Source organism: Streptomyces sp. AC550_RSS872, assembly GCF_019049285.1.
Classification (GTDB): domain Bacteria; phylum Actinomycetota; class Actinomycetes; order Streptomycetales; family Streptomycetaceae; genus Streptomyces.
The window spans coordinates 1-115,343 of the sequence record NZ_JAGMUL010000015.1; the positions used below are offsets into that span (position 1 = coordinate 1).

Below are 115,343 nucleotides of genomic sequence, written 5' to 3' on the forward strand. Positions count from 1 at the left end.
CCCCACCCCCCTCGCCCTCCTTACCCCCCGCCCGGCGGGGTCCCGGAGGAATCCGACGAAGGTCTCGCCGCCCGGTTGCGGGGCCGTCCGGACGGCGAGGCCGCTCCGTCCGTCGCGCTGCTCATGGCGCGGCACTGGCAGCCGGTCCACTCATACGCGGAGATCTGCCTCGCCTCCCCGGAGACGGCTGCCGACATGGTCACCGCCGCCGCCTTCCATCAGGTCCTCGACCGCCTCGCGCTGGGCGAACCGGCCGCCGCGCTGCGTCCCCGGCTGCTCGTGGCAGTCCGGGACGCGGTCCGCCAGTGGTCGGCGGACGACCGAATAGCGGGTGTTCTGCCGGAGCTGGGGAAACCCGCGGGCGGTCGCGGTATGCGGGCCGCGAAGTCCATGACACCCGAAAATCGCAGGCTCGCCGATCGGTCATTCCAGTCGCTTCCGGGACTTGCCCGCTGTCTGCTCTGGCATACCGAGGTCGAGGCCGAGCCGCTAAGCGTGCCCGCCGGTCTGTCGGGCATGGATACTGTCACCGCCTCGGCCGCCCTCGAACAGGCGCGTGATAAATTCCGCGAAGGTTGTGTACATGCCCATCGGGAACTCGCGCCGACCAAGGATTGCCGCTTCTACAACCGCCTCCTCGACGTTCCGATTCGGCGAGGCGGGGCCTTGCTGCCCGATGTGGAGCAGCATCTGGCGCAGTGCCGCTACTGCCGTAACGCCGCCGAACAACTGAGCCATTTCGAGGGCGGGTTGGGCGTGCTCATCGCCGAGGCGGTCCTCGGCTGGGGCGCACGCCGCTATCTGGACACCAGACCCGGCCGTACGCAGTCCGCCGCGTCCCGCGCCCGCGGCTCCGCCCGGCACGGCGCCGCACGACGTCACCTGCTGTCGGGGATCCCCGCGCAGCTCCGCCGGCCACCGGGCGGACCGCGCTCCTCGCGGACGCTGCTCACGGGCGTGGGCGTGGCCTCCGCCGGACTGATCGCGATCATGCTCGCCGCAGGCCTGCTGTCGGACGACGACGGGGTCGACCCGGCCGCCTCCGCCACCGGCGGCAACACCGCGTCCCAGCCGCCCCCCGCGGTCTCCCCCTCCCCGCCCGGCACCGCCCAGCTCCCCAACGCCCCGCGCCAGACCAGGTTCCGCAACGCCGAAGCCGACCTGTGCCTCGACATCCGGGGCGAGCCGAAGGCGGGCGCCGGGACCGAGCTGGCCGAGTGCTCGGACGACGACACCCAGCAGTGGTCGTACGAGCAGGACGGGCTGTTGCGCAGCGTGGCGGACCGCGATCTGTGCCTGGACTCGCGTGCGGACGCCGGCGTGGTGATCCTCGGCAAGTGCGCCGACGACGACTCCGAGCGGGCCGACGACGTGCGCTACGACCTCACCGTGCGGGGCGAGTTGCTGTCCCGCTGGGACGAACGACTCGCCCTCGCGCCCACTATCGCCGACCAGGCCGCCGACATCGTGGTCAAGGTCCGCGACGACTCGGAGTCCCAACGCTGGCTGACCGACCCGCCGACGTCGGCGAGCCCCGGGGCGCTCTCGAGCGCGGAGGACGGGACGCCCGGGGTGCGGGCGGTACGGGTCGGGGAGGAGAACACCTAGGGGGGCTTAGTTCACCGCGTCCCGAGGCGCCTCGCCCGACAGGAAGGTCGTCACGTTCCGGACGGCTGCCAGGGCGATGCGGACCAGGGTTTCGCGGGTGACGCCGCCGGCGTGGGGGGAGAGCACCACGTTCGGGGCGCGGAGGAGGCGCAGGGTCGGGGCGGGCGGTTCGGGGTCGAAGACGTCGATGCCCGCACCGGCCACGGCGCCCTTCTCCAGCGCGTCCGCGAGGGCGTCCTGGTCGATCAGGGCGCCGCGGGCGGTGTTGATGACGAACGCCGTCGGCTTGAGGAGTGCCAGGCGCTCGGCGTTCAGCAGGTGCCGGGTCTCTTCGGTGAGCGGGGTGTGAAGGGAGATGCAGTCGGCGGTGCGTAGCAGTTCGTCGAGCGGGACGTGGCGGGCGCCGCCGAGGTCGGCCTCCGTCTCCGGGGACAGTCGGCGTCGTCCGGCGTAGACCACGTTCATGTCGAACGCGACCGCGCGGCGGGCGACTTCACGCCCGATCCGGCCCGGGCCCACGATGCCGAGCGTCTTGCCGGACAGTTCGGTCAGGGAGTGCCGCAGCCGGGGGAGGGCCCAGTCGGCCTCGACCAGCGCGGTGTGGGCGGGGATCAGCTGCTTGGCCAGGGCGAGCAGCAGGGCGAAGGTCTGCTCGGCCACGTTCTGCGCCTCGGCCCCGCTGGAACCGATGGTGCACACGCGCACCCCGCGCTCGCGCGCCGCCTTCATGTCGACGTAGTCGAAGCCGTGGCTCGCGCACTGCACCAGCTCCAACTGCGGTGCGGCGGCGAGGTGTTCGGCGGTCACCGGGGCGAGCGCGGTGATGACGGCGTGCGCGGCGCGCAACGCGGCCGGGTCCTCGTCGGCCGCCTCGACGACGGTGACGTCCGCGCCTTCGGGGAACAGCGTGGCGAGTCCGGCGCCGACGCCACGGCCTCCCACGTGCGGCGGGACGACGGCGAGGACGTTCTTGACGGCCTGGGCGGCGGTCATGCGGACTCCTCGATGAGGTCGGCGGGACCGATCGTGGCGGGCGTGGCGTGCCCGGACAGGGCCAGGGTGAGGTCGAGTTCGGCGAGCAGACAGCGGACGACGTGCTCGACGCCGGCCTGGCCGTCGAGGCCGAGCCCGTACGCGTACGGCCGTCCGACGAGCACCGCCCGCGCGCCGAGGGCGAGGGCCTTGAAGATGTCGTCGCCGGTGCGGATGCCGCTGTCGAAGAGGACGGTCAGCCGGTCGCCGACCGCCGCCACGACCCGGGGCAGGGCGTCCGCCGCGCCGATGGACCCGGCCACCTGACGGCCGCCGTGGTTGGAGACGACGACCCCGTCCATCCCGGCGTCGGCGGCCGCGCGGGCGTCGTCCGGGTGCAGGATGCCCTTCAGGACGATCGGGCCGTCCCAGTTCTCCCGCAGAAAGGCCAGGTCGGGCCAGGTCTTGGCGGGGTCCGAGAACATCCCGACGAAGTGCATCACGGCCGCGTTCGGATCCTCGTGCACCGGCTTGGCGAGGCCCGCCTGGAACGCCGGGTCGGAGAAGTAGTTGGCGGTGCCCACGCCGTGCAGGAACGGCAGATACGCCTGGTCCAGATCGCGGGGCCGCCAGGCCAGCATCGGTGTGTCCAGAGTGACGACGAGCGCGGTGAAGCCGGCCGCCTTGGCCCGGCCGAGGAAACTCCGGGCCACCTCCGGGTCCTTCGGCCAGTACAGCTGGAACCAGCGCTCTGCGTCCCCCATCGCCTCCGCGACCTGTTCCATCGGGGTGCTGGACGCCGAGGAGAGGATGAACGGCACACCCTGCGCCGCCGCAGCCCGGGCGGCGGCGCACTCCGCGTCCGGATGCATGATCGACAGCACGCCGACCGGCGCGAGGGCCAGCGGGGCGGGCAGGGCGCGGCCCAGCACCTCGACCGACAGGTCCCGCTCATGCACGTCCCGCAGCATGCGGGGCACGATCCGGCGTCGCCGCAGCGCCGCCCGGTTGGCGCGGGCGGTGCTGCCGTCGCCCGCGCTGCCCGCCACATAGCCGACGGGTCCGGGCCCGAGGCGCTGCTCGGTCAGCTCCTCCAGCCGGGTCAGATCGGTGGGCAGCCGGGGCACGGCCCCCGTCATCCCGTTCAGATAGATCTCGTACTGGAAGTCCGCCCAGTGCCTGCCCATGCGTAGGCCCCGCCTCTCGTCAGTGAGAACGCGCTGTACGCCGACCATACCGACCGGTAGGCGGGGGAGTGGATCAGGGGGCGGTCACCGACTCGTGCAGGATGCGGGCCAGTTCGCGCGGCTGGGAGAACATCGGCCAGTGGCCGGTGTTCATGTTCACCAGCTCCCAGCGGTCGCTCTTGAGGAGTTCGGCGACCTCGTCACTCGGCTCGGGCCAGTCCAGCAGACACTTGATGTAAGTGGACGGCAGCTCGGCGAGCGGGCGGGTCACGACGGCCGGTTCCGTGAGCGAGGCGCCGGGGTGGGGCGTCGAGTCGCGCACGATCCGGGCGATCTGCTCGTCGGTGAGGTCCTGGTCCGCCAGATCCTCGGCCGAGAAGGACGGCCAGAAGCCGTCGTTCGCCTCGATCGCCGCCCGCACCCCGTCGCTCGGCCATCCCCACAGGAACGACTTCCCGTCGGCCGGGACGTTCGCGTCGACGTACACCACCCGCGCCAGCCGGTCACCGATCCGCTCGGCGGCCTGTCCGACCGGTACGCCCGAGTAACTGTGCCCGACCAGCACCACGTCCCGCAGGCCGAGACGCTCCACCTCCTCGACGATGTCCCGCACATGGGTCTGCTGCCCGGCCGGTGTGCCCCGCCTCTCGGCCAGTCCGGACAAGGTCAGCGCATGTGCTTCATGCCCGGCCGCCCGCAACTCGGGCACCACCTCGTCCCACGCCCACGCACCCAGCTTCGCACCCGCCACCAGAACGAATTCAGTCATGAGGGCACGCTAGCCGACGGCACTGACAACGCCCCCGGCCCGCTGATCGGCGGCACCGGCACCTCCACGGTACGGGCCAGCCGCGCACCCTCCGGCCCGTACACCGCCCGGGGTTCGGGGAACACCCACAGCAGCGCCAGGAACAGCACGGCCGCCACGGCCAGCGACAACGGCAGGCTGATGTCCACCCCGTTGGCGAGATCGCCCAGCGGGCCGACGAACTGCCCCGGGATGTTGGTGAACAGCACGCCGATCAGGGCCGCCACCCACCAGGCCGTCATGCCCCGCCAGTTCCAGCCGTGCGCGAACCAGTAACGGCCGCCGCGCTGACGGCGGTTGAAGACCTGGAGGGCCTCGGGGTCGTACCAGCCGCGTCGGGTCCAGTAGCCCAGCATCATCACGACCATCCACGGCGTGGTGCAGGTGATGATCATCGTGGCGAAGGTGGAGATCGACTGCACCAGGTTCAGCCCGAACCGCCCGACGAAGATGAACGCGATCGACAACGCGCCGACCAGCAGCGTCGCCTGCACCCGCGACAGCCGCGGGAATACCGAGGAGAAGTCCAGCCCGGTCCCGTACAGCGCGGTCGTGCCCGTCGCCATGCCGCCGATCAGCGCCAGCAGGCACACCGGCAGGAAGTACCAGACGGGCGAGATCGCCAGCAGCCCGCCCACGAAGTCGGGCGCCGCCGGATCGACGTACTGAGGAGCCTTCGTGGCGATGATGCTCGCGGTCCCCAGGCCGAAGACGAACGGCAGCAGTGTCGCGATCTGCGACAGGAACGCGGCGCCGATCACCTTGCGGCGCGGGGTGGACGCCGGGATGTAGCGCGACCAGTCGCCGAGGAACGCCCCGAACGACACGGGGTTGGAGAGCACGATCAGGGCCGCGCCGATGAACGACGGCCAGAACAGCGACCGGGTCGCCGCGTCCGCGGAATCCGTGAAGACGCCCGCGTACGACGGGTCGAAGTCGCCGGCGAAGGCGATCACGCCGATCAGGAACAGCACGCCGGCCGACGGCACGGCGATCTTGTTGACGAACAGCATGAAGCGGAAGCCGTACACGCACACCGCGAGAACCAGCCCCGCGAACAGGGCGTAGGCGACGACGTACGACAGGTTGCCGCGGGTGAGGCCGAACAGCCGGTGCGCGCCGCCGACCAGGGCGTCGCCCGAGCTCCACACCGAGAGGGAGAAGAACGCGACGGCCGTCAGCAGCGAGAGGAACGAGCCGACCACACGGCCGTGCACTCCGAGGTGCGCGGAGGACGAGACGGCGTTGTTGGTGCCGTTGACCGGTCCGAACACCGCCATGGGGCACAGGATCAGCGCACCCGCGACGACCCCGAGGAGCGTGGCCGCGAGGCCCTGCCAGAAGGAGAGGCCGAACAGGATCGGGAAGGCGCCCAGCACGCAGGTGGAGAAGGTGTTGGCGCCACCGAAGGCGAGGCGGAAGAGATCCAGGGGACTCGCGCTGCGCTCGGCGTCGGGGATGCGGTCGACGCCGTGGGTCTCGACCTCGGTCAAGGAGGGCGCGGGGGACGGGGGTTCGGGCTGCGGGGGCTGTGACGACTGCGGAGGCTGTGACGGCTGCGGGGACTGTGGGGACTGTGGGGACACAGGAGGGCTCCAGCGTGGGCGGGGCGGTGGAGCGCGTTGTGGCGCGGCGGGGCCGACGGCCGGTGTCCGCCGCTGGGGTGTGCGGGCAGCCCGCGGATGCCGTCCTCTCGGGGGTCAGCAGACGGTACGGCGCAGCGCAAGATCCGCACCAGAGGACGGTTCATCCATCTGCGGTGCCGTCAGTGGACGAAACCTCCATCACTCGGTGTCCTTGGGCGCTTCCTCGGATTCCGCGTCCGGTCCCTGGGCCCGTACACGCTGCACGTGCTCCAGGGACTCGCGCAACTCGGTGAGCCAGTCGTCGGTGTGCCGCTGGACCAGTCGTACGCACCACGCGAGGGCGTCGCTGCGGCTGCGGGCGACCCCGCCGGCGATCAGGGTGTCGAGGACCTGTCGTTCGGGCTGCCGCAGCCGGGTCATCACGGGGGCGGCGACATGGGTGAACAGGGCGCGCTCGCCGCCGCACTCCACGCCCCAGGAGACCTTCCGGCGGAACCGGTGCTCGGCGTCACGGGCCACGGCGATCCGCGCGTCCCGGGTGCGCTCCCGGAACTCCTGGATCCGGCCCTCCACGGCCGCCTCCCGCTCGGCGGCCGAGACGTCCTGGGCCAGGTGGGGTGCGGGGATACGGCCGATCACGGTGATCTCCTCGCGGTCGACCGTCACCTCGGTCAGCTCCTCGAAGAGGTCGTCCGGCAGGCGGCCGGCGAGCCAGCCGCGCAGCTTCTCTCGTTGCTCGCTCGTAATCATGTAATGACGATTACGCGGCTCGTCCATGAACACAAGGGGGTGCGGGCATGTCCGCCGAGGGCTCAACCGGAATGTTTCAGGCCTATTAATGAGCGTGCGAGATCCGGCCACTCGGCGACTTGGAACGATCAAGAACCGCCAACTTCCGGCGTTGGAACGTTCGAACTCCGTTACTTCACGCCACTGATTCAATACGCAAGGTTACTGAAACACGTGGTGTCGATGTGAGTTTCCGCGGCGGACTCGGCAGACTCCCGCTCGTCGCTCCGGCACCGATCGCGCCGGAGCCGGCCCACCCCCGAATCAAGCGGAAGGATGCACACAATGCGGAACACCGCGCGCTGGGCAGCGACCCTCGCTCTCACGGCCACCGCCGTCTGCGGACCCCTGACCGGATCCGCCCTCGCCGCCCCGGACGCCGCCCCCGCCTCGCTCTACGCCCCCTCGGCGCTGGTGCTCACCCTGGCCCACGGCGACGACGCCACCCTGACGACGCCGGTGCGCGCCGTCACCCTGAGCTGCGCTCCGACGCCCTCGGGTACCCATCCCGATGCCGCCTCCGCGTGCGTCGAACTGCGCAGTGCGGGCGGGAACCTCGACGCCCTGAGGAGTAGAGACGGCGTGCTGTGCACCAAGCAGTACGACCCCGTGATCGTCACGGTCGACGGGGTCTGGCAGGGCCAACGCGTGTCCTATGAGCGCACCTTCGGCAACGAGTGCGTGAAGGGCTCCTACACCACGAGCCTCTTCGCGTTCTAGGACCGGGATCGCGCGGTCCCGTGCGGTGCGGCAGCGGCTCGCGGATGGGGAGTGCGAGTACTGCCGAGGGGCCCCTGCGATCTCGCACCGGGGGTCGGCCAGGCGGAGTGGGGCCGCCTGGCCGACACCTTGGATCGCCACGGGGGCATTCGCCTTCCCCGGGGATCCCGGGCAGGAGCGCGAAGCGACCCAGCGGGCCCGCCCCGCGCAACAGCAGCCGGATCCGCGGCGCGTCGGTGACGACCCGCAGGAGCCCGCCGCGGTCCCTGGCGCGCGTCTCGGCCCGGCACAGGACGCGCAGCCCCGAGCAGTTACTCGGTGACCAATGCCGCCGTCGCCAGATCGTCCGTGATCAAATCCTCGGACGGGTCGGGTCGGGGAGGGCGGGGCGCGGACGTAGGCCGGGGGTGGGTGGGAGCATCCCTGCGGAGCGGAGCGCCCGGTTGCGGCCACTGCGAGTGACCATGCAAGTGCGGGGTACTCGGCAGCGCTGTGGAACCCTTTGCCCCGCCCGTCAATTCACACAATGAGTGGGACCCGCTGGAGGAAGTCGTCGTCGGGCGTCTCGACGGCGCGACGATCCCCTCCCGCCATCCGGTCGTGACCTGCAACGTGCCCCCCTGGGCGCGACGGTTGCTGGGACTGGCCGGCGGCTTCAAGTATCCGCACGTGCTGATCGAGCGGGCGCAGCACGAGCTCGACCAGTTCATCTCCCTGCTGCGGTCCCTCGACGTCACGGTCAGGCGCCCGGACAAGGTCGACCACAGGCGATGCTTCGGCACTCCGGACTGGTCGTCGCGCGGCTTTGGCAACACCTGTCCGCGGGACAGCCTGCTCGTGATCGGCGACGAGATCATCGAGACTCCGATGGCATGGCCGTGCCGCTACTTCGAGACGCATGCCTACCGCCCGATACTCAAGGACTACTTCCGGCGCGGTGCGCGCTGGACCTCGGCGCCCAAGCCGCAGCTCACCGACGCGCTGTTCGAGGCGGGCTTCCGAGCGCCCGGGCCCGACGAGCCCGTGCGCCACATTCTCACCGAGTTCGAGCCGGTCTTCGACGCCGCCGACTTCGTGCGCGCGGGTCGCGATCTGTTCGTTACACGGAGCAACGTCACCAACCGGATGGGCATCGAGTGGCTGCGCCGCCATCTCGGGCCCCGCTATCGCATCCACGAGATCAAGAGCCGCTGCCGTACACCCATGCACATCGACACGACCTTCGTGCCGCTCGCACCCGGCAAGGTCCTGGTCAATCCCGAATACATCGACGTCGACCGCCTGCCCGACGTCCTGAAGTCGTGGGACGTCCTGGTCGCCCCCGAGCCCGATCCGATCGACGACCCCCTGCTCAGGATCACCTCGATGTGCGGCAAGTGGCTCAGCATGAATGTGCTCATGGTCGACGAGAAGCAGGTGATCGCCGAGCGCCACCACACCGGCATGCTGCGCGCGCTCGAACAGTGGGGCTTCGAGCCGATCCCGTGCGACCTGCTGCACTACGCGCCGTTCGGCGGCTCGTTCCACTGCGCGACGCTCGACATCCGCCGCCGTGGCACGCTCGAGTCCTACGTCGACTGACCGGCGCACCGGGCCTTGGCCGGTTCCCTGGCCGCATCCGTGGTCCGGTCGCGATGGCTGGTGTCGCACCAGGGGTAGCGACGGCTGCGACGGCAGGTGCACAGGGCGACCCGGAAGCGGTCGGAGGCGACGATCGTGCCGTCCTCCAGCTCCACCTCGACCGGCCCCTCCACCAGGACAGGGCCTTGGCGCTGGACCTTGATCCGGCGTGGTTCGTCAGACGGGGACTTCGGCACGAACGACCACCAGCTCTTCCCTCGGGTCCGCGGCTGCCACCAGATTGCGCTCCCGCAGCCAGCCCTCTCGCGACCGCAGCACGGGGCCGAACGGGATCACGCGACGCCGCGTCACGGAGGCCTTCAACCCCGCCCCGCGCAGGTGGGCCAGAGTCCGGTCGGGACAGCTGAGCGCCGAGTGCACGACCAGGAGGACACCGCCGGGGCGCAGCAGGGCCGGGGCCTCCCGGCAGATCCGGTCAAGGACGAGCCGTCCGTCCAGGCCGGCGTCCCAGGAGCGGGCCGCGCCGTGCGGCGCGCGATCCGACTCGGGCGTAGGCACGTACGGCGGATTGGCCAGGATGAGGTCGAACGACTGCCCCCGCACCGGGCCGAAGAGGTTGCCGTGCCGGATGTGGACGGGGAGCCGGGCCAGCCTGGCGTTCAACCGTGCCGCGCACACCGCCCGCCATGACACGTCCACCGCGGTCACCCGCGTGCCGCGGCGCGCCGCCTCGATCGCCAGCGCGCCCGAACCGGTCCCCACGTCGAGGACGGCCGCGCCGTCCGGCAGCGGCTCGTCCCACAGGGCGCCCACGAGCAGGTCCGTGTCCTCCTGAGGGGCGTAGACGCCAGGTGGTACCAGCGTTTTCATTGCGCCCGGGTACCCCCGCATTCAGGGATTAAGGGATATTCCGGATCGCAAGGGCGTGCGCAGTGACGACTTGCCCGCGCGCCAAGCGCCGAGCAGCCGGTCGGCGAAGCGATTCTCCAGATGTCCGGTGACGTCGATACCGAAGGCGACGTCGGGGCCGAGATGCGGTTCCTCGGCGAGCAGGCCTCCGATGACCTCGTGCCGTACGACCTGCTCGTGCACCGCGTCCGCCTCGACATGTTCGTCGTAGAAGTGCTCGGCGGCGGGCCCGGCGCCAGTGCGGCGCATCGTCTCGGCCAGCCGCCGCGAGGCCGGCGACGAGGTGATCTCGACCGCCGCGAAATGGCCGACGAGCGCTCCGCGCAGCGCCCGGTGCAGGCCGAGCAGGGACATCAGGTTGACGGTGGCCAGGGCTTCCGCGGTCGCCTCGTCGAGGTAGTACCCGTACGTCGTATCCAGGCCGAGGTCCGTCATCAGGTCGGCGAACAGGCGCGCGTGGACACGGTCGGGGCGGCCGCCGCCGTACTCGTCGAACTCCACCGCCGCCATGCCGGCCTTTGCCCTGCCCCACAGCCGGGGCAGCACCCAGGCGTGCGGGTCCGCCTCCTTGAGGTGGTACAGGGAGCGCTGGACCGCGTACTCGCGCACGTGCCACAACTCGCCGTTGGCGGACAGATAGTGGCTGATGCCGGTGCCGTCGACGGGCTCGACGAGGAGGTCGGCCAGCGCGTCCTCGACGCTGTCGTGGGCGGGGGTGTCCGCGCGCAGGGCGGTCAGGAAACGGTGCTCCAGGGCTCCGCGGACACGCAGCAGGTCCGGGTCCCATTCATGGGACTCGGGCACGTCGGCGAAACCGCGGTAGTGCAGCTCGTAGCAGAGATACAGGGCCAGCTGGAGATCGTCGCCGTAGACGGGCGCGCTCGCGACGTCCTGGCTCCGGGCTGGTGGGCCCGCACCCCTCAGATATTCCTCGACGGCGGCGGAGACAGCGCCCCGGGCGGACGGCAGCCAGGGCCCTTCGCCGCCGCGTGCCCTTCGGGCGTCGTGTGCCATGGCGACCGAGTACCCGTGGGTTGCCGAGCCACCCGCCCGTGTGCACTGGGTGCGGAGCTGTACAGCTTGGCCCGCGCCCTGCCGAGAAGCCCGTGGGATGCCGCCCGGGCAGTGCGTGGCCCGGTCACTCGCCCTCGGACTCCTCCTGGGCCCGCGTGTTCGCGGACACAGCCTCGCCGACCTCGCCCCCGCGGCGGCGCCGCTCGGCGGAGTCCCGCGGCACGGGCCTCTCCTTCTCTCGTCGATCAGGTCGTGCAGGCGGCTCTCGCCGCGTCGGCCCCGCAGCCGTCGGTGGCGATCAGCTGGTCGCGGGCGCGATCCGCAGTGGTACCGGCTCGGCAGGTGCGGCCTCCTCCTCGAGGCGGGACACCTCCGCCCACCAGGAGGCGCCGTCCTCGATGTGCCGCAGCATGACCCCTTCGCGGATCGCCCACGGGCAGATCGTGACCGCCCGCAGGCCGGTCAGCTTCATCGCGGTGTGCGCCACCACCGCGCCGGCCAGGCTCTGTCCGGCGCGCGGTGCGGAGATGCCGGGGAGCAGGGCGCGTTCGGTGGCGGGCAGCAGGGAGAGGCGACCGACGGCCTCGCGCAGGTCCGAGCGCACCAACTTCCGCTCCACGAACGGCCCGTGACGTCCGGGCGCCGCCCCGCACAACCGGCCCAGCTGCTGGAACGTCCGTGAGGTGGCCGCCGCCGTGCGCGGTCCCTCCCAGCGGATCCGGGCCGCGACGTCCCGCAGCTGGTGGCGGACCTTGCGGCGCAGGGCGCGTACCCGTGCCGTCGGCGGCGGGTCCGCGCCGTCGAAGAACTCATGGGTCAGCCGTGCGGCGCCGAGCGGCAGCGACGCCACGAAGTCCGGCAACCTCCCGCGCCCGAAAGCCACTTCGAGCGAGCCGCCGCCGATGTCCAGCAGTGCGAGCGGCCCTGAGCGCCAGCCCATCCATCGTCGCGCCCCGAGAAACGTCAACTCGGCCTCGACCTCGCCCGGCAGCGTGCACAGGTTCACCCCCGTCCGGGTCCGCACGGCACGCAGCACTTCCCGGCGGTTCGGGGCGGAGCGCACCACGGCGGTCGCGAAGGCCAGGGGTGAGGTCGCGCCCCACCGGAGCGCGGTGCGGTCCGCCGCCGAGACCGCCTCGACCAGCCGCTCGATGGCCTCCTCAGGCACGGCCTCCCCGGGTCTGACCTGTTCCGACAGCCTCAGCCGCCACTTGGCGGTATGAACGGGAAGCGGCACCCCGTCTCCCGTATCGGCCACAACCAACCGGACCGTGTTCGACCCGACATCCACCACGCTGATTCGCATACGACCGGGAGTACCCGATTCCCGGTCGGACCAACGGAGTCAGCCCCTGTGCGCCGCCACCATGACGCGAGCGCCGTACCCGCACCGAGAAGAGGGGCCGCCGTCTCCCTGTGGAGGCCGGCCCCTCTGGCGCCGGCGATCAGCACGGTCAGGAATGAGGCGGCGCGGTCCCGGTCCAGCGGGATCCGCAGCGGCATCAGCGGGTGCGCGGCCCTGCTCTGCCACCAGGCGAACGCCGTCGGCAGTACGCCGACCGCCAGCAGGAAGCCCCAGGTGTCGGGCGAACCCCAGTCGTGCGTCTCGGTGGTTGCTCAGCAGCAGCCAGCCGCCCACGAAGGCGAGGGCCGCGACGGGTACGTCGACCGTGGACGCCCGGCGGTTCAGGCCATCTGGCGTCGCACCAGCTCGTGCAGCCGCCCGCTGGTGTCCGCGAGCAGCTGTGCGGGCGGGCCCTGCTGGGCGACCTTGCCGTCCTCCATCACGATCACGCGGTCGGCGTCCAGCACCGTGGACAGACGGTGCGCGATGACGATGCGGGTGGCGTTGAGCGCCTTGGTGGACTCGATGACCGTGCGCTGCGTCTCGTTGTCGAGGGCGCTGGTCGCCTCGTCGAAGAAGAGGATGCGCGGCCGGCGGATCAGCGCCTGGGCGATCATCAGCCGCTGCCGCTGACCGCCGGAGATCGCGCCGCTGCCCGACACGATCGTGTGCAGCCCCATCGGCATCCGCTTGATGTCCTCGGCGAGCCCGGCCATCTCGGCCGCCGCCATCGCCTCCTCCGGCGTGTACGGCTCGGTGCCGCAGATGACGTCCAGGATCGAGCCGGTGAACGGCTGGGCGTGCTGGAGCACCACGCCGCACTGCCGCCGTACGGCCGACTGGTCCAGCGCCGACAAGTCCTGACCGTCGTACAGCACACTGCCCGAGACCGGTTTGTCGAAGCCGATCAGCAGCCTGAGCAGCGTCGACTTGCCGCAGCCGCTGGGTCCGACGATCGCCACGAACTCGCCCGCCCGCACGTCGAAGGACACGTCGTCCAGGACCAGGGGGCCGTCGTCGGAGTACCGGAAGGACAGCCGGCGCGCCTCGATCGAACCGGTCAGCGGGCCCGGCCGGGTACTCGCCGTGCGCACCTCCGGCGTGGCCTCCAGCACCGGCTTGATCTCCTCGAACAGCGGCAGCGCGGCCACCGCCGACACGAACGAGCCGGTCAGCTGGGTGACCGAGGTCAGCAGCATCGTCACCGATGTGTTGAAGGTGAGGAACGCCGCCGCCGACATCGTGCCGCGTGCCGGACCGGCCAGCAGCATGAACATCAGCAGCGTGCACACCGGCAGATAGACCGCGCCCATCACCGTGGTGAGGTTCTTGATCCGCCCCACCTTCTGCTGGAGCTCACGGCTGCGCGCGAACTGTGACGCCCAGGACGCGTACGCGTAGTTCTCGGCCGCCGCGACCCGCAGCTTCGGCAGCCCGCGCAGCGTCTGGAACGCCTGGTTGTTCAGCTTGTTGCTGAGCACCACCAGCCGCCGCTGCCAGCGCACCTGCCACAGCCCGAGCCCCAGGAACACGCCCGCGATGACGACGAGCATGCCGATCGCCGCCAGCGCCATCGGCACGCTGTACCAGAACAGCAGCGCCAGATTCATCGCGCCCACCGTCACCGACGACGCGACGACCGGGCCGACTCCGGCCATCAGACGGCGGATCGCGCTGATGCCCATGGCCTGGCTGGCCAGCTCGCCGGTCGAGCGCTCGGTGAAGAACTTCGTGGGCAGCCGCAGCAGCCGGTCCCACAGGGCCGGCTGGAGCGTCGCCTCGATACGGCCCTCCAGGCGCAGGATCGTCAGGTTCTGGAGCAGCATGAACGCCGCCGCCACGACGCTGCTGATCATCACGGCCAGACAGAACTGCACGATCAGCCCGGTCTGCGCCTTCGGCACGAACTCGCCCAGCACCTTGCCGGTCGCGATGGGTACGAGTGCGCCGATCGCCACCGTGACCAGTCCGCTGACCAGGAGGTTCGTCAGATCACCGCCCGTGCCCCGCATGCTGAACCGCAGCAGCCTCAGCGGGCTCAACGCGCGGTCGGGCAGCGGACGGTAGAACATCACCGCACGCGGCTCGAACTCCTCCGCGTTGGCCTTCTCGATCGGCGTCTCACGACCGGTCGCCGGATGGACGGCCACATAGCCGCCGCGCCGCCACAGCAGCGCCACCGGCGCACCGGACAGCGCCCGGTGACCGACCAGCGGTCCTACGTTGTCCCGCCACCAACGCCCGTCCAGCCGTACGGCCCTGGTGCGCACGCGCGACGCGATGGCCACGCGCTCGACCGGGTCGAGCCGGTCGCTCTCGGTGCCGCTCTGCGCGGGCTCGGCCAACGTGATCCCGAAGGCCTGGGCGACCAGCTTGCAGGCGGCGTAGCTGGCGTCCGCGTCGGCGGCCGTCGTCCGCTTGTCGCCGCGCTTGCCGATGGACGCCAGCAGCGTCTGGTCGGCCTGCGCGCGCACCGCCTCGCCTGCCTTGATGCCCTCCGCCGTGCGCGTCTCGTGGGTGCGCTCCAGCTGCTCGATCCAGCGGTCCAGCGTGGTCAGCAGCCGGTACTGCTGGTCGACCATGGACTGCCAGACCGCCGGGTCCATCAGCAGGTCGGCGGCGGCCTCCGCGCCGTACAGCGAGCCGTACTGCACGCTGCCCGGCGGCACCTGCATCCAGAAGACGTCGTCGTCCGTCACCTCGGCCGCCCGCTCGGTGGCCATGGGTGCCTGGAAGAGGATGGAGAGGCTGCGGCCGACGCCGAGGGCGAGGGCGTACTCCAGGGGACTCGTCTGCGGCGGGACGTACTGCGGGTTGCCGTACTCGTCGTAGGACCAGGTCTGGGTGTTCGCGGGCTGGTACAACTCGCGCAGCCCTATGCGGTGCACGACGCAGTCCCTGAGCGGTCGTGCCACCAGCGTGTGCTGCGGACCCGCGACCGGGCCGAGCAGCAGCGAGCCCGCCTCCAGGCGGCCCAGGTGATGCCAGTGGCCCTGCTGCGCGGCGTCGACCGCGAACAGGTCCACGGCACCCGACGCCACCAGCCACAGGACTTGCGGGCCTTCGAGGTCGAGCCTGTTGAAGCCCGCGCAGTCGATGCGCGTGCCCATCTGGCCGAGCGCGTTGAGGACGAGGTCACCCTCGTGGACGGAGGTCATCTCACCGCTCCCTGACCAGCGCCGCGTACGCGCCACCGCGCGCCACCAGCTCCTCGTGCCGCCCGCGTTCGACGATCGTGCCGTGCTGGAGTACGACGATCTCGTCGCTGTCGCGCACGGTGCTCAGCCGGTGTGCGATCACCACACAGGCACAGCCGCGCTTGCGCAGGTTGTCCATCACGACCAGTTCGGTCTCGGCGTCCAGCGCGCTCGTCACCTCGTCGAGGACGAGGATGCTGGGGCGGCGCACCAGCGCCCGCGCGATCTCCAGGCGCTGGCGCTGCCCGCCGGAGAAGTTGCGGCCGTCCTGCTCGACCTTGCTGTGGATGCCGCCGGGGCGCCGCATGACCACGTCGTACAGCGCCGCGTCGCGCAGGGCGTCCACCACCGCGTCGTCCGGAATGGACGGGTCCCACAGCGCCACGTTGTCGCGGATGGTGCCCTCGAAGAGGAACACCTCCTGGTCGACGAAGGAGACGGAGGCGGCGAGGGCGCCGCGCGGGATGTCCTCGATGCGCTGGTCGTCGATGCGGATGACGCCCTCCCAGGGCGCGTACAGGCCCGAGATCAGCCGGGAGACGGTCGACTTGCCGCTGCCGGAGCCGCCGACCAGGGCGACCTGCTGGCCCGGGCCCACCGTCAGGTCGAAGCCGGTCAGCAGTGGCTTGTCGAGGGGGCTGTAGCCGAAGGTGATGTTCTGGAGTTCGACGTGGCCGTGGAGGCGGCGCGTGGACTCGCCGCTGCCGGGGCGGCCGTAGAGCGGATCCGCCTCGAAGTTCTCGACGTCCTTCAGCCGGGCCACGTCGGCGGCGAAGTCCTGGATGCGGCCCGCGACGCCGTTGAGGCGGGTGATCGGGGCGGTGAAGCGGGTGACCAGGGCCTGGAAGGCCACCAGCAGGCCGACGGATATGCCGCCCTCGACCGCGCGCATGCCGCCGATCCAGAGGATGAGCGCGCTGTTGAGCGTCGCGAGCGTCGGCGCGACCACGCCCAGATAGGCGCTCGGCACGCCAAGGCGCTGCTGCTCCTCCAGCGTGGTGGCGTGCTGTCCCGCCCACTTGCGGAAGTAGCCGTCCTCGCCGCCGGTTGCCTTCATCGTCTCGATCAGCTGGAGACCGGTGTACGCGGTGTTGGTGAGCCGGGCGCTGTCCGCGCGCAGCTTGGCGGTGCGGGTGGCTCGCAGGCGGATGACGACGCGCATGGCGACCACGTTCAGGAGCGCCACCCCGATGCCGACGAAGGTGAGCTGCGGGTCGTAGGTGTAGAGGAGGAACGCGTACAGCACGACGACCACCGCGTCCACGCCCGCCGCCGCGAGGTCGCGGGCCAGGGTCTCGGACACCGCGTCGTTCGACTGGAGGCGCTGCACCAGGTCGGCCGGGCTGCGCTGGGAGAAGAACGTCACCGGCAGCCGCAGCAGATGACGCAGGAAGCGGGCGCTGGAGAGGGTGGAGGAGATGATGCGGCCGTGCAGCAGGTTCGCCTGTTGCAGCCAGGTCAGCACGAGGGTGAGTGCGACACAGGTCCCCATGGACGCGAACAGCACGCCCAGCAGGGAGGTCTGGCCGCCGATGAGGAACATGTCGATATAGGTGCGGCTCAGCGCGGGCACCGCCGCGCCGACCGCCACCAGGAGCAGGCTCGCCAGGACAGCGGCGGGCATCGTGCCCGCGGTGCCGCGCAGCCGGGCCGGCATCGCGCCGAGCACGCCCGGCTTGCGTCCGCCCTTGCTGAAGCCCTCACCGGGCTCCATCACCAGTACGACACCGGTGAAACTGCCGTCGAAGTCCTCCATGGGCACGAAACGGCGGCCCTTGGCGGGGTCGTTGATGTAGACGCCGCGGCGGCCGAAGCGGCGGCCCATGCCGTCGTAGACGACGTAGTGGTTGAACTCCCAGAACAGGACGGCCGGCGTCTTCACCTCGGCGAGGGCGGCCGTGTCCATCTGCATGCCCTTGGCCGTCAGACCGTAGCTGCGGGCCGCCTTGAGCAGGTTGCTGGCGCGTGAGCCGTCGCGGGAGACGCCGCACGCGATGCGCAGCTCCTCCAGCGGGACATGGCGGCCGTAGTGGCCCAGCACCATCGCGAGGGAGGCGGCACCGCACTCCACGGCCTCCATCTGGAGCACGGTGGGCGTGCGGACGGTCTTCGACCTGCCCTTGGGCACGGGGCGCTTCGGCGGGGCGGCGCGGCGCCTGCTGCCGCGGGTCTCCTGTGCGGCGCTCACGGCAGCAGCCAATCGACGGGGCGCTCGTCGGCCAGCTCGATCGAGGCGTTCGCCATCGTCATCGAGGTCAGTGAGAACGGCGGCCCGTCCGTGGACGACCACTTGTAGCCGCTCTTCGTGCTCGCCTTCCGGTCCAGCTGGACCAGCACGGCGACCGGCCTGCCGTCCTTGGTGAACTGCTCGCCCAGCTGGTTGTCCCCGAGGAACGCGGAGATCTGCTGCGCCGACTGCGCGGAGCGGTCCACCGACTTCACATGGCCGCGCAGGACGCCGTACTCCTGGGTGGGCACGGAGGAGACGGTGAGGTCGACCGCGGCCTTGTCGGGGATGGACGCAGCGTTCTCCGCGGGGACGTACACCGTGGCGTACAGCGGGTCCTCGGCGTGGGCGACCTTCTCCACGGCGGCGACGTTCGCGCCGGTGGAGATGATCTGCCCGATGCTGGCGGCGAGCGCGGTGACCCGGCCCGCGGCGACCGTGCGCACGACCGTCTCGCCCTTGGCCGTACGGACCTTCAGTACGGGCGAGTTCGCCGGGAGCCGCCGGCCCTGCTCGGCGAGGACCGCGGTGACCTGGCCGGCGACCGGGCTCTGGAGGATGTAGCTGCCCTGGCCATGGGTGAGGACGGCGGGTGCGCCGACCGTCGAGGCGACCGAACCCGTCACCGCCCACACGGACGCGGCGGCCATGACGACCACCGTGACGGAGAGCACCAGCCAGCCCTGGGGTCGGGCGAAGCGCACTGGAAGGTCGAGCTCCTCCGGTGACTGGAGCTTGGCGAGGGCCTGTTGGCGGAACTGCACGGAACTTCCCTCACCTGAGGATGAGTGGAGACCGGCGCGCGGGGGCCGGTCGTGGTGCGGGGCGGTGCCTGTCTGTTTCGAGGCACCCGAAGAGCCCCGGAACCGGGGAAAGGTTCCGGGACTCAGCGGTGACGAAAGGTGCGATCAGAGACCGGCGACCAGGCCCGAGACCGGGGCGGTGTTCAGGCCGGTGACACCCTCCACGGTGCCGACGACCGTGTCGACCAGGCCGGAGACCGGGGCGATGCCGTTGACAGCGTCGAGGGCACCGTTCACGGCGTTGACCTGCAGGCCGCCGGAGACGTTGTCGAGCTCGGCGTCGGAGATCTCGACGGTCGCAACCTGGGGGGTGGAGTTCATGATGGAACTTCCCTTCCTAATGGGTATTTCACAAGGGGGAGCGGCCCCCTCTGGGGACAGATGACGGCCGCGACCACAGGCACCCGGCGCCCGTTTCCGAAAGCCGTTCACGGCCCCTGCGGTGCGATGGATCAAAGCACGCTGCGGCTCCGGGCTTCCAATCAAACTCTTGCCTCACCAGGGCACTTTGGTCTCAGCGGCATCGATCCGTGCAGATGCGCGCACGTCTTGTCGGTGACTTCTTCACATGCGTCACAGCATCGGCTCGGACGGGCTGTTGCCTCCGCCCGGCGGACCTCAGGGCGATGCGGTGGCGAATCCGACACTCCCGCCTCAAGGGGGTGACCGCCGGTAGCTCCCTTGTGCAGAACCTCGGCGCACGGTGACTTCGTTGAGTATTGAATGTGCAGATTCCCTGAAGCCTGGATTCCGCTCGGGATCCTCAACCGACCGTTACTGATCGGTAGCGGACCGTGTCAGCCCAGAAGTGCGTACACAGTGCTCGCACGCGCGGCGATTTCGCCCGAACTCTCATCGGTCATCGCGATGTCCGCGAACGCCATACGGCGACCCAGCTTCGTCACGACCGCTTCGATCAGGACATCCGAACCGAGCACCGCGCGCTGGAACGACGTCGACTGCTGCACCGTCGTCATCGGCCCGTACGCCCCGCGCGCCGCCGACACGGCGATCACGGTGGCGGTGTCGGCGGCCGCCATCAACGCCTGCCCCGACAGGGCGCCGCCCTCCCGGGCCAGCCCGTCCGACCAGGGCAGTCGCAGGATCGCGCGCCGGTCCTCCACCGCCTCGACGGACAGGCCGAGGGCGAGGATCCAGGGGGCGAAGTTGGCGGAGAGGATCTTGTCGGCTTCGGCGGTGGTCATCGTCATATGGGGGATTGTTCCCGCCGCCGGAACCTCAGGCGCGGTCCTTGGCCGATTCGGTGTTTCGAGTGGGGCGCCCGCAAACGGAATTGAACGCCCCGTGCGACCCGTGCGTACCCACTGCCAACCAGGCGCCCCGAACAGCTGCCGCTCATACGGCAGCACAGACCCCGTCCCCCAGGAGGTCGAGAAGTTTGAGTCACAAGCGAATTCCGAAGCGCAAGGCCGCGATAGCCGCGGGCGGCGTGGTGGCGCTCGGAGCGGCCGCGATCCTGCTGCCCAACGCCAACGCGTCACAGGACGGCGCGGCGGACGACGCCGCGACCGCCAAGACCCTGAAGGCGGCGGACGCGTCGGATCTCGCCTCGCAGCTCGCGGGCCTGCTCGGCGACGCCTTCGCCGGTTCGTACTACGACTCCGAGAGCAAGCAGCTCGTGGTCAACGTCGTCCCCGGCGACAACAACAACGTGATCGTCCAGGCGAAGAAGGCCGGCGCGAAGGTCCGCGAGGTCGAGAACAGCCTGACCGAGCTCGCGTCCGGCGCGCAGACCCTGAAGTCCGAGGCGACCATCCCGGGCACGGCCTGGTCGGTCGACCCCAGAACGAACAAGATCCTCGTCACCGCCGACTCCACCGTCACCGGCGACAACTGGGACCAGCTGGAGTCGACCGTCGACGGCCTCGGCTCCGGCATGGCGACCATCAAGAAGTCGGCCGGCACCTTCAAGACGTTCCTCTCCGGCGGCGACGCCATCTTCGCCGGCGGCTCACGCTGCTCGGCGGGCTTCAACGTCACCGCGGGCGACGGCACCCCGGCCTTCCTGACGGCCGGTCACTGCACCCTCGGCGGCAACGAGTGGTCGGACACCGAGGGAGGCCAGCCGATCGCCACCGTCGACCAGTCCACCTTCCCGGGCGACGGCGACTTCGCCCTAGTCAAGTACGACGACCCGGCGACCGAGGCACCGAGCGAGGTCAACCTCGGCGACCAGACCCTCGCCATCAGCCAGGCCGCGGACGCCGAGGTCGGCCTCCAGGTCTTCCGGATGGGCAGCACCACCGGACTGAACGACGGTCAGGTCACGGGGCTCGACGCCACCGTGAACTACCCGGAGGGCACGGTCACCGGCCTCATCCAGACCGACGTCTGCGCCGAGCCCGGCGACAGCGGTGGCTCCCTGTTCACCCAGGACGGCCTGGCCATCGGCCTCACCTCGGGCGGCAGCGGTGACTGCACGGTCGGCGGCGAGACCTTCTTCCAGCCGGTGACCACCGCCCTGGAGGCGGTCGGCGCGACCCTCGGTGACGCCGCCGGCGGTGGCGCGGGCGCCGGTGACGAAGCCGGTGCCGGTGAGGAAGCCGGTGCGGGCGAAGAGGCCGGTGCCGGTGAGGAAGCCGGTGCGGGCGAGGAAGCCGGTGTCGGTGAAGAGGCCGGTGCCGGTCAGGAAGCCGGAGCCGGTGAAGAGGTCGGCGGCGGCAACGCCGACGGCACGGGCAACGGCCTCGGTGAGATCGTCGGCAACGGCGTCGGGAACTGACGCCCCGACACCGACGCCCTGACACCGACCCACGGATCCGAGTGATCCGGACGGACGAACACGTGGTCCGGCCCTCCGGCGGGAGGGTCGGACCGCTCCCGTTTCCGGTCCGTCAGTCCCGCGCCCGCAACAGCAGCAGCGCCACGTCGTCCACCCGCTCCCGCCGCGCCGAGCTGTGCTCCACGAGCAGATCGGCCAGCTCGTCCAACGGCCGTTCCCCGGCCTCGGTGAGCAACTGGCCGAGGTCGGCGAGCGCGTCCTCGATGTCGACGCCCGGGGACTCGATCAGACCGTCGGTGTAGAGGACGAGCACACAGCCCGGCATGAGGTCGACCTCCGTCGTCGGATAGGTGGGCGAGCCGTCGATGCCCAGCAGCGGACCACCCGCGAGGTCGAGCACCCGCACCCGCCCGTCCGGCCGTCTCAGCAGCGGCGGCGGATGCCCGGCACGAGCCATCACGGCCCTGCCGTGTGCCGGATCGAGCCGTAGATACAGACAGCTGGCGAACAGGTCGGAGCCCAGGTCGAGCAGCAGCCGGTTGGTGCTGCGCATGACGTCCTCGGGTGCCTGGCCCACCGTCGTGTACGCCCGCACCGCCGTGCGGATCTGACCCATCAGTCCCGCCGCGGTCACGTTGTGCCCCTGTACGTCCCCGATCACCGCCGCCGTCAGGCCCTGCTCCATCGGCACCAGGTCGTAGAAGTCGCCGCCGATGTCCATGCCCTGCGTGGCGGGCAGATAGCGGGCGGCCGCCTCGACACCGGCCAGCGGCGGCAGCGAGTGGGGGAGCAGGGCGGCCTGTAGCCCGTGCGCCAACTGGTGCTTGGCGTCGTAGAGCTGGGCACGCTCCAGCGCCTGCGCGATCAGCCCGCCGAGGCTGGTCAGAACCGCTCGTTCGTCCGCCGGGAACGGATGCGGCTCGGCGTAGGCGAGGACACAGGTGCCGACCGGCCGCCCCGAGGCGATCAGCGGCAGATACGCCCAGGCCGCGAAGCCGTCGGGCGTCGCGTGCCGCACCGGATAGAGCCGCTCCAGCTGCTGCTGCGAGTCGAAGAACGCCGGGACCCCGGTGGTCAGCGCATGGGCGCCCGGGGTCTGCTCGGTCAGCGGCAGCCCGTCGAACCGTTCCACGATCTGCGGATCCGGATAGCCGCGGTGACCCAGCACATGCAGCCGGCCCGCCCGCGATCCCAGGACGACCAGCGCCTGGCTGCCGACGGCCGGGACGATCTCGTCCGCGACCAGCTGCACCACGTCCTGCACACCCGCCGCCTCGGTGAGCGCGCCGGCCAGGCTCAGCACCTGGGAGATCGTCACCAGCCGCCCCGGCGGGTCGTCGGGCCGCGGCCCGCTGCGCCCCATCTCCGCCACCGCGCGGGCCCGGCTGATCCGCACACTCAGACCGGTCGTACTCGGATACATCCGGAACGACAGCCAGTCCCCGGGCGGGCGCAGCGCCACGAAGGACGTGGTGTGCTGGCTCATCAGCGCGGCCCGGTAACGGTCCTCGTACACCGGGTCGTTGAGCCAGGGCACCGACGCCCACAGCTGGTTGCCGAGCAGCCGGTTGACCGGCACGCCGATCAGCTCGGCCGCCGCGGGGTTGGCGAAGCTGATCCGGCCGTGCAGATCGAGCGAGCACAGCCCGTACGGCAGCCGCGACACCATCCGCGCCGCCTCCACCGTGCCGAGCGTGCCGGCCGCGCCGCTGAACGCAGGACCGGCGACCAGATCGGGCTCCGGGAGCGGTGGGCGGCTCTCCTCCATGGCCCGTTCCAGCCGTACGGCGAGCCGTCGGCAGGCGGCGGTCAGATGGTCCCGCTCCCGGTCCGACAGCTCCGGAGGGTGTGCGCCGGGCCAGGTCACGAAGATCGCGCCGTAGGCATGCGACTCGGTGGCCACCGGCAGCGCCGCCAGCGCGAACGGGTAGGGCAGGACGACGGCGATCCGCGGATACCGGGCCGCCATGTCCTCCTCACCCCCGACCCAGACGAGCCGCCGCTCGCGCACCGCCTCCGCGACCGGGATCGGCGCGCTCAGCCCGACCCGCTCCCACGGCGCCGCGAACGCCCGGGGCAGCCCCGCCATGACCGCCATCTCCAGCACGGGCTCGTCGGCGGCCAGCAGGTACACGGCACCGGAGTGCGCGTCCACCTCCTCCATCATCGAGGCCAGCGCCAGCGACAGCAGCGGCCGGCCCACCCGCGTCCGCGCGGCCGCCGGGGCCTGGGCGGACGTCTGCCCGTCGGACACGCCGACCACCTCCTCCGCGGGGCCGCGCGACAGGTCCCAGGGCTCAAATCTCCCCCCTCGGGGCCTGTCGCGCACGGCGAGCGGCGTCGGACGCTCAGGCCCGCGCCCTGCCGCGCGGGGGCGCATGTACCCCCTGACCGCGAACCCATGCACCACCGGTCGATGCGCGGCCCCGGCGTACGGGCGCCCCGCGTGCGCCCCCGCGCACCCTGATGGCCGGATCTTCGCGCCCGCAGACGGTCACGGACGCCAACAATGGGGCACGCGCTCAAGACCATGAACGTGACGAACGGCGAGCTGAAGGGGCACCAGTGATCCGGGTCCTTGTGGTGCACGACGCGTCTCTGGTTCGATCGGTGCTGGCCGAGTGGCTGCGCAGAGAGCCCGACCTGGGGGTGTACGACGCCCCCTGGCGCAGCGCGCCCGCCCGCGTGCGGTCCGTGCGACCGGACGTGTGCGCGGTGGACCTGGAGTGCTCGGACGCGTACGGCATCCCACCGCTGGCCGAGCTGCGCGTGCGGGACGAGGGACGGACACCACCGCACCTTCTGGTGCTGGCCAGCGTGAACCGCCCGGGCCTGCTGAAGCGTGCCCTGGAGGCGGGGGCGCTCGGCTACGTCGACAAGGAAGGCTCGCCGGACCGTCTGGTGCGCGGAATCCGGCGCGTGGCCGAGGGGGAACGTTTCGTCGACGACTCGCTGGGCTTCGCCTTCCTCAAGGCCGCCGAGATGCCGCTGACCCGGCGGGAGCTCAGCGTGTTATCCCTCGCGGCGGAGGGGGCCTCCGTCGCGGAGATCGCGGGGAGTCTGCACCTGTCCCACGGAACCGTGCGCAACTACATGGCGGCCATCACCCGCAAGACCGGGGCCCGCAACCGCATCGACGCGATCCGCATCTCCCAGGGCGAGGGCTGGCTCTGACTGCCTCGCCGATACGGGAGTCCAGCCCCCGACGAGTTCGCGATAGCGCACGGAGGACCTCAGGAGCTCGTCATGGGTTCCGTACGCCGTGTCGCGGCCGTCCATCATCAGCACCCGGTCGGCACGGCGGGCCGAGCTGATGCGGTGGGCGACCACGACCAGGGTGCCGCCGGAGCGGGCCGCGAAGGCGCGCTCCGCGCGCGCCTCCGCCTGCGGATCGAGGTGGCAGGTCGCCTCGTCGAGCAGCGCGAGCGGGGCGCGCGACAGGTGGGCCCGGGTCAGCGCGATCAGCTGCCGCTCGCCCGCGGACAGCGCCGCGGGGTCGACCCGGGCCGTCAGCCCGCCCAGCACGTCGAGCAGCGGTGCCAGGCCCACCGCCTCGGCGGACGCGAGCATCTCCGCCTCGGGAACGCGGTCCGGCCGCAGATGGGCGAGGTTCTCGGCGAGGCTGCCGGTGAACACGTACGCCTCCTGTGGGATGAGGACCCGGCTCGCGAGCGCCTCCGGCGTGGACGCGGGGTCTCCGTTGACCCGGATCGTGCCGCGGCGGGGCTCCAGCAGCCCGGCGATGAGTGCGGTGAGTGTGGACTTGCCGATGCCGCTCGGTCCTACGACGGCCAGGTGGGAGCCCGACGGAAGGGCGAAGTCGAGGTCTTCGATCACGGGGGCCGCACGGGGGCCGTAGGCGAAGGTGACGGAGGAGAGGGTGAGGGCGTTGCGCTCCGCGGTATCCCGTCGATCCCGTGGGGGCGGTGCCGAACCGGAGTCGGGACCGGGCCCGGCGGCCCCCGCCGGCGCCAGCCGCCGTACCACCACCGCCAGCCTCGATCCGCTCGTGCCCAGGCCGTGGACCAGGTTGTGCAGGGCGGGCAGCAGGGACTGGGTGACGTAGGCGAGGGCGCCGAGGAGGGCGCCGGTGGTGACGCCCTGACCAAGGAGCCAGGGCGCGGTGGCGAGGAGCAGCACGATCGGGAGCTGGCCGCCCAGGGCGAGGGCGGCCACGCGCAGCACGCCGAAGCGGGCCAGGGAGCGGGCGGCCCGCAGTTCGGCGTCCACCAGGTCGCCGGTGCCGGCGGCCACGCGGTCCTCCGCGCCGGACGCCGTGATGTCCCGCAGGCCCGGGCAGACGGCGCCGAGCCGGTCGGCCAGTGCCTCGTCGGCCGCGAGGAACGCCTCCTGCCGACGGGCCAGGGGACCCAGCGTCGCCGCGAACAGACCCACCCCCGCGGCCAGCGGAGGCAGGACGACGAGCAGCAGCAGCGGGGCGAGCGAGAACAGGCCGACCAGCGCCCCCACCGCGGTGAACAGGAACGACCGCGACACCATCACCAGCCCCGCGAAGGTGTCCCGCGCGATCTCCACCTGCTGGGTGAGCCCGGACAGCGCCCCGCGGTCCGCCTCCCGTACCCCTCGCTCCACCACCCGCGTCACGAGCCGGTCCCGGAGCGGTTCGACGAGCGCCGCGACGGCCGCGTACACCCGAGCCGTGCCGTACGCGCCGAGGACGACACCGAGACCGGCGACTCCGAGCCACCCGAGCCCGGCCTCCGTCCGGCCTCGCAGGAACCCGTCGTCCAGGGCGCGGGCCGGGGCGTATCCGATGAGGAAGCTCTGCCCCGTCTCCAGCACGGACCAGAGCCCGAGCCGCAGCAGAACCCCCCACCGGGACCGCAGGAAGCGCAGCCCGCGCGAGGAGAGGCCGCCGGCCGCACCCGTCCCGCCGCTCATGGGCACGCCTCGTGCGCCGATGCCGTTCCCGTGAACGCCTCCCGGTACGCCGCCGTCTCCCACAGCTCCTCGTGCCGCCCCACCGCCCGCACCCGCCCGCCGTCCAGCCAGGCCACCGCGTCGGCCCGGGCCGCCGTGGCCGCCCGGTGAGCGACCAGGAGACGGGTGGCGGACGAGCCGCCACCGGCCAGGGCCTCGGTGATGCGTGCCTCGGTCACCGTGTCGAGGCTGGACAGCGCGTCGTCGAGGATCAGCAGGCGGCCGCCGTGGGCGAACGCCCGGGCGAGTCCGAGCCGTTGGGACTCGCCGCCGGAGCGCGGGGCGTCGGCCAGTGGGGTGGCGTAACCGTTCGGCAGGCGGCGTACGAAGTCGTCCGCGGCGGCGGTGCGGGCGGCCTCCCGGACGGCCGTGGGGGAGGGGGCCGGCAGACCGAGGCCGATCGCCTCCTCGACGGTGCCGCCCAGCAGGGCGGGGCGTTCGAAGGCGTAGGCGACCGCGCGGCGCAGGTCGTCGTGGGTCAGCTCGCCCAGCGGGACGCCGTCGAGCAGGACCTCGCCGTCGTCGGGGTCGGCCAGCCGCCCGGCGATCGCGGCGAGCAGGGACTTGCCCGCGCCGGAGCGGCCGACCACGGCGAGGGTGGTCCCGCCGGGGACGATCAGGTCGATCCCGGCCAGCACGGTGTGCCCCCCGCGCCGGGCGGTCACGCCGCGCAGCTCCAGTCGGCCGGGGCCGGGCGGCAGCCGGCGGCTGCCGTGGGCGGGTGCGGGCTCGGTGACGATCTCGCCGAGGCGTCCGGTCGCCGCCCGGGCGCGGGCCACGCTCGCGAGTCGGGCGACCAGCACGCCGACGCCGGTCGCCAGAACCGCGTAACGGGACGCGGCGAGCACCTCGCCGACGGACAGCCGGTGCCGGACGAGCAGGACACCCGCGACGGCGACGACACCCAGGTGCAGCAGCGGGGCCACGGCGACCGCCTGGGCGGCGGCCCGGCCCTGCACCTGCCACATGCGGTGCCCCGCGCGGGAGAGTTCGGGCAGCGGCCGCAGGATCCGCGCCGTCTCCCGGTCCGCCGTACCGGCCGCCGCGATGGTGCGACGGCCGTCGACGGCCTCGGCGAGCGCGGCCGCGATCCTGCCCTGTTCCTGCTGGTAGCGCGTCTCGCAGCGGGAAGTGTCGCGGGCGAAGGCACGCAGCAGGGCGGCCAGCACGGGCGCCCCGGCGAGGAACACGACCGCGAGCCATACGTCGATCAGGCCGAGGGCGACGATGCCCCCGACCGGTCCGGCGAGCGCGGCGAGCAGCGCGGCACGGGCGGCCGGAGCAGTGCCGGCCTGCGCGGCGTTGCCGACGAGCCGTGCGACCAGGTCGCCGGCCCCGAAGCGGGCGGTGACCGCCGGGCCCACGGCCAGGACGTGCCGGGTCAGCCGCCCCCGCAGCCACGCGGTCGTCCGGGCGTCGACGGTGCCGACGAGGACGCTCTGGCAGCCGTCGAGCAGGGCGAGCAACAGGACGAGCCCGGCGCAGCACAGCACCCAGCCCGTGGCCGGGGCCCGCGCCAGAACGAGGTCCAGGGCCCGGCCGAGCGCGGTGGGCAGCAGCAGCCCCGCCCCGGTCGCGGCCGTACTCACCAGGCACAGGGCCACGGTGCGGGACCCGCTGTGGCGCGTGGCCGCACGCAGCAGCGTGCGGGACGGCGCGTCGGCAGGAGTCGGAGTCGTCATACGGCTGCGGCCTCGCTCCCTGGTCCGGGCAAGGGCCCCGGGCGGCCCCTCCCGTGAGGGGAGGGGGCTGCCCGGGGCCGCGAGTGCACTCGGTCTGTCAGAGACAGAGCGAGATGCTGGCCTGGCTGGCGCACAGCAGCAGGCTCGCGACGCTTCCGCCGCCGGTGTGCTCCTCGGTCTCCATCGTCTGCAGGTCGAGCAGTGCCATCTCGTTGTCCTCTCATTCCGTGGGGACGGGTTGTGTCACGACTGCGTCAGGTGACGGAGCCGCGCTCTCGGGGCCGCGGTGGCGGCGGGAGGAAGGGCAGGTGGGCCGGGGGCGTGCCGCCCGGGTCGGCGGCGAGGGCCGCTCCGAGCGCGAGCAGGCAGCCGGCCGTTCCGGTGCCGAGGTCCATGGAGAGCCGCATCATCTGGTGCCCGGGGAAGGCCAGCTGGCCCTGGTAGGACATCGCGTACCAGCCGAGCCCGGCGATCTGCCCGGCCCGACGGTCGGCGCCCACGTCCGGTGCGGTGGTGCGGCTGAGGTGAAGGATCATCCCGGCGCGCCCCTGGAAGAGGCCGGGCTGGGCGTAGAAGCGGGAGGTGGCGGCGGTGAGGATGCCGGAGCGGGCCTGCTCCAAGGCGCCGACGTCGTCACCGGCGTGGGCGAGGTAGTCGTCGAGGACCATCCCCACGCCCACGCTTCCGTCCCCCAGATAGGGCATGGTCCGCCAGCCCTCGTCGACCTCCAGCGAGCCGCCCTTCTGCTCGACGCAGCACGCCAGGTCCTGGCGCAGCGCCTCACCGGCGGCGTCCAGCAGTGGGCGGTCGCCGGTCCGTTCGTACTGGCGCAGCAGGAACAGCGCGGGACCGCTCGCCCCTCGCATCAGTCCGGCGCGCGGCCGGGGGCCGGAAGGGGGCGGTGCCGCGAGACGCCGTACGAGGATGTCCGCGGCCTCCGCCGCCCGCTCGCGCAGCTCGGGCTCGCCCGTGGCGTCCGCCAGGCCGCCGAGGACCAGCCCCAGCCCGGCGAGCCCGCCGCGCAGGTCGGAGGAGAGGCGCTGCCACCGCTCGCTCAGGATCATGTCGACGAGGTCCAGGGCGCGCTGCCGGTGACCGAGCAGGTCCAGGACATGGGCCACGCCCGCGAGCCCGTCGTACAGGCCCAGCGGGGAGCCGATCGGTGGCGGGTCGGTGCGGTCGAGCAGCCAGCGCTCGCCCTCGTCGTAGCGCTCGGCACCGGTCGCGGCGAGCGCGTACAGCACGCCGGCCGCGCCGTGGGCCAGACCCAGCCCGCCGCCGTCGGAGAACTGGGCGACGTCGCCGGGGAAGAGCCGGTCCTCGCGCTCCGGAGTGGCGGAGGCCAGCAGCGCCTTGACCATCGAGTCGCGGCTGTAGGGCCAGTCGCCGGGCTCCACGAAGGACGCGGGGACCGTGCGGGCCGTGGATCTCCGGAGCGCGGCGGGCCCGCCCGCCTCAGCCCCCGCACGTGCTGCCCCGTCCCGGCAGATCTCGGCGACCGCCTCGTCCAGGAACGCCCGCGGTACGTCCGGGAACTGGCCCGCGATCACGTCCGCCAGGTGGGCGGCCTTGTCGCGGTCCACCACGAACAGCGAGGTGAGGGGGAGGAAGATCGCCAGTCGCAGACAGGCCAGCGCATAGCGGTCGACGTCCACGCCCCTGCGGTCGGCCGGTGCCAGGAAACCGGGGTGGGCGACGACCTGGCGGCCGTTCACGCCGACCGGAGCCGCGGCCTCGAAGTCGAGCAGGAACACCGACTCGTCGTCGGGGGCGACCATGATGTTGAAGACGTGCAGGTCGTTGAAGACGATCCCGCACTCGTGCACCGTCTCCACCGCACGCTCGACGGCCCGGTGGACGCGCAGCGCCCAGGCTGTGTAGTCGGCCACGGCACGCGGATCGGGGTCCGGGCCGATCAGCGGGTGCCGCTCGGCGAAGAAGGAGTTGAGGGGGCGCCCTTCCACGAAGTCCATGACCAGGAAGCTGTGGTCGCCGAGCTGGAACCAGTCCCGCACCTCGGGCACCACGCCGGTCCCCGCCAGCTGCTCCAGCGCGTACCGCTCCCGCTCCAGCCGGGCCACGGCGTCCGCGCCGTCGGCGGCGAGCCCCGCGTGCGGCCGGCCCTCTTTCAGGACCACCTTGCGCCCGTCCCGTGTGTCGGTGCCCGCGTACACCCCGCCGCCGTTGGAGAAGTGCAGCGCCTTCTCGATGCGGTACGGCAGCTCACCGACCGTCGTGGTGTTGCGGGCCGCCAGCTGCGGCGCGAGGAACGCGGGCAGCGTCACCCACTCGGGCACCTGGAAGGACGGCGCCCGCCGGTCCGGCACCAGCTGCCCCGCCCCGTCCCGCACCGCCGGTACCAGCGAACCGCGGTCGTCCACGACGAAGAGACGCGCGAAGGCGCCGTAGCGGACGTACAGCGGGCCCTCGTCCCAGCGCAGATCGGTGAGGATGTACGGCCCCTCGAACCCCTCCAGCAGCCGGCCCAGCTCGCGCAGCACCAGGTGGAGCTGCTCCTCGTCGGCCGGATAGACGGTGACGAACTTGCCGCTGGAGTCGCGGCCCGCGTACTTGGCGTTGCGCAGGTGCAGCAGGTGCGGGCCGGGCACGAACTTGAACGGGATGCCGCGTGGCACGCAGTAGTCCCACACGATCCGCGCGATGTCCTCCGCGTTCGCCAGGGTGGCCGAGGCATGGATCTTCCAGCCCTGGGCCGGGCCCGGCAGCGGGGCGCCGTCCGGGCCGACCGGCGTCAGAGTCAGCCAGTCGCCGATCCGCGCCGCCGTCCAGCCCTCGGGGGTCTGGCGCCGCGCCGTCTCGTACAGGCGCCCGGTTCCCTGCCGGTCGGCCGACAGCCGGTCCGGTGTCTCGTAGAAGTGCGGGTCGGCGAGCGCGTACACCTCGTAGCGCCTGTCCATACATCCCCCTCCGCCGGCTCGGCACCGAGACTTCCAGCGATACGGCGGCTACGGACAGTCACTACTGTCACGAGATCACCGTGCGAAACGCATGCGTCAACACATGTTCGGTGCCTTTCGAGCAACGGACTCCCCACGGCTCCACGGAACGGTCACAGGGGCTGCGCAGGTGTCTCATAAGCGCTGTAATGGCGGACGTGGTCGGTGAGGGCGCTGCGGAACGCGGAACGAGGACCCTGCGTGCCGAGATCGCCCTCAAGACGGTCGCCGCCGACCCGGACTCGCCGCAGCGGCTGCGCCGGGTGCTCGAACAGGCGCTCGTCTTCAGCGGGGCGACGCTCGCCGCGGTGTACGCGCCCGGTGAGGACGAGGACCTGCTGTGCCTGGTCGAGTCCGCCGGTGTGCCGAGGACCCTCTACGGGCTGCGCGACAGCTACCCCCGCTCCGGCCGGTCCGCGGCGGCCGACGCCCTGCGCACCGGCCACCCGGTGTGGCTCGGACCGGCGGAGCTCGCCGCCGGCGCGGCATTCCGACGGGCACCGGCCCGGGACTTCTTCGTGGCCGCCCTGCCCGCCCACGGCGGCGGTGGCTGCCTGCTGGCCGTGAGCGAGCACCCAGGCGGCTTCGACGCCGACGACCGCGCCTGCCTGGAGCTGATCGCCGACGCCGTCGCCTTCCCCGCCCCGCCCGCGGCTGCCGAAGGCGGCGAGCTGCCCGCCAACGCGTTCAGCCTCGCCATGGACTCCGGCCGCGTCGAGGTCGGCGACGACATCCTGGCGCTGTTCGGCCTTGGCCCCGGCGACTTCGACGGCAAGGTCGAGACCCTGCTGGGCCGGACCGTCCCGGAGGACCTTCCGTCTCTGATGTCCGTCGTCGAGGCCGACCACATGTCGCTCGGCGACCGCGAGCTGGAGTTCCGCGTCCTTCAGCCGGCCGGCCCGCCCAAGTGGCTCAGGCTGCGCGGCCGCCTGCTGCCCGGCGGCGAGGGCCTGCCCGCCCGTCTCGTCGGCACCGTCGCCGACGCCTCCACCCTGCGCGCCGAGATCACCGACGTGGCCCGCGTCCAGCGCCTCGCCGCCGCCCTCGCCACCGCAGGCACCGTCCGCGACGTGAGCCACGCCGTGGTCACAGCGCTGCGCAAACCTCTGCGCGCCGACCGCATCGCGCTCGCCGAGCTGGAGAACGACCGCCTCGTCGTCACCGTCCTCGACCCGCCCGAACCCGAGTCCTGGCCCGAGCTGTGGCGCCTTGAGTGGCGTACCGAATGGCCGGACGCGCCCGTACGTGCCATGCCCACCCTCGCCGCCGCCCTGCGCGAGGGCCGCGCCCAGATCTGGCCCGCCGGCACCCCGCTGGAACCCGCCCTCGCCGACGTCGGCCCCGGTGGCCTCGCCATCCTGCCGCTGCCCGCCGGGGGCCGGATGGCCGGCGCCTGTCTGATCGGCTGGGACGCCCCGCACGACTTCGGCCCCGACGAACGCGCCCTGCTCACCGCCTCCGCCGGCCTCGCCGGCCAGGCCCTGTCGCGTGCCCACGCCTTCGACGCCGAGCACGAACTCGTCGGCATGCTCCAGCGCCAGCTGCTGCCCCGCCGCCTGCCCCGGCTGCCCGGCGCGGAGGCCGTCGCCCGGTATCTGCCCACCACGGCCGGACTGGAGGTCGGCGGCGACTGGTACGACGTGATCCCGCTGCCCGACAACCACGTGGCCCTCGTCATCGGCGACGTCCAGGGCCACAGCGCGGCCGCCGCCACCCTCATGGGCCAGATGCGCACCGCACTGCGCGCCTACGCAGCCGAAGGACACCCCCCGGACGTCGTCGTCCACCACGCCAACCGCCTCCTCATGGAGATGGAGACCGACCTCTTCGCCACCTGCTGCTACGTCGACGTCGACCTGGAGGAGGGCTCCGCCTGGTGTGTGCGCGCCGGCCACCTCCCGCCCGTCCTGCGGCACCCGGACGGCAGCACCGAGATCGCCGAGGCGGAGGGCGGCCCACCGCTCGGCGTGCTGCGGCAGGCCGACTTCCCGATGAGCCCGATCGGCCTCCGGCCCGGCATCGTGGTCGCCCTCACCACCGACGGCCTCGTCGAGTCCGCCGACGCCGACATCGACACCGGCATGGACCGGCTCGCCGACGACCTCGCCCGCTCCGACCCCGCCCACCTCGGCCTCGTCGCCGACGCCCTGCTCGTCGGCGCGCGCCGCAGCGACGACATCGCCCTGCTCCTGATGCGCTACGACGGCATGGCCGTACGCCCGCTCCGGGAGAGCTGGACGGTCTGGCGGGTCCCCGAGGCCGTCGGTCACGCCCGCCGCTTCACCCGGCGCACCCTGCGGACCTGGGGCGTGACACCGCCGGACACGGACACCGTCCTGCTCGTCGTCTCCGAACTCGTCACCAACGCCCTGGTGCACACCGACGGCCGGGTCCGCCTCGACCTCACCCTCGTCCACCACCGGCTGCGGGTCGCGGTCGCCGACTCCTCGCCCCGCACGCCGGTCAAACCGGCCAGCATCAGCTGGGAGGCCACCGGCGGCCGCGGCATCCTCCTCGTCGAGGCCATGGCCGCGGAGTGGGGAACGGTGCCCGTCAGCGGCGGAAAACAGGTGTGGAGCGAGATTCCGCTCAGCGGATGAGGCCGGATCTCGACGCAGGTGAGGCCGTGTCGCGGTGAACGGCAGGCGGCACAGCAGCGGCGAACAAGCCAATCCGGGACCGTCAAATCGGCGGAATCGGGGCTAAGGTGAACCGATGAAGGCTCTCGTGCTGTCCGGTGGCGCCGGTACGCGCTTGAGGCCGATCACGCACACTTCGGCCAAACAGCTCGTGCCGGTGGCCAACAAGGCCGTGCTCTTCTACGGGCTGGAATCCATCGCAGCGGCCGGCATCACCGACGTCGGCGTGATCGTCGGCGACACCGCCGCGGAGATCCAGGACGCCGTCGGCGACGGTTCCAAGTTCGGTCTGGAGATCACCTACATACCCCAGGAACGCCCGCTGGGCCTGGCCCACGCCGTGATCGTCGCCCGCGACTACCTGGGCGACGACGACTTCGTGATGTACCTCGGCGACAACTTCATCGTCGGCGGAATCACCGGCCTCGTCGAGGAGTTCCGCACCCACCGCCCCGACGCACAGATCCTGCTCACCCGCGTCCAGGACCCGCGCTCCTTCGGCGTCGCCGAACTCGACGACGCGGGCCGGGTCATCGGCCTGGAGGAGAAGCCCGAGCGGCCCAAGAGCGACCTCGCCCTGGTCGGCGTCTATCTGTTCACACCGGTGATCCACGACGCGGTCCGCGCCATCACCCCGTCCTGGCGCGGCGAGTTGGAGATCACCCACGCCCTCCAGCACCTGATCGACGCCCGCGCCGACGTGCGCTGCACGGTCATCAGGGGCTACTGGAAGGACACCGGGAACGTCGCCGACATGCTGGAGGTCAACCGGACCGTCCTGGAGGGACTCGCGCGCCGCATAGACGGGGACGTCGACGACGCCTCGGAGGCCGTCGGACGCGTGGTCGTGGAGGAGGGGGCGCGCATCGTCAACTCCCGCATCGTCGGCCCCGCCGTCGTCGGCGGCGGCACCGTCGTCGAGGACTCCTACGTCGGCCCCTTCACCTCCATCGCGGAGAACTGCCGTATCACCGACAGCGAGTTGGAGTTCTCCATCGTGCTGCGGGACTCCTGCATCGACGGGGTGGGCCGCATCGAGTCCTCGCTCATCGGCCGGCACGTCCAGGTCACCCCCGCGCCCAGCGTCCCCAGCGCCCATCGACTCGTCCTCGGCGACCACAGCAAGGTGCAGATCCACACATGAACCTCCTCGTCACCGGCGCCGCCGGGTTCATCGGCTCGACCTACGTCCGCACCCTGCTCGCCCGCCACGCACCTCACGCGCCCGAGGCGCCCCGGATCACGGTGCTGGACAAGCTCACCTACGCCGGCACCCTCGACAACCTCGAACTCGGCCACCCCCGGCTGGAGTTCGTGCACGGCGACATCCGGGACGCCGAACTCGTCGACAAGCTGATGGCCGCGGCCGACCAGGTGGTGCACTTCGCCGCCGAGTCCCACGTGGACCGCTCGATCACCGGCGCCGGCGACTTCGTCCTCACCAACGTCGTCGGCACCCAGACCCTCCTGGACGCGGCCCTGCGCTACCGGGTCGCACCCTTCGTGCACATATCGACCGACGAGGTCTACGGCTCCGTCGAGTCCGGCTCGGCCACCGAGGAGCACCCGCTGCGGCCCAGCTCGCCGTACTCCGCCTCCAAGGCCTCCGCCGACCTGCTCGCCCTCGCCTACCACCGCACCCACGGCCTCGACGTCCGCGTCACCCGCTGCTCCAACAACTACGGCCCGCACCAGTTCCCCGAGAAGGTCATCCCCTTGTTCATCACCAACCTCCTCGACGGCCGGCAGGTCCCCCTCTACGGCGAGGGCCTCAACGTCCGCGACTGGCTGCACGTCGACGACCACTGCCACGGCGTCGACCTCGTGCGCACCCACGGCCGCCCTGGCGAGGTCTACAACATCGGCGGCGGCACCGAGTTGAGCAACAGGGACCTCACCGCCCTGCTGCTGAAGGCCTGCGGCGCCGGCCGGGACCGGGTGCGGCACGTCGAGGACCGCAAGGGCCACGACCTGCGCTACTGCCTCGACTGGAGCAAGGCCCGCACCGAACTCGGCTACCGGCCCCGCCACGACTTCACCGCCGGCCTCGCCGCCACCGTCGCCTGGTACCGCGAGCACCGCGACTGGTGGGAACCCCTCAGGCGGCGCGTCGACGGGGGGCACGGATGAGGTGGCTGGTCACCGGCGCGGGCGGCATGCTCGGGCACGACGTGGTCGACGAACTCCGCGCCCGCGGTGAGCAGGTGGCCGGCCTCGCCCATGCCGCCCTCGACGTCACGAGCCCCGACGCCGTCGACCGCGCCTTCGCCGCGTACCGCCCCGAGATCGTCGTCAACTGCGCCGCGTACACGGCCGTCGACGATGCCGAGCAGGACGAGGGACGGGCCCTGCGCGTCAACGGCGACGGACCCGGCCTCCTGGCCCACACCTGTGTCACGTACGAGGCCCGCCTGATCCAGATCTCCACCGACTACGTCTTCGCCGGGGACGCCGACGCCCCCTATCCGGAGAACCACCCCCCTGCCCCGCGCACCGCCTACGGCCGCACCAAACTCGCCGGAGAGCGAGCCGTACTGGACGAACTCCCGGCCGCGAGCGCCGTCGTGCGCACCGCCTGGCTCTACGGGGTCCACGGCCGCAGTTTCGTCCGCACGATGATCGAGCTGGAGGCGAGCCGGGACACCGTCGACGTCGTCGACGACCAGCGTGGCCAGCCCACCTGGACCGCCGACGTCGCCGCGGCCATCGCCGACCTCGGCCCCCGCGTCGGCCGCGACGCCACCGGCGTCCTTCACGCCACCAACGCCGGCGAGGCGACGAGGTACGACCTGGCCCGCGAGGTGTTCGCCCACCTCGGCGCCGACCCCGACCGGGTGCGCCCCGTCACCGGCGACGCCTTCTCTCTGCCCGCACCCCGCCCCGCGTACAGCGTCCTCGCGCACGGCCGGCGGCAGCGGCTCGGCCTTCCGGCACCGCGGGACTGGCGCACCGCCCTGCACGAAGCACTGCCCCGGATCCGCAAGGAGGCCCTGCGTGAAACGCCATGAGTTCCTGCGGGAACTGCACAAGGCCAGCGGCAACCGCAACTACCTGGAGATCGGCGTCAACGACGGCCGCAGCCTCAGACTCTCCCGCGTCCCCACCATCGCCGTCGACCCCGCCTTCAAGGTCGTCACGGAGATCCGCTGCGACGTCCACCTGGTCAGGGCCACCAGCGACGACTTCTTCGCCCGCGACAACCCGCTGGTCCATCTCAGGGGCGGGCGGCACCCGCTGCGCAATCTGCGCCGGGGCCGCAGTCCGCTCGGGTACTGGCGGCGTACCGTCCTCGACCTGGCGTTCATCGACGGCATGCACCTGTTCGAGTACGCGCTGCGGGACTTCATGAACATCGAACGGCACTCCGACTGGACCAGCGTGATCGTCTTCGACGACATGCTGCCGCGCAATGTCGACGAGGCGGCTCGGGACCGGCACACGAGTGCGTGGACCGGGGACGTGTACAAGATCGCCGAGATTCTCGGGCGGTACCGGCCTGACCTGGTGACCGTTCTTGTCGACACCCGGCCGACGGGGCAACTCGTGGTATTCGGCGCCGATCCTCGCAGTACGGTGCTGCGTGAGCGGTACGACGAGATCGTGGCCGAGTACGAGGTGCCCGATCCACAGAAGGTGCCCGAGACGATTCTGGATCGGGCGGGGGCGCTGGCGCCGGAGGCGTTGCTTCAGTCGGGCTTCTGGCGGCCGCTTGCGCGGGCTCGGTCGTTGGGGATCAGGCGGTCACGGGGGTGGGAGCCGTTGCGTACGGCCGTGGAGGGTGTTGCCGGTCGCCGTTCGTAGGGCCGGGATGGTTGTGGCTGGTCGCGCCCACGCGGCGGAGCCGCATGTTGATACAGCCCGCGTCCCCAGGGGGTTGCCGATCCCCGCGTCAGGCGCGACCGTCTCGCAACTGCTGGTAGCGCGCCGCACAGGCCTCGTATGTCGGGAGCAGCCCGGTTTCTCGTGCCTCGGCCAGTGACGGAGCCTGTGCATCCTTGGGGGACAGTACGGGCGCGATGTGCCCGGGCCAGGCGATGCCCAGCTCCGGGTCCAGCGGGTCCAGGCCGTGCTCGCGCTCGGGGGCGTAGCCCGTCGAGCACAGGTAGATCACGGTGGCGTCGTCGGTGAGGGCCGTGAAGGCGTGGCCGAGGCCTTCCGCGAGGAACGCGGCGTGGTGGCCGGTGTCGTCCAGGCGCATGGCCTCCCAGCGGCCGAACGTGGGGGAGCCGACGCGGATGTCGACGACCACGTCGAGGACGGTGCCGCGCACACAGGTGATGTACTTGGCCTGGCCGGGAGGTACGTCCGAGAAGTGCACGCCGCGCAGGACGCCCCGGCGGGAGACCGAGCAGTTGGCCTGGGCCAAAGCCAGGTCGTAGCCGGTGGCCTCGCGGAACTCCGTGCCGCGGTACCACTCGTGGAAGCTGCCCCGGTCGTCCGGGAAGACCTTGGGCTCCAGCGCCCAGGCCCCTTCGATGCCGAGGGACCGCATGCCGTCACCTCCTCCGGGCCCTGGCGCGCACGCGGGCCGCCGTTCGTCCCAGGGCCGTACCGAGCCTGCGCCGCGCCCTGCGGACGAGGCGCCGCAGCGCACTGGGCCGAGGGGCCCGCACCACGCGCACTCCGCCGGCCCCCGCCCGCACCGCGAACGGCAGCGTGAGGTAGCGCGGCCCCGGCGTGCCGAGCGCCGCCCGCCAGGTCGCTCCCCGTAGCTCGCCGGGGGGCAGCACGGCGTCCAGCAGCGCCCCGGATCCGTGCGGGGACAGGCCGGCGGGCACGTCATGGGCGGTGCCGGACGAGGTGAGACGGAGCGACAGGTCGGTGCCTTCGTCTGGGACGTGCAGGGGCAGCAGCGCGCGCAGTCGGCCGCCCTCGACCGTGACGCCGTCCGGCTCGATGGCGCCCAGGCCTACGCGGTGGGTCGCGCGGTCGACGTCCAGGGCGAGGTTCGCGTGCGGTGAGGTCCAGTAGGGGAGGACCACATGGCCGGCGGCCACGGCGGCGTACGGGCTCGGGCGGTTCGCTCGCGGGGCGGGGCCCAGGCGGCACTCCTTGGTCCAGCCGCCCAGCTTCACGCGGACGAAGGCGTCCCACAGGCCGGCGCCGGTGAGGGCGGCGGGGTCGACGGTGGCGGTCGCGCGCAGCAGCAGACGGACGCTGCCGTCCTCGCCGGCCGGCACCTCCTCCCGGGTGAGATCCACCCGCTGGAAGTACTGGGCGGCACTGGCGCGCTCGCGCACCAGCAGGTCGGCGGTGGCCTTGCCGAACCGGGCCACGGTGTCGGCGTCCACCCAGGCGACGGCCGCGTCCAGGTTCTCGGGCGGGCCGTCCAGAGGTGTGCGGGCCGTGCCGGCGGCGAAGGTCATCGGCCGGCCGGCGACGGCGTACTCGGCGGTGAACGCGACCCGCAGTGTGCCGTCCTCCCAGGCCACGCGCTCGGGGACGGCCGTGAGGGCGATGGCGGCCTCCCACTCGGCGAAGGCCTCGACGTCGTCGTACCGGTCCGCGGCGATCAGCGCGGCGACGACCTGCTGCGTCGGCTGGAGCCCGGCCGCCACGCCGGGCCCGAAGCGTTCGACGACGACCTGGTGGATCTCCTCGAAAAGGTCCCGGCGATAGTCGGGCGGGAGGGCGAGGAGGCGCCGCCCGCGCAGGCGCTCGACCATCTCCACGCGCAGCCAGCGCCGCAGGAGCCGATCCCGCAGCGGGCCCGGCTCGGTGTACCGCTCGACGACGTCCAGGGCCTCCCGGAGGTTCTTGAAGTACCCGCCGGGGTCGAAGCGCTGGAAACCGGCGTTCGAGGCGTCGTCGCGGCGGACGTGGTAGTAGCAGACGTAGTCGCTGAGCACCGAGACGTTGCTCGCGCGCAGATAGGCCTCCGTGACGAAGACGTGGTCCTCCAGCCGTCGTCTGCCCTCGGGGAAGCGCAGGCCGATGTCGTCGAGGAAGGCGCGGCGGAACATCTTGTGCGGGGTGAGGCTGTCGATCAGGGGCGCGTCGGCGACGGTGGCGCGCGGGTGGTTGCGGCGGAACAGCTCCACCGGCACCCCGCGGCGCTTGCCGGCCATCTTGCCGACGACGACATCGGCGCCGTTGGCCACGCCGTAGTCGTACATCCGCTCCAGGGCCTCGTCGCCGACGTGGTCGTCGTTGTCGACGAACATCACGTACTCGCCCCGGGCGGCGGCGATGCCGACGTTGCGGGGCTTGCCCGACCAGCCGGAGTTGTCCTGGTGAACGACGGTCACCCGGGGTTCCGCGGCGGCGAGGGCGTCGAGCCGGGCGGGTGTGCCGTCGGTGGAACCGTCGTCGACGAAGATCACTTCGTACTCGTCCGGCGGCAGCGACTGCCGAAGCAGGGATGCGATGCAGTCCTCGACATAAACCCCGGGGTTGTACACGGGGACGACCACGCTGACCTTGACCGGCATCGGTCTCCGAGCCCCCTAGGGGTCGCTGGGCGTTTACGTCGGATTACGGCGTTCGTGGCCAAATCCTAACCCTGTCACGCCTTTTGTCCACGGCTCAACGAGCGAGGCCGCGCGTGCTGTGCGGGACTTTCAAAAACACCCCCTGGGCGTGGAGAACCGGCCGAAGATCGCCCACGCCGGTAGCCTGGCGGCGTGCGCCTGCTGCTGATGTCCGACACCCACCTGCCCAAGCGCGCCAAAGCGCTGCCCGAGGCACTGCTCGCCGAACTCCCGCGCGCCGACGTGGTGTTCCACGCCGGGGACTGGGTCGACACGGCCACGCTCGACCTGCTGGAGAGCCGCTGCGCCCGGCTGGTCGGCGTCCACGGCAACAACGACGGTCCGGACCTGCGCGCACGGCTCCCCGAGGTGGCGTACGTCGAGCTGGACGGCCTGCGCTTCGGCGTGGTCCACGAGACCGGGCCCGCCCAGGGCCGCGAGACGCGGTGCGCCGCCCGCTTCCCCGACCTCGACGTGCTGGTGTTCGGCCACAGCCACATCCCCTGGGACACCACGGCCCCCACCGGCCTGCGCCTGCTCAACCCGGGTTCCCCGACCGACCGCCGTCGCCGGCCTCACTGCACCTACATGACCGCGACCGTGACCGACGGCCGCCTCACGGACGTGGAACTGCACCGGCTGCCTGCGCGAAACCCCTCCGCGGCCGACACACCCTGACGCGAGCCGCCCGCGGGCGTTCAGCGCCGGGTCGAAGAAGCCCCCGCACCCCGCGGGTGGATGGCGCCGGAGGTCGCCGTCAGCGGGGTGCCGCTGCCTCCCCAGCGCAGGGCGACGATCTCGGCGGCGACGGACACGGCGACCTCCTCGGGCGTACGGGCGCCGAGGTCGAGCCCGACGGGGGAACGCAGCCGGGCCAACTCGCCCTCGCCCAGCCCGGCTTCGACCAGCCGACGCATGCGCTCGTCGTGGGTACGGCGGCTGCCCATCGCCCCGATGTACGCCGCCGGGCGACGCAGCGCCTCTTCGAGGAGCGGGACGTCGAACTTCGGATCGTGGGTGAGCACGCAGATCACCGTGCGTTCGTCGGTGTCGGTGCCGCTCAGGTAGCGGTGCGGCCAGTCCGCGATCACCTCGACGCCCTCCGGAAAGCGTTTCGGCGTGGCGAAGACCGGGCGGGCGTCGCACACCGTGACCCGGTAGCCGAGGAAGTCGCCGATGCGGGCGACCGCGGCGGCGTAGTCGATCGCGCCGAACACCAGCATGCGCGGCGGCGGTGCGAAGGAGTGCAGGAAGACGCCGACCTCGTCCTCGCGGCGCTCGCCGTGCGGGCCGTAGTGTCTGAGGCCCGTGGCGCCGAGGGCGAGTTCGCCGCGCGCGTCGGCGGTCACCGCGAGGTCGAGGCCCGCGGCGCCGAGGGTGCCGGCGACCCGGTCCGGCCACACGGCGAGCGTCGCCCCGCCCGGCGCGGGCCCGCCGGTCACCGTCGCCACGGTCACCGGCCGGCCCGCCGCGACCGACTCGGCGACCTCGCCGAAGGAGGGGTCCGAGCGGGCCGTGACGGGCCGCACGAGCAGGGTGATCTCGCCGCCGCAGGTCAGCCCGACCGCGAACGCGTCCTCGTCGCTGTACCCGAAGGTCTCCAGCCGGGCCTCGCCGCTCGCCACCACCTCCTGCGCGAGCTCGAACACGGCCCCCTCGACACAGCCGCCCGACACACTGCCGACCACCTCGTCGTCCGGGCCCACCGCCATCGCGGCCCCCGGGTCACGCGGGGCGCTGCGGCTGGTGGCGACCACGGTGGCGAGCCCGAACGGCAGGCCCGCCGCGTACCAGGGGGCGATCACCGGGAGGATGTCACGCATGGTCGTGGGCACCTCCTCACAGGCGGTCGAAGCGGCCGCTTACAGCAGTATCGACCTTGCGGAAGCGAAGTTCGACCTGGTGCGACATGGGTCCTCGGCAGGTGCGGAGGTGCTCGGCGGCCAGCCACACCAACCAGGGCTGGGCCGACACCACCCTCATGTGAACTGCCGCGTGCTGTCCTGGGTCCGCGAGCGAGCCGGGCGTCCACGTAGGCTCAACATCGCTGCATGGGCAGGGAATTGGAAGGCGGGGGCATGAGACGTGACGAGCTGGTCCGGCCGGTGCCGGAGCTGTTGAAGGAGCACGCCGAATCGGCGGCGCGACGCATCGCGTACGCCGACTCCTCGCGCGGCGTCACCTACGCCGAGCTGGACCGCCGCACCCGCGCGCTCGCCGGGTATCTCACCCGGACGGGACTGCGCCGCGGCGACCGAGTCGCGATCTGCCTCGGCAACCGCGTGGAGACGGTGGAGAGTTGCCTGGCCGTGCTGCGGGCCGGGATGGTCGGCGTCCCGCTCGATCCGCGGTCCTCCGACGCCGAACTGGCCCACTTCCTCCAGGACAGCGGCGTCGCCCACGTCATCACCGACGCCGCGCACCTCGCACAGCTGCGGCGCCTGGGACGGCCGTACGACGGCCTGGGCGTGCTGGTCGCGGGGGGTGGCCCGATACCGGACGGCGACATCCGGCTGTTCGAGAGCGTGGCCGAGAGCGACGGCGGGTCCGCGGAGATCGACCTGCTCGGGCTCGATGAACCGGCCTGGATGCTGTACACGTCCGGTACCACCCACCGGCCCAAGGGCGTGCTGTCCACGCAGCGGGCCGCGCTGTGGTCCGTGGCCGCCTGCTACGCCCCGATCCTCGGCCTCTCGCCCGACGACCGGCTGCTCTGGCCGCTTCCGCTGTTCCACAGCTTCAGCCACTCGCTGGCCATCCTCGGCGTGACGGCCGTCGGCGCGAGCGCCCGCATCGCCGGTGACCTGCTGCCGCCCGGCGGTCTCCGGCAGGAACTGGCCACGGCGTACGAGACGCTCGGCGGGCCGTTCACCCTGCTGGGCGGCGTGCCCACGACGTATCACCGGCTGATCGACGCGCCCGGCGAGCCCGCGCGGGCCCTGCGGTTGTGTGTCGTGGCGGGTGCGCCGAGCGGTCCCGCGCTGCGCGCGGCCGTCGCGGACACCCTGGGGGCGCCGCTGCTCGACGCGTACGGCAGCACCGAGACCTGCGGAGTGATCGCGGTCAGCCGTCCCGGGGGACCCCGGATCGACGGTTCCTGCGGGCCGCCCATACCCGGCGTGGACATACGTGTCGTCGATCCGGGTAGCGGCGAGGACGCCCGGGACGGCGCCGAGGGCGAGGTCTGGGTGCGTTCGCCGGGCCTGATGACCGGATACCACCGGCAACCCGAGGCGACGGCCGCCGCGCTGCGGGACGGCTGGTACCGCACCGGTGACCTCGGCCGCCGCGTCGAGCACGGCCATCTCCGGATCACCGGCCGGGTCAGCGAACTGATCATCCGCGGCGGCGAGAACATCCACCCGACGGAGATCGAACAGGTCCTGGCGCAGTGCCCCGGCGTGTCCGACGCCGTGGTCGTGGGCGCCCCGCACGACGTGCTCGGCGAGGTCCCGGTCGCCTTCGTCGTACCGGGCCCGGACGGGCTCGACCCGCGGCGGGTGCTCGCCGAGTGCCGTACCCGGCTGGCCGGCCACAAGGTGCCGGCCGGGATACACGAGATCGCCGCCGTCCCGCGCACCGCGTCCGGCAAGATCGCCCGCCATCAGGTGGTCGTCCCCGCTCCGGCCGCGGCCGACACCGCCCCCGCCTTTACCGCCACCGCCCTGCGCGAGCGGCTCCTCACCCTCGCGACCGCCGACCAGGAGCGCGCGCTCCGCGCGACGGTGCTCGCCGAGACGGCCGACGTCTGCCGGTACACGCCGGGCGATCTGCCCGACGCGGACAGCCCGTTCGCCGATCTCGGCATGACGTCCGTCGGCGTGGTCGAGCTGGTCGAGCGGCTCGGTGCGCTGACCGGACTGACGCTGCCTGCGACACTGGTCTTCGACCATCCGACACCGGCCGAGGCCGCCCGGTACCTGCGCGCCGCCCTCTTCGAGAGCGAGCCTGAGACACGCCCGCAGGCGTACGGCGGACCGGGCCGGACGTCCGACGACGACGATCCCGTCGCCATCGTCGCCATGGGCTGCCGGTACCCGGGCGACGTCAACTCCCCCGAGGGCCTCTGGGAGTTGGTGGCGCAGGGCCGGGACGCCATCACGGAGTTCCCCACCGACCGCGGCTGGGACCTGGACGCCCTGTACGACCCCGATCCCGACCGGATCGGCGCCTCGTACACGCGGCACGGCGGATTCCTGCACCGGGCCGCGGAGTTCGACGCCGGGCTGTTCGGGATCTCGCCGCGCGAGGCGCTCGCGATGGATCCGCAGCAACGGCTGCTGCTGGAGACCTCCTGGGAGGTGTGGGAGCGGGCCGGGATCGACCCGGAGTCGGTGCGCGAGAGCGACACCGGTGTCTTCGTCGGCGTGATGTACGACGACTACGCCACCCGCCTCACCCGCCCCCACGAGCTGGAGGCGCACCTGGGTCTGGGCTCGACGGGCAGCGTTGCCTCCGGGCGGATCTCCTATGTGTACGGCCTGCGCGGACCCGCGATCACCGTCGACACCGCCTGTTCGTCCTCGCTCGTGGCGCTGCACTGGGCGGCGCGGGCGCTGCGCTCGGGCGAGTGCTCGCTGGCGCTGGCCGGCGGGGTCACGGTGATGGCGACGCCCAGGTCGTTCCTCGCCTTCAGCCGGCAGCGCGGGTTGTCGGCGGACGGGCGCTGCAAGTCCTTCTCGGCGGCGGCCGACGGCACGGCCTGGGGCGAGGGCGTGGGACTCGTCCTGCTGGAGCGGTTGTCCGACGCGCGGCGCTGCGGCCACCCCGTCCTGGCCGTACTCCGCGGTTCGGCGGTCAACTCGGACGGCGCCTCCAACGGGCTCACCGCACCCCACGGACCGGCCCAGCAGCGGCTCATCACCCAGGCGCTGGCGGACGCGGGGCTGCGCGCCGGTGACGTGGACGTGGTGGAGGCACACGGCACGGGAACCCGGCTCGGCGACCCCATCGAGGCGCAGGCCCTGCTGGCCACGTACGGGCAGGATCGTACCGAGCCGCTGTGGCTGGGGTCGGTCAAGTCCAACCTCGGGCACACCCAGGCGGCGGCCGGAGTCGCCGGCGTCATCAAGACGGTGCAGGCCATGCGGCACGGCACCCTGCCGCGGACCCTGCACGCCGACCCGCCCACACCGCACGTCGACTGGTCCTCGGGCCGGGTGGAACTGCTGACCGAGCCCCGGCCCTGGCCGTCCTCGGGCCGGCCGCGGCGTGCCGGCGTCTCGGCCTTCGGGATCGGCGGGACCAACGCGCATGTGATCCTGGAGGAGGCACCGGGGGCCGAGAAGCCGGTGGGCCCCCAGGACACGGCCGCCGCGCCGCCCGTTCCCTGGCTGTTCTCCGCCGCCGACGAACCCGCCCTGCGCGCCCAGGCCCAACGCCTCGCGGCCGAAGTGGCGAACGGGCCGGCCCTGTCGACCGCGTCGACCGCCGACATCGCGTACGCGCTCGCGGTGTCGCGCTCCGCCCTCTCCCACCGGGCGATCGTGCCGGCCGGTGACCGGACGCGGATGCTGGAGGCGCTGACCGCGCTCGCGCAGGGCCGCGACGCACCGGGAGTCGTCCGAGGACTGGCGGACCCGGCGATCCGTACGGCCTTCCTGTTCACCGGACAAGGCGCCCAGCGCCCCCGGATGGGCGCCGAACTGCACGCTGCCTTCCCCGTCTTCGCCGAAACCTTCGACGACGTCTGCCGACATCTGGACGACCGTCTCCCACAGCCGCTGAGCGCGGTGCTGTCCGCCGAGCCGGGATCACCGGAAGCGGCCGTCCTGGACCGTACGGACTTCACGCAGGCCGGACTCTTCGCCTTCGAGGTCGCGCTCTTCCGGCTGCTGGAGTCGTGGGGCGTACGCGCCGACCGCCTCGTGGGCCACTCCGTCGGTGAACTGGCCGCCGCGCACGTCGCCGGTGTACTCGATCTCCCCGACGCGGCCACGCTCGTCGCCGCTCGCGGCCGGCTGATGCGGGCACTGCCCGACGGCGGCGCGATGGCGGCGCTGGAGGCGACCGAGAAGGAAGCGGCCACCGTGCTCACGGAGTTCGGGACGCAGGTGGCCATCGCTGCCGTCAACGGGCCCCGCACGGTGGTGATCTCGGGCGAGCGGGACGCGGTGCGCGCGGCCGCGGCGCGCTTCGAGGCCCGCGGTCGCAAGGCTGTGCGGCTACGGGTGAGCCACGCCTTCCACTCGCCTCTCATGGACCCGATGCTCGAAGAACTCCGGGCCGTGGCAGGACAGTTGACCTTCCGCCCGCCACGTGTCCCCGTCGTCTCCACCGTGACGGGCAGGCTCGCCGAGCCCGCCGAGCTGTGCTCGCCCGAGTACTGGACGCGGCAGGCCCGGCTCCCCGTGCGCTTCGCCGACGCCGTGCGGCGGCTCGCGGACGACGGGATCTCCGCCTACCTGGAACTCGGTCCCGCTCCCGCCCTCACCGCCGCGGCCACCGACTCCCTGACCGACGCGTCCACGAGCGGCGCCGTGCTCGCGGTGGCCACGCGAGGCGGTGCGTACGAACCGGAAACCCTCCTGTCGGCCGTGGCGCGGCTGCATGTGGCCGGGGCCGCTGTCGACTGGAGGGCGGTGTACGCCCGGTCCGGCGCGCGGCGGGTGGATCTGCCGACATACGCCTTCCAGCGGCAGCGGTACTGGCTGGACGCACCGCCCCCGACGGCCGCCGACGCCGGTCCGCTGCTGGGTCCGGCGTTCTCGGTGCCGGACACCGAACGGACCGTGCTGACCGGGGTGTTGTCCCTCGCGGCACACCCGTGGCTCGCGGACCATGTCGTCGCCGGGCGGGTGATCGTGCCGGCGACGGTGTTCGTGGAGATGGCCGTGCGGGCGGGCGACGAGGTGGGCTGCGCCGCGGTCGACGACCTCGTGATGCTGACGCCGCTGGCCCTGCCCGGTTCCGCGGGGGTGCGGGTACAGGTCGTCGTGGGTGCGCGGGAGGACTCGGGACGACGGTCGCTCGACCTCTACTCGCGGCCGGAGGAGTCCGACGAGGACACTCCGTGGACCCGGAACGTCACCGGTCAACTGGGCCTCGGGCGGGCGGCGGCGGAGAGCGAACCGGACCCGTGGCCGCCGCGGGACGCCGAGGCGGTGGACCTCACCGACGCGTACACCGCCCTCGCCGATGCCGGGCTGACCTACGGGCCCGCCTTCCAGGGAGTCGGCGCGCTGTGGCGGCGCGGCGACGACGTCTTCGCGGAGGTGCGACTGCCCGCGTCGCAGGCCGCGGAAGCGGGCCGCTTCGGGCTCCACCCGGCGCTGTTCGACGCCGCGTTGCACGCGCCGCTCCTGGCAGGCCCCGCTGACGTGAGCGCGGTGCGGGTGCCGTTCGCGTGGAGCGGTGTCAACCTGCATGCCTCGGGGGCCACACGGTTGCGGGTCAGGGTGACCTCGACGGGCCCGGACACGGTCTCGGTGACGATGTCCGACCCGTCCGGTCGGCTCGTGGCGCGCGTGGAGTCACTGGCCACCAGGGAACTCCCGGCCGGCCAGGCCGACATGACCGGCGAGGGGACGGACGGCATCGCACGAAGGGCACTGTTGCGCCCTGACTGGGTTGCTCTCGAACTCCCGGGCGGTGCGGAGGACCGCGCCTGCGCCGTGCGCGGGCCGGACGAGTTGAACCTCGCCGAGTTCCTGTCCGACGCACCGAACCTGGAGTTCGTAGCTGTCACAGCCGTTACCGCCTCTGCGTCTGCCTCTGTCATCGGCTCCGATCCGCTGTCCGCCGTGCACGAGTTGACCGGCAGCGTGCTCAAGGTGCTCCAGGACTGGCAGGACGATCCGGGCACGGCGGGCTCACGGCTGGTCGTGGTGACGCGGGACGCCACCGCGCCGGTGCCGGATCTGGCGGGTGCCGCGGTCTGGGGGCTGGTGCGTGCGGCACAGTCGGAGCTGCCCGGTCGTGTCGTCCTGGTGGATGTGGACGGACGGCCCGAGTCGCTGCGGATCCTCGCGTCGGCGGTCGCCACCGGCGAGCCGCAACTGCGGATACGGGACGGGCAGGTGACGGTCCCGCGACTGGCGTTGGCTGGCGACACCTCGGACACCGGGGCCGGGCTCGACGCGGACGGCACGGTGCTGATCACCGGAGGCACCGGTGCGCTGGGCGCGCAACTGGCCCGTCACCTGGTCGTCGAACACGGCGTACGGCATCTGCTGCTGACCGGCCGCCGTGGGCCGCAGGCACCCGGGGCCCGGGAACTGCGCGGTGCACTGGAGGAGTTGGGCGCGCGGGTCGGCATCGTCGCCTGTGACGCGGCCGACCGAGCCGCGCTGGCCGAGGTCGTCCAGGGCTGCGAGCCGCCGCTGGGCGCCGTGGTGCACGCCGCCGGAGTGCTCGACGACGGCGTGCTGGACTCGCTGACCCCCGAGCGGATGGCGGCCGTGCTGCGGCCCAAGGCCGACGCGGCGTGGCATCTGCACGAACTGACCCGTGACATGGGACTTTCGGCGTTCGTCATGTTCTCCTCCGTCTCCGGTCTGCTGGGCCGGGCGGGCCAGGGCAACTACGCGGCCGCGAACTCCTTCCTCGACGCCCTCGCCCACCGCCGCGCCGCCGAAGGACTGCCCACGCTGTCGCTGGCGTGGGGCCCCTGGGAGCACGCCGCAGGCATGGCGGCCGGGCAGCTCCAACAGCGCCCACAGGCCAGGGAGTTGCTCGTGCCGCTGTCCATCCGGCAGGGGCTGGCCCTGTTCGACGCGGCCCTGCGTTCGAGGGAGCCGGTCCTGGCGCCGATCCTGCTGGACCGGGCGGCGCCGCGTTCCGGCGCGGGGCACCTGCCGGCGCCGTTGCGCGGCCTCGTCCGTCCCGGCCGGCCGACCGCCGCGGCGACCGCCTCCGGCTCGGTCGGGTCTCCTGGGCGGACGGCCGAGGCGGGGGAGTGGCGCAAGCGGCTGGCCCGGACAGCCCCGGGTGAGCGGGAGGCGGCGCTGGTGGCCCTGCTGCGGGCCGATGTGGCAGCGGTCCTCGGCTACCCGCACGCCGACGCGCTCCCGGCCGGCAAGAGCCTCGCCGACCTGGGCTTCGACTCCCTCACCGCCGTACAGCTCCGCAACCAGCTGAGCCTGGGGCTGGGACTGCGGCTGTCGGCGGCAGCGGTGTTCGAGCACCGGACGGCCGAGGAACTGGCCCGCCATCTACTCGGTCTGCTGGACGGCGAACCGGCCGCCCTGGACGCCCCCGAGCCCACCACCGAGCCCACCACCGAGGCGGAGCGGCCGACGTACACCCTCTCCTCGCTGTTCCGGACGGTCAGTGCCTCCGGGCAACCGGTGGCGGCGATGCACCTGCTCGTCACCGCGTCCTGGGCGCTGCCCACCTTCCCGGCCGCCCGAGGCCATGAGCACGCCCTGCCCCCGATCCGCCGCACCCACGGCCGGCCCGGCTCCGGAAGCCCGACCATCGTCTACTTCCCTGCCTACCATCCCTCGCTCGCCTCGGACGGCGGAGAGTTCCCGCGGTTCCACCGCGCCTTCGAGAAGGATCCGGACGCCATGCAGGTCCTGGAGTTCCCGCACCCGGGTATAGGCGCCGGCGCCGCCGTCCCGGAGGACCGTGCCGCGCTGGCGCGTACGCAGGCCGAGAGCGTGCTGCGGCACGTCGGGGACGGGCCCTTCGTGGTCGTAGGACGGTCGGCGGGCGGCAATGTGGCGCACCTGGTGGCCCACGAGTTGGAGGGTATGGGCCGGGCGCCGAGGGGCCTGGTCCTGCTGGACACGTACCACATCACACTCGGCAACAGCGGCAAGGACTGGCTGCTGTCCCTGGCCGCCCCGCCACCGCAGGACACCGGACGGCCCGTCCTCACCGGGGACGACGACACCGCCCTGGCCGCGATGGGCGCCTACAACCGGATCTTCCTCGGCTGGGATCCCGAGCCGGTCACCACGCCCACGCTCCTGGTGCGCGCGCTGCGGCCCACGCCCGCGATGGCGGCCTCCACGGACGCGGACGACTGGCGGACGTCCTGGCCGACGGAACACGACGTCGTGGACGTCCCGGGCGACCACCTGACGATGATGCAGGAACACGCGGAGACGACGGCAACGGCGATCCGGACGTTCGCAGCAGGGGTCGTTGAGCGTTGATCGATTGCCTGCGCAGGGGCGGCCCTGCTGCACTGCGCAGGACCCGTCGTCACCCTCGGGATCCTCGCCCATGTCGCGCCCGCCTCGCGCGGCGCGCTCCCCGAGCGTCGACGTACCGACCTCAGTCCGCTGAGCCGGAAGGAATACCTGTTGAACGTGACGCGCAGAGTGGGTAACTGAACTGATTGAGAAGGAACTTACTGAAGGGTCAGGGGTGTTGACTGTGTCCTGACATCACCGGACTGTAGTGGACATGCCGAACATTCGGGCGCGTCTACTGGTTGTCCTGGTCGTCCTCTTCGGATCCCTGTCGGTGGCGGGCCCCTCTCCCGCCACCGCCGCCACCCTCCCCGACTCCCTCTGGTTCGACGAAACCCCGCTCACCGTGCAGAACGGCCGCTTCGTCGACGGCAACGGCCGCGAGGTCGTGCTGCGCGGCTACAACGTCTCCGGCGAGACGAAACTGAAGGAGAACAACGGCCTGCCCTTCGCTTCGACCGCCGACGCGAAGAAGTCCGCGACCGCGCTGCGCGCCCTTGGCGGCGGCAACTCGGTCCGCTTCCTGCTGTCCTGGGCCTACGCGGAACCCGTACGAGGCCAGGTCGACACCGCCTACCTCACGAAGGCCACCGACCAGATACGCGCCTTCCTGGACGCCGGGATCCGCGTGTACCCCGACTTCCACCAGGACCTCTACTCCCGCTGGCTGTTCGACCCCGACAGCTGGTACACCGGCGACGGCGCCCCCAAGTGGGCGGTCGACCTCGGGAACTACCCCGACGAATACTGCGGGATCTGCCCGTTCTGGGGCCAGAACATCACCTCCAACGAGGCCGTGAAGCAGTCCACCTACGACTTCTGGCACAACGAGTACGGCCTCCAGGATGCCTTCCTCGACACCGCCCAGAAGACGATGACGTACCTGAAGCAGAACCTCACCACCGCCCAGTTCGCCGGCGTCGTCGGGTTCGACCCGTGGAACGAACCCCACGCCGGCACCTACGACTCCGGCCAGACCAGCCGGACGTGGGAGAAGGACGTGCTGTGGCCCTTCTACGTCAGGTTCCGCGCCCGCATGGACGCGGCGGGCTGGCAGACCAAGCCGGCCTTCGTCGAGCCGAACCTCTTCTGGAACGCCAACATCGACTTCCAGAAGGAGGAGGGCGGACTCCTGGACGCGGGTACGCTCGGCCCGCGCTACGTCTTCAACACCCACTTCTACGACCAGAAGGCCATCTCCGGCGTCTTCATGTGGGGCAAGGCCCAGGACGGACAGTACGTCGGCGACTTCGGGACCGTCCGCGACCGCGCCTCCGCCACCGGGACGGCCGCGATCATCAGCGAGTTCGGGCACCCGCTCACCGGAAACGTCTCCGACAAGGCGCCGACCGTCTACAAGGCGATGTACCAGGCCCTCGACTCCCGTGTGAAGGGCGCGAGTTGGTGGTCGAATCCGGCGGGCTCCGGCCCCGTCCTCTCCGGCTCCCAGTGGCAGTGGGACATCTACAACGGCCGCCACCACGAGCTGATGAACGACAACCCGGACAAGGCGCAGACCGACGGCGACGCCTGGAACGGCGAGGACCTGTCCGCCGTACGCCTCGACGACTCGGGCACGCCGGCGCTGCGGCAGGACGCCCGGCTGCTCGACCGGATCTACCCGAGCGCCACCTCCGGCACGACGGTCGCCTTCACCTACGAGGACCGCTCACGGGACGGCTCGACGACCCTGACCTGGAACCCGGTGCCCAGCTCCATGCCGAACGTCGCGCAGCTGGTGGGATCGGGCCAGTACGGGCTGCTGGTGTGGCGCTCGAACAGCGGCACGGCCCCGACCGAGCTGCACCTCCCGGCGTCCTTCCCGAGCGGGTCCACCACGGTGGTCTCCGACCTGGGCACTGTGAACTCGCCGCCGTCGTACACCTCGACGACCCCGGTCGGCGTGGCCGCGGAACCCGGCGGTACGGGAAGCCGCCGGCTCCTGCTCACCGACACCGACTCCGGGGTCCTGCACTACGCGCTGGTGACCAACGGGGCGACCGCGCCCTCGACCGCCCTGCTGAACGCCGCACGGTCCGAGCTCTCCGCGTGGGCCGCGCAGAACGCCGGATAAGAACCGCCGTTTGACCCTCCCCTTACGTCAGGCTGCACGCTGTACCCGACGAAAGGGCAGGTGAATGAGCTATTCCGTGGGGCAGGTCTCGGCCTTCGCCGGGGTGACCGTGCGCACGCTGCACCACTACGACCGGGCGGGACTCCTCTCGCCCAGCGGTCGCAGCGGCGCCGGTTACCGGCTGTATGACGACACAGACCTGGCCCGGCTCCAGCAGATCCTCTTCTACCGTGAACTCGGCTTCTCCCTCGACGAGATCGCCGAGATCCTCAAGGACCCGCAGGCGAACGCCGTGGACCACCTCCGGGCCCGCCTGCGGCAGTTGAGCGAGGAGATCGGCCGCCTCCAGCGGCTGGCCGAGGTGGCCGAGCAGGCGATCGAGGTCCGCCGGACGGGCGTCGAGCTGACACCCGAGGAGCGCTTCGAGGTCTTCGGCGAGATCACCTTCGACCTCTCCTACGCCACCGAGGCCCAGCTCAAGTGGCAGCACTCGGCCGGGCACCAGGAGTCGATGGCCCGCGCCGCGGCCCACACCAAGGAGGACTGGCGGCAGCTCATGGGCGAGGCCGCAGCCTGGCGCGTGGAACTGCTCGCGGCCTTCGACGAGCGGGAGCCCGCCGACGGCGACCGGGCCATGGATCTCGCGGAGGAGCACCGGCTGCACATCGCCCGCTGGTTCACCACCTGTCCGCCCGACATGCACCGGCGCATCGCGGACGACTTCGCCGCCGATCCGCGCGCCTTCGCGCTCGTCGTACCGCCGTCGCAGCAGCGGCCGGGCCTCGCCGCCTATGTCTGCAAGGCCGTGCACGCGAACGCGGCCCGCCGGGCGCACCGTGAGGAGGACAGATGAGGATCCTGATCGCCGCCGCCGGATCGCGAGGTGACGTGGCTCCGTACACGGGCCTGGGAGCGGGCCTGCGCGAGGCCGGGCACGACGTCACCCTGGCGACGACCGACGCCTTCGCGCCCCTTGTACGAGAGGCCGGCCTGGGGTTCAGGAGTCTGCCCAGCCGCCCGCAGGCCCAGGGCGGAGTCGTGAGCAGACGTGAACTGATGCGCACCGCCGCCGCGTTCGTCACCGAGCTCGGTCAGGGATTCGCCGACGCGGTGGACCCCGGCACGGAGCTGCTCCTGCTGTCGGCCACCACGGCTCCGCTCGGCTGGCACGTGGCCGAGGCCCTGGGCATCCGGACGATCGGCACCTACCTCCAACCGACCGCCCCCACCGGCGACTTCCCGCCCAACGTCATGGGCAGCCGCTCCCTGGGCCGCCTCGGCAACCGCGCCGCCGGGCATATCGCGCTGCGCATGGCCGACCGCGTCTACACCGAGGCCGTGACCGAGCTGCGCCGCCGCCTGGACCTGCCGGCGCTGGGTCCGGCCGAGACGCGCCGCCGACAGGAGCGGGCACACCGGCCCGTCCTGCACGGCTTCAGTACGGCGCTGGTGCCGCGCCCGTCCGACTGGCGCGCGGGACTCCACGTCGTCGGCACGTGGTGGCCGTACGTCGCCCCGGACCGTCGGCTGCCCGGCGAGGTGGAGGACTTCCTCGCGGCGGGAGCGCGCCCGGTGTTCATCGGCTTCGGCAGCATGGCGGCCGGGCACGGGGAGCGGCTGAGCGAGATCGCCGTCCAGGCGCTGCGCCGGGCCGGGCTGCGCGGCATCGTGCAGTCGGGCAGCGCCGGGCTCGCGGCCGACGGCGACGACGTCCTGACCATCGGCGACGTACCGCATGCGCTGCTGTTCCCGAGGGTCGCCGCGGTGGTCCATCACGCCGGGGCGGGCACCTCTGCGGCGGCCCTGCGCGCCGGAGCCCCCGCGATCCCGGTGCCGGTCACGGCGGACCAGCCGTTCTGGGCCGGACGGCTGGCGTCGATCGGCGCGGCCACCGCACCGGTCCCCTTCGCGTCCCTCACCGCCGAGCGGCTCGCCGACGCGCTCGCGCAGGCCGTACGGCGTCAGACGTACGCCCGTGCCGCCTCGGTCGCCGCGCGGCACATGGCGACCGAGGACGGGGTGGGCGCGGTGCTGAAAGCCCTGGGCTGATCAACCGGCCGATGGACTCGTCCAGTCGGCCGGGACATGGCCCAGCCGGACCCGCTGCGGGTGGTCGCCGACCGGGACGGACACCTGCTTGCGGCCCGTGGCGAAGTCGATGGCCGTGACCTGGTCGGTGCCGCTCTCGGAGACCACGCAGGACTTGCCGTCCCCGCTGACCGTGGCCCAGTAGGGCTTGGAGGCGGTGACGAGTGGGCCCTCCTGGAGGGTGGTGCGGTTCACGACGGTGGCGTAGTCGTCCATCGTGCCCGCGACACAGAGCTTGCTGCCGTCGGGGCTCATCGAAAGGCCGTGGTGGCGTGAGTCGTTGACGAACGTGGTGCGGTCGTCGCTGGTCGCCGGGTTCTTCGGCAGGGTCTTCGTGCGGGTGATCTTGTCGGTCGCCAGGTCGTACTCGAAGAAGCCGTTGAAGAACGACACCTGGAAGTACAGCTTCGACTCGTCCGGCGAGAACACGGCCGGCCGGACCGCGTCGGAGTAGTCCGTCAGCCCGAGCGCGTCCAGTTTCGGGCGCATGTCGATGACCTTGACCTGCTGGTACGTGGTCGCGTCGACGACGGTGATACGCCGGTCGCCCTTCGTCCAGTCCAGCCAGGGGGCGTCGGTCTGCGTGTTCACGTCGCCGATCGCCATGTTATAGATGTACTTGCCGTCCTGCGTGAAGATGTTCTCGTGCGGCTTCGCGCCGGTGGCGAACCTGCCCAGTTCCCTCCCTGTGCCGATGTCCAGCACATGCACGGTGTTGGAGGTCGACGCCGACACCGCGACCCGCTTGCCGTCGGGGGAGACCGCCATGTGGTCGGCGCGGTAACCGGACACCGGGAAGCGCCAGTTGACGGCCCCCGTGGCGAGGTCGAGGGACACGACGTCCGCGAAGCTGGGGCGCGAGACGACCACGGACCTGCCGTCCGGCGTGGAGTACATGTCGTCGACGAACTGGTCGTGGCCCTCACCGACGCTGTTGCGGATCGCCATGAAGTAGATCCACTTGATCGGATCGGCGTTGATCTGCGCCATCCGCTCGTCCTTGTCGGGGATGACGTCGATCCGGCCGATCTTCCCGAAGTCCCCGGAGGACTTGATGACATCGGCGGTGCCGTCCCAGTTGTTGCCGACGAACATCACCTCGCGCAGGGCCGCGGCGGAGGAGCCGGCGGCGGTGGCGGCGGTGGCGGGGGCGGCGACGGTCAGGGCGAGGGCGGCGGCCACGGAGCACAGGTGCCTGGTTCTGATGGCAGGCATGACTGCTCTCTTCCTCTGAGTTGGGAGTCCTCCGAGAGGGGAGGGAGAATCTGAACACGTGCGCTTTCAGAATCAACTTACTGAAAAGTAAGGAGGGGGTGCCCTTCTCCACAAGACTGCGTACACGACAAAATTGGCTGTCGGGGTCGGCAAGGTGCTGGGAGGACAGCGTGACGGGCAGGATCAAGGCGCCCACCGGCCGCTACGGCGGCAAGTCGGCCGCGGAGCGTCAGGCCGAGCGGCGGCGACGCTTCCTGGACGCGGCGCTCCGGCTCTTCGGCGACAGCCCCGGCTACCGGGGCACGACCGTCGCGGCACTGAGCGAGGCCGCCGGCCTGTCGACCCGTCAGTTCTACGAGGAGTTCCGCGCCCTGGAGGACGTGCTGGCCGCTCTCCACCTGGAGGTCAACGCGTGGGCCGAGGAGGCCACCCTGACCGCTGCGGCCGAGGCGCAGCACCTCCCGCTCGCCGACCGCGCCACCGCGATCTTCCGCGCCTACGCCGCGAACGTCACCGCCGACCCGCGCCGCATCCGCATCACGTTCGTCGAGATCATCGGCGTCAGTCCACGACTGGAGGAACAGCGCCTCGCGCGCCGTGCCCGTTGGGTCGAGCTCGTCTGTGCCGAGGTGGCGTCCGCCGTGGCGCGCGGGGAGGCGGCGCCGCGCGACTACCGGATCGCCGTGACCGCGTTCATCGGCAGCGTCAACGGGCTGCTGCACGACTGGAGCGCCGGATGGGTGGACGCCACCCTCGACGAGGTCGTCGACGAACTGGTCCGCATCCTCCTCGGCATCCTCCAGCCGACGGACGCTCGGCTCGCCGGGTCCTGAAGGGCATCGGCCGGTGACGTCGCCGGCCCGGGCGGTTCAGCCGCTAAGCCGGTTCACCGCGTCGAGGACGGGCGCGACGCCGTCCTCGGCCCGCAACCCGTCGGCGAGGTCGCGGGCGCGGCGGCCGAAGGACGGATCGGTGGTCGCCCGCCGGACGGCGTCCGCCAGGGCGTCGGCCGTGAACTTCCTGAGCGGCACAGCTCGGGGTGCCACGCCGAGGGCGACCAGACGGCCGGCCCAGAAGCCCTCGTCGAACTGGACCGGCACGGGCACGGCTGGCACCCCGGCGCGCAGTCCGGCCGCCGTCGTGCCCGCGCCGCAGTGGTGGATCACGGCGGCCATCCGCGGGAACAGCGCGGAGTGCGGCACCTCGTCGATGGTCAGGACGTCGTCCCCGACGGCCTCCAGACCGCCCCAGCCCCGCTGGATCACCGTGCGCAGCCCGGCCCGGCGCAGGGCGCGCACCACCTCGCCGCTCAGCCGCGCGGGATCGGGCACGGTCGCGCTGCCCAGGCCCACGAAGACCGGCGGCGGCCCCGCATCGAGGAACTCCCGTAGCTCGGAAGGGAGTTGCGCTGCACCGTCGTACGGCCACCAGTAACCCGTCACCTCCAGGTGCGGCGGCCAGTCACGCGGCCTGGGCACCACCAGGGAGCTGTAACCGTGCAGTGCGCGGTGCCTGTGTGGGGTGCGTGGCCTGCGGGGCGGCAGTCCCAGGCGGACGCGTGCGTCCGGTACGGCCGCCGAGAAGACGCGGTCGATGGCGAGGCTCACCACATGCCCCGCGGCCCGGTTGCCGACGGCGCCCCAGGAGCCGCCGCCGAGCATCGGCGGCCCGAACTCCCGGGTGGGCGCGAGGGGTTGCAGAGGGACATCGAGGCTCGGGAGCGACAGTCCCTCGGCGATGGCGTGCCCCAGCGGAGCCGTGGAACCTGCCAGGAGCAGGACGTCACTGTCCCGCGCCGCGGCCAGCAAGTCGTCCGTCAGCCGGCCGGCCAGGGCCCGCGCCAGCCCCACCACGCGGACCAGCTTGCCCAGCCCGCTCGCGCTGCGGTGCAGGCTTCGACCGCGAGCCGATTCCAGTTCCGCCCGTGGGTCCAGCGGTATCGGATGGAAGCGGACGCCTGATCCCGCGACCAGCCGCTCGAAGCAGCCGTGCGTGACCAGGGTGACCTCGTGTCCGGCCCGGGACAGGGCGAGCCCGAGTCCGGTGTAGGGGGCGACATCGCCCCGGGAGCCCGCCGTCATGATCGCTACGCGCACGTCCGTCAGTATGGCGGCGCGCGACACGGAAGGGGAACGGCGCGTGAGCGCGGGTGATTAGAGCTGCGTCCCATCCGTTGACTTCGCCCTCGCCCAACTGCGGGACTGCACTGCCGGGCAGAACCAGGTCCGGCAGTACAACAGCACCCGCAAGGAGCTCGTGGTCTACGGCGACAAGTGCTTCGACGCCTGCAACCGCGGCACCACCAACGGCACCCGGGTCGTCATCTGGGACTGCAACGGCCAGGACAACCAGAAGTGGACGGTGAGCTGGCCCGGGCCTAGGCGAGACACAGGACAAGGACGCCGAAGGCCACGGCGCAGGTCAGCAGCCAGCCGGCCAGCAGACGGCGCCGCAGATCGCGGTAGCGCGCCTCGTACTCGTCCCGCACTCCTCCGGCACGCGCCGCCGTGCGCCGCCAGGAGGCGCGGGCGAGTGCGAGGTACTCCGCCTCGAACCGCCGCTCCACCTCGTCTCGCTGCCCCTCCGTCAGCCAGTACAGCGGCGCGCTGAACCGTGCCGCGGCCGTACGGCCTTCCTCGCGGGTCGCGACGAGCAGCAGATGTCCTTCGACGTCGTTCAGGAACTTGTCCGTGATGCTCACAGGGACGTCAGCTCCCTTTCCGGAGTCGGAGTGCGGTGCAGGTCGAACGCGGGCGACTCGGAGCGAATCCGGGGCAGCGTCAGGAAGTTGTGGCGCGGGGGAGGGCAGGACGTCGCCCATTCCAGCGAGCGGCCGTAACCCCACGGGTCGTCGGCCTCGACCTTCCGGCCGTATTTCGCGGTCTTCCAGACGTTGTAGAAGAACGGCAGCAGCGAGGCGCCGAGCACGAACGAGAAGACGGTCGAGAGGGTGTTGAGCGTCGTGAAGCCTTCCACGGCCAGATAGTCGGGAATGCGACGCTGCATTCCGTTCACGCCCAGCCAGTGCTGGACCAGGAAGGTGCCGTGGAAGCCGATGAACAGCGTCCAGAAGGTCATCTTGCCGAGGCGCTCGTCGAGCATCCTGCCCGTGAACTTCGGCCACCAGAAGTGGAATCCGGAGAACATCGCGAACACCACCGTGCCGAAGATGACGTAGTGGAAGTGGGCCACCACGAAATACGAGTCGGAGGTCGGGAAGTCCAGCGGTGGTGAGGCGAGCATGACTCCCGTGAGGCCGCCGAAGACGAAGGTGACGAGGAATCCCAGGGCCCAGAGCATGGGGGTCTCGAAGGACAACGAGCCGTTCCACATCGTGCCGATCCAGTTGAAGAACTTCACGCCGGTCGGTACGGCGATGAGGAACGTCATGAAGGAGAAGAACGGCAGGAGGACGCCTCCGGTGACGTACATGTGGTGCGCCCACACCGTCACCGACAGACCCGCGATCGCGATGGTCGCCGCGATCAGACCCATGTAGCCGAACATCGGCTTGCGGGAGAAGACCGGGATGACCTCACTGATGATGCCGAAGAACGGCAACGCGATGATGTAGACCTCCGGGTGGCCGAAGAACCAGAAAAGGTGCTGCCACAGCAGTGCTCCTCCGTTGGCCGCGTCGAAGACCTGCGCGCCGAACTTGCGGTCCGCCTCCAGCGCGAACAGCGCCGCCGCGAGGACGGGGAAGGCGAGCAGGACCAGCACCCCGGTCAGCAGCACGTTCCAGGTGAAGATCGGCATGCGGAACATGGTCATGCCCGGGGCGCGCATACAGATGATCGTCGTGATGAAGTTGACCGAACCGAGAATCGTGCCGAAGCCGGAGAGCGCCAAGCCCATGATCCACATGTCGGCACCCACCCCCGGGCTGCGGACGGCGTCGGACAGCGGGGCATAGGCGAACCAGCCGAAGTCGGCCGCACCCTGCGGGGTGAGGAAGCCGCCGACCGCGATGAGCGAGCCGAACAGGTAGAGCCAGTAGGCGAACATGTTCAGCCGCGGGAAGGCGACGTCGGGGGCGCCGATCTGGAGCGGCATGATCCAGTTCGCGAAGCCGGCGAACAGCGGCGTCGCGAACATCAGCAGCATGATCGTGCCGTGCATCGTGAACGCCTGGTTGAACTGCTCGTTCGACATGATGTGCAGACCGGGCCGGGCGAGCTCGGCGCGCATGAGCAGCGCCATCACGCCACCGAGGCAGAAGAACGCGAACGACGTGACCAAATAGAGCGTTCCGATCGTCTTGTGATCCGTGGTGGTCAGCCACTGCACGGCTCGGACGCTCCTGATGTTTCTGATCCTCTTCACGCCCCGCCTGTGTCCGCGGCCCACCCGGACGTCACACTCGGGGGACGCGACAAGAATCACGGAGACGGGTGTGACGATCCGGCGGGTGCCGGACACGAACGGAACATGAGCAACGACGAGATCTTCGCCGCTGCCTATCGCGAGCACTACTGGGCGGTCAGCCGCTACGTCGCGCGGCGACTGGACGGGCGTACGAGTGAGGTCGAGGAAGTGGTGGCGGACGTGTTCACCATCGCCTGGCGACGCCGTGCGGACCTGCCGGCCGCCCCGCTGCCCTGGCTGTACGGCGTGGCACGCAACTGCCTGGCGAACGCGGTACGCGGCTACGGGCGCCGCCGGCGCCTGGTCGACCGGCTCGGCAACGACGAGACCGCGCACGGCCGGCACATCGTGGACAGCCCGGACACCGAGCCGCCGGGCGCCTGGGTGCACGAGGCGCTGAACCGGCTGTCCCCGGCCGACCAGGAGGTACTGCGGCTCACGGCATGGGAGGAACTGGCCGTCGAGGAGGTCGCCGTGGCCCTCGGCTGCGGCAGACGGGCAGCGGCGATGCGGCTGCACCGGGCCAGGCGCCGGCTGAGAGCCGAGATCGACCGTCTGTGCCCGCCGACCGTGTCCAAGGAACGAAGCCATGGCTGACGAACTCGAACTGCTGCGCCACGCCAACCCCGTCCCGGGCGACGGCCCCCACTTCGGCGACGGCCCCCTCGCCCACCACGCCGAACGGCACCTCGACCGGCTGCTGCGCGAACAGCCTCCGCCCCGTCCCCGCCGTACCCGGCCGGCCTGGGGCCTCGCGGCCACGGCCGTCGTGGCCGCGCTCGTGTCGGCCCTGCTGTTCACCGGCCGGACGACCGCCCCCGCCCTCGCCGCACCCCGCCCGCTGCTCGTGCAGGCCGACTCCACCCCCGTACCCCTGAAGACCCTGGCCGAGCGGGCCCGGGTGGCCGGGGCAGACGGTGCGCCGAAGCTGCGCAAGGGCACGCATGTGCAGTCGTGGAGCATGGGCATGAGCGACGACAAACCGCCGATCACGCTTCCCGAGGAGCGCATCGTGCGCTGGCACGCCGACGACAGCCGCACGGAGGTCGTCGTGGCGACCGACCCCCGCCACCCGGGCCGGCCGGTCCTCGGCGGCGAAGGGCAACTCGTCGAGGACGGCCACGTCCTCAGCAGGCAGACATATCCGCCCAGTTGGAGCGACGCCCCGCCGCAGTCGCCGCCTCCCACCGACGTCACACGTCTGCGCGCCTACCTCCAGGAGGCCGCGCACAGCAGGACGGCGCTGAGCACCGGCGAGCTCCTCGACACCGTCGCGTCGCTGCTCGACACCTGGACCCTCGGCGCCCGCGAGTCGGCCACGCTCGCGCGGCTCCTCGCGGACACGGCGGGGCTCAGACCGCTCGGGCAGGTGACGGACCGGCTGGGACGGCGCGGACAGGCGTACGTGTACGACGGGTCCGGCTCCCGCCGGTTGCTGATCATGGACCCGGTCAGCGGCGCCGTACTCGGGCTGGAGACCACCTTCACCGAGGCGGAGCCGGAGTACGGCGTCGAGGCCGGCGACGTGATGTCGTACCGCGCCTGGATGCGCTGACCCGGAGCCCTCACACCCCGAGCCACCCGGACAGTGCCTCCGTACGCCCCCGGTCATCGATCTCGCAGGCGTCGCCGGTCCTGTTCGTCCCAGGCGCGGGTGTCCCGCGGAGTCGCGTAGGGCTCGTCGTCGGGTGGGTGGCCGCCGGCGATCGCGCGCTGCCGTGCGGCCTCGGCGTCGAACTCCAGGCCGAGCAGGATGGCCAGGTTGCCGACCCACAGCCAGACCAGGAACACGATCACGCCGGCCATGGTGCCGTAGGTCTTGTTGTAGGAGGCGAAGTTGGCGACGTAGAACGCGAAGCCGGCGGAGGCGGCCAGCCAGATCACCAGGGCGAGGAAGCTGCCCGGGGTGATCCATCGGAAGCCGCGCACCTTGGCGTTCGGGGCCGCCCAGTACAGGATCGCGATCATGGTGGTCACGAGGACGGCCAGGACCGGCCACTTGGCGATGGCCCAGACCGTCAGGGCCGTGTCGCCGATACCCAGGGTGGAGCCGACCTCCCGGGCCAGGGAGCCGGTGAAGACGACGATCAGCGCGCTGAGCACGGCCAGCACCATGAGGACGACGGTCACCCCGAGCCGGATCGGCAGGATCTTCCACGCCGGGCGTCCCTCGGGCATGTCGTAGACGGCGTTCGAGGTGCGGATGAAGGCCGCGACATAGCCGGAGGCCGACCACACCGCGAGAACGAGGCCGACGACGGCCATGACGGAGCCGAGACCGCCGTTGCCCTGCAACTGTTCCACCGCCCGCGTGAGGATGTCCCGGGCCGAGCCGGGCGCGAGCTGGTTGATGTTCTCCAGGACCTTGTCCGTGGCAGACCTGCCGACAAGACCGAGCAGGGACACCAGCACCAGCAGCGCCGGGAACAGCGACAGCACGCTGTAGTAGGTCAGCGCCGCCGCGCGGTCGGTCAGCTCGTCGTCCTTGAACTCCCGCAGGGTGCCCTTCAGCGCCGCCCACCACGATCGTTTCGGCAGTTCGGTCGGTGTGTCCGGTGCCTGCCGCTCGACCTGCGGATCCGGCCCGAGGCCCGGGGGAGCCGGATCGTGCGGCGCCCGCTGATCTTTGTGCCTGGATCTGAGTAGTCGGGTCATGGCCCCCGGGTAACCGGACCTGCCCCGCTCAAGCGCGATCCGTGCGTGCGTCCGGGGGCGGTGGAAAATCCGGCGACGGTTCCGCTGCGGACTGTTACCGTCGAGCCCATGAAGGTCATCAGGCACAGTCACACCGCAGCCGCGCGAGCGCCCCGCTCCACGGCTGCCGACGCCTGACCCACCCCTCCCGGCGGCCGGAAACGGACCGCCGGTGTACGTGCGCTCTCCCTCCCCGGTCGCACCCCGTGCCGCGGCTCTTTCCGGTCCCCACGACCGAAGGAACCCCGATGAACACGACGAGCACGATGGACACCGACCGGATCGTCCGCACCTTCACCGACTACTTCCGTGAGCGCGGACACGAACTCCTCACCGGCGGCACCCTCCTGCCGCCAACCACCGACCCCGTGCTCTTCACCACCTCGGGCATGCACCCCCTCACGCCGTATCTGGAAGGCCGCCCGCATCCACAGGGACGACGCCTGGCCGGCGTCCAGCGCTGTCTGCGCACGACCGACCTCGACGAAGTCGGCGACCGCACCCATCTGACCGTGTTCGAGATGCTCGGCTCCTGGTCCCTGGGCGACTACAGCCACAGCCAGAGCCTGCGTTGGGGACACGAGCTGCTGTGCGACGGATTCGGCATCCCGCCGCAGCGGATGTACGTCACCGTCTTCGGCGGAGACGACCAGGTGGGCCCCGACGGCGAGTCGTGGGACACCTGGCGCGAGTTGGGCGTGCCCGTGGAGCCGACCAGCGACGACAACTGGTGGTCCCACGCCCCGGTCGGCCTGTGCGGGCCCGACTCGGAGATCTTCGTGTGGACCGGCGACGCCGGCACCCCACCCCAGGGCAGCCCGACCACCGACCCGCGCTGGGTGGAGGTGTGGAACCACGTGAGCATGCGCTACCACCGCCTCGAGGACGGCAGCCTCCGACCCCTCCGGCAGCCCAACGTCGACACGGGCATGGGACTCGAACGCCTCGCCACGGTCCTCCAGGGCCACGACTGCGTCTACGACAGCGACCTCTTCGAACCCTGGATGCGGCTCGTGCCACCGCTGTGGGACCTGGACGAGCCGTCGCTGCACCTGGTCTGCGACCACCTGCGCTCCGGCATCGCCGTGATCGGCGACGGCGTACGGCCGTCCCACACCGGGCGCGGCTACGTCCTGCGCCGGCTGACCCGCCGCGTCCTCACCACGCTCTGGCGCGACGACCCCTCACGCACCCTGTCCGACCTGCCGACCGAGCTCCTCGGGCACACCCTGGACCGCTTCCGGCAACCCGGCGGGACAGCCCTCGTGCGCGAGGTGCTGCTGGACGAGGAGCGGCGGTTCGGCGGGCTCCTGGAGCGGGGGCGTCGCGTGCTGGGCAGGTCGCGGTTCGAGGGCCCGCTGAGTGACGAGGACTACCGGTACCTCCACGACACCCACGGACTGCCACGTGACCTCGTCATGACGCTCCGCACGCCCTGACGCCGGGAAGGTCCAGGTCGGCCACCCGCTGACCTGGACCTTCGGCTGATTCCTCGCCTCCTGGTGCCTTCCTGCTCGTGCTCTCCTTCTCGTGCTCTCCTGCTCCTCTACTCGTCCCATGCCTCGATGATGATCTGCTGGGAGATCTTGCCGTCGCGCAACGTGAGCATCGACTCGGACAGCACGCGCACCCCGTCCGCGTACTCACAGGACTCGCTGTAGGCCGCGCGGTCACCCTGGACCACGCATCCCTCCAGCTTGTGCGTCATGTCGCGGCTGTAGACATCGGTGAGCATGCCGGCGATCTCGTCGCGGCCGTGCAGCACCTTCGGGTGGCTGGGCTGGGCGTTGCGGTTCACGACGCGTATCTCCGCGTCGTCCGTGTACAGCGACAGAAGTGTCTCCGGGGTGCGTCCTTCCACGGCCCGGCGCAGTATGTCGGTGTCGAACGAGGGGCGTGCGGCTGTGCCCATGGTGACCTCCTTTGAGGCCCGCGGCAGGAAGAGGGGCGGCCGCGAGGGCCTCACCTTCGAGAGTCCTCCGCCGCGCCGGAGCAGGCAAGCGCAGCCGGAGCGCTGGGCCTGGTGGGTGAGCGCCGCCGCACAGCCGTGTCCGGCGGCGGGCGCCCGCGTTGCTGAGGACATGATCTCAACACGACGTATCGTCGCGGCCGTTGGTCTTGCCGCCGGTCTCACCGGCCTCACCGCACCCATGGCACAGGCCACCGATGTGGACGCCCCGATCGCCGGCCGGATCGATCCGGTCGGCACGCTCGACTCACTCGCCGCGAGCGGCATCCCCGAGCGGCACAAGCACCGGGTTCCGCCGGTCTCCCAGCACCTGGGCCACCTCGACCAGGTCAAGGGCCTGAACGGGCTCGGTTAGGTCGTCGCCCCCACTTCCTTGAGCCGTTCTCTTCAGTAGTTCTCTCTCCTGCGAGGGCCGCCGGACCGCTCCGGCGGCCCTCGTCCGCGTGCCGAGAGTGACGTGCCGTCTACCCGGCGGTGTCCAGGAAATGGAAGCCGGGCCCGGGGTGCATCAGGAAGTCGTGGTGCGAGATGTTCCACGCGTACGCCCCTGCCAGCGCGAACACCACCCGGTCCCCGGCCCTCAGCCCGGGCGCCGGGACCCGGCGGGCGAGGACGTCCTTCGGGGTGCACAGCTGCCCGGACAACGTGACCCGGTCACTCTCCGCGGCAGGCCGCGGCCACGGGTGCGGCCAGGCGTCCACCGGCAGCACGGAACACGGCTGGTCGTGCCCCTTGGTCGCCGGGGTCCGCAGATGGTGCGTGCCGCCTCGGACGACGGCGAACTCCTCGCCGTGGCTGTGCTTCACATCCAGCACCTCGGTGGCGTACCAGCCGCAGTACGCCGTGAGCGCCCGGCCCGGCTCGATGCGCAGGGTCAGCTCCGGGTGCCGCTCGCTGAGCCGGGCGAGCCCTTCGCCGTACGCCGTCCAGTCGAAGCGGCGCTCCGGGTCGCCGTAGTCGACGTGCATGCCGCCGCCGACGTTCACCTCGCCGAGCCGGACCCCGAGGCCCGTCGCCCAGGCGACGACGGACTCGGCGACCGCCACCTGCGCCGGGGCTTCGAGGCCGCTGGCCAAGTGGGCGTGCACACCGCGCAGTTCGAGCTGCGGATACGTGCCGTCCGTCAGCGCCGCGATCACCGGCCCGACCTGCCCGGGGTCCATGCCGAACGGGGTCGGCCGGCCGCCCATCGCGAGTGAGCTGCCCGCCAACGACCCGTCGGCCACCGGCAGGTTGACGCGCGGCAGCACCGCCACCCGCCGCCCCGGCGCCACTCGCCGCGCCAGCTCGGCCAGCATCCGCAGCTCGTACTCGCTCTCGACGTGAAAGCGCTCGGTGCCGGCCTCCAGTGCGGCCGTCACCTCGTCCGGTGTCTTGCCCGGACCGCCGAAGGCCAGCGGGCGCCCGGGCATCGCCTTGGCGACGTGGGCGAGTTCCCCGCCCGAGGAGACCTCGTAGCCGTCGACGTACGGGCCGAGCGCGGCGAGGATCTCCGGTTCGGGGTTGGCCTTGGCGGCGTAGTACAGCTCGACCCGCTCGGGCAGGGCGCCCCGGACGGCGGAGGCGTGGGCGCGCAGGGCCGTCAAGTCGTAGACGTACGCGGGCAGTTCGGTGGGCGGCAGGGAGCGGACCCGGTCACGGACCGCGGGTGTCGGCCGGGTCATCGGGTGCCTCCGGTCGTGTCACGCAGGATGTCCGCGGCGAGCGGCGACGGCAGCCGGACGTAGCCCGCCTCCCGGTCGGCCTTGCGCTCCCACCGGGTGAGGAGGTTGGCCTTGGCGGGCAGCGGTACCCCGGCGAGGAGCGCGGCCAGCCGGGGCGGGCAGCCGAACCGCTCGGAGTACGCCCGCAGCGTGTCGTGCACCCGGCCCCACAGCGCGGCCTCCGCCCGGGGGTGCAGGTCGGCGAGGGCGGCGAGCACCTCGGCGACATGGTTGACCAGCAGGCAGTACACGACGCGGTCCCAGCCGCGCTGTGCGTCGTACGTCATGGGACCGGCGACCTCGGGCGGCAGCGCGCCGAGGGTGTCCTCGTGGTGGTCGGGGACCAGCTTGGTGCCCTCCAGGTCGCGGAAGAGGACCTGGACGGGCCGGCCGTCGCCGTCTACGCAGATCAGGACGTTCTGGAGGTGGGGTTCCAGGACCAGTCCGTGGTCGAAGTAGGCGGCCAGGACGGGCGGGAGCAGCAGGTCGAGATAGGCCGTCCACCAGTCGAGGGCCGTCTGTTCGTCCGCCCCGGCGAGGAGGTGCGAGACATGAGCGGGGCCGGTGGGGTACTCGTCGGCGACGGCCGCCGCGAGCAGGGGAGTGGTGCCCGGTGCCAGCCGCCGGGGCAGGCCCTCGCGGACGATGACGCCGAAGCCCTCGAACAGCGCGCGGTCCGGTGTGCCGTCGGGGCCGGGGAGAGCCAGCGTGCGATAGGCGGGCTCGCGGAGCATGTCGTTGCCGGGGAAACGTTCGGCCAGGTCGGCCAGTGCCGGGGCCAGGACGCGGGTGAGGGCGACGGCGCCGGACAGCTCGTAACTGCTGTTCTTGCGCAGGCAGTTGGTGATCCGCACGTTCAGGCTGAACTTCAGGAACGTCTCCCCGTCGTACAGCGTGCGCACCGACGCGGTGGCGGCGAACGGCTGTCCGCCCGGGCCGAGGTCCAGGACGTCGCCGCGCTCGAGCGCGGCGCGCAGCAGCGGGTGCTCGCGGAGCGTCTCGTACTGCCAGGGGTGGGCGGGCAGCAGGCGGTAGCCGTCCGGGAGGTCCGTGCGCTGCCGGTCCAGCGCGGCGACGGCCGACGGGTCGGCGTACTCCTCGCCGATCAGGTCGGCGCGTACGGCGAGATGCCGCAGCGGGAAGGAGGCGCCGGCTTCGGGGGCGTACGCGGACCAGGCGCGCGGGTCGCCCGTGCGGGCCTTCGGCGTGGGGTGGAAGCGGTGGCCGAAGAGAAGGGACTGCTCGGACCTCATGTAGGCGGAGAGGCGGTCGTCCGGGGGAGCGGTCGGCCGCGTGCCGGTGAGGGCCGTGTCGATGGCCTCGTGGCTGGAGGCGATCTGCTCCAGGAACTCCTCGTTGCGTACCCCCGTGCGCAGCGCCAGTTCGTCGTGGGTGTACTCGGCGAGGCGCCGCCAGTCCACCGCGCCCCACGCGTCGCCCCGCTGTTCCTCCACGGGACCGGTGAACCGGTGTGCGCCGAGCAGCGACGTACGGCGCAGGGCGACCCGCAGCAGGACCCCGCGGCGGGGCAGCCGCAGCAGCAGCCGGCCGTCGGCGACGACGGACTGGTGCTCGGGCGCCGACACCTCGCGCAGCAGACAGTTGAGGAGGGTGTGGGCCACCGCGTCGTCGGCGCCGGGCAGGCCGGCGCGGGCGACGGGGGTACGGCCCTGCTCGTGGAGCGAGTCGGTCAGGGAGGGCATCAGTGGCTCCAGCGGGTGCGCAAGAGGAGTGTGGGGAGGAGGGCGGCGGTGACGGCGGCGGCCGCACCGCCGATCAGCACGGGTGCGGCCGGCCCGTAGCGGACGCTGCCCGCCGCCGCGGTCACGCCGGCGGCGACCGCGCCGGCCTTGGAGAAGAGCTCCAGCGACCCGAACATCCGGCCGGGCGACCGGCCCTTGGCGCAGTCGGCGGCCAGTACGGACAGACAGACCAGGCCGAGGGTGAGCCCCGCGCCCAGCAGCAGCCGTACGGCGATCAGCGCGGGCAGCGAGGCGGCGATGCCGTGACCGGCGAGTCCGAGCGCGATACAGGCGAAGCCGAGCGCGAGCCCGGCTCGCGGACGGTCCTGGAAGACGGAGTGCACCGTCAGCGCGGACACCAGGTAGCACAGGTGGGGCAGGGCGAAGAGGACGCCGGTCAACGTCGGTGAGGTGCCGGGGAGCCGCTCGTCGACGAGCTCGATGAGATAGGGGAAGGAGATGACGGTGGAGAACACGAAGGCGAACTCCAGCGCGAACAGTCCCCTGAGAGACACCCGCGCAGGCGCCTTCGCCACCGCGGTCTCGGGCTCGCGCCGCCGCTGCCCGGCCGGGGCCGGTTCCGGCAGTGCCGCCAGCAGCAGGGCGGCCGTCAGCGGCAGCACGGCGAGCAGGGCGTACTGCCGGTGCGGGGACAGCCAGCCCGACAGCGAGCCCACCACGATCGGTGCGGCGACCAGCGCGGCCCGGGCGCTGCCCTGCATCAGGGTGAGTGCCTTGGACAGGGCCGGGCCCTCAAGTGCCGCGCCCAGATAGCCGTTGGACGCGGCGAACGTACCGCCCAGGATGCCCTGGAGGACCAGCGCCACCGTGAACGTGGCCAGCGAGTCGGCCCAGCCCGCCAGCAGGAAGGACACCGCGAGCCCCAACTGGGCGCGCAGCAGCAGCCGTTTCCGGCCGAAGCGGTCCGCGAGCCGCCCCCACAGCGGTGCCCCGAGCGCACCGAACACCGTCGGCACGACATAGAGCACACCGGCCCAGCGAGCGTCCCGGTCGCCCAGCTCGGGCAGGATCTCGGTGAGATACGGCGGCAGCCCGAGTGCGGCGAACGACGCCACGAAGTAGCAGCCCGCCACCGCGTGCACATGCGCGCGCCCGAACTCCGACCTCGGCATCCGCAATGCCTCCGCACTCATGCCGAACTCCCGGGCCGCAGTAGGTAGTTGGGTCCGCTCGTGTAGTGCTTGTTGATGTCGGCGGCGCCCGACCGCTCCTTGGACAGCAGCGTCCCGGCCGACACCATCGCCTTCACCGGCAGCTCCGCCGCGTCCAGCACGCGGGCGCGCAGCACGTCCGCCGCGTCGCCGCCGAGCCGGTCGACGGCCTCCGTGAGCCGGACCCGGACGAGATCCAGCAGCGCACGGCGGTACCGGGGGAGCCCGAACGCGTAGGCGCCCGCGCACAGATGCACGGTGATGGTGGTGAACACGTCGGCGACCGGACCGTCGTCCGTGCCGAGGATCCGCGCGTCGTCGAAGGGCCACGGCCCCGGCAGCCGGGCGTCCAGCCGTACGGTGTTGACGCGCGGCCCGTCGTTGTCCTTGAACAGCAACCGCAGACTGCCCGGCCGCAGCACCAGCGAGACGTTCTGCTGGTGCGACTCCAGGGCGATGCCGTAGCCGAACAGCGTGGTCTGCCAGTCGAACAGCAGGGTGAGGGCCGCGTCCAGCAGGGCGAGCGGGTCGCCGCCGTAGAAGCGGTCGGCGAGCCCGTCGATCACCAGGCGTCCGTCCGGCGCCTCGGCCAGCAGCGCGGCCAGCGGCACCACCGTGCAGTCGTCGAGCCCGGACGGGTAGCGGCGGCACAGCACGGCCAGCAGTTCGTGCCCGGCGTGGGCGTACGTCGTCTCGTCGGCGTGCAGGACCGTCTCCCGGAAGCGGGGCTCGCGGGCGGTCACCGCTTCCAGCAGCCGCTGGCCCACGGCCCCGTCGACCAGGGTGCCGGGCTTGATGGTCCGCCTGTTGCGCAGCCCCAACGTCGCAGTGGCCAGCGGGAGTTTGAGGTGCACGGAAGGATCGGCGACCGTGGCCACGGTCCGCATGGACAGCGTCGGTACGACATCCAGGCAGGCGCGGTCGGCCAGTACGGTGCCGCCGGGCAGGGCGTCGACGGTGAGCGGATGCACGGGCAGCGCCACATGCGTGTCCCGCAGACCCGGCAGTCCCACGGTGTCGGGCGTCGGCCAGAACTCCGGCAGCTTGCCCGCCAACACGACCTCGTCCCGGGGCACGGCGAGCCAGCGCAGCGCGAAGCGCGGGCCGAACTCCGGGGCGTACGCGCGCAGTTGCTCCTCCGTCAGCCCCGATCGTCCGCGTGCCGTCGGGTACACGGGGTGGTCGTGGCGGGCGGCGAGCGTGTCGTACATCAGGCCGCCGCCGAGGCCGGGCTCGTCCGTGAGCCGGGCCATGACCTCCGCCCGGGTCGCCGCGTGCATCCGGACGGTCGCCAGCGTCTGACGGCACTCCTCGGTGAACGCGTCGAAGCCGCCCCGGTCCTCGGGATCGGCGAGCTCACGCAGGGCGCCGAGCACGCTCTCGTACGAGGTCAGCTCCGCGCCGTCCGACGCGCGTACGAGGACGGGCCGCCGGGCGGCGTACCCGCACTGGAAGCCGTCCTCGGCGACCGGCAGCAGCAGGGCGTCCTGTCCCGTGGAGAGCCGCAGCCAGGGACCGTCCGGTTCGTGGACCGTCGTGCTCCGGCTGCGCAGGCCGACCACGTCCTCGCGCAGCAGAGCGCTCAGCACACGGGTAAGGAGTTCCGCCTCGCAGACGTCCGGCGCGGTCACGGCTGGATCTCCCAGCGCCGCTCGGCCAGGAAGTCGGCCACCACGCGGTCCACGGTCGGCTGGTCGGTACCGGTGGCCCGCAGCACGCCGAGGTAGTCCCGGTTGGTGCGGTACAGCTCGTGCCGCTCGCCCACCGCGCGCAGGGGACGGTACGTCAGATGGACGCTGTCGACGTCCACATCGGTGGCGGCGGGGGCGCCGACGAGGAGGCCCGCGCGGTCGGCGCACGGGTATTCCAGACGGGCCGCGCCGTCCCCGCGGGCGCCCAGGTCGGCCGGGAGCCGCTCGCCGAGGTGGGTGCGCAGGATGTGCTCGAAGAGCGGGATCTCCAGCAGCCGGGCCAGCAGCAGGTCGCACTGGTCGCCGATGGCACGGTAGTTGACCTCGATGATCCGCGCCCGCCCCTCGTGCACCACGAACTCGGTGTGGCACGCCCCGAACCCCACGCCCAGCGCGTCCAGTTGCGCCAGCACCTGCGCGACGACCGGCTCGGGGTGGGCGGGGACGAAGGTGAGGCGCTCCTCGATGAAGTACGGCGGCGGCGACAGCTCGGTGTGGAAGCCGCCGAGGACATGGCGGACGTGCCCGTCGCCGAGGGTCTCCAGGGTGAACAGCTCGCCGGGCAGGTACTCCTCGACGACCAGGACGGCGCCCGGACGGCGGTCGAGGATCTCCTTGGTGTGGGTCACCAACTCCTCCGGGCCGTGCACGAGAACGACGTCCTCGCTGGCCACACCCTCGCGCGGCTTGACGACACATGGGTACGGCGCGTCGCCGGGCGCGACCGGTTCGGTCAGCTCGGCCGACCACACGGTGTCGACGCCGGCCGCGGCGAGCCGGCGCCGCATCTCGGCCTTGTCCTTGCAGCGCAGGGTGGCCCGCCAGTCCTTGCCGGGGAGGCCGAAGTAGGCGGCGGCCAGGGCGGCCTGGGTCTGGAGGTGGTCGCTGTTGGTGAAGACGGCGTCGGGCTCGTGGTGTGTCGAGACGCGGGTGATCACGGCCCGGAAGTCACGGACGTCGCACTCCAGGATCTCGACGTCCGGGTAGACACGGCGGTGGGCGTCGGGCTGGTCGGTCAGGACGGTGACGTCCAGGCCGAGCCGGGCAGCCGCGGGCAGGAATCCCTCGGTGACGGCGTCGGTCGGGTTGAGGGCGAGCAGATACAGGCGCATGCCGGATGAGCAACTTCCGCTAGCGGATGGGGGGTTGAGAGGGGCGGGCCGGGCCGGTCGGGCACGGCCCGCCCCTGACAGGTCAGCGGCGGCTACTTCGCCGGGAGCTCCACGCCGGTGGCCTTCGCCACGTCCTTGAGCATCTCCTCGGCGGCCTGGACGCCGATGCCGGACATCCATGTCTCGTCCGGGACCTCGAAGACCTTGCCGTCCTTCACGGCCGGGAGGTCCTTCCACACCGGGTTGGACACGACCTGCTTCTTCTGGGTCTTGTCCTCGGCGTCGGCGGCGGTGACGAAGATCAGGTCGGCGTCGGCCTGGTCGATCTCCTCCGGGCTGACGTCCTTCATCGTGACCTCGGGGTCGTTCGAGATCTGCGAATTGGGCCGCTGGAAGCCGATGTCGTTCAGCACGACACCGCTGTAGGAGTTGGTCTGGTACAGGCGGGTCGGGCCGGCGATGAAGCGGACCACGGACGCGGTCGGCATGGCGTTGCCGTCCTTCTTCTTGATGGCCTCACCGAGCGCCTTGGCCTGCGTCTCGTACTCCGAGAGCTTGGCCGTGGCCTCCTTCTCCAGACCCAGCGCCTCGGCGTGGACCTTGAGGTTCTCCTTCCAGACACCGCCCGTGGTCTCCGTGAAGACGGTCGGGGCGATGGCGCTGAGCTTGTCGTAGACCTTCTCGTGCCGGACCTTGGAGGACAGGATCAGATCGGGCTTGAGCGAGGCGATCTTCTCCAGGTTCGGCTCCAGGAGCGGGCCGACGTCGACGGTGTCCTTCAACTCGCCGTCCAGGTAGGTCGGGAAGCCGCCCGAGGTCTTGAAGTGCGGGGCGACCGCGCCGACCGGGTCGATGCCGAGCAGGGTGACGTCGTCCAGCTCACCGGTGTCGAGCACGACGACCCGCTTCGGCTGGGACGGGATCTTCACGTCGCCCATCACGGTCTTCAGCGTGCGGGGGAAGGCCGAGCTGTCGCCCGCGGCCTTGGCCGTGTCACTCGTGTTGGAGGAGGAGTCCTCGCTGCCGCAGGCGGCCAGGACGGCCGTACCGAGTACGACGGCGAGCAGCACGGCGATCAGCCGGCCGATTCCGCGCAGGGGAGATCGGTTGAACATGAGGGGTCTTTCTGTGAGTGGGGAAGGATCAGGCGGTGGCGGCGGATGTCCGCCGGACCGCGCTGCTCTTGGGGACGACCAGCGGGGTGCCGGTCTCCGGATCGGGGATCACCCGGCAGTCCACGTCGAACACGGACTTGACCAGCTCCGCGTCGAGGACCTCGGCCGGGGCACCGGCCGCGGCGAGACGGCCGTCCTTGAGGACCACCATGTGGTCCGCGTAGCGGGCGGCCTGACCGAGGTCGTGCAGCACCATCACCACGGTGCGGCCCGCCTCGGCGTGCAGCGCGGCGACCAGGTCGAGGACGTCGAGCTGGTGCCGCAGGTCGAGGAAGGTGGTGGGCTCGTCGAGCAGCAGCAACTCGGTGTCCTGCGCCAACGCCAGCGCGATCCAGGCGCGTTGCCGCTGACCACCGGAGAGCTGGTCGACGGGCTGGTCGCGCAGGGCGGCGGTGCCGGTGCGCTCCAACGCCTCGTCGACCGCCTTCTGGTCGGCGGCCGACCAGGGGCTCAGCAGCCGCTGGTGCGGATACCGGCCCAGCCGGACCAGCGCCTCGACGGTGATCGCCTCCGGTGTCACCGGCTGCTGCGGCAGCAGACCCATCCGCAGGGCCAGCGCCTTCGCGGACATGCGGTGGATGTCGGCACCGTCCAGCGTCACGCTCCCGGCGGCCGGCGCGAGCAGCCGGCTCAGTCCGCGCAACAGGGTCGACTTCCCACAGGCGTTGGGCCCGACGATCGCGGTGACGGCCCCGCCGGGAAGCGTCAGATCGAGCCCACCGACCACGAGACGGTCGCCGTAGCGCAGGTCGAGGCGCCGGGTGGAGAGCTGGTTGGGGGTGGCGGGCACGTGCGGCTCCTGAAGGCCGATGGGAGGTTCATGAGGTCGGGTGAGGGAATCGCCCCCAAGGGGCGCGGGACTGCTTTGAACATGCGGCTTCCGCCGCGCGTGCGCGACCAGCCACGACGGCGCCGCACCCGCCAGACCACCCCTCGCGGCACCCCCAGAAGAGCGCTTCGTCATCCACGGCCCCTCTGAACAGGCGAGCTCTGCCGCAGCATCAACACCAACAGCCAGGGCGCGCCCAGCGTGGCCGTGACCGCCCCGACCGGCAGCCCCTCGATCGGCAAGAGGTGCTGCACCACCAGGTCGGAGCCGAGCAGGAGCACCGCCCCGGTGAGCCCCGCCAGCGCCAACGACGCGGCGGTCGGCGGGCCGGTGACGAACCGCACGATGTGCGGCACGGCGAGCGCCACGAACGTCACGGGACCGGAGAGCGCGGCGGCCAGCGAGGCCAACGCGACGGCCACGAAGAGCAGTTGAAGCCGCGCGGCGGACGTCCGCAGCCCCAACGCCCCCGCCGAGTCGTCCCCGAGGTCGAGCACGGCCAGCCGCCGATGCATGACGAGTACGGCGGCGAGCGCGAGCACCATGGCGCCGCCGGCACCCCACACCTCGGTCCACGTCCGCCCGTATACAGAACCCGTGGTCCACTGCAACGCCGACCCGGCGAGCTCCGCGGGAAACCGCACGATCATCAGGTTCACCGCGGCCGCCAGACCCGCCTGCACGGCGAGCCCGGTCAGCACCAGCCGGGTGACCGCGAGGCCCGAGCGCCAGGCGAACACGCCCAGCAGCAGGGCCGCGAGCAGCCCGCCGCCCAGCGCCCCGACGGGTATCAGTGCCTGCGAGGCACCGGCCGCGATCAGCGCGACGGCGCCCAGTGAGGCCCCGCCGGTCACGCCCATGACGTCGGGGGAGGCCAGCGGGTTGCGGAACAGCCGTTGCAGCACGCATCCCGCCGCGCCGAGCCCGGCACCGGCGACGATCGCCGCCACCGACCGCGGCGCCCGGAACTGCTGCACCACCAGTACGTCACCCGGATCCCCGAGCCCGACGAGCGCGCGCAGCGCCGTGCCCGCGGGCATCGGCATCTCTCCCGTCGTCAGCGACACGGTGAGCAGCACGAACAGCAGGGCCACAGCGGTCGTGGCGAACAGCAGGACGCGGCGCCGGACCCGGGACCGGGCCGTGGACTTCGCACGCACCGAGACGACCGCGGCGCTCATCGGGCCACCCGCCGGGCCAGCAGCGCCAGCAGGGGGGCACCCAGGAACGCGGTGACGATGCCGACCTCCAGCTCCGAGGGACGGATGACCAGCCGGCCGAGCACATCCGCCGAGAGCAGCAGCAGTGGGCCGGCGATCAGGCAGCCGGGGACCAGCAGCCGGTGGTCGCCGCCGAGCAGCGGCCGTACGAGATGAGGGGCGGCCAGTCCGATGAAGGCGACCGGGCCGGCCACCGCCACGGCCGATCCGGCCAGCAGCACGACCGCGATGCCGCCCGCGAGCCGGATCCGGGCCACGGGCACGCCGAGCGCCTGGGCCGAATCATCGCCCAGGGCAAGGGCGTTGAGGGCGGGGGAGACGGCCAGCGCGACGACCAGACCGAGCAGCAGGGTCGGCAGGACCGGCCACAGGACGTCGAGGGTGCGCCCGGACAGGGACCCGGCCAGCCAGAAGCGGGCCTCGTCCAGGGTGCGCTGGTTCATCAGCATCACGGCCGACGTCCAGGACAGCAGCACCAGTTGGAGCACGGTGCCGCCGAGCGCCAGTCGTACCGGGTCGATGTCCCCGGCGCGGCGGGCCAGCGCCTGGGCGAACAGGGCCGCCCCGGCCGCGCCGGCGAACGCGAACCACACGTACTGGGCGGGGCTGTTGAGCCCCAGCGCGAAGATGGCGACGACGACCGCGAACCCGGCGCCCGCGTTGATGCCGAGCGTGGTCGGCGAGGCGAGGGGGTTGCGGGTGATGCCCTGGGCGACGGCGCCGGCGACCCCGAGTGCGGCGCCGACCGCGAGCCCGATGACGGTGCGCGGCAGACGCAGCCCGGTCACCACCAGGGCCTCGCGCCCGTGGACATGGCCGAGGAGCGCGTCCGCCACCGTGCCCAGCGGTACGGAGCGGGCGCCGAGCGCGAGGCTCAGCGTGGTGCACAGAGCCAGGGCGGCGAGGCCGGTGAGGAAGAGCGGAATGTGCTTGAAGGCACGGAAGGGCACACCGATCGGTGCGCCCCGTTGGGTCGCAGTCACAAGCCGTGAGCTTAGGTTAGGCTTGCTTTATGATTCAACCGCTGTGTGATCACTGTGATGTGCGCGATAGTCGATCACCCGCGCCGAGCTCACCTGGTATTTCCACTTGAACGCGAGTGTAAGGTAAGCCTTACCTGTCTGGCCTTTCGCTGCAACCTCGCCCAGGAGCGCCGATGTCCGTGGCTCGCACGATCCCGCCGCCCGGCGCCGTCGCGCGTACGCTTCGACACGACTTCACGCGGCTGACCGACCTCTGCGAGGTCCTGAACGTGCGGGTCGCCGCGCCCGGGGTCCAGGAGACCGGGACGGGTGTGTCGGCTGCGGAACTGGTGAGGGACGAGGCCGTGCTCGACGCGTTCGTGGCGGCGGAGGCGGCCCGGATTCACCACCGCCACGGGACCGTCGCGCGTCGCGACGCCGCAGCCTCCCGCGCGCTGCACGACTACGCCTGGTCCGTCGCGCTCCTCATGAGCGGACCCTGGTACCTGGCACGCCGCGTGCCCCGGATCCGGCCCGAGGACCTGCGCCTGGACCTGGCCACGGCCGAGTTCACCCTGACACCCGGAAGCGACCTCGCCTGTCTGGCCGACGACCCGGCGGCCATGCTGCCCCGCGTGCTGACGGCACCTCACGAAGAGGCCCTGCGCGCCGAGTTGCGCGCAGCCGTCGCCGAACACATGGGTCCGCTCCTGGACGCGATCGGCCCCATCACACGACGCCGCTCACGCGCCCTGTGGGGCATGGTCGCCGACGACCTGGTCTCCGGCATCTGGTACCTGGGCCGGACGCTGGGCCGCGAGGACGACGCCGTACGGGCGGCCACCGAACTGCTGCCGAAGAGCGTCGCCCCCTACCCGGGCGGCGCCGACTTCCGCCACCTGACGACCGACGACGGACGCCGGCACCCGACACGTACCCGCGCCGGCTGCTGCATGTACTACACGATCCGTCCGGCCGAGGCGTGCTCCACCTGCCCGCGCACCTGCGACACGGAGCGACTGCGCCGCCTCCAGGGCTGAACCGACCGCTCGGCAGGGCCCCCTCAAGGGGCGCGGGGCTGTATCGATATGCGGCTCCGCCGCGTGAGCGCGACCAGCCACATTGACGCCGCAGACGACCGGCGACCCGCTGTGGCACTCCCTGTCGCGGCCCACCTGACGGAGCCTCAGTCGGCTGTTGCCAGGAACTGAGTAGCCGCCAACTCCGCATACAACGGGTCGGACGCCACGAGTTCGCGATGCGTGCCCACCGCACGCACCCGGCCCGCGTCCATCACCACGATCCGGTCGGCCATCGTCACCGTCGACAGCCGGTGCGCGACGACCAGAACCGTGGTCGTACGCGCGACATCGGCGACCGTGTCGCGCAGCGCCGCCTCGTTCACCGCGTCCAGTTGCGAGGTGGCCTCGTCGAGGAGCAGCAGCCGGGGGCGGCGCAGCAGGGCGCGGGCGATGGCGACGCGCTGGCGTTCGCCGCCGGAGAGCTTGGTGCCGCGGTGTCCGACCAGCGTGTCCAGACCGCCAGGCAGGCGGGCGACCAGGCCGTCGAGCCGGGTCGTCTTCAGCACGCGCGTGAGGGCGTCGTCGGTCGCCTCCGGGTTGCCCAGCAGCAGGTTGGCACGCAGCGAACCCGACAGCACCGGCGCGTCCTGCTCCACATAGCCGATCGCGGACCGCAGCTGTGGCAGCTCCCAGTCCGTCAGGTCCCGCCCGTCGAGGGTGATGGCGCCGGCCTCGGGGTCGTAGAACCGCTCGATGAGCGAGAAGACCGTGGTCTTTCCCGCGCCCGAGGGGCCGACGAACGCGGTCATGCCCTGTGCGGGCACGGTGAACGTCACCCCGTGGTGGACGTACGGCAGATCGTCGGCGTACCGGAAACGGACGTCCTCGAAGGACAGCGCGGCCGGCTCCGCCCCGGCGGCGGGCAAGGGCGCGGGCGCTGCGGCCGGTTCGGCGGGCAGCCGCAGCGCCTCCTGGATCCTCGCGAGCGCCGCCGAACCCGTCTGGTACTGGGTGATCGCGCCGACGACCTGCTGGATCGGCGACATCAGATAGAAGACGTACAGCAAGAAGGCGACCAGCGTGCCGACGTCGATCGCCCCGGTCGCCACCCGCGCCCCGCCCACCGCGAGCACCGTGATGAACGCGATCTGCATGGCGAGTCCGGCCGTGTTGCCGGCCGCCGCCGACCACTTGGCGGCCCGCACGCTCTGCCGCCACGACTCCTCGGCGGCGTCGTGCAGCGTACGTTCCTCCCGGTGCTCGGCCCCCGACGCCTTCACCGTGCGCAGCGCGCCGAGGATCCGCTCCAGCGAGGCCCCCATCACGCCGACCGCGTCCTGCGCCTGCCGGCTGGCCCGGTTGATGCGCGGCACGATCACGCCGAGGATCGTGCCGGCGGCCAGGATGACGCCGAGCGTGACCAGCAGCAGTACGGGATCCACCAGGCCCATCATCGCCACCGTCGCCACCAGCGTGAGCCCTCCGGTGCCCAGGCCCACGAGCGAGTCGGTCGTGACCTCGCGCAGCAGCGTGGTGTCGGAGGTGATACGGGCCATCAGATCGCCGGGTTCGCTGCGGTCCACCGCGGTGATGCGCAGCCGCAGCAGATACGACGACAGGGCGCGCCGCGCGCCGAGCACCACCGACTCGGCGGTGCGCCGCAGCACGTACGAACCCAGCGCGCCGAGCGCCGCGTTCGCCACGACCAGCCCGGACATGATCAGCAGCGCTCCGGTGATGGCGCGGTCGTGGGACAGGTCGTCGATCAACTCGCGGGCCACCAGCGGCAGCAGCAGCCCGGTCGCGCCCGTGACCAGCGAGAGCACGGCACCCGTCAGCAGGGTCCACCGGTGCGGGCGGACGTAGCCCAGGAGCAGCCGCCAGGTGGGCGGGGCGGGTTCGGTCGCTGCGATGCTCACGGGACTCCTCCGAGGCGGTAGGGAGCCTTCAGGCTACGTCGGCCTCCTCCCGCGGATCCTGCCAGTTCCGTGCCACGGCGAGCGTCAGGGGCCGTTCGGCCCCCTCGGCCAGGCAGTCGTCCGGCATGCGGGTCAGGACGTCACCCGGACCGAGCTCGACACTGACCGTTCTCGTACGGCAGCCATGCCGCGCGGCACGACTCCGGTGACCGCGCCGCCGGCGGTCAGGGCCCCGTCCGCGACGGCCCCCATGAGCCCGGTGCGCGCACCGCCGTGGACCAGCTTGAGGCCCGCCCCGGCCAGTGCGCGCCCGAGCTCGGCGGCGGTGCGCAGATGGCCGGGGCGGCGACCGGGGGAGGCGCCGCAGAAGACGGTCACGGCCGTCATGGCGGTCAGTTCCACAGGCCGTACCCCCTGGTCAGGATGTGGTGCGGGTCGTACTGGTCCTTGGCGCGGACCAGTTCGGGCCGGCCGGGGCCGAAGTGGGCGCGCCAGTCCGCGGGCGACATGGGCGGCGCGCCGACCGGGTGCAGGACGCCGCCCACGGTCCTGGCCCGCTCGTACAGGGCCCGGTCGGCGGCGACCGTACGGCGTTACGACGTCCGGGGCGGCGGGCGGTGCCGTGCGCATCAGGACGAGCAGGCAGAGGAGTTCGCGCACGGGCCGGCGCAGCGCGAGTGGAACCGCCCGCACCCCTGGCTCACCCTGCTGCTGCCGGAGGAGGCCGCGAGGCGGTGTGAGCCCCTCGGCCAGAGCGGCCCGCACGACGTCGCGCCACAGTGCACCGGCCCCCGCGCTCAGCGTCCGCTCGCCGCCCCTACAAGGCCTGTCCGGCGCCGCGCGCGGAGACCGGCAGCCCGGCAGGGCCGGCGAAGGAGACGAGTTCCCGTACGTCGGCCGTGGAGCGGGCGGTGACCACGCCGAGCGGAGAGGAGGCGACGATATGGCCGAAATCCGTGGAGGCTTCCTTCACCCCCGAGGCGCCCTTCATGCCGCACGCTCCAGCATGTCGAAGTCGAATGAGGGGACCGTCGTTCCGTTCGCGAAAAGCTCGGTGAACACGCGATGCTGGAGAATGCCGTGTTCGGCATGCCGTACGGCGATGAGTGCGGCCATCCGGTGCAGGACGTGTTCGGGTATTTCCCGTTCGCCGACGGTCTCCGCATCGATCGAGTACTTGGCGCAGCATTCGAGCACGGCCTCGAACCCGTTGACGGACGCGGCCAGCCGCCGCTTCCCCGGATCGCGCCAGAGCGCGGCCAGCTCCTGGAGCAGCCCCGGGCCGCAGACGCCCGGCGTGAGCATCGACCGGGCCCGGTGGGTGAGGGCGGTGAGGTACGTGTCGTACTCGGGAAGCGGCAGAAGGCGTACCGTCAGCCGCCAGTCGAGCTGCGCCCGACGCGCGCACAGCACCCGCAGCAGCGAGATCGAGCCACCCTCGATGATGACCAACCGATGTTGAACGGCGAGCAGTTGGACGAGTCCCACGAGCGAGTCGGCGGCCTGGGGCGCGGGCAGATCACCGTCATTGAACGTCCGGTCCCCGAGCCAGTGGCGGCGCACCCCCGGTACGTCCGCACCGGCGCGGGCGCTGGTGGTGGCGAGGTCGGTGAAGCACTGCAAGCGGTCGGCGACGACGATCGGGGCGCCGGTCGCGCGGGCCAGGTCGGTGGCGGCCGTGCTCTTCCCGACGCCGGTCGGCCCCGCGATCAGATGGACCAACGGGCGGACCGCGGGAGGCGTTTCGTTCTCTACCATGGCGGGATGTCCCCTTCCGTTCTCGGCAACGGGAAATACCACTGCCAAGTTACGCAGCACGGAGAGCGGGAACACCACGGGAAATGCCCGGACCGGGCAAAGAGACGGTCACGTTCCTTTGCGCTTGTTAAAGATTCACTCGCAGTGTGCTGGAATGGACAACTCCGGGGAATCCAGGGTCATATGAGTGACCGTCGATTTTGTTTCTCAACGAATTCATGACGCGTCGCGGGAACCCGCCCCGAGGAGGATTCGCCATGCACCCCGACATGCTCCAGGCCGTCACCGACTCCCTGCCCGCGGCCCGCCCCGACGACCCCGTCGGGCACGGAAGCGGCACCGTCCTCGTCGGCTACGGCGCCGTGGAGGAACTGGCGCGCTTCGCCATCGACCCGCGCTGGACCGTCCATGTACCCGGCCATCCGGACGAGGTGCGGCGCGCGATCCGGTCCGCCGTGGGGCGCGGCGAGCGGGCGTTCGTGCATCTGTCCGGCGACTCCAACGCCGAACCGCACGGCCTGGCCGACGGCTTCGAACTCGTCCGGGAAGGCCTCGACGGTGTCGTGCTCGCCGTCGGCGCCACCCTCGACCCGGTGCTGCGCGCCACGGCCGGCCTCGACGTGGGCGTGCTCTACGCCGCCACGGTCCGGCCCTTCGACGAGGTCGGCCTGCGCACCGCCGTACTGGCCGCCGACCACGCCGACGTCGTGCTCGTCGAGCCGGGGCCGCCCGGACTGTCGGCCCGGCACGTCGCCGAGACCCTGGTCCATGTACCGCACCGGCTGCTGCCGCTGGGTGGCGCGGACGGCCTGGACGAGGGCGTCATCGCCCGGGCCGTCCGGGACTTCCTCAGGTGACCGGCGCCTGGCCGCGCCGCGCCAGGGCGGCCAGGGCCGCTTCGAGGTCGGCGGGGCGCGGGCGGTTGTGCGGCAGCTTCGACAGCAGGGCGGCCATGCCGCAGGTGTTGCTGATCGCCGAGAAGACGAGGCCGCCCGCGATACCGGCGGACAGCAACTGCCAGGCCGGGTGCAGGAGTCCGAGTCCGAGACCGACCAGGACGATCGAGCCCGCGGTGAAACGGACCTGGCGCTCCATGGACCAGGTGGCCCGCGGGCTCGACGTCGGCCGGTGCAGCTCGTGCCCGCCCCGCGCCCAGCCCTGGGTGCCGCCCGACAGGGTCATGGCCCGGATGCCGTGCTCGGCGAGGACGCGGCAGGCGTTCTCCGAGCGGGCCCCGGAGGCGCACACCACCAGAAGCCGCCCGCCGGGGAGCCGGCGGAGCGCCGGCAGGGCGCTGTCGAGACGGTCCAGCGGGATGTTCAGCGCGCCGGGCAGATGACCGGCGGCGTACTCGCCCGGCGTGCGGACGTCGAGGACGGTCAGGACGGTCGAGTCGGTCGAGTCGGTCGAGTCGGTCGAGTCGGTCGAGGCGGTCAGGCGGGCGTGGGCCTCGTCGACGTCGAGCGCGAGGAAGCTGTGGGGCGGTGTCATGGGAAATGAGATCCTTTCCGGGGTGGAGGTAAAATACCCCCAAGGGTATGGAGCGGGGTATGCAGGGGAGTGATCGTGGAGTTGCAGTTCGAGGGCGACGACCTCAAGTCGGTGCTGAACCGCTTGCGTCGGGCGCAGGGGCAGATCTCCGGAGTGATCAAGATGATCGAGGAGGGCCGTGACTGCGAGGACGTCGTCACTCAGCTCGCCGCCGCCTCCCGCGCCCTGGACCGGGCCGGCTTCGCGATCATCGCGACCGGGTTGCAGCAGTGCCTCACCGACGTCGAGCAGGGCCGGCGCGACGGCGAGACGGTGGGGCAGATGAAGGCCCGGCTGGAGAAGCTGTTCCTTTCACTGGCATAGGGGGCCGGGACCGGGCGTCCCGGGGGCGCCCGGCCGTCAGACGACGGCGTCGGCCAGCATGAACACGGCCACCGCCAGCAGGGCGTACGCGAAGATCCGCCGAAGCGTGCCGCCGGAGACCTTCCCGGCGAGCCGCTTGCCGTCCCACGCGCCGAGCACGGCGGCCGCGGCGAACGGCCCGACCGCGGCCCAGTCGACACTCGCGGCCGAGCCGGCCCGGGCCGCCAGCGCCACCAGCGAGTTGACGGTGATCACCAGCAGACTCGTACCCACGGCGACCCGCATCCGCAGCCCCACCACGCTCACCAGCGCCGGTACGGCCAGGAAGCCACCGCCCACGCCCAGTACCCCGGTCACGGCACCGAGCCCGGCCCCGGCCCGGACGACCCGCCCCGGACGCACCGGCGCGTCCTCGTGCCGTACGGCGGCCGAAGGGCGGAGCATGCGCAGCGCGGCGACAGCGGCGGTCACCGCGAACGCCCCGGTGAGCACCCCTGCGGGCAGTCGCCCGGACACCGCACCGCCGACCGCCGCAGGCAGTAGACCCGCCGCCGCGAACAGTGCCCCGGCGCGCCAGCGCACCGCGCCCGCACGGGCGTGCGCGCCGAGCGCGGTGACCGAGGTGACGGCGACGACGACCAGACTCGCGGTGGCCGCCGCTGCGGGCGTGAAGCCGAGCAGGTACATCAGCGCCGGTACGGCCAGCACACTGCCGCCGCCGCCCAGCGCACCGAGCGAGAGCCCCGTGACGCCACCGGCGAACAGGCCCAGGACCAGCGCGCTCACGTGCGGTCACTGGAGGTGGTCGGACAGGACTCCGTCACCACCGGAAGCCCCGCCTGAGTCCAGGCCCGCATGCCGCCGATGACGTCCACCACGTCCGTGCCGCGTGCCGTGAGCAGCGCCGCGGCCTCGCGGGAGCGCTTGCCGGAGCGGCAGATCGCGACGACGGGGCGGCCCTGCGCGGTCCGCGGCAGCGTCTCACCGGCCGTCAGCGCGGACAGCGGCGCGAGGAGGGCGCCCGGTGCGTGCCCCGAGGCCCATTCGTCGGGTTCGCGGACGTCCACGAGGACGGCGTCGGCGTCCGCCAGCGCCCGGGCCTCGGCGGGGGTGACGCGGGCCATCGGCAGACCGGCGTCGTGCGCCGCGGCGAACCCGTCGTCGACGGCCACTACGTCACGTCCCACGGCGTCGAGCAGCGAGGCGGCGATGGCCGCCCGCATCCCGCCGGCGCAGTGCACCCACACGGTGCCGTCCGGTATCTCCGCGAGCCGGTCGCGCAGTTGGTGCACCGGTATGTGCACCGAGCCCCTGATGTGCCCGGTGGCGCGTTCGGAGTCCCGCCTCACGTCCAGGATCACCACGCCGTCCTGCGCGGCCAGGTCGGCGAAGGTGCCGCGCGGGAAGGAGCGGGGCCGCTCCCCCGGGCGGGTCCAGTCGGCGGGGGAGCCGGTCGCCGCCGCGGCCGGCCGGTCGATGCCGACACGGACGAGTTCCCGCTGGGCGTCGGCCAGTTGGGCCGGTGTCCCGGCGAGCAGCGTGACCGGCTTGCCCCACGGCAGCAGCCAGGCCAGATAGGCGGCGAGCTGCCCCTCCGCCTCGAAGTTGAGCGACCCGGCCACATGCCCCTCGGCGAACGCGACCCGGTGGCGCAGATCCACCACCCACTCCCCGGCGGCCAGCCGCGCCGCGATCTCCTCGGCGTCGGCCGGGCGGGGCGGCGTCAGATCCACCGGAGCCGGGCCCTCGGTGTTCGCCGGGCCCATGTGGGTGTAGTACGCCGGGATGTCGTCGAGGCCGGCGAGCAGGTCGGCGACGAAAACGTCGACGTCCTTCACCAGAGCCTCGTTGACGGCGCGCTCATGCCCGATCGTGGTGGTCGCCCCGCCGGCCACCCGGGTGGCGGAGCAGAAGCTGCCGAAGCCGTGTGTCGGCAGGACCGCCGTCTCGTCCGGCAGCTCTGCGGCCAGCCGGTGCGCGGAGTCGTACTGCGCCCGTGCCAGGTGGTCCGTCAGCCGGGGTTCGACCAGGTCGGGCCGCCCCACCGTGCCGATCAGCAGCGAACCCCCGGTGAACACGGCCACCGCCTGTCCCGTCTCCTCCAGCACGTACGACGTGTGGTGCGGGGTGTGTCCGGGGGTGGCCAGGGCGCGCAGCACCAGGCCGTCGTCGATCTCCGTACGGTCCCCGTCGGCGACCGGAACCCGCTCGTACCCGACCCGCGCCGCGGCCGGCACGAGATAGGCGGCGCCGGTGAGACGGGCGAGCTCCAGGCCGCCGGTCACGTAGTCGTTGTGCACATGGGTCTCGACGACCTGGGTGATCCGCACGCCCCGCACCGCGGCGGCCGTGATCACCCGGTCGATGTCCCTGGGCGGATCGACCACCACGGCGCTGTGCGCACCGCCCGCCAGATAGCCGCGGTTGCCCAGTCCCGGCACGTCGATGGTGTCGACGAAGTACACAGCGGCACTCCTCTCCTGGTGAAGCCTGTGAACACCCCGGGGGAATTACCCCCGGGGGTATATGGACCACAGTAGCAGGGTACCCCCAGGGGTATTTCCGAAAGCCGGCCGGAAGCAGATGTGAGGGTCGTGGGTCCGTGCCTTTACCGATCAGTCACGTCTAGGGTCGGAGGTGGACGGAGAGCCGCCGAGGGAAGGGTTCAGCACCATGGCGCAGGAAGTACGAGGCGTGATCGCACCCGGCAAGGACCAGGCCGTGCGTGTGGAGACGATCGTCGTGCCGGACCCGGGGCCGGGCGAGGCCGTCGTACAGATCCAGGCCTGCGGGGTCTGCCACACCGACCTGCACTACAAGCAGGGCGGCATCAGCGACGACTTCCCCTTCCTGCTGGGGCACGAGGCGGCCGGCGTGGTGGAGTCGGTCGGCGCCGGCGTCACGGACGTCGCGCCCGGTGACTTCGTGATCCTCAACTGGCGTGCGGTGTGCGGGACGTGCCGGGCCTGTCTGCGCGGGCGGCCCTGGTACTGCTTCGACACCCACAACGCGCGGCAGAGGATGACCTTGGCCTCGACCGGTCAGGAACTCTCACCCGCGCTCGGTATCGGCGCCTTCGCGGACAAGACGCTGGTCGCGGCCGGACAGTGCACCAAGGTCGACGCGGCGGTCGCGCCGCAGGTGGCCGGCCTGCTGGGCTGCGGCGTGATGGCCGGGATCGGCGCCGCGATCAACACCGGCAACGTCGGCCGGGGCGACACGGTCGCGGTGATCGGCTGCGGTGGCGTCGGCGACGCGGCCATCGCCGGATCGAACCTGGCGGGAGCGGCGAGGATCATCGCCGTGGACATCGACGACCGCAAGCTGGACAAGGCCCGCACCATGGGCGCCACCCACACGGTCAACTCACGTCAGAGCGACCCGGTCGAGGCGATCCGCGAGCTGACCGGCGGGTTCGGTGCCGATGTCGTCATCGAGGCGGTCGGCCGCCCGGAGACGTACCAGCAGGCCTTCTACGCCCGCGACCTCGCCGGCACCGTCGTCCTCGTCGGCGTGCCCACCCCCGAGATGAAGCTGGAGCTGCCCCTGCTGGACGTCTTCGGCCGCGGCGGCGCACTGAAGTCCTCCTGGTACGGCGACTGTCTGCCCTCCCGGGACTTCCCGATGCTGATCGACCTGCATCTCCAGGGCCGCCTGGACCTGGAGGCGTTCGTGACCGAGACCATCCAGCTCGACGAGGTGGAGAAGGCGTTCGAGCGCATGCACCACGGCGACGTCCTGCGCTCGGTGGTGATGCTCTGATGGCCTCCCGCATCGAACGCCTCGTCACCTCCGGACAGTTCACGCTCGACGGCGGCACCTGGGACGTCGACAACAACGTGTGGCTCGTCGGCGACGACCACGAGGTCGTCGTCATCGACGCCGCCCATGACGCCGACGCCATCGCCGAGGCCGTAGGCGACCGGCGCCTGACCGCGATCGTCTGCACCCACGCCCACAACGACCACATCGACGCCGCGCCCGCCCTGGCCGACCGCACCGGCGCCACGATCTGGCTCCACCCCGACGACCTGCCCCTGTGGAAGCAGACCCACCCGGACCGCGACCCCGACGCCCACCTCGTGGACGGCCAGATCATCGAGGCCGCGGGCGCCGACCTCACCGTCCTGCACACCCCGGGCCACGCCCCCGGCGCCGTGTGCCTGCACGACCCGGGCCTCGGCGTCGTCTTCACCGGCGACACCCTCTTCCAGGGCGGCCCCGGCGCCACCGGCCGCTCCTACTCCCACTTCCCGACGATCATCGACTCCATCCGCACCCGCCTCCTCACCCTCCCGCCCGACACCAAGGTCCTCACCGGCCACGGCGACCCGACCACCATCGGCGCCGAGGCACCCCACCTCCAGGAGTGGATCGACCGCGGCCACTGAGGCCGCCCGGGTGACGGGCCGGCGCGATCGGTAAAAGGCGACAGAAGATGTCCGGCTTACCCGGCACCCTCGACAGCGACAGAACTCGCAGAGGGTCGGGAGGCCGAACATGTCACAGCCGCTCAAGGGCAAGGTCGCGCTGGTCGCCGGGGCGACACGGGGAGCCGGCCGCGGCATCGCAGTGGAGCTCGGAGCAGCCGGGGCCACGGTCTACGTGACGGGACGCAGCACGCGCGCCCGCCGCTCGGAGTACGACCGCCCCGAGACGATCGAGGACACCGCCGACCTGGTCACCGAGGCGGGCGGCCACGGCATCGCCGTACCCACCGACCACCTCGACCCGGCCCAGGTCCGCACCCTCGTCGACCGAATCGCGGACGAGCAGGGCCGCCTGGACGTCCTCGTCAACGACGTCTGGGGCGGCGAGAAGCTCTTCGCCTGGGACAGCCCCGTCTGGGAGCACGACCTCGACAAGGGCCTGCGGCTGCTCCGGCTCGCCGTCGAGACCCACGCCATCACCAGCCACCACGCCCTGCCCCTGCTCCTGCGCCGGCCGGGCGGACTGGTCGTCGAGATGACCGACGGCACGGCGGACTACAACCGCGCCAACTACCGGGCCTCCTTCTTCTACGACCTCGCCAAGGCATCCGTCCTGCGCATGGCCTTCGCCCTCGGCCACGAACTCGGACCGCGCGGCGCCACCGCCGTCGCCCTGACGCCCGGCTGGCTGCGCTCGGAGATGATGCTCGACGCCTTCGAGGTGCGCGAGGACAACTGGCGCGACGCCCTCGAACGCGTCCCGCACTTCGCCATCTCCGAGACCCCCCGCTACGTGGGCCGCGCCGTCGCCGCCCTGGCCGCCGACCCCGACGTGGCCCGCTGGAACGGCGAGTCCCTCTCCAGCGGGCAGCTCGCCCAGGTGTACGGCTTCACGGACCTCGACGGCAGCCGCCCCGACGCCTGGCGCTACCTCGTCGAGGTCCAGGACGCGGGGAAGCCGGCGGACACGACGGGTTACCGCTGAGGCGGCACCGGGTCGGCCGAGCGGACCGGCCAGCGCGCGGAGTGGCCGGGCGGCAGGCCGAGGTCCTCCCGTACGGCCGTGTAGTAGCCCTCGCGCCCGGCGCGCTGCTGGTCCAGCAGCGCCCGCCAGGCCGCGGTGTCCTGCCCGCCGTCGCGCACGAACCGCTCCATCTCCATCACGGTCACGACCCATGCCCGTGCCCTCTCCACCACCGCGTGGCTGCCCAGCATGATCAGCGCCTCACCCGAGGGATCCCTCGCACCGTTCGCCTCGGCGAGCAGTGGCTTGGCCTCGTCGATGGTGAGGGGGTCAGGATGGTTTCCGTGGCCGAGCCCGGCGGCGACCCGGTACGCCAGCGTGACCGTCTGCTTCACCGACCGCGCGTAGTCGGCGTACACCGCCAGCCGCCGCTCCTCCCAACGCGCCGTCTGCTCCCTCCGGAACCTCGCCTGATCGCCCCGCACGACCACCACATACGAACCGAGCGCGCCGATCACGACGCCGATGAGAGCGGGGAGTTGCTGAATGAACACGGACATGGACGCACGCTATCGCTGGGCCGGGTCGGCGAACCCGAGGACATCGCGGCGGCGGTCGCCTTCCTGGCCTCCCGGGACGCGGCCTGGATCACCGGCACCACCTCACCGTCGACGGCGGCCTCACGCGGTCCACACCGGCTTCCGGGCAGTGGTGCGACGCTCGGGCGACGCCTGAAGGACACCTGAGGGCTCCGGCGAAATTTCACCGTTCGGTCACAGCCCGGCCACGGCCACAACCGATCCCCCCGCACACCGGTCTAGCTGGCAGAAGTCCACAGGACCACGCAAGGGAGAGGCCCGGCCATGGGGGACATACGCAGACGGCGCGCCGTCGCACTCGGCATCACATCAGGACTCGTCGCACCGCTCGCGCTGACGCTCGGCGCCGCACCGGCGCAGGCGGCGCCGAGCTGTACGACCCAGACCGGGCCGTATCAGAAGAAGGTCGAGAAGTTCCTCGGCCGGCCGGTCGACGGCAAGCAGTCCACCGCCGACTGCAAGGCCATCCAGGCCTTCCAGACCAAGCACGGCATCACCCCGAACGCCGGCTACGCGGGCCCGGTGACCTGGGGCGTGATGGACCTGATGCTGAAGCAGAAGGCCGTCGGCAACAACCCCAACAAGGACGGCAAGTGCCCCGTCAACAAGGGCCGCATCGCCTGTGTGAACCTCACGCTCCAGCTGAGCTGGATCCAGGACGGCAGGAAGCTGGTCTACGGCCCGGTCCCGGTCCGCACCGGCCGCAACGGCTATGAGACGCGCACCGGCCTGAAGAAGATCTACTGGCGCAACATCGACCACGTGTCGAGCATCTACGACGTGCCGATGCCGTACGCCCAGTTCTTCGACGGCGGCCAGGCCTTCCACTCCGTCGGCGTCAGCATGTGGAACCCGCCGGGCTCGCACGGCTGCGTCAACATGACCAAGACAGACGCGAAGAAGTACTGGTCGCTGCTGAAGAACGGCGACGACGTCTACGTGTACGGCCGCAAGCCGGGCACCTGAGTCAGGACAGGCACCCGGCTCGCGAGTCGATGTCGGGGAAACGTCACACCGCGGGGGCGTCCCCGAAGTCCGGGATCTCCAGCCTGACCCCGCCCTGTCGCGCGGACTCGTGCGCGACGATGCCCGGCAGGGTGTAGCGGGCCGCCACCCACGCGTTCACGGACGGCAGGGAGCGGCCGTTGACCGCGGTCACGAAGTCGTCCACCAGGAAGTGGTGGCTGCCTTCGTGACCGTTGTGCAGGTTGTCGAACTCCCGGGGCAGCCGGGACCGGTCGTGCACCGGCGCGGAACCCGAGGTGAAGGCGGCCCGCAGGTCCGGCGCGATGTGCTGGAGCGACGGGTCGTCAGGAGCCATGGTGGGCTTGGGTTCCAGCAGCTCGCTGATGTCCTGGACGCCCTTCTTGTCCTGCCACAGGGCCACGGTGGCGAGCTGCTCCATGCTCGCCTCGGTGCCGAAGAAGCGGAAACGGGATTCCCGGATGTGGGACGGGTATCCCACCCGCCGGAACTCGTTCGTACGGAACGAGCCGCCGCCCGCGACCTCGAACAGCGCGGTCGCGTTGGACACGTCGTTGCCGAACTGGCTGACGGCCTTGTCGAAGACGCCGTCGCCGCGGTCGTCCACGACCCCGATCGCCGACACGCTCACCGCGTGCGTCCGCCACGCCCCCAGCACCCCGCCGACCGCGTGCGTCGGGTACAGCAGCGGGGGATAGCTGGCCGTCGCCTTCCAGTTCTCGCCGCCGCTGTACTGGTACGCCTCGTAGAACCCCAGGTCCATGTCGTGGACGTAGTCGCCCTCGGCGTAGAAGAGCCGCCCGAAGGCGCCCTCCGCGATCTGGTTGCGGGCGTGCACCGTCGCCGGGTTGTACTCGCTGGTCTCGCCCATCATGTACGTCAGACCGGTCGCCTTGACGGCGTCGATGATCGCGGCGATCTCCTCCGTGGTGATCGCCATGGGGACGGCGGAGTAGACGTGCTTGCCGGCGTTCAGGCCCTGGAGGACCAGCGGGCCGTGGGTCCAGCGCTGGGTGAAGATGGCGACCGCGTCGACGGCCTGCGACTCCAGCATCGCCTCGTACGAGGCGAAGGTGCCGGCGAGTCCCTGTGCGTCGGCGAGCTGCTCGGCCCGCTCGGGCAGCAGATCGGTGACGTACACGTCGCTGACACCGGGGTGGGCCTGGAACAGCGTGGCGAACTGGCCGGAGAACTGGCCGGCGCCGACGATGCCGAGGGAGAACGTCATGGAGTGGGTGCCTTTCACTGGCCGAGGACGAGGTTGATCTGGTCGTTGGTCTGATCGAGGCTGCTCACGGGCTTTCCATTGCCGTAGATGTCCTCCATCGCGGGCGCCATGAGCGCCGTCATGTCCGCCGAGTAGCTGGCGATCGGATAGGAGAAGGTCCTGAAGCGCTTCTTGTCGGCCACCGGTTCGGTGAAGGCCGAGACGTCGATGCCCTTCTTGTCGTAAGCGGCGACGGCGGCCCTGGTCCCGGCCGGAGTGGCGGGGAAGACGACGCCGTACCTGCCGACGACGGTCTGGCACTCGTCGGAGGCCAGATACGCCACCCACTTGCGGGCGCCCTCCTTGTTCCTGGCGGCCTTGGTGATCGAGTCGGCGAGACCGTTCATCATGGTGGCGCGTTTGCCCGTCGGGCCGACCGGGGTGAGCGCGGTCTTGATGTCCAGGCCCTTGAAGCCCGCGTAGGTGGAGATCATCCAGGCCCCGTCGAACGCGGCGGCGGCCTTCCCAGCGGCGACCTGGGTGTTCGCCTGGTTGGACTGGACGTTGTAGTCGGAGAGCGGGGGCATGTAGCCCTTCTTCGCGAGTCCGAAGTACCACTGGACGACGGACTGGAAGGTCTTGCTGTCGTACTGGTACTTCGTGCCCCAGCGCGGCTTGTCCAGGTAGCTCCATCCGGCGGAGGCCGCGAAGTTGCTCCACTGCGTCTGGCCGTCGCCGAAGCCGCCGCCGTTGCTGGCGAGGCCGTACACCTTGACGTTGTTCTTGTCGAAGCCCGGCTCGTCGCCGCGCCTGCCGTTCCTGTCGATCGTGAGATGGGCGACGGCTTTCTCGAACGTGCCGCCGTCCTTGGGGTTCCAGGCCAGGTTGTCCAGCTGCTCGGCGGTCAGTCCGGCGTCCTTGGCCATCTTCTCGTTGTAGAAGAGCGCGACCGTGTCCCAGTCCTTGGGAGCGCCGTACCGGTGGCCGTCCTGGCCGATCCAGTTGGCGCCGAGTCCGGGCTGGTAGTCGGAGTCCTCGATGCCGAGGTCGTCGAGCGGCTCGAGGACCTTCAGGTCGGCGAACTGGCCGAAGTTCTGGATGTGGTCGGTGAACACGTCCGGCTGGGTGCCCGCGATGAAGCCGGCGGTGAGCTTGGTCCAGTAGTCGCTCCAGCCCAACTGGGTGATCTTGACCTTGAGCCCGGGGTTCTCCTTCTCGAACCCCTTGGCGCAGGCCTGGTAGGCGGGCAGCTGGTTGGCGTCCCAGAGCCAGTACGTCACCGTGTTCGCGGACGATCCGGCGGAGCCGCCGTTCGCGCAGCCGGTCACCAGGGACAGTGCCAGCGCTCCGGCGAGCGCGGTCAGCGTACGAAGTCGCATGCTCGTTCCCTCACTTGATCCCGGTGAAGCCGATGGAGCTGACGATGCGGCGGGCGAAGCAGGCGAACAGCACCAGCATCGGCAGCGCGGCGATCAGCGTCGCCGCCATGAGCCCCGACCAGTCGACGCCGGTGGCCGGGGTCTGCGCCCGGAAGACCGCCAGCGCCACGGTCAGCACGCGCGAGCTGTCGCTGTAGGAGACCATCAGCGGCCAGAAGTAGTCGTTCCAGGAGGTGATGTACGTCAGCACGCCCAGCGTGATGACCGGCGTGGACGCCATCGGCAGCACGACCCGGAAGAAGATCCTGACCTTCCCGGCGCCGTCGAGCAGTGCGGCTTCCTCGACCTCCCCGGGGATGTTCATGAAGAACTGCCGCAGGAAGAACACCGCGAACGGGGTCATGAACAGACTCGGCAGCGCGATGCCCAAGAGGGTGTCCACCAGGTGGAGTTGCTTGATGAGCACGAAGTTGGGCAGCAGGGTGAAGATGGTCGGCACCATCAGTCCGGCCAGGAACAGCCCGAACACCTTGTCGCGCCCGCGCCAGCGCAGCCGGGAGAAGGCGTACGCCGCCATCGCGGAGAAGAAGATCTGGCAGCCGGTGATCAGGGTCGAGACGATCACCGAGTTGAGCAGATAGCGCCAGAAGTCCAGCCCACCGCCCGCGCCGCCCTGTGCGACCGCCTCCTCGGCCGAGTGCAGACCCAGGGCACGCTGGAAGCCGGTGCCGGTGAGATCGACGGGGAGTGGATCGGTGGGGTCGGCGCTGAGACCGGCGTTGGTGGAGAGCGCGGTGCGCAGGATCCAGTAGAACGGCAGCAGGGTGATGAGGACGATGAGACCCATCACGGTCCAGGCGGCGGCCCGCCCCGGGGAGAACCTGCGCCTGACCGGCCGTACGGTGGTCGTGGTCGTGGTCGTGGTCGTGGTCGTGGTCACGGCAGCCATCTCGGTGTCTCCCTTCCGTCAGCCGAGGTCGGTCCGGCCGGCCCGGGTGAGCCGGTACTGGAGCACGGTGATCGCGCTGAGCACGATGAGCAGGGCCACGGACATCGCCGAGGCGTAGCCGAACTGGAAGCGGCCGAAGGCGGAACCGTAGATGTAGTACTGGAGGACGTTCGTCGCGTTCGCCGGACCGCCCGCGGTCGTCACGGCGACCGTGTCGAACACCTGGAACGAACCGATCACCGTCATGATCAGAACGACCGCGAGGACCGGGCGCAGCAACGGCATCGTGATCCGCCAGAACATGCGCCACTCGCTTGCGCCGTCCACCTTCGCCGCCTCGTACATGTCGTTCGGGATCGCCTGAAGACCGGCGAAGAGCAGGAGCGCGGTGTAGCCGACGTGCCGCCAGACGTTGATCAGGGCGATGGTGGGGATCGCCCAGGTCTCGTCGGCGAGGAACGGTATGCGGTCCACGCCGACGGCGCTGACGATCTCGTTCCCGATGCCGAGCTGGGTGTCCAGGATCCACAGCCAGACCAGGCCGGCCACGACGTTCGACATCAGGTACGGGGTGAGCACGACGCCCCGCAACAGTGCCGACTGGGTCAGTCGCTGGAGCAGGACGGCGATGGCGAGCGCCGCGACCGTCTGGACGCCGATGTTGATGAAGACGTACTCGACGGTGACCGTCAGCGAGTTCCAGAAGATCGGGTCGTTGACCATGCGGACGTAGTTGTCCAACCCCACCCACTGCGCCGGGGTGAGCAGGTTGAACCGGGTGAAGCTCAGATAGATGCCCCGCAGCGTCGGCCAGAGCAGGAAGACCAGGAAGCCCAGCAGCGCCGGAGCGATGAACACCGCGGCGAGCCGCCCGTCCCCCTGGTTCTCTCGGGAGCGGGCCCGCCGTTTCCTCGGGCTGCTGGAGGCGATGGTCATCGGGAGACTCCCTTGTCTGCGCGGCTCGTCCTCGGCCACTTACTTTTGTGGCGGAAGAATCCAGCCGTCAAGAGGTGCGCTGACATCTTCTTCAAGCCGGATCAGAGGCTCTAGGATGGTGGTGTTGGTTTCATGAAGAAAAAAATCATGTGGGAGTCTGACGACCATGACCCCAGTAGCCGCCAGCTGGCTTCCGCTCAGCCCCGGTGAACGCTCGGTGGCGATCGAGGTGCTCCTCGGTGGTCCCCTGTCCCGCACCGAACTCGCCCGGCGCCTCGACCTGTCCGCGGGCAGCCTCACCCGGCTGACCAAACCGCTGATCGAGTCGGGCCTCCTGGTCGAGGTCACCGAAGCGGGGGTCCCGGCGGAAGCACGTCAGGGCCGCCCCTCCCAGCCGCTGGACGTCGTCGCCGAATCCCGCTCCTTCATCGGCTTCAAGGTCACCGAGGACATGGTCTACGGCGTCGTCACCACCCTCAGAAGCGAGATCGTCGCCCGCTACGACCGCACGCTCACCGGCCGTGAGCCCGCCGAGGTGGTGGAGGTGCTGGGGGAGATGACCGACACCCTCGCCGCCGCTCACCCGCGGCTCGCCGGCATCGGCATCGGCGTGGGCGGCCTGGTCGAGGACCGGTCCGTGGTCGGGGAGTCACCGTTCCTGAACTGGCGTGACGTACCGCTCGCCGAACTGGTCGAGGACCGCACGGGGTTGCCGGTCGTCGTGGAGAACGACGTCGCCGCCCTCGTCGAGGCGGAGGCCTGGTTCGGCGCCGGCCGTGGTCTGGAGCGCTTCGTCGTCCTCACCATCGGCGCCGGCATCGGCTACGGGCTGGTCCTGGGTGGCAAGCGGGTGCCCTATGCCGAGGAGGACCGCGGCTTCGGCCGTCACTGGATCGTCGACCCCAACGGTCCGCTCACCCCCGACGGGGCGCGCGGCAGCGCCGTCTCCCTGCTGACCATCCCCAACATCCGCTACCAGGTCCAGGCCGCCACCGGCCGTGACTCGACGTACGAGGAGATCCTCGGGCTCGCCGCGGCCGGCGAGCCGATGCCGGCCCGCGTCATCGAGGAGGCGGCCCGGGCGCTGGGCACTCTTGTCGCCCAGATCGGCAACTTCGTGCTGCCGCAGAAGATCCTGCTCGCCGGCGAAGGGGTGGGCCTCATGGACGTCGCCGGGAAGACGGTGACGGAGACCATCCGTGCTCAGCGGCATCCGCTGGCCGCTCCGATCGACCTGGAGACCAAGGTGTCCGACTTTCACGACTGGGCCCGTGGTGCCGCCGTTCTCGCGATCCAGGTTCTGGTCCTGGGGGCGGCGGACGCCTGAACTCCGCGATCTCTGCTGACAGATGCACGTGATCAGTAACACGGTCCGCTATGTCCGTATTGTGCGAGCTTGCTCACAGCGCCTTCACCTGCGGAACCGTATGCTTCACAGCATGTCCACCACTGTTGCATTCGCCTCCGAGCGATCGGCTGACGAGGTCAACGAGGAGATCCGGGCGCTGTGGCGCCGGTCGGGCGGGACACTGAGCGTCGAACAGCGCGAGGAGTACCAGCGCCTTGTCCTGGAGTGGGCCGCCGCGGCCCCCCAGCCGGCGAAGGCGGCCTGAGTCGCCCGCCTCGGCGCAGACCCGAGCACCCTCCTCCTCGACACACCTCTCCACGCATCGCCACACCCTCCGGTGGGGCACCCCCTGCCCCACCGGGCCCTGTCACCCCCAGGTCGCCGAGTAATACCGCCGATAGGCCTTGCGGTCCTGTTCCGCGCGGATGAACCGCGTCGCCGCAAGCGCGACCAGGCTGCCCGCGATGATCAGCAGGCCCGGGCCGACGTTCTTCGGGTCCGCCAGCCGGGACAGCAGTGTCACGGCGTCCGCGCCGGTCACCGGGGCCGACGAACCGGGCGCCGCGTCACCGGGTGAGGCCGCGCCCTGCGGGGCCGACGCGGACGGCGCCGGCGAGGCGCCCTGACCGGAGCCGTTCTGCGCCGCCACGAGCAGCTTCACGTCGAGCGCGGCCAGTGCCTTGGTCACCGGCTGGAAGAACGTCGTACCACCCGCGTTGCAGTCGCCGCTGCCTCCCGATGTCACACCCAGCGCGACGCCCTCCGAGAACATCGGGCCGCCGCTGTCGCCCGGTTCGGCGCACACATTGGTCTCGATGAGCCCCGTGACCGTCCCCTCCGGGTAGTTGACCGTGGCGCCCAGCGCCGTCACCTCGCCGTCGCGCAGCCCGCTCGTGCTGCCGCTGCGGAACACCCGCTGCCCGACCGCGGGATCGGCCGCACCGGTGATCCGTACGCCCTTGCCCGCACCGATGGACACGACGTCCGCACCGGCACCGGCATCCCCGCTCGCGTACTGGACCAGGGAGTAGTCGGCGCCCGGAAAGTTCTGCTTGATCGTCTGGCCGACCTGCTGGGTGCCCCGGTTGTCGGCGAACCACACGGAACCGTCGGGCCCGCAGTGCCCCGCCGTGAGGATGAAGTCACGCTGTCCGTCGGTGACGTTGAAACCGGCCGAACAGCGCCCGGCGGTCGACAGCAGCGGCAGCGCGCCGTTCAGCCGCGTGGTGAACGTGCCCTCGGTGCGCTCCATGCGCACAAAGCCGCCGATGCCGTCCGCGACCTTTGTCATCCGCGACCAGTCGGCGGCCGACACGGTGCTGTCACCGCGCACGACCACCTCGTTGGACCGGTAGTCCATCACCCATGCCGTACCGGCCACCCGGGGCGCCGAACGCAGTGTCGACGTCGCCGAGTTCAGCTCGTCCATGCTGTGGTCGACCATCTTCGCCTCGGCACCGGCCTTGCGTACCTCGGCGGCCGCCTCCTCGTCGGTGACCGCGACGACCGGCTTTCCGTCGGCGCCGATCCAGCTGCCCGCCGTACGGGAAGCGCCCAGCCGCGCGACCAGATCACTGCCGGTGCCGGCGGCCGAGGCGGCGTAGGTGCGTGGGACGGATGAGGCGTCGGGGGGTTCGCTCGCAACCGCGCGGGTGACCATCGTTCCTCCGAGGAGGAGTCCGCCGACGGCCGCCAGCCGTGTCACTCGCCGGACGAGACGTCGTCGTGCGTGCCTCATGCAGGGCTCCCGAACCAGTACAGCGCGGCGTCAACGCCGCGGGGCCCTCCCGTAGTTGAGCACCCTCTCTCCATACGTGGCCCGGCCCGCCCGTGTTCACCGCACGGCCGATCATTCCCGCGCCGGCGTCCTCACCAGCGGTTCCCGCCCACCGCACCGGCGCCTATCTTGTGCCCCATGACCAGGATCCCGCACGCGACGTCCGGCGAACCGAATCCCCTTCACGCACTCACTCTCGACCGTCTGCGATGTCGTACGAGCACGAAGTGGCGCACCCACCCCGACGACGTGCTGCCGATGTGGGTGGCCGAGATGGACGTCCCGCTCGCCGAAGCCGTCGTCCACGCGCTCACCGAGGCCCTCGCACTCGGCGACACGGGATATCCGGCGGGCACCGGCTACGCAGAGGCGCTTGCCGGATTCGCCGAGAAGCGGTGGGGCTGGGACGGACTCGCCGTGCAGCGGACCGCGATCGTGCCCGATGTGATGCTCGGTGTGGTCGAAATGCTCAAACTGGTCACCGGAGCGGGCGATCCGGTCGTGGTGAACTCACCCGTCTACCCGCCGTTCTACCAGTTCGCCGAGCACATGGACCGGCAGGTGATCGAAGCGCCGCTCGACGCCGATCTGCGCATCGACCTCGACATACTGGACGCCACGTTCCGGCAGGCGACCGCGGGCGGCTCGCGCGCCGCGTTCCTGCTGTGCAGCCCCCACAACCCGACCGGCACCGTGCACACCGCCGGGGAACTGGCCGCCGTGGCCGCACTCGCCGACCGCCACGGCGTCCGGGTGGTCGCCGACGAGATCCACGCCCCGCTCACCGCGGCCGGCGTCGACTTCGTGCCGTATCTGACCGTCCCGGGCGGCGAGAGCGGGCTGTCGGTGATGTCGGCGTCGAAGGCCTGGAACCTGGCCGGCCTCAAGGCGGCCGTGGCCGTCGCGGGCCCCGAGGCCGCCGCCGACCTGGCCCGGCTGCCCGAAGTGGTCAGCCACGGCCCCAGCCACCTCGGCATCATCGCCCACAGCGCCGCCCTGCGCGACGGCACCGCCTGGCTCGACGCCCTGCTCACGGGCCTCGACGACAACCGGCGCCTGCTCGCCGACCTCCTCGCCGAGCACCTCCCGGCGATCACCTACCGCCCGGCCGAGGCCACCTACCTCGCCTGGCTCGACTGCCGCGCCCTCGGCCTCGGCGACGACCCGGCGGACGTCTTCCTGCGGCGCGGCCGCATCGCGCTCAACTCCGGGATCCCGTTCGGCACCGGGGGAGCGGGGCATGTACGGCTGAACCTCGCGACGTCACCCGAGCTGATCACGGAGGGTGTGCGGCGGATGGCGGCGGCCCTCGACTGAGCCGCGCGGTGGGGGCGCCCCTCGGCGTCCCCGCACCCGCTGCCTACACTTCCGGCCATGGACGATTCGTCGCTTCAGACGCAGGGGCCGCTGGAGTCGCTCGGCGCGGGCAAGTACCTGCTCATCACCAGCTACCGCAAGAACGGCACCGGCGTCGCCACCCCGGTCTGGGTGGTCCGCGACGGCGACGCGCTGGGCGTGTGGACGGTCGCCGACTCGTGGAAGGTCAAGCGCATCCGCGCCCGCGGCGACGTCCTCGTCGGCCCCTGCGACCTGCGCGGCAGGCCGACCGGCGACCAGATCCCGGCCACCGCCGAGATCTGCGACCCGCCGACCAGCGCCCGCTACCGCCGGCTCATCGCCCGCAAGTACGGCCTCACCGGCCGCCTCACCCTCCTCGGCAGCCGACTTCGCCGGGGCGCGAACGGCACGGTCGGCATCCGCGTGACGCTCACCCCGGCCGGCTGACCTTCACCTCGCCGCGTAGGTGGTGTTCGGCCGGGGCGACCGGGTCGTTCCGGCGCCCAGGAAGCAGCCGACGTGGTGCGACTGGACGTATCCCTTGAGGGCCATGGCGTTCCGGTATGCGGGGGTGTGTGCCGGCGTGTACAGCCACGGCACCGCCTCCGGGAGGGTTCCCGACCGGGTCGGGTGAGCATGGGCGGCGGGGGTGCCCCGCCTACGGCGCGCTCCCTGCGTCGTGGACGCTCAATGCGCACGGAAGGGGCGAGAGCTGGTGGCTGGGGAGCGGATCATCGCCGGGCGGTACCTGCTGCGGCAGCGGCTGGGCTCCGGGGGCGGCGGCAGCGTCTGGCTGGCCGAGGACGACAAGCTCCGGGCCCAGGTCGCCGTCAAGGAGATCGACGTACCCGACGAGCCGGACGGAAGACTCGGCGACGCCGCCGACCGGGGGCGCAACGAGGCGCTGAAGGCGGCGCAGCTGCGCGAGCACCCGAACGTGATCACGGTGTACGACGTCGTGGAGGACGACGACCGCCCGTGGATCGTCATGGAGTATCTGCCGGGCACCCGCGACCTGCACGCCGCGATCAAGGAGCGCGGTCCGCTGTCGAGCGAGGAGACGGCCCGCATCGGAGCGGCCGCCCTCGACGGACTCCGGGCCGGGCACCGGCTCGGTATCGTCCACCGCGATGTGAAGCCCTCCAACATCCTGCTGGCGCCCGACCATTCGGGCACCGCGGACGGCCGGGTCCTGATCACGGACTACGGCATCTCGCTGCGGGCCCGTGAGACCCGGATCACCCAGAGCGGCATGGTCGTCGGCACCCCGGGCTATGTGGCACCGGAGCGACTGTCCGGTGGCGAGGCGACCGCCGCCTCCGACCTGTTCTCGCTCGGTGCCACCCTCTACCTCGCCGTCGAGGGCACCGCCCCCTTCGAACGGGACACGCTCGACGCCAGCCTCCTGGCGGCGCTGAACACGGAACCCTCCGTACCGGAACGGGCGAGCGCCCCGCTGACCCGCGCCATCATGGGACTGCTGGCGAAGGATCCGCTCAAGCGGATGCAGGCGGACCGAGCGGCCGAACTGCTCGCCGAGGCCGCGACGGACACCACATATGACGTTCCGTCCGCTCCCTCCACCCCGCCCCGGGACGGCGGCCCCACCTCCACCCACCGCACCCCGCTCGGCGCCCCCGCCATGCAGGTCCGCCGGCTGCCCGTGCTGCTGACGCTCGCCGCCGTGCTCGTGGCGGGCGGCGGATTCGGGCTGGGCGCCCTCACCTTCGGCGGCGCGGACGACGGGACGCGGAGCCCCGAGGTCAGGGCGAAGCCCGTGGCCACGCCTTCCGCGCTCCCGTCCCCGACCGTGACCCGCGGCGCGTACCCGTACGGCAGGCAGGTGGGCCTGCGCGACGGCCTCGGCGCGGGCCAGTGCGTCGACGCGGACTGGAAGGGCGAGGACTTCGAGGGGCGGCCCGGCCTGAAGCTCGTCGACTGCCGCGACGACGACCCCCGGGGGCAGGTCATCGCGACCGTGGCTGCCGCGGGGGACACACCGGCGACCGACGCGGAGGCCGTACGGGCCGAGTGCACCCGGCGCACCGCCGCACTGCGGGCGACCATGCCCGACCCCGTGCTGTACGTCCTGACCCCCGAGCCCGGCCAGAGCGAGCCGCCCGCCTCGGCCTGTCTGCTCTTCCTGAAGCACGCCACCCTCGGCGGCCCCCTCGGCGACTTCCGCAGATACGGCGACGAGGTGTACATCACCCAGCTCGGCCCCGGTGACTGCATCAACTCCGAGGAGGACGAGGACGGTTCGACCACGGAGACGCTGGTGTCCTGCGACGAGCCGCACGACGAGCAGGTCGCCGGCTGGACGTGGGCCTCGGGCGAGGGCTCCTCGGACAGCGTCGACACCGGAGGGCTCTGCGAGGAGAAGTACGGCGTCGACTGGGCTCGTGGCAAGGGGCACGAGATGTGGGGCTGGTCCTCCACCGACGAGGAGTGGGACGCCGGCTTCCGCCACGTGATGTGCAGCGTGGCCCGCGAGGACGGCAAGAAGCTGCCGGCGGGAGGAATGAAGCCGGCCTACTGACGGCAGGTTTCCGGTGGGGAGGGGTCCCGCGGCGGGTGCGGGATCCTGCTGAGCGCGGCAGCGCGAGCCGGGGCGCCCGCGCACCATCGGGCCGGGACCCCGCCCACCCGCCACCGCGCCGAGATCGCCATGAACCACCGAGGGAGACCAGCGATGCCTCTGTCCGCCAGCCTCGCGCGCGGTGTCACGCCCACGACACCCGGCACCCTGCACGCCCGCACGGTGACAGGCGATCTCACGGCCCCGCCGAGGCCGGGCCTGACGGTGCGCTTCGGGCGGGGCGACCGGCCGGACGTGGACCTGGGGGTCGGCGTGGACGATCTGCGGGTGAGCCGACGGCACGGCGAACTGACGTACCAGCAGGGGCAGTGGTGGCTGCGCAACACCGGACAGCAGCTCGTCCGCCTGCCGCGCGGACGGATGATGCACACGGCGACCGAGCCGATGCCGCTCGCCACCGGCTACACCCCGTTGTTCGTGAAGGGTTCCGGCTACCGGGAACACCTGGTCGAGTTGTACGTGGCCGGTCCTGACGATCAGGGCCCGGTCGCCCGGCGCAGGGCGGAGACGGTCCGGCCGCAAATGTGGCCGCTCGACGACGACGAACGGCTGCTGCTGGTCGTCCTGGGCCAGCGCTATCTGCTGTACGAGGAGGACCCGCGCCCTCTGAGCTACGCCATGGCCGCCCGGCAGCTCGCCCATCTGCGGCCCGACGCGGGATGGAACGAGCGCAGGATCGAGTACCGCATCGAGGACGTCCGTCGTCGGCTGGACCGCACCGGCTTCCGCTACCCCCTGCTGCACGACAAGTCGCAGGGCCGCCCCGGCGACAACCGTCTGCTGCACAACCTGCTGCGGGGCCTGGTGGAGTCCACGACGCTCGTTCCGCCGGACCTGGACCTGATGGAGGACGACGACACGACCTCACCGGACCACGAGTCGCACTGACGCGACCGACCGACCGACCGGCTGCGTGCGCGAACGTGCCTCGCGGGCGGGCATCCGGCACCCGCCCGCGAGGCGTGTCTCACGACGCGTCGACCACTGTGCCCGTCACCACCGGCGCACCGGGCACCGGCTCACCGGAGTCGTCGGTCAACCGCAACCGCACCGACTCGGCCGGCTCGGTCACCGCGTCCTTGAGCGTCGGCACGGTCACCTCCGCACTCGTCTCGCCCGCGGGGACGGACACCCACAGGGACAGCCCCTCCACCTCGGACAGCGGTCGTTCCGGATCCGGCGAGGCGCCGGAGGAATCCTGGAGCCAGGCGGGGTCGACGTCCTTGCTGGACAGCTCCCGACCGTCCGTGACCGGAACCACGGCGAGCATGGCGCCCACTTCGACATCGGCCGCGGCGGACAGGGCCACCCGCCACTTCAGCGGTTTCCCCTCGGTGACCCGGTCCGCGACCGGGGCCACGGCGAGTGTGGGGACCGGGTCGTCGTTCTCCGCGGTCACCCCGCCGAGGTGCGAGCCGACCACGCTGGTGCGGACCGCCTTCACGAAGACGTCGTGCGCGAGGTCGTCGCCGTAGCGGGTGTTGCCCTGGACCTTCACCGGTACGTCGATGCCGTGAGCACCGGGCCGCACCGTGACCAGCCGGTCCGTGACCTTGTCCGTGACCGGGTCGGTGACGAACAGCCGTACCTGTCCGGCGCCCCGCCCCGACACCTGGACCGGCACCCGGTACGTCCGCTCGCCCGAGTCCCCTTCCTCGACGCTCAGCCGGCCCACGTCGACGCGGGCCAGCGGAGCTTCCCGCACCGCCGGTGTGCCCGGCCGCCAGGCCCAGGCGTCCATCAGCCAGGCCCGTCCGGACCCGGTGCGCGGCGTCAACTCCAGTGACTCGACGTGCCGCAGGTCGAGCGCGGCCGCGTCGTCGGCGCCGATCGGCACCCGCACCTCACGCGCCCAGTACGACGCGGTCCGGTTCGATCCCGGCAGCCCGTCGACCGTGACGCGGCCGAGCGTCCGGTGCCGTCCGGCGGTGTCGGTGACGGAGACGTCCAGCCGTGTTCCGGCGCTGTTCGGAGGCACGATGACGCGCAGCGCCAACGCCTTGGCACCGGTCAGGGACAGCGGCAGGCCGGGACGGACCCGTACCGGAGAGCCCGCCGCGGACCAGCGCATGGCGACCGCGCGGCGCCCGGGCTCGCGGTCGGTCGCCCAGCGCGCGAAGTGCGGTGACGTACCGGCAGTCTCCGACGCGAGACAGGCGACGGCCGAAGACGGATGCACCGCCGAGCACAGCCGTCCTCCGCTCACGGTGACCTTGCCGTCCGGCAGGAAACCGGCCCCGCGCCGCGCGCCCACCGCATGGGTGAGGACACGCGCGGGATCGGCCGAGGGCGCGCGCCGGCCCGAGCCGTCGAGCAGCGGGCGGACCCGGTCGTCCCCGGCGACGAACAGCCGTGCCGCCGCCGCGATGTAGGTCGCCCCCGCCCGGTGCTGCTGGTCGGCGGTCAGCCGGGTTCGGGTGCCGGGGGAGCAGACCGGGTCGGGCTCCTCCTCGTCGTGCCAGAAGTCGTCGTCGGCGGGCGCCACGGCCTGCCCCGGTGTCCACTCGCTGTTGAAGTAGTTGTGGTTGGCGCCCACCATGTACACGGCGCTGTGCAGCGCGGCACCACGGCTGACCTGCCGGGTGCCGTCGACGAACACCTCGCCCTGGAGGTCGGAGACGTCGCCGTCACAGCCCGGCAGGATCGTCATCGACGGCACGTCCGGCACCGGGTTCTGGCCGAAGATCGTGGGGCCGATGAGCACGGTGCCGCGAATGTGCCAGCGCACCGGGCCGCGATACCCGTCCTGCGGCGCGGGCGGCGGATAGAGGCTGTCCATCGCCGCCCGGTTGACGCCCTCGCCGCCCCGCGAGTGCCCGACCAGCAGCACCCGGGACAGATCGGCCCGGGGCGCCTTCCGTACGGCCACCGGTGCCGTGCTCGGATGAGCGGACCAGCCGGCCCAACGGGCGAGGTGCTGCCGTACGAGCGAGGAACGCGCCTGCGCGCCGCCGTCCTCGGCGCTCCAGTCCTGGCCGTTGATGCCGTTGGCGGAGATCGACACCGTCACATAGCCCTGCGAGGCCAACAGCCGCTGGTCGCGCAGATAGCCCCGATGGCTCGGTATGGGCCTGGTGCCGGCGGCGCAGGGCCAATCGCCGCCGATCTCGCCCTGCGGGGTGTAGCAGGTGGCATGGCGTCCGTGGAGGAACAGCGCGAGCGGACGGCGGCCCTGAGCACCCCGGGGTGCCACCACCACGGCCTTCATCTCCACGGGCTGGGCGAATCCGGGCAGTCGTACCGGGTCGAGGCCGTACTCGCCCGTGACGGTCCGGTACGCGCCCGGTCTGCCGGGGTCGACCTGGTTCGCCGGCAGCAGCCGCGGGACGGTCACCGCCGAACGCGAGCCGCCTGACGTCGACTCGGGCGCGTCCAACCGGCGCCCCGCCGCCCGTACTTGCAGATCCTGCGGGGAGTCCAGCGGGACACCGTCGAGACCGAGCCGGAACGTCCGCCCGTCCTTCGCCGGTGCCGGACGGCCGAGCAGCCGGTCGCCGGCGTAGAACTCGACCCGGGCGTCCCCCATCGGGACCCTTTCGCCGGACCGCCACACCAGCTTCCGCGCGGCCCCCTCGCCGGTGATGCTCCAGTCCGCCGGCAGACCGTCACCGTCGACGGCCGCCTTCGCCAACGGCCGTATGCCGGACGCCTGCTGAGCCTGAGCCCATCCTGGCGACGCCCCCACCACCGTGAGCGCCGCCAGGACGGTGACACCTATTCGCCGGGCACGGATCACGTGCCCCTCCCTTCCGTTCGCACCGGGACGGCCCCGGCCCCCTCACTCGGGGAGGACGGAAGGCGGGACGTGTGCGTTGCCTGTGCGGGGAGGGAAGAACGAGGACCGTCCAGGCGCGCAGGACTGGGCGGGCGTACGACGGGAAAGGCCACCCCAATGAGCCGAACTCCCGAGCGCCGGGCCGCCGTTGTCGGCACCGGCCACCGCGCCCAGACCTTCACCCGGGCCCTCGCCGAACGCCCCGACCACCGCCTGGCCGCCCTCTGCGACCCCAGCCCCACCCGCATGGCCTTCCACAACCGGCTGCTGGCCGACCTCGGCGAACCCACCGCCACCCAGTGGGAGCCGGACCGCTTCAGCGAGATGCTCGCCAAGGAGGACATCGACGAGGTGGTCGTCACCACCGTCGACGCCGAGCACGACCGTTACATCGTCCCCGCCCTCGAGGCGGGCTGCCGGGTGATCACGGAGAAGCCGATGACCGTCGACGCGGACCGCTGCGCCCGCATCCTCGACACGGTCCGCGACACCGGGAACTCCCTCACCGTCGCCTTCAACTACCGCTTCAACCCCGTGCACGAGAAGGTCCGCGCGCTGCTCGCCGACGGCGCGGTCGGCGAGATCCTCTCCGTCCACTTCGAGTGGCTGCTCGACGTACGCCACGGTGCCGACTACTTCCGCCGCTGGCACCGGGAGAGGGACCGCAGCGGCGGCCTGATGGTGCACAAGTCGGGCCACCACTTCGACCTGGTCAACTGGTGGCTCGCCGACGAGCCGAGAGACGTCTTCGGCTACGGACGGCTCGGCTTCTACGGCCGTGAGGCGGGCGAACGCCACGGTCTGCGCCGGGACTACGACCGCGCCCACGGCGCCGACCGCGCCGCCGACGACCCCTTCGCCCTGGACCTGGCCGCCGACGCCACCCTGCGCGCCCTCTACTTCGACGCCGAGCCGGACAACGGGTACATCCGCGACCGCAACGTCTTCGACGGGCCCGTCACCATCGAGGACGACATGGCCGTCCTCGTGCGCTACGCGCGGGGCACGACGATGACGTACCACCTCACCGCGTACTCACCGTGGGAGGGCTACCGGGTCATGTTCAACGGCAGCGGGGGGCGCCTGGAACTCGAGGTCGAGGAGAGCCGCTGGCAGCCGCCCAGGGTCCGGATCGCCTCGAACAGCGGGGCGCTGCACGGTGACACGGCAGCGGAACACGCGGGCGGCGCACGGCTCACGCTGCGCGCCCTGTGGCGGCCTCCCGTGGACATTCCGCTCGTGACCGCCCACGAGGCCCACGGCGGGGGAGACCTGCGCATGCTCGACGCCCTCTTCGGCCCCGTCGATCCCGCGCGGCCGGCCGACACGGGGACGGCGGGCCGGAAGGCGGCCTGCACGGCGGCGCATCCCACGGCCACCGAACGCGACGGCGCGCTTGCCCTGGCGGTCGGGCTCGCCGCCAACCGGTGCTTCGAGACGGGGCGGCCCGTCGGTGTACGGGAACTGATCCCCGGGATTCCTCAGGTCCAGGCGCGGTAGGGCTCGTCGACCAGCTGGAACACCGGCTCGCCGCGGACCGGGTCCTTGGCCGTGGACAGCCGGACCCGGTCCCCGCTGTGGATGCCGATGGGCGGGCCCATGACCCGGCCGCGCACGACGAACCCCTCGGCCATCTCGATGAGGGACACATTGCGCGCGGCGGGGGTGTTGCGGTGCACGATCGTGGAGTGCCGGACGGTCCCCACACCCTCGCTGCGCTCCGTCCGCAGATCACTGCCCTGACAGACCGGACACAGCAGCCGGTGGTACATGGCGGTGCCGCACCAGGTGCAGCGCTGGAAATGGATGGCCTCGCGGTCGGCGGCCGTGGATGCCGCGGGGTCGAGGACGCCGACCGCGGAACCGGCGGTCTGACGAGCAACGCTTCCTGAGTGGTGGTACACGCTGGTCAACTCCCTGCACTGGGCCGGAATCCCCCGTGCGCGGGTCACCCGTGCACGGACGTGCCCGGTTCACCGTGCCACCGTGCACGGCCTCAGCGTATGGCACTCAGTGCCACTCGTAAAGGTACTGCGTACCCTGAATATGCAGGGGGAGGGCGAGGTGTGCCCTGCGTGTCGCTCAGTCGCGTCCGAGTGTCGTCTCGATCTCCTGCACGACCCGCCACAGCGGTGCGCCGCGCCGGGACACCACGACCACCACGTCCTCGCCCGGCTCCTCGGCAGGTTCGTCTGCGGGACGTGGGGGAGAGGTGACGCCGAAGGCGGACTGCACATACCCGAGGGCGTGGTCCACCTCGGCGCTCGCATCGCCCTGGCCGTCCGAGCGCAGCCAGGAGCGCAGCGCGTTGTTGTGCGCCGCGACCACGGCGGCGGCGATCACATCGGCCTGGAGGGTCCCGTCGCGCCGGCCGCTGAAGCGCCGGCGCAGATACTCGGCAAGGGCGCGCTCGTACCGCCACACGACCGACAGTTCGTAGGCGCGCAGTCCCGGCACCTGCTTGGTGAGGCGGTAGCGCTGCACCGAGAAGGTCGGGTTCTCCGCGTACATCCGCAGCACCAGCCGGGCCGCGTCGCACACCCGCCGCACCGGCTCGTGCTCCTGCTTCTGCTCCTGTTCCTCGCCGCTCGCGGCGAGGAACGCCGTCATGTCGGCCAGGCACCGCTCGTGGTCCGGGAAGACCACGTCCTCCTTGGAAGGGAAGTAACGAAAGAACGACCGCCGCCCGACGCCGGCGAGAGTCACGATGTCGTCGACCGTCGTCTGCTCGTAGCCCCGCTCCAGGAACAGCTGGAAGGCCGCGGCGACCAGCGCCTCCCGCATCGGGGGCTTCGCCGCCCCGGCCTCCGCTTTCTCACCGCGACCCGGCGTCGCACTGCTGGAGCTCATGAACGGGAACGTAGCACCAGAGCGAGGGACGTGGCACTCAGTGCGCCGCTCGCAGGGTACTGAGTGCTGTGCGGTAGGCCGAGGTGACGGTCTCGGCCTGTCGGGCATTTGTTCGATGAGCGGCGGTCCGCATACGATCGGCTGCCCCCGCAGCCGAGGAGCCTCGCATGCCGCCCGCCCGCCCCCGCATCCTGTATGCCACCGACCTGGCCTACCCGGCGCGGGGGCGGCGCTACTGCGACGAGGACATCTTCCTCACCTCCCGACTGCGCGACGACTTCGACCTCGCCCTGTGCCACCCCCGGGACGCGGCCGCGCTCATGGCCGCCTTCGACGCGGTCGTCGTCCGCAACAGCGGCCCCGTGCTGCACTACCAGAATGCGTACGACGACTTCCGCCGCCGTGCGCTCGCCGACGGGACGCGCGTGTACAACCCGCTCTCCGGCAAGGCCGACATGGCGGGCAAGCAGTACCTGCTCGACCTGACCACGGCCGGATACCCGGTCATCCCCACCGTGGACAGCGCCGATGATCTGCACCTCCTGCCCGACGCGGACCGGTATGTCGTCAAGCCCGAGCTCGGCGCCGACTCGATAGGGCTGCGGATCGTTCCGGCGGAGCGGGTGCGCGATTCGGCCGACGGGAACGTCCTGATCCAGCCCTGCATCGACTTCGCCTACGAGGTCTCCTTCTACTTCGTCGACCACGTCTTCCAGTACGCCCTGTACGCGCCCCACACCGACCGGCGCTGGGAGCTGGAGCCGTACGAACCCACCGAGGGCGACCTGGAGTTCGCCCGGCGCTTCGTGGAGTGGAACGCCATCGGGCACGGCATCCAGCGCGTCGACGCCTGCCGCGCGCCGGGTGGTGAGCTGTTGCTGGTCGAGTTGGAGGACCTCAATCCGTATCTGTCGCTGGACGCCCTGGACGACACGGGGAGGGACGCCTTCGTCGCCGCCATGAAGGCGTCCCTGCACCGTTTCGTCGCCGCGGAGGCCTGAGCCCGAACGGGGTCGTCGCCGAGGTCACCGTGGCACGGACTGCTCGCGACAAGAGGTGGTCGACGTACCTCGTCAGGTACTTGCGGTTTCGTACGGTCGTGGAGCCGCTCTTGTTGATGTCGCTCCATTGCGCGAGGCGGTTCGCTGAACCGGCGGGGCGGCAACCCCGTATCACTTCTCGGGGAATGGTGAATCCCGTGAAGACGGGACGGAAGGAGAGCGGCGTGCCCACACGGCCCGACCCCGAGCAGTCCGACGAAGGCCCGGCCCTGGAACCGATCCGCGTCCTGCGCCCACGCCGCACCGACGCCCTCGCGGAACTCTTCAAGGAGTTGGAGCGGGACAGGAACGGCTACGAGGCCGTGGCCGTGCCCCCGTCCCTGCCCGGCACCGAGGACGCGACACAGGAACTCCCGCCCGTCGCCGAGGAGACGAGGATCGCACCGCTCGGCGGCGGCGCCCGCCCCCGTCCGGCCTCGTCCGGCGGCCCCGGTTCTCGCAGGGCCGCCGTTGCGGTCGCCGTCACGGCGGCGGCGGTCGTCGGCTTCGGCGGGGCGCTCCTGCTCTCCGGCCGTGGCGACGACGCGGCGAACGGGGCTCAGGATCCGGACCCGACCGCGAGCACGTCGGCATCGGCCGAGCCGGCCCCGAACGCGCCGGGCGCACCCGGGGCCGACGACTCCGGTGGCGCCGGCGACTCCGGTGGCCCCGGGGGCTCCTCCGTCTGTACCGCGTCCTTCCGGGCCGTCAACAGCTGGCAGGGCGGCTACCAGGGTGAGGTGACCGTGACCAACGCGCCCGCCGCCTCCGTCTCCGGCTGGACCGCGACGGTCGTACCGGACGGCGGCGCCCGCCTCACCCAGGTCTGGGACGGCACCCTCACCACGACGAGGGACGGCACCGCCACTGTCGCCAACGCCTCATGGAACGGCAGGCTGGCGCCCGGTGCGAGCGTCACGTTCGGGTTCATCGCCGACACCTCGCAGTCCGGTGCCCCCTCGGCGGAGGTCACCTGCGCGGCGACGGCCGAGGCGTCCTGACGCCCGGCCCGCCCGCCCGGCCCGCAGGGCGGCGCCCGGTGACGACCGGTCAGCGCCGGTCGACCAGCGCCTGGGACACCGCGCGCACGCTGCGGGCGATGTGCTGCAACTGCATGACCTCCGCCGCGTACATCTTGATGGTGAGCTCGATGACCGACTCGGGCATGCCGAGGGCCGGCAGGTCGGCCCGCGCGGTCTGTAGTGCGGTGCGCGCGACCCGGATCTCGTTCTGGACCTGGATCTGCGCATGGCGGGCGAGCAGCACGGGGTGACGGATCAGCGCCGGATAGCTGGCGTAGCGGGCCGGCACCAGCTCACGCAGCCACTTGGCCGCCGAACGTTCCCAGTCGTAGGAGCCGGGGGTCTTGACCTGGCACGGCCAGTCCGGGCTGATGCGCGTCGTCGTCAGGGTCATGGTCATCGCTTCCGGGTGTGCGTCGTCGTCTTGGGTGTCCGACGGGGTCGGGGCGGCCCCGGCCTAGGGGATGACCGGGGCCGCCGCCACGGGCGCTCGCGCAGGCGATGCCCGACCGAACAGCCCTAGCGCCGACGCGGGTAGGAGACGGCGGCAACGGCTGTTCGTTGGGGAGCCCGCCGGGGCAGCCGACATGTGCACGACGGATGGGGTGAGGTGCGCATGAGCGGACCGGCTGCTTTCGGCGGGCGGATGGTGCGTGTGAAGTATTTATATATGCCGTCTGCTTTTCAAGGCGCATGAAAACATTCATGCGTGATTTGAACGGAAAGGCCCCCGCCTGTGGCGGTTCGGCGGCCGGTTCCGGCGGGATCAGTCCCGGAGGAAGAACTGGTGCTGGTCGGAGACGTGCTCGTAGTCCTCGAGCCGCGCCTGTGTGCGCTCCGGGTCGGCGTCGGTCATGGCCTGGAGCAGCGCGGCGGCCATCACGCCGGGCGCGGCGTAGGAGTCGAAGACCAGCCGGGAGCCGGTGCCGGTGGCGAAGACGATGTCGGCGGTGTCGGCCACCGGCCCCAGCGCCAGGTCGGTGACCAGGGCAACTTTCAGGCCGGCGCTGCGTGCGACCCGTACGGCGGTGAGGGTCTCCTGCGCGTGCCGGGGCATCGAGAACGCCAGCACCCAGGTGCCGCCGGCCTCTCGTGACTGGAGCAGCGCGTCGTAGGCGACGCTGCCGCCGCTGGTCACCAGCCGCACATCGGGGTGGATACGGCGTGCCGCGTAGGCGAAGTACTCGGCGAGAGAGGCCGAGATGCGCAGCCCGAGGATGGTCAGCGGCGTCGACTGCGACAGTTTGCGGCCGATGTCGATCACCTGGTCGGGGTCGGCGAAGTCGCGCCGCAGGTTCTCCAGGTTCTCGATCTCGGCGTCCACGGCGGACTGTAGTTCGTTGGCGCCGTTCTCCTCCGCCGCCGCGGGACCCCCGGCGAGGCTGCCCAGGGCGATCGCCTGGAGCTTCTCCCGTAGCGCCGGGTAACCACTGAAGCCCACCGCCCCGGCGAAGCGCGTCACCGAGGGCTGGCTGACCCCGACCCGCTCGGCGAGATCGGTGATCGAAAGGAATGCCGCTTCGGTGATGTGCTCGATCAGGTACTGCGCGATACGCCGCTGGCCGGGCGACAGACGGGGCTGGTCGAAGAGTGTCCTGAGCTGGGAAGTCGGGGACGCCTCGGCTTCCGGAGCGGTCTTGCCCGAAGTGATCGCGGACGCCTGCGCGCGCGCCTGCTGCGGCGATGGCAGGGCGCCTCCTTTGTCTTCCACAGTGCTTCAACATAGCTCACACACCGTGCTGACCAAGGTGGGTGCGAGGACGGCGAGCGCTGCGTTCACCGACGATAGATCGTGATCGAATGGCCGACCGTGTCGATCGGACGACTACTGTCGATCAATCCAGCCAGCGGCCCGGTCGCTTTGGCCGCCGAGGAGTCCGACACGACGAGCAGTCCGCGCACTTCACGCGCCGGCACCCTGCGCGGATCGGCGGCGCGGATGCCGTAGAAGGACGGCACACCGCTGCCCTTGTAGACGAGCCAGATCCGCTCGCCCGGATACCGCTCGCGCAGCCGCTCCGCGAGCCGGCCCAGGTCCTGACCCCAGTCCACGTTCGAGTCGTGCAGCCGCAGCCTCGTCTTCGCCGGACCGCCGAACGCCTCGTTGGAGTACGGCAGGTAGTACGGGTACGTCCGCAGCGAACTGAACGCGACGAACAGCACCAGCGCCCCCACCACGACCGGCGCCCACCGCCACCGCACCGCGACCGCACAACCCGCGGCCACCGCCAGGAACATCGGCACGAAGACGGCGTACCGCGTGCCGAAGTCCCGCGACCCGAGCATGGCCGAGGCGAGCAGCACGGCGCTCGGCACCAGCAGATACGGCGCCGCCGGCCGCAGCCGCCGCACGGCCACCAGCGCCACCGCACCCGCCGCCCACAGGGCGAGCATGCCGAGCGGCGTCTTCACCAGCAGCGCGGCCGGCAGGTAGTACCAGAGCGAGCCCGTGTAGAGCCGGCCGAACAGAAAGCCCTGCCACGGATGGTTCTCGAAGCCGAACTGGATCCGCATCCCGTCCCGGTACGCCTCCGGGAACGGCAACAGGTCCACCGCGAGACCCCGCAGCCCGTGCACGACCGGCACATGCTGCTGCGGCGCCCACCGCAGCCGTGGGTCGACCACCAGATACGAGGCCCATACGACGCCGATCGCGACCAGCACGACGACGCCGGCGCCCGCGACCGCCCGTACGAGACTCCTGCGCCGGGGCTCGGCGGACGGCCTCGCACACCACACCGACCAGGCCGTCAGGGCCGCCACCACCGGGACCACGGCCAACGCGCTCATCTTCGTCGCCAGGGCCGCGCCGAGCGCCACTCCGGCGAGGGGCACGTACCACCGCGGCCGGTGAGGGGCACGCCACAGCAGCCAGACCGACGCCAGCACGAACCCGGCCGCCGGCACGTCCAAAGTGGCCAGCGAACCATGGGCGATGACGTCGGGGGAGAAGGCGTACAGACCGAGCGCCGCCAACCCGCCCACGACACCGGCCAGTTCACGTGCGAAGGCGTACACGATCAGCCCGAACAGAAGAGTCAGGACGATCACGGGGAGCCGGGCGAACAGCATCAGCCGCCATGGGTCGTTCCCGGACTCGTACAGCAGCTGTCGGCCCAACCGGCCCTGATCGCCGGTGAAGGAGCGACCGACCTGCGGATCGGCCAGCGCCACGCCGGTGCCGATGACCAGCTTGCCCAGCGGCGGATGCTCGGGGTTGTGGACCAGACGGTGCTCGTACAGATACTCGGCCGCCGCGCCGACGTACACGGGTTCGTCGATCGTCGGAGTCTGCTGGACGGCGGTCGTCACCATCGCGACGGCCATCTGGCCCAGCAGCACGAGCACGAGGAGCGGGACCAGCCGGCTCCTGCGGGCCGACAGCTGGTCGGGGGCCGTGGCCGAGTGCCGTTCGAGCGCCATCATCCGCTCCGCGGCGCCGTCGGCCCCACGGCGGCGGGAGCTGATCCGGAGCCGGCCCATGGGCCCACTCTGCACCAGCCCTCGCCGGGGACGGCGTTACCGCCTGAGGAGTCGTACCGACAGACCGTCTGCCGTATAGACGGGTACGGCTCGCAGCTTGTCCGAGTTCAGCTCGATTCGGTCGAACTGACCACGCAGCCGCTGCGCCTCGATGACGGGAACCGTCGTCCCCGCCACCGGCGGCCGCTCGGCGTCGAGGCGCAGCGACAGCACGCCGCCCCGCCCCAGCACCACCCGGCCGGACACCTCGAGCGCCGGACCGTGGTTCTTGCGCAGCAGCAACTCCAGGGCCGTCTCGCCCTCCTGGACATAGCAGCCGCGTACCCGCAGCACCTTGTCCGCGCGGAGCACGCCGCCCTTCACCCGCACGTCGCCCCGCCCGAGGGCATGGGCGGACCCGGCGACCAACGCACCCGCCTCGACGGCCGTGCCGCCGTGGTACCGGTTGTGCCCGGTCAGCGTGAGCGTGCCGGTGCCGCGCTTGGTCAGACCACCCTCGCCGCGGATGTCGTTGCGCCACACGTCGGCCGCGCCGAAGCCCCCGGCCGCCGCGTCGAGCGTGACGGTCACGTCGGAGTCGAAGGCGCCGTAACCGTCCGCCGCCGTGAACAGGTCGAGCCGCCCCCACTGTTCGAAGCCGTCCAGCAGGACGTACCCGGCGGGCAGCGCGGTCGTGCGCAGGACCTCGCGGCGCTGGGCCGCGCTCAGGTACGGCTGGCGCGTCTCCAGCAGCACCTCGGCTCCCTTCGGCACGGTCAGGGGCTCGTCGCGGCCACGCCGGGTCAGCACATACGTCAGCTTGGGCCTGACGGTGCGGGCGTTGGCGTCGCGGTCGGCGTACGGGTCGCTGTCGGCGCCGGCCGAGTGGGCGTAGGCGTACAGCGTGTCGGCCGTCGTGCCGGTGCGCTCCTTGAAGTACGCGAGCGCCTGGGCCCGAGCGGCGGTCTTGAGGCCGGCGTTGGCCGGGTCGGCGAGCGCGGCGGCGGCCAGGGCCGTGGCCATGATGCGGCCGCCGAGGACGTCGACGGTGGAGTGCATGCCCGCCACGATGCGGGTGTGGCTGAGCTCGAAGGCGCGGGTCACCAGCTCCTGGAACCGCTCCGGAACGGCGTAGGCGTACGCCAGTGCCGCCAGGTGCAGGGCGTTGGTGTGGCCACTGGGGAAGCCGCCGTCCTCGGCCGCGGTCTCAGCGCGCTGGCGCAGCAACTGCGGGGCGACGACCACCTTCGAGTCGTAGACGGGGAAGCCGAACTCGTCCTTCTTGCCGGTGTCGACGACCTCGCTGTCCTCGTTCATCCGCCACGGACGCGGGTACTGGAAGGCGAACTTGGCCGGGTTGCCGGAGGCGAACGGGCCGCGCACGGTGTCGACCAGCTTGGCCACCTGGCCGAGATCCGAGTCGTACGACCCGGCGCCGATCGCGGAACCGGCCGGGGCGTCGGCCGGCAGGGCGTCGCTGATCTTCCCGGCGGGGGTGCCGTCCGGCGCGCTGGTGATCGAGGTGACCGCCTTGGCGCCCGACTTGTACAGGTCCGCCAGCGGACCGAGCCCGGCGATCACCGAGTAACTCTGGTGCTGACGGTCGACGATGAACGATTCCTTCGCCTGAGCGTCCGTGCGCACGGCGGTGATCCGCGCGCAGTAGCGCATGTTGGCGCGCAGCACCTCGGGCGCGAGCGGCGTGCCGGTGTCCCAGGCGCCGCCCGTCTTCCATACTTTCGCGAAGCCGCCGAGGATCCGGACGACCGCGTTGGTCTCGGGTGTCTGGTTCGCGAC

General features: G+C 71.9%; 93 protein-coding genes and 5 pseudogenes (1 of these 98 running past the window's edge). 38 read left to right on the forward strand and 60 right to left on the reverse strand.

The window, feature by feature from the left end:
* Positions 1–1,608, forward strand: a 1,608-nt coding sequence (locus KUM44_RS06370; RefSeq protein WP_254389141.1) for an RICIN domain-containing protein, incomplete at its 5' end; no start/stop codon positions are given.
* Positions 1,609–1,614: 6 nt separating this feature from the next.
* Here the strand turns inward: KUM44_RS06370 and KUM44_RS06375 are convergent.
* From KUM44_RS06375 to KUM44_RS06395, 5 genes are all read right to left on the reverse strand, one after another.
* Positions 1,615–2,601: a 2-hydroxyacid dehydrogenase gene (locus tag KUM44_RS06375; protein ID WP_217206775.1), complete on the reverse strand. Its 987-nt coding sequence runs from the start codon at positions 2,599–2,601 to the stop codon at positions 1,615–1,617.
* On the reverse strand, positions 2,598–3,767 hold the full coding sequence (locus KUM44_RS06380; RefSeq protein ID WP_217206776.1) for a lactate 2-monooxygenase: 1,170 nt from the start codon (positions 3,765–3,767) through the stop codon (positions 2,598–2,600). The genes KUM44_RS06375 and KUM44_RS06380 overlap by 4 nt, the downstream gene beginning before the upstream one ends.
* Positions 3,768–3,840: 73 nt before the next feature.
* Positions 3,841–4,536 (reverse strand): alpha/beta fold hydrolase, encoded by a 696-nt coding sequence (locus tag KUM44_RS06385; RefSeq protein WP_217206777.1) that lies wholly within the window; start codon positions 4,534–4,536, stop codon positions 3,841–3,843.
* Positions 4,533–6,068, reverse strand: coding sequence for a cytosine permease (locus tag KUM44_RS06390; RefSeq protein ID WP_217206778.1), 1,536 nt, complete (start codon positions 6,066–6,068; stop codon positions 4,533–4,535). The genes KUM44_RS06385 and KUM44_RS06390 overlap by 4 nt, the downstream gene beginning before the upstream one ends.
* 291 nt (positions 6,069–6,359) lie before the next feature.
* Positions 6,360–6,911 (reverse strand): hypothetical protein, encoded by a 552-nt coding sequence (locus KUM44_RS06395; RefSeq protein ID WP_217206779.1) that lies wholly within the window; start codon positions 6,909–6,911, stop codon positions 6,360–6,362.
* Positions 6,912–7,235: 324 nt separating this feature from the next.
* Between KUM44_RS06395 and KUM44_RS06400 the strand changes: the two genes are divergently transcribed.
* A complete protein-coding gene (locus KUM44_RS06400; protein ID WP_217206780.1) occupies positions 7,236–7,670 on the forward strand; it encodes a protease inhibitor in 435 nt (144 codons plus the stop codon).
* A 492-nt stretch (positions 7,671–8,162) separates the two neighbouring features.
* Positions 8,163–9,251 (forward strand): amidinotransferase, encoded by a 1,089-nt coding sequence (locus tag KUM44_RS06405; RefSeq protein ID WP_217206781.1) that lies wholly within the window; start codon positions 8,163–8,165, stop codon positions 9,249–9,251.
* Here the strand turns inward: KUM44_RS06405 and KUM44_RS06410 are convergent.
* From KUM44_RS06410 to KUM44_RS06450, 10 genes and pseudogenes are all read right to left on the reverse strand, one after another.
* A complete protein-coding gene (locus tag KUM44_RS06410) occupies positions 9,239–9,487 on the reverse strand; it encodes a CDGSH iron-sulfur domain-containing protein (protein ID WP_217206782.1) in 249 nt (82 codons plus the stop codon). The two genes, KUM44_RS06405 and KUM44_RS06410, sit on opposite strands and share 13 nt — an antisense overlap.
* Positions 9,468–10,121, reverse strand: coding sequence for a HemK2/MTQ2 family protein methyltransferase (locus tag KUM44_RS06415; protein ID WP_254389142.1), 654 nt, complete (start codon positions 10,119–10,121; stop codon positions 9,468–9,470). The genes KUM44_RS06410 and KUM44_RS06415 overlap by 20 nt, the downstream gene beginning before the upstream one ends.
* Positions 10,122–10,142: 21 nt before the next feature.
* On the reverse strand, positions 10,143–11,174 hold the full coding sequence (locus tag KUM44_RS06420; protein WP_217206784.1) for an iron-containing redox enzyme family protein: 1,032 nt from the start codon (positions 11,172–11,174) through the stop codon (positions 10,143–10,145).
* Positions 11,175–11,472: 298 nt separating this feature from the next.
* On the reverse strand, positions 11,473–12,480 hold the full coding sequence (locus KUM44_RS06425; RefSeq protein WP_217206785.1) for a Ppx/GppA family phosphatase: 1,008 nt from the start codon (positions 12,478–12,480) through the stop codon (positions 11,473–11,475).
* A 128-nt stretch (positions 12,481–12,608) separates the two neighbouring features.
* A pseudogene (locus tag KUM44_RS45135) lies at positions 12,609–12,882 on the reverse strand (MFS transporter); the annotation flags it as partial.
* Positions 12,861–15,677 (reverse strand): NHLP bacteriocin export ABC transporter permease/ATPase subunit, encoded by a 2,817-nt coding sequence (locus tag KUM44_RS06430; RefSeq protein WP_217206786.1) that lies wholly within the window; start codon positions 15,675–15,677, stop codon positions 12,861–12,863. The pseudogene KUM44_RS45135 and the gene KUM44_RS06430, both read right to left, overlap by 22 nt.
* 1 nt (position 15,678) lies before the next feature.
* Entirely contained in the window at positions 15,679–17,904 is a 2,226-nt protein-coding gene (locus KUM44_RS06435) for an NHLP family bacteriocin export ABC transporter peptidase/permease/ATPase subunit (RefSeq protein WP_217206787.1), read from the reverse strand.
* Positions 17,901–18,707 carry an HlyD family efflux transporter periplasmic adaptor subunit gene (locus KUM44_RS06440; protein ID WP_217206788.1) on the reverse strand — a complete coding sequence of 269 codons (807 nt, stop codon included), beginning with the start codon at positions 18,705–18,707 and terminating at the stop codon, positions 17,901–17,903. The genes KUM44_RS06435 and KUM44_RS06440 overlap by 4 nt, the downstream gene beginning before the upstream one ends.
* A gap of 144 nt (positions 18,708–18,851) precedes the next feature.
* The gene (locus KUM44_RS06445) at positions 18,852–19,067 is read right to left on the reverse strand and encodes a hypothetical protein (RefSeq protein WP_030052098.1); all 216 of its coding nucleotides are present in this window, start codon (positions 19,065–19,067) and stop codon (positions 18,852–18,854) included.
* Positions 19,068–19,543: 476 nt separating this feature from the next.
* The gene (locus tag KUM44_RS06450; RefSeq protein WP_217206789.1) at positions 19,544–19,957 is read right to left on the reverse strand and encodes a PaaI family thioesterase; all 414 of its coding nucleotides are present in this window, start codon (positions 19,955–19,957) and stop codon (positions 19,544–19,546) included.
* 188 nt (positions 19,958–20,145) lie between these two features.
* Between KUM44_RS06450 and KUM44_RS06455 the strand changes: the two genes are divergently transcribed.
* Entirely contained in the window at positions 20,146–21,489 is a 1,344-nt protein-coding gene (locus KUM44_RS06455; RefSeq protein ID WP_217206790.1) for a S1 family peptidase, read from the forward strand.
* 112 nt (positions 21,490–21,601) lie between these two features.
* Here KUM44_RS06455 and KUM44_RS06460 read toward each other — a convergent pair whose 3' ends face one another.
* Positions 21,602–23,752, reverse strand: a complete 2,151-nt coding sequence (locus tag KUM44_RS06460; protein WP_217206791.1) for a SpoIIE family protein phosphatase — start codon at positions 23,750–23,752, stop codon at positions 21,602–21,604.
* Positions 23,753–23,955: 203 nt separating this feature from the next.
* Here KUM44_RS06460 and KUM44_RS06465 point away from each other — a divergent pair.
* A pseudogene (locus tag KUM44_RS06465) lies at positions 23,956–24,579 on the forward strand (LuxR C-terminal-related transcriptional regulator); the annotation flags it as partial.
* Here KUM44_RS06465 and KUM44_RS46720 read toward each other — a convergent pair.
* From KUM44_RS46720 to lanKC, 4 genes are all read right to left on the reverse strand, one after another.
* Positions 24,502–26,391 carry an ABC transporter ATP-binding protein gene (locus tag KUM44_RS46720; protein WP_302185970.1) on the reverse strand — a complete coding sequence of 630 codons (1,890 nt, stop codon included), beginning with the start codon at positions 26,389–26,391 and terminating at the stop codon, positions 24,502–24,504. The pseudogene KUM44_RS06465 and the gene KUM44_RS46720 sit on opposite strands and share 78 nt — an antisense overlap.
* On the reverse strand, positions 26,388–28,112 hold the full coding sequence (locus KUM44_RS06475) for an ABC transporter ATP-binding protein (protein WP_217206793.1): 1,725 nt from the start codon (positions 28,110–28,112) through the stop codon (positions 26,388–26,390). The genes KUM44_RS46720 and KUM44_RS06475 overlap by 4 nt, the downstream gene beginning before the upstream one ends.
* A gap of 97 nt (positions 28,113–28,209) precedes the next feature.
* Positions 28,210–28,320: a SapB/AmfS family lanthipeptide gene (locus tag KUM44_RS06480; RefSeq protein WP_217206794.1), complete on the reverse strand. Its 111-nt coding sequence runs from the start codon at positions 28,318–28,320 to the stop codon at positions 28,210–28,212.
* 46 nt (positions 28,321–28,366) lie between these two features.
* A complete protein-coding gene (lanKC, locus tag KUM44_RS06485; RefSeq protein WP_217206795.1) occupies positions 28,367–31,030 on the reverse strand; it encodes a class III lanthionine synthetase LanKC in 2,664 nt (887 codons plus the stop codon).
* 188 nt (positions 31,031–31,218) lie between these two features.
* On the opposite strand from lanKC, the gene KUM44_RS06490 reads away from it, so the two are divergent.
* The 5 genes from KUM44_RS06490 to KUM44_RS06510 all read left to right on the forward strand — a co-directional run bounded on the left by KUM44_RS06490 (position 31,219) and on the right by KUM44_RS06510 (position 37,509).
* Positions 31,219–33,669: a SpoIIE family protein phosphatase gene (locus tag KUM44_RS06490; RefSeq protein ID WP_217206796.1), complete on the forward strand. Its 2,451-nt coding sequence runs from the start codon at positions 31,219–31,221 to the stop codon at positions 33,667–33,669.
* Positions 33,670–33,784: 115 nt separating this feature from the next.
* Positions 33,785–34,852, forward strand: coding sequence for a glucose-1-phosphate thymidylyltransferase (locus tag KUM44_RS06495; protein WP_217206797.1), 1,068 nt, complete (start codon positions 33,785–33,787; stop codon positions 34,850–34,852).
* Positions 34,849–35,838, forward strand: a complete 990-nt coding sequence (gene rfbB, locus KUM44_RS06500; protein WP_217206798.1) for a dTDP-glucose 4,6-dehydratase — start codon at positions 34,849–34,851, stop codon at positions 35,836–35,838. Before KUM44_RS06495 ends, rfbB begins: the two co-directional genes overlap by 4 nt.
* The gene (gene rfbD / locus KUM44_RS06505; RefSeq protein WP_217206799.1) at positions 35,835–36,716 is read left to right on the forward strand and encodes a dTDP-4-dehydrorhamnose reductase; all 882 of its coding nucleotides are present in this window, start codon (positions 35,835–35,837) and stop codon (positions 36,714–36,716) included. The genes rfbB and rfbD overlap by 4 nt, the downstream gene beginning before the upstream one ends.
* Entirely contained in the window at positions 36,703–37,509 is an 807-nt protein-coding gene (locus KUM44_RS06510) for a class I SAM-dependent methyltransferase (RefSeq protein ID WP_217206800.1), read from the forward strand. Before rfbD ends, KUM44_RS06510 begins: the two co-directional genes overlap by 14 nt.
* Before the next feature lie 88 nt (positions 37,510–37,597).
* Here the strand turns inward: KUM44_RS06510 and rfbC are convergent, their stop codons facing one another.
* Both rfbC and KUM44_RS06520 read right to left on the reverse strand, forming a co-directional pair.
* Positions 37,598–38,200 carry a dTDP-4-dehydrorhamnose 3,5-epimerase gene (gene rfbC / locus KUM44_RS06515; protein WP_217206801.1) on the reverse strand — a complete coding sequence of 201 codons (603 nt, stop codon included), beginning with the start codon at positions 38,198–38,200 and terminating at the stop codon, positions 37,598–37,600.
* A gap of 4 nt (positions 38,201–38,204) precedes the next feature.
* Complete coding sequence (locus tag KUM44_RS06520; RefSeq protein WP_217206802.1) at positions 38,205–40,139, reverse strand: glycosyltransferase; 1,935 nt, start codon at positions 40,137–40,139, stop codon at positions 38,205–38,207.
* Positions 40,140–40,331: 192 nt separating this feature from the next.
* Between KUM44_RS06520 and KUM44_RS06525 the strand changes: the two genes are divergently transcribed.
* Entirely contained in the window at positions 40,332–40,856 is a 525-nt protein-coding gene (locus KUM44_RS06525; RefSeq protein ID WP_217206803.1) for a metallophosphoesterase, read from the forward strand.
* Between the two features lie 20 nt (positions 40,857–40,876).
* Here KUM44_RS06525 and KUM44_RS06530 read toward each other — a convergent pair whose 3' ends face one another.
* On the reverse strand, positions 40,877–42,001 hold the full coding sequence (locus tag KUM44_RS06530; protein WP_217206804.1) for an XdhC/CoxI family protein: 1,125 nt from the start codon (positions 41,999–42,001) through the stop codon (positions 40,877–40,879).
* Positions 42,002–42,256: 255 nt separating this feature from the next.
* Here KUM44_RS06530 and KUM44_RS06535 point away from each other — a divergent pair, with 255 nt between their 5' ends.
* The 4 genes from KUM44_RS06535 to KUM44_RS06550 all read left to right on the forward strand — a co-directional run bounded on the left by KUM44_RS06535 (position 42,257) and on the right by KUM44_RS06550 (position 54,443).
* Entirely contained in the window at positions 42,257–50,281 is an 8,025-nt protein-coding gene (locus KUM44_RS06535) for a type I polyketide synthase (RefSeq protein WP_217206805.1), read from the forward strand.
* Between the two features lie 253 nt (positions 50,282–50,534).
* Entirely contained in the window at positions 50,535–52,394 is a 1,860-nt protein-coding gene (locus tag KUM44_RS06540; RefSeq protein ID WP_217206806.1) for a cellulase family glycosylhydrolase, read from the forward strand.
* Positions 52,395–52,458: 64 nt separating this feature from the next.
* The gene (locus KUM44_RS06545; RefSeq protein ID WP_217206807.1) at positions 52,459–53,247 is read left to right on the forward strand and encodes a MerR family transcriptional regulator; all 789 of its coding nucleotides are present in this window, start codon (positions 52,459–52,461) and stop codon (positions 53,245–53,247) included.
* Positions 53,244–54,443 (forward strand): glycosyltransferase, encoded by a 1,200-nt coding sequence (locus KUM44_RS06550; protein WP_217206808.1) that lies wholly within the window; start codon positions 53,244–53,246, stop codon positions 54,441–54,443. Before KUM44_RS06545 ends, KUM44_RS06550 begins: the two co-directional genes overlap by 4 nt.
* On the opposite strand, the gene KUM44_RS06555 is transcribed toward KUM44_RS06550, so the two are convergent.
* The gene (locus tag KUM44_RS06555) at positions 54,444–55,697 is read right to left on the reverse strand and encodes a YncE family protein (protein WP_217206809.1); all 1,254 of its coding nucleotides are present in this window, start codon (positions 55,695–55,697) and stop codon (positions 54,444–54,446) included.
* 170 nt (positions 55,698–55,867) lie between these two features.
* Between KUM44_RS06555 and KUM44_RS06560 the strand changes: the two genes are divergently transcribed.
* Complete coding sequence (locus tag KUM44_RS06560; RefSeq protein ID WP_217206810.1) at positions 55,868–56,530, forward strand: TetR/AcrR family transcriptional regulator; 663 nt, start codon at positions 55,868–55,870, stop codon at positions 56,528–56,530.
* 36 nt (positions 56,531–56,566) lie between these two features.
* On the opposite strand, the gene KUM44_RS06565 is transcribed toward KUM44_RS06560, so the two are convergent.
* Positions 56,567–57,778 carry a glycosyltransferase gene (locus tag KUM44_RS06565; protein WP_217207044.1) on the reverse strand — a complete coding sequence of 404 codons (1,212 nt, stop codon included), beginning with the start codon at positions 57,776–57,778 and terminating at the stop codon, positions 56,567–56,569.
* Between the two features lie 106 nt (positions 57,779–57,884).
* On the opposite strand from KUM44_RS06565, the pseudogene KUM44_RS45145 reads away from it, so the two are divergent.
* Positions 57,885–58,097 (forward strand): annotated as a pseudogene (locus KUM44_RS45145) (ricin-type beta-trefoil lectin domain protein); the annotation flags it as partial.
* On the opposite strand, the gene KUM44_RS45150 reads toward KUM44_RS45145, so the two are convergent.
* Positions 58,075–58,398, reverse strand: a complete 324-nt coding sequence (locus KUM44_RS45150; protein ID WP_308402509.1) for a hypothetical protein — start codon at positions 58,396–58,398, stop codon at positions 58,075–58,077. The pseudogene KUM44_RS45145 and the gene KUM44_RS45150 overlap by 23 nt on opposite strands.
* Positions 58,395–60,023, reverse strand: coding sequence for a cytochrome c oxidase subunit I (gene ctaD / locus KUM44_RS06575; protein ID WP_374202017.1), 1,629 nt, complete (start codon positions 60,021–60,023; stop codon positions 58,395–58,397). Before ctaD ends, KUM44_RS45150 begins: the two co-directional genes overlap by 4 nt.
* A 105-nt stretch (positions 60,024–60,128) precedes the next feature.
* On the opposite strand from ctaD, the gene KUM44_RS06580 reads away from it, so the two are divergent.
* Both KUM44_RS06580 and KUM44_RS06585 read left to right on the forward strand, forming a co-directional pair.
* Complete coding sequence (locus KUM44_RS06580) at positions 60,129–60,662, forward strand: RNA polymerase sigma factor (RefSeq protein ID WP_217206811.1); 534 nt, start codon at positions 60,129–60,131, stop codon at positions 60,660–60,662.
* Positions 60,655–61,620 carry a CU044_5270 family protein gene (locus KUM44_RS06585; RefSeq protein ID WP_217206812.1) on the forward strand — a complete coding sequence of 322 codons (966 nt, stop codon included), beginning with the start codon at positions 60,655–60,657 and terminating at the stop codon, positions 61,618–61,620. Before KUM44_RS06580 ends, KUM44_RS06585 begins: the two co-directional genes overlap by 8 nt.
* 53 nt (positions 61,621–61,673) lie before the next feature.
* Here the strand turns inward: KUM44_RS06585 and KUM44_RS06590 are convergent, their stop codons facing one another.
* Positions 61,674–62,720: a YihY/virulence factor BrkB family protein gene (locus KUM44_RS06590; protein ID WP_217206813.1), complete on the reverse strand. Its 1,047-nt coding sequence runs from the start codon at positions 62,718–62,720 to the stop codon at positions 61,674–61,676.
* Between the two features lie 305 nt (positions 62,721–63,025).
* Between KUM44_RS06590 and KUM44_RS06595 the strand changes: the two genes are divergently transcribed.
* Positions 63,026–64,198, forward strand: coding sequence for an alanine--tRNA ligase-related protein (locus KUM44_RS06595; protein WP_217207047.1), 1,173 nt, complete (start codon positions 63,026–63,028; stop codon positions 64,196–64,198).
* 107 nt (positions 64,199–64,305) lie between these two features.
* Here KUM44_RS06595 and KUM44_RS06600 read toward each other — a convergent pair whose 3' ends face one another.
* Positions 64,306–64,671, reverse strand: coding sequence for a nuclear transport factor 2 family protein (locus KUM44_RS06600; RefSeq protein ID WP_217206814.1), 366 nt, complete (start codon positions 64,669–64,671; stop codon positions 64,306–64,308).
* A gap of 169 nt (positions 64,672–64,840) precedes the next feature.
* On the opposite strand from KUM44_RS06600, the gene KUM44_RS06605 reads away from it, so the two are divergent.
* Positions 64,841–65,083 carry a hypothetical protein gene (locus tag KUM44_RS06605; protein ID WP_217206815.1) on the forward strand — a complete coding sequence of 81 codons (243 nt, stop codon included), beginning with the start codon at positions 64,841–64,843 and terminating at the stop codon, positions 65,081–65,083.
* A gap of 109 nt (positions 65,084–65,192) precedes the next feature.
* Here KUM44_RS06605 and KUM44_RS06610 read toward each other — a convergent pair whose 3' ends face one another.
* The 9 genes from KUM44_RS06610 to KUM44_RS06650 all read right to left on the reverse strand — a co-directional run bounded on the left by KUM44_RS06610 (position 65,193) and on the right by KUM44_RS06650 (position 76,322).
* Positions 65,193–66,392, reverse strand: coding sequence for a type III PLP-dependent enzyme (locus tag KUM44_RS06610; protein ID WP_217206816.1), 1,200 nt, complete (start codon positions 66,390–66,392; stop codon positions 65,193–65,195).
* The gene (locus KUM44_RS06615; protein WP_217206817.1) at positions 66,389–68,134 is read right to left on the reverse strand and encodes an IucA/IucC family siderophore biosynthesis protein; all 1,746 of its coding nucleotides are present in this window, start codon (positions 68,132–68,134) and stop codon (positions 66,389–66,391) included. The genes KUM44_RS06610 and KUM44_RS06615 overlap by 4 nt, the downstream gene beginning before the upstream one ends.
* On the reverse strand, positions 68,134–69,327 hold the full coding sequence (locus tag KUM44_RS06620) for an MFS transporter (protein ID WP_217206818.1): 1,194 nt from the start codon (positions 69,325–69,327) through the stop codon (positions 68,134–68,136). The genes KUM44_RS06615 and KUM44_RS06620 overlap by 1 nt, the downstream gene beginning before the upstream one ends.
* Positions 69,324–70,976 (reverse strand): IucA/IucC family protein, encoded by a 1,653-nt coding sequence (locus KUM44_RS06625; protein ID WP_217206819.1) that lies wholly within the window; start codon positions 70,974–70,976, stop codon positions 69,324–69,326. The genes KUM44_RS06620 and KUM44_RS06625 overlap by 4 nt, the downstream gene beginning before the upstream one ends.
* Entirely contained in the window at positions 70,973–72,148 is a 1,176-nt protein-coding gene (locus KUM44_RS06630; protein WP_217206820.1) for an acetyl-CoA carboxylase biotin carboxylase subunit family protein, read from the reverse strand. The genes KUM44_RS06625 and KUM44_RS06630 overlap by 4 nt, the downstream gene beginning before the upstream one ends.
* Before the next feature lie 92 nt (positions 72,149–72,240).
* Positions 72,241–73,263 (reverse strand): ABC transporter substrate-binding protein, encoded by a 1,023-nt coding sequence (locus KUM44_RS06635; protein ID WP_217206821.1) that lies wholly within the window; start codon positions 73,261–73,263, stop codon positions 72,241–72,243.
* A 28-nt stretch (positions 73,264–73,291) separates the two neighbouring features.
* A complete protein-coding gene (locus KUM44_RS06640; RefSeq protein ID WP_217206822.1) occupies positions 73,292–74,113 on the reverse strand; it encodes an ABC transporter ATP-binding protein in 822 nt (273 codons plus the stop codon).
* 170 nt (positions 74,114–74,283) lie between these two features.
* Positions 74,284–75,333, reverse strand: coding sequence for an iron chelate uptake ABC transporter family permease subunit (locus KUM44_RS06645; RefSeq protein WP_217206823.1), 1,050 nt, complete (start codon positions 75,331–75,333; stop codon positions 74,284–74,286).
* Positions 75,330–76,322 carry an iron ABC transporter permease gene (locus tag KUM44_RS06650; RefSeq protein WP_217207048.1) on the reverse strand — a complete coding sequence of 331 codons (993 nt, stop codon included), beginning with the start codon at positions 76,320–76,322 and terminating at the stop codon, positions 75,330–75,332. Before KUM44_RS06650 ends, KUM44_RS06645 begins: the two co-directional genes overlap by 4 nt.
* 206 nt (positions 76,323–76,528) lie before the next feature.
* Here KUM44_RS06650 and KUM44_RS06655 point away from each other — a divergent pair, with 206 nt between their 5' ends.
* Positions 76,529–77,374 carry a (2Fe-2S)-binding protein gene (locus KUM44_RS06655; RefSeq protein ID WP_217206824.1) on the forward strand — a complete coding sequence of 282 codons (846 nt, stop codon included), beginning with the start codon at positions 76,529–76,531 and terminating at the stop codon, positions 77,372–77,374.
* 146 nt (positions 77,375–77,520) lie between these two features.
* Here KUM44_RS06655 and KUM44_RS06660 read toward each other — a convergent pair whose 3' ends face one another.
* From KUM44_RS06660 to KUM44_RS06675, 5 genes are all read right to left on the reverse strand, one after another.
* Positions 77,521–79,275 carry an ABC transporter ATP-binding protein gene (locus tag KUM44_RS06660; protein WP_217206825.1) on the reverse strand — a complete coding sequence of 585 codons (1,755 nt, stop codon included), beginning with the start codon at positions 79,273–79,275 and terminating at the stop codon, positions 77,521–77,523.
* Positions 79,276–79,407: 132 nt separating this feature from the next.
* On the reverse strand, positions 79,408–79,677 hold the full coding sequence (locus KUM44_RS06665) for a hypothetical protein (RefSeq protein WP_308402511.1): 270 nt from the start codon (positions 79,675–79,677) through the stop codon (positions 79,408–79,410).
* The gene (locus tag KUM44_RS45155) at positions 79,668–79,820 is read right to left on the reverse strand and encodes a hypothetical protein (protein ID WP_308402512.1); all 153 of its coding nucleotides are present in this window, start codon (positions 79,818–79,820) and stop codon (positions 79,668–79,670) included. The genes KUM44_RS06665 and KUM44_RS45155 overlap by 10 nt, the downstream gene beginning before the upstream one ends.
* Positions 79,821–80,092: 272 nt before the next feature.
* Positions 80,093–80,266 (reverse strand): hypothetical protein, encoded by a 174-nt coding sequence (locus tag KUM44_RS45160; protein WP_254389143.1) that lies wholly within the window; start codon positions 80,264–80,266, stop codon positions 80,093–80,095.
* Entirely contained in the window at positions 80,263–81,033 is a 771-nt protein-coding gene (locus tag KUM44_RS06675) for an isopentenyl transferase family protein (RefSeq protein WP_217206826.1), read from the reverse strand. Before KUM44_RS06675 ends, KUM44_RS45160 begins: the two co-directional genes overlap by 4 nt.
* A gap of 257 nt (positions 81,034–81,290) precedes the next feature.
* On the opposite strand from KUM44_RS06675, the gene KUM44_RS06680 reads away from it, so the two are divergent.
* Positions 81,291–81,890 (forward strand): transketolase, encoded by a 600-nt coding sequence (locus KUM44_RS06680; RefSeq protein WP_217206827.1) that lies wholly within the window; start codon positions 81,291–81,293, stop codon positions 81,888–81,890.
* Here KUM44_RS06680 and KUM44_RS06685 read toward each other — a convergent pair.
* Positions 81,883–82,524 (reverse strand): rhodanese-like domain-containing protein, encoded by a 642-nt coding sequence (locus tag KUM44_RS06685; RefSeq protein ID WP_217206828.1) that lies wholly within the window; start codon positions 82,522–82,524, stop codon positions 81,883–81,885. The genes KUM44_RS06680 and KUM44_RS06685 overlap by 8 nt on opposite strands.
* Before the next feature lie 75 nt (positions 82,525–82,599).
* On the opposite strand from KUM44_RS06685, the gene KUM44_RS06690 reads away from it, so the two are divergent.
* Positions 82,600–82,887: a metal-sensitive transcriptional regulator gene (locus tag KUM44_RS06690; RefSeq protein ID WP_217206829.1), complete on the forward strand. Its 288-nt coding sequence runs from the start codon at positions 82,600–82,602 to the stop codon at positions 82,885–82,887.
* A 36-nt stretch (positions 82,888–82,923) separates the two neighbouring features.
* Here the strand turns inward: KUM44_RS06690 and KUM44_RS06695 are convergent, their stop codons facing one another.
* The 3 genes and pseudogenes from KUM44_RS06695 to KUM44_RS06700 form a co-directional block, all read right to left on the reverse strand.
* On the reverse strand, positions 82,924–83,673 hold the full coding sequence (locus tag KUM44_RS06695; protein WP_217206830.1) for a sulfite exporter TauE/SafE family protein: 750 nt from the start codon (positions 83,671–83,673) through the stop codon (positions 82,924–82,926).
* Positions 83,670–84,011 carry a rhodanese-like domain-containing protein gene (locus KUM44_RS47115; RefSeq protein ID WP_308402529.1) on the reverse strand — a complete coding sequence of 114 codons (342 nt, stop codon included), beginning with the start codon at positions 84,009–84,011 and terminating at the stop codon, positions 83,670–83,672. The genes KUM44_RS06695 and KUM44_RS47115 overlap by 4 nt, the downstream gene beginning before the upstream one ends.
* Positions 84,003–85,352, reverse strand: a pseudogene (locus tag KUM44_RS06700) (rhodanese-like domain-containing protein); the annotation flags it as partial. The gene KUM44_RS47115 and the pseudogene KUM44_RS06700, both read right to left, overlap by 9 nt.
* A 208-nt stretch (positions 85,353–85,560) precedes the next feature.
* Here KUM44_RS06700 and KUM44_RS06705 point away from each other — a divergent pair.
* From KUM44_RS06705 to KUM44_RS06715, 3 genes are all read left to right on the forward strand, one after another.
* Entirely contained in the window at positions 85,561–86,649 is a 1,089-nt protein-coding gene (locus KUM44_RS06705; RefSeq protein WP_217206832.1) for an S-(hydroxymethyl)mycothiol dehydrogenase, read from the forward strand.
* Entirely contained in the window at positions 86,649–87,278 is a 630-nt protein-coding gene (locus KUM44_RS06710; RefSeq protein ID WP_217206833.1) for an MBL fold metallo-hydrolase, read from the forward strand. The genes KUM44_RS06705 and KUM44_RS06710 overlap by 1 nt, the downstream gene beginning before the upstream one ends.
* Positions 87,279–87,387: 109 nt before the next feature.
* On the forward strand, positions 87,388–88,302 hold the full coding sequence (locus KUM44_RS06715) for an SDR family oxidoreductase (protein ID WP_217206834.1): 915 nt from the start codon (positions 87,388–87,390) through the stop codon (positions 88,300–88,302).
* On the opposite strand, the gene KUM44_RS06720 is transcribed toward KUM44_RS06715, so the two are convergent.
* Positions 88,293–88,841 carry a hypothetical protein gene (locus KUM44_RS06720; RefSeq protein ID WP_217206835.1) on the reverse strand — a complete coding sequence of 183 codons (549 nt, stop codon included), beginning with the start codon at positions 88,839–88,841 and terminating at the stop codon, positions 88,293–88,295. The genes KUM44_RS06715 and KUM44_RS06720 overlap by 10 nt on opposite strands.
* Before the next feature lie 15 nt (positions 88,842–88,856).
* Here KUM44_RS06720 and KUM44_RS47120 point away from each other — a divergent pair.
* Both KUM44_RS47120 and KUM44_RS06725 read left to right on the forward strand, forming a co-directional pair.
* Positions 88,857–89,016, forward strand: a pseudogene (locus KUM44_RS47120) (SDR family oxidoreductase); the annotation flags it as partial.
* Between the two features lie 128 nt (positions 89,017–89,144).
* Positions 89,145–89,846 carry a L,D-transpeptidase family protein gene (locus KUM44_RS06725; RefSeq protein ID WP_217206836.1) on the forward strand — a complete coding sequence of 234 codons (702 nt, stop codon included), beginning with the start codon at positions 89,145–89,147 and terminating at the stop codon, positions 89,844–89,846.
* Positions 89,847–89,889: 43 nt separating this feature from the next.
* Here the strand turns inward: KUM44_RS06725 and KUM44_RS06730 are convergent, their stop codons facing one another.
* From KUM44_RS06730 to KUM44_RS06745, 4 genes are read right to left on the reverse strand one after another with little or no spacing between them, the layout of a single operon-like run.
* The gene (locus KUM44_RS06730) at positions 89,890–91,092 is read right to left on the reverse strand and encodes a Gfo/Idh/MocA family protein (RefSeq protein ID WP_217206837.1); all 1,203 of its coding nucleotides are present in this window, start codon (positions 91,090–91,092) and stop codon (positions 89,890–89,892) included.
* A gap of 14 nt (positions 91,093–91,106) precedes the next feature.
* The gene (locus KUM44_RS06735) at positions 91,107–92,450 is read right to left on the reverse strand and encodes a sugar ABC transporter substrate-binding protein (RefSeq protein ID WP_217206838.1); all 1,344 of its coding nucleotides are present in this window, start codon (positions 92,448–92,450) and stop codon (positions 91,107–91,109) included.
* 10 nt (positions 92,451–92,460) lie between these two features.
* On the reverse strand, positions 92,461–93,399 hold the full coding sequence (locus KUM44_RS06740; RefSeq protein WP_217206839.1) for a carbohydrate ABC transporter permease: 939 nt from the start codon (positions 93,397–93,399) through the stop codon (positions 92,461–92,463).
* Between the two features lie 18 nt (positions 93,400–93,417).
* Positions 93,418–94,335 carry a carbohydrate ABC transporter permease gene (locus KUM44_RS06745; protein ID WP_217206840.1) on the reverse strand — a complete coding sequence of 306 codons (918 nt, stop codon included), beginning with the start codon at positions 94,333–94,335 and terminating at the stop codon, positions 93,418–93,420.
* A gap of 166 nt (positions 94,336–94,501) precedes the next feature.
* Between KUM44_RS06745 and KUM44_RS06750 the strand changes: the two genes are divergently transcribed.
* Both KUM44_RS06750 and KUM44_RS06755 read left to right on the forward strand, forming a co-directional pair.
* Complete coding sequence (locus KUM44_RS06750; protein ID WP_217206841.1) at positions 94,502–95,662, forward strand: ROK family transcriptional regulator; 1,161 nt, start codon at positions 94,502–94,504, stop codon at positions 95,660–95,662.
* Between the two features lie 100 nt (positions 95,663–95,762).
* The gene (locus KUM44_RS06755) at positions 95,763–95,948 is read left to right on the forward strand and encodes a hypothetical protein (RefSeq protein ID WP_217206842.1); all 186 of its coding nucleotides are present in this window, start codon (positions 95,763–95,765) and stop codon (positions 95,946–95,948) included.
* A 102-nt stretch (positions 95,949–96,050) separates the two neighbouring features.
* Here the strand turns inward: KUM44_RS06755 and KUM44_RS06760 are convergent, their stop codons facing one another.
* Positions 96,051–97,421: a S1 family peptidase gene (locus KUM44_RS06760; RefSeq protein WP_217206843.1), complete on the reverse strand. Its 1,371-nt coding sequence runs from the start codon at positions 97,419–97,421 to the stop codon at positions 96,051–96,053.
* 177 nt (positions 97,422–97,598) lie between these two features.
* Here KUM44_RS06760 and KUM44_RS06765 point away from each other — a divergent pair, with 177 nt between their 5' ends.
* The 4 genes from KUM44_RS06765 (at position 97,599) to KUM44_RS06780 (ending at position 102,285) form a co-directional block, all read left to right on the forward strand.
* Positions 97,599–98,777, forward strand: a complete 1,179-nt coding sequence (locus KUM44_RS06765) for a MalY/PatB family protein (protein WP_217206844.1) — start codon at positions 97,599–97,601, stop codon at positions 98,775–98,777.
* A 57-nt stretch (positions 98,778–98,834) separates the two neighbouring features.
* Complete coding sequence (locus KUM44_RS06770; protein ID WP_217206845.1) at positions 98,835–99,245, forward strand: PPOX class F420-dependent oxidoreductase; 411 nt, start codon at positions 98,835–98,837, stop codon at positions 99,243–99,245.
* A 268-nt stretch (positions 99,246–99,513) separates the two neighbouring features.
* The gene (locus KUM44_RS06775; RefSeq protein WP_308402515.1) at positions 99,514–101,337 is read left to right on the forward strand and encodes a serine/threonine-protein kinase; all 1,824 of its coding nucleotides are present in this window, start codon (positions 99,514–99,516) and stop codon (positions 101,335–101,337) included.
* 153 nt (positions 101,338–101,490) lie between these two features.
* The gene (locus tag KUM44_RS06780) at positions 101,491–102,285 is read left to right on the forward strand and encodes an FHA domain-containing protein (protein WP_217206846.1); all 795 of its coding nucleotides are present in this window, start codon (positions 101,491–101,493) and stop codon (positions 102,283–102,285) included.
* Between the two features lie 79 nt (positions 102,286–102,364).
* On the opposite strand, the gene KUM44_RS06785 is transcribed toward KUM44_RS06780, so the two are convergent.
* Complete coding sequence (locus KUM44_RS06785) at positions 102,365–105,133, reverse strand: hypothetical protein (protein WP_217206847.1); 2,769 nt, start codon at positions 105,131–105,133, stop codon at positions 102,365–102,367.
* 156 nt (positions 105,134–105,289) lie between these two features.
* On the opposite strand from KUM44_RS06785, the gene KUM44_RS06790 reads away from it, so the two are divergent.
* A complete protein-coding gene (locus KUM44_RS06790; RefSeq protein WP_217206848.1) occupies positions 105,290–106,672 on the forward strand; it encodes a Gfo/Idh/MocA family protein in 1,383 nt (460 codons plus the stop codon).
* Here KUM44_RS06790 and KUM44_RS06795 read toward each other — a convergent pair.
* Positions 106,654–107,076 carry a Zn-ribbon domain-containing OB-fold protein gene (locus tag KUM44_RS06795; RefSeq protein ID WP_217206849.1) on the reverse strand — a complete coding sequence of 141 codons (423 nt, stop codon included), beginning with the start codon at positions 107,074–107,076 and terminating at the stop codon, positions 106,654–106,656. The two genes, KUM44_RS06790 and KUM44_RS06795, sit on opposite strands and share 19 nt — an antisense overlap.
* Positions 107,077–107,254: 178 nt before the next feature.
* Entirely contained in the window at positions 107,255–108,022 is a 768-nt protein-coding gene (locus KUM44_RS06800) for a TetR family transcriptional regulator (RefSeq protein ID WP_217206850.1), read from the reverse strand.
* A gap of 167 nt (positions 108,023–108,189) precedes the next feature.
* On the opposite strand from KUM44_RS06800, the gene KUM44_RS06805 reads away from it, so the two are divergent.
* Complete coding sequence (locus KUM44_RS06805) at positions 108,190–109,023, forward strand: hypothetical protein (RefSeq protein ID WP_217206851.1); 834 nt, start codon at positions 108,190–108,192, stop codon at positions 109,021–109,023.
* A gap of 224 nt (positions 109,024–109,247) precedes the next feature.
* Positions 109,248–110,063, forward strand: a complete 816-nt coding sequence (locus KUM44_RS06810; protein ID WP_308402516.1) for a cellulose binding domain-containing protein — start codon at positions 109,248–109,250, stop codon at positions 110,061–110,063.
* A gap of 49 nt (positions 110,064–110,112) precedes the next feature.
* Here the strand turns inward: KUM44_RS06810 and KUM44_RS06815 are convergent, their stop codons facing one another.
* From KUM44_RS06815 to KUM44_RS06830, 4 genes are all read right to left on the reverse strand, one after another.
* The gene (locus KUM44_RS06815; protein ID WP_062720457.1) at positions 110,113–110,484 is read right to left on the reverse strand and encodes a hypothetical protein; all 372 of its coding nucleotides are present in this window, start codon (positions 110,482–110,484) and stop codon (positions 110,113–110,115) included.
* Between the two features lie 366 nt (positions 110,485–110,850).
* Positions 110,851–111,774 (reverse strand): MurR/RpiR family transcriptional regulator, encoded by a 924-nt coding sequence (locus KUM44_RS06820; RefSeq protein WP_217207051.1) that lies wholly within the window; start codon positions 111,772–111,774, stop codon positions 110,851–110,853.
* Positions 111,775–111,860: 86 nt separating this feature from the next.
* Positions 111,861–113,411: a phospholipid carrier-dependent glycosyltransferase gene (locus tag KUM44_RS06825; RefSeq protein ID WP_254389188.1), complete on the reverse strand. Its 1,551-nt coding sequence runs from the start codon at positions 113,409–113,411 to the stop codon at positions 111,861–111,863.
* 192 nt (positions 113,412–113,603) lie between these two features.
* Positions 113,604–115,343, reverse strand: the 3' portion of a protein-coding gene (locus tag KUM44_RS06830; protein ID WP_217206853.1) for a phosphatase PAP2 family protein. 186 nt of this gene lie beyond the right edge of the window; only the last 1,740 of its 1,926 coding nucleotides appear in the window; its start codon lies beyond the right edge, outside the window; it ends in the stop codon at positions 113,604–113,606.

Excerpts from the sequence above, each read along its gene's own strand:
- KUM44_RS06385 (WP_217206777.1), bottom strand. The coding sequence starts at position 4,536 with ATGACTGAATTCGTTCTGGTGGCGGGTGCGAAGCTGGGTGCGTGGGCG.
- KUM44_RS06815 (WP_062720457.1), bottom strand. The coding sequence starts at position 110,484 with ATGACCATGACCCTGACGACGACGCGCATCAGCCCGGACTGGCCGTGC.
- KUM44_RS06635 (WP_217206821.1), bottom strand. The coding sequence starts at position 73,263 with ATGTTCAACCGATCTCCCCTGCGCGGAATCGGCCGGCTGATCGCCGTG.
- KUM44_RS06375 (WP_217206775.1), bottom strand. The coding sequence starts at position 2,601 with ATGACCGCCGCCCAGGCCGTCAAGAACGTCCTCGCCGTCGTCCCGCCG.
- KUM44_RS06595 (WP_217207047.1), top strand. The coding sequence starts at position 63,026 with ATGGACACCGACCGGATCGTCCGCACCTTCACCGACTACTTCCGTGAG.
- KUM44_RS06760 (WP_217206843.1), bottom strand. The coding sequence starts at position 97,421 with ATGAGGCACGCACGACGACGTCTCGTCCGGCGAGTGACACGGCTGGCG.
- KUM44_RS06425 (WP_217206785.1), bottom strand. The coding sequence starts at position 12,480 with ATGCGAATCAGCGTGGTGGATGTCGGGTCGAACACGGTCCGGTTGGTT.
- KUM44_RS06790 (WP_217206848.1), top strand. The coding sequence starts at position 105,290 with ATGAGCCGAACTCCCGAGCGCCGGGCCGCCGTTGTCGGCACCGGCCAC.
- KUM44_RS06615 (WP_217206817.1), bottom strand. The coding sequence starts at position 68,134 with ATGCCCTCCCTGACCGACTCGCTCCACGAGCAGGGCCGTACCCCCGTC.
- KUM44_RS06580 (WP_217206811.1), top strand. The coding sequence starts at position 60,129 with ATGAGCAACGACGAGATCTTCGCCGCTGCCTATCGCGAGCACTACTGG.
- KUM44_RS06520 (WP_217206802.1), bottom strand. The coding sequence starts at position 40,139 with ATGCCGGTCAAGGTCAGCGTGGTCGTCCCCGTGTACAACCCCGGGGTT.
- KUM44_RS06740 (WP_217206839.1), bottom strand. The coding sequence starts at position 93,399 with ATGGCTGCCGTGACCACGACCACGACCACGACCACGACCACGACCACC.
- KUM44_RS06780 (WP_217206846.1), top strand. The coding sequence starts at position 101,491 with ATGCCTCTGTCCGCCAGCCTCGCGCGCGGTGTCACGCCCACGACACCC.
- KUM44_RS06675 (WP_217206826.1), bottom strand. The coding sequence starts at position 81,033 with ATGGTAGAGAACGAAACGCCTCCCGCGGTCCGCCCGTTGGTCCATCTG.
- KUM44_RS06480 (WP_217206794.1), bottom strand. The coding sequence starts at position 28,320 with ATGGCACTGCTCGACCTGCAGACGATGGAGACCGAGGAGCACACCGGC.
- KUM44_RS46720 (WP_302185970.1), bottom strand. The coding sequence starts at position 26,391 with ATGAGCGGCGGGACGGGTGCGGCCGGCGGCCTCTCCTCGCGCGGGCTG.
- KUM44_RS06545 (WP_217206807.1), top strand. The coding sequence starts at position 52,459 with ATGAGCTATTCCGTGGGGCAGGTCTCGGCCTTCGCCGGGGTGACCGTG.
- rfbC (WP_217206801.1), bottom strand. The coding sequence starts at position 38,200 with ATGCGGTCCCTCGGCATCGAAGGGGCCTGGGCGCTGGAGCCCAAGGTC.
- KUM44_RS06495 (WP_217206797.1), top strand. The coding sequence starts at position 33,785 with ATGAAGGCTCTCGTGCTGTCCGGTGGCGCCGGTACGCGCTTGAGGCCG.
- KUM44_RS06535 (WP_217206805.1), top strand. The coding sequence starts at position 42,257 with ATGAGACGTGACGAGCTGGTCCGGCCGGTGCCGGAGCTGTTGAAGGAG.
- KUM44_RS06720 (WP_217206835.1), bottom strand. The coding sequence starts at position 88,841 with ATGTCCGTGTTCATTCAGCAACTCCCCGCTCTCATCGGCGTCGTGATC.
- rfbD (WP_217206799.1), top strand. The coding sequence starts at position 35,835 with ATGAGGTGGCTGGTCACCGGCGCGGGCGGCATGCTCGGGCACGACGTG.
- KUM44_RS06605 (WP_217206815.1), top strand. The coding sequence starts at position 64,841 with ATGATCTCAACACGACGTATCGTCGCGGCCGTTGGTCTTGCCGCCGGT.
- KUM44_RS06710 (WP_217206833.1), top strand. The coding sequence starts at position 86,649 with ATGGCCTCCCGCATCGAACGCCTCGTCACCTCCGGACAGTTCACGCTC.
- KUM44_RS06530 (WP_217206804.1), bottom strand. The coding sequence starts at position 42,001 with ATGCGTGACATCCTCCCGGTGATCGCCCCCTGGTACGCGGCGGGCCTG.
- KUM44_RS06705 (WP_217206832.1), top strand. The coding sequence starts at position 85,561 with ATGGCGCAGGAAGTACGAGGCGTGATCGCACCCGGCAAGGACCAGGCC.
- KUM44_RS06725 (WP_217206836.1), top strand. The coding sequence starts at position 89,145 with ATGGGGGACATACGCAGACGGCGCGCCGTCGCACTCGGCATCACATCA.
- KUM44_RS06800 (WP_217206850.1), bottom strand. The coding sequence starts at position 108,022 with ATGAGCTCCAGCAGTGCGACGCCGGGTCGCGGTGAGAAAGCGGAGGCC.
- KUM44_RS47115 (WP_308402529.1), bottom strand. The coding sequence starts at position 84,011 with ATGGCCCGCGTCACCCCCGCCGAGGCCCGGGCGCTGGCGGACGCCGAC.
- KUM44_RS06735 (WP_217206838.1), bottom strand. The coding sequence starts at position 92,450 with ATGCGACTTCGTACGCTGACCGCGCTCGCCGGAGCGCTGGCACTGTCC.
- KUM44_RS06490 (WP_217206796.1), top strand. The coding sequence starts at position 31,219 with ATGGCGGACGTGGTCGGTGAGGGCGCTGCGGAACGCGGAACGAGGACC.
- lanKC (WP_217206795.1), bottom strand. The coding sequence starts at position 31,030 with ATGGACAGGCGCTACGAGGTGTACGCGCTCGCCGACCCGCACTTCTAC.
- KUM44_RS06415 (WP_254389142.1), bottom strand. The coding sequence starts at position 10,121 with ATGAAAACGCTGGTACCACCTGGCGTCTACGCCCCTCAGGAGGACACG.
- KUM44_RS06585 (WP_217206812.1), top strand. The coding sequence starts at position 60,655 with ATGGCTGACGAACTCGAACTGCTGCGCCACGCCAACCCCGTCCCGGGC.
- KUM44_RS06565 (WP_217207044.1), bottom strand. The coding sequence starts at position 57,778 with ATGACGGCGGGCTCCCGGGGCGATGTCGCCCCCTACACCGGACTCGGG.
- KUM44_RS06475 (WP_217206793.1), bottom strand. The coding sequence starts at position 28,112 with ATGACGACTCCGACTCCTGCCGACGCGCCGTCCCGCACGCTGCTGCGT.
- KUM44_RS06430 (WP_217206786.1), bottom strand. The coding sequence starts at position 15,677 with ATGACCTCCGTCCACGAGGGTGACCTCGTCCTCAACGCGCTCGGCCAG.
- KUM44_RS06755 (WP_217206842.1), top strand. The coding sequence starts at position 95,763 with ATGCTTCACAGCATGTCCACCACTGTTGCATTCGCCTCCGAGCGATCG.
- KUM44_RS06655 (WP_217206824.1), top strand. The coding sequence starts at position 76,529 with ATGTCCGTGGCTCGCACGATCCCGCCGCCCGGCGCCGTCGCGCGTACG.
- KUM44_RS06680 (WP_217206827.1), top strand. The coding sequence starts at position 81,291 with ATGCACCCCGACATGCTCCAGGCCGTCACCGACTCCCTGCCCGCGGCC.
- KUM44_RS06645 (WP_217206823.1), bottom strand. The coding sequence starts at position 75,333 with ATGAGCGCCGCGGTCGTCTCGGTGCGTGCGAAGTCCACGGCCCGGTCC.
- KUM44_RS06715 (WP_217206834.1), top strand. The coding sequence starts at position 87,388 with ATGTCACAGCCGCTCAAGGGCAAGGTCGCGCTGGTCGCCGGGGCGACA.
- KUM44_RS06550 (WP_217206808.1), top strand. The coding sequence starts at position 53,244 with ATGAGGATCCTGATCGCCGCCGCCGGATCGCGAGGTGACGTGGCTCCG.
- KUM44_RS06540 (WP_217206806.1), top strand. The coding sequence starts at position 50,535 with ATGCCGAACATTCGGGCGCGTCTACTGGTTGTCCTGGTCGTCCTCTTC.
- KUM44_RS06395 (WP_217206779.1), bottom strand. The coding sequence starts at position 6,911 with ATGATTACGAGCGAGCAACGAGAGAAGCTGCGCGGCTGGCTCGCCGGC.
- KUM44_RS06610 (WP_217206816.1), bottom strand. The coding sequence starts at position 66,392 with ATGACCCGGCCGACACCCGCGGTCCGTGACCGGGTCCGCTCCCTGCCG.
- KUM44_RS06590 (WP_217206813.1), bottom strand. The coding sequence starts at position 62,720 with ATGACCCGACTACTCAGATCCAGGCACAAAGATCAGCGGGCGCCGCAC.
- KUM44_RS06765 (WP_217206844.1), top strand. The coding sequence starts at position 97,599 with ATGACCAGGATCCCGCACGCGACGTCCGGCGAACCGAATCCCCTTCAC.
- KUM44_RS06630 (WP_217206820.1), bottom strand. The coding sequence starts at position 72,148 with ATGCGCCTGTATCTGCTCGCCCTCAACCCGACCGACGCCGTCACCGAG.
- KUM44_RS06420 (WP_217206784.1), bottom strand. The coding sequence starts at position 11,174 with ATGGCACACGACGCCCGAAGGGCACGCGGCGGCGAAGGGCCCTGGCTG.
- KUM44_RS06445 (WP_030052098.1), bottom strand. The coding sequence starts at position 19,067 with ATGAACTCCACCCCCCAGGTTGCGACCGTCGAGATCTCCGACGCCGAG.
- KUM44_RS06600 (WP_217206814.1), bottom strand. The coding sequence starts at position 64,671 with ATGGGCACAGCCGCACGCCCCTCGTTCGACACCGACATACTGCGCCGG.
- KUM44_RS06620 (WP_217206818.1), bottom strand. The coding sequence starts at position 69,327 with ATGAGTGCGGAGGCATTGCGGATGCCGAGGTCGGAGTTCGGGCGCGCG.
- KUM44_RS06380 (WP_217206776.1), bottom strand. The coding sequence starts at position 3,767 with ATGGGCAGGCACTGGGCGGACTTCCAGTACGAGATCTATCTGAACGGG.
- KUM44_RS06825 (WP_254389188.1), bottom strand. The coding sequence starts at position 113,411 with ATGGCCGTCGCGATGGTGACGACCGCCGTCCAGCAGACTCCGACGATC.
- KUM44_RS06730 (WP_217206837.1), bottom strand. The coding sequence starts at position 91,092 with ATGACGTTCTCCCTCGGCATCGTCGGCGCCGGCCAGTTCTCCGGCCAG.
- KUM44_RS06750 (WP_217206841.1), top strand. The coding sequence starts at position 94,502 with ATGACCCCAGTAGCCGCCAGCTGGCTTCCGCTCAGCCCCGGTGAACGC.
- KUM44_RS06770 (WP_217206845.1), top strand. The coding sequence starts at position 98,835 with ATGGACGATTCGTCGCTTCAGACGCAGGGGCCGCTGGAGTCGCTCGGC.
- rfbB (WP_217206798.1), top strand. The coding sequence starts at position 34,849 with ATGAACCTCCTCGTCACCGGCGCCGCCGGGTTCATCGGCTCGACCTAC.
- KUM44_RS06555 (WP_217206809.1), bottom strand. The coding sequence starts at position 55,697 with ATGCCTGCCATCAGAACCAGGCACCTGTGCTCCGTGGCCGCCGCCCTC.
- KUM44_RS06745 (WP_217206840.1), bottom strand. The coding sequence starts at position 94,335 with ATGACCATCGCCTCCAGCAGCCCGAGGAAACGGCGGGCCCGCTCCCGA.
- KUM44_RS06400 (WP_217206780.1), top strand. The coding sequence starts at position 7,236 with ATGCGGAACACCGCGCGCTGGGCAGCGACCCTCGCTCTCACGGCCACC.
- KUM44_RS45160 (WP_254389143.1), bottom strand. The coding sequence starts at position 80,266 with ATGAAGGGCGCCTCGGGGGTGAAGGAAGCCTCCACGGATTTCGGCCAT.
- KUM44_RS06805 (WP_217206851.1), top strand. The coding sequence starts at position 108,190 with ATGCCGCCCGCCCGCCCCCGCATCCTGTATGCCACCGACCTGGCCTAC.
- KUM44_RS06450 (WP_217206789.1), bottom strand. The coding sequence starts at position 19,957 with ATGACGATGACCACCGCCGAAGCCGACAAGATCCTCTCCGCCAACTTC.
- KUM44_RS06685 (WP_217206828.1), bottom strand. The coding sequence starts at position 82,524 with ATGACACCGCCCCACAGCTTCCTCGCGCTCGACGTCGACGAGGCCCAC.